General features: G+C 43.5%; 106 protein-coding genes and 5 tRNA genes (1 of these 111 only partly in view). 62 read left to right on the top strand and 49 right to left on the bottom strand.

Annotated features, from left to right (window positions below; genetic code table 11):
- Positions 1-437, top strand: the end of a protein-coding gene (locus tag ACFPIK_RS11550) for an aspartate kinase (RefSeq protein ID WP_377915370.1). It extends 832 nt beyond the left edge of the window; 437 of the gene's 1,269 nt are visible here — the last part of the coding sequence; the start codon falls outside the window, past its left edge; the stop codon is at positions 435-437.
- Between the two features lie 70 nt (positions 438-507).
- Positions 508-1,611 (top strand): Gfo/Idh/MocA family protein, encoded by a 1,104-nt coding sequence (locus ACFPIK_RS11545; protein WP_377915368.1) that lies wholly within the window; start codon positions 508-510, stop codon positions 1,609-1,611.
- Positions 1,612-1,624: 13 nt separating this feature from the next.
- Here ACFPIK_RS11545 and ACFPIK_RS11540 read toward each other — a convergent pair whose 3' ends face one another.
- The 3 genes from ACFPIK_RS11540 to ACFPIK_RS11530 are packed head-to-tail and all read right to left on the bottom strand — an operon-like array spanning position 1,625 to position 3,472.
- Positions 1,625-2,122 carry a GNAT family N-acetyltransferase gene (locus ACFPIK_RS11540; protein WP_377915366.1) on the bottom strand — a complete coding sequence of 166 codons (498 nt, stop codon included), beginning with the start codon at positions 2,120-2,122 and terminating at the stop codon, positions 1,625-1,627.
- Positions 2,122-2,994 carry a fructosamine kinase family protein gene (locus ACFPIK_RS11535; RefSeq protein ID WP_377915364.1) on the bottom strand — a complete coding sequence of 291 codons (873 nt, stop codon included), beginning with the start codon at positions 2,992-2,994 and terminating at the stop codon, positions 2,122-2,124. The genes ACFPIK_RS11540 and ACFPIK_RS11535 overlap by 1 nt, the downstream gene beginning before the upstream one ends.
- Positions 2,987-3,472: a low molecular weight protein-tyrosine-phosphatase gene (locus ACFPIK_RS11530; protein WP_377915362.1), complete on the bottom strand. Its 486-nt coding sequence runs from the start codon at positions 3,470-3,472 to the stop codon at positions 2,987-2,989. Before ACFPIK_RS11530 ends, ACFPIK_RS11535 begins: the two co-directional genes overlap by 8 nt.
- A 177-nt stretch (positions 3,473-3,649) precedes the next feature.
- Here ACFPIK_RS11530 and ACFPIK_RS11525 point away from each other — a divergent pair, with 177 nt between their 5' ends.
- The 5 genes from ACFPIK_RS11525 (at position 3,650) to ACFPIK_RS11505 (ending at position 9,205) form a co-directional block, all read left to right on the top strand.
- Positions 3,650-4,897: a 3-deoxy-D-manno-octulosonic acid transferase gene (locus tag ACFPIK_RS11525; protein ID WP_377915360.1), complete on the top strand. Its 1,248-nt coding sequence runs from the start codon at positions 3,650-3,652 to the stop codon at positions 4,895-4,897.
- On the top strand, positions 4,894-5,817 hold the full coding sequence (gene rsgA, locus ACFPIK_RS11520; RefSeq protein ID WP_377915358.1) for a ribosome small subunit-dependent GTPase A: 924 nt from the start codon (positions 4,894-4,896) through the stop codon (positions 5,815-5,817). Before ACFPIK_RS11525 ends, rsgA begins: the two co-directional genes overlap by 4 nt.
- A gap of 53 nt (positions 5,818-5,870) precedes the next feature.
- Positions 5,871-6,362 (top strand): phosphoribosyltransferase family protein, encoded by a 492-nt coding sequence (locus ACFPIK_RS11515; protein WP_377915356.1) that lies wholly within the window; start codon positions 5,871-5,873, stop codon positions 6,360-6,362.
- A 2-nt stretch (positions 6,363-6,364) separates the two neighbouring features.
- Positions 6,365-7,186 carry a 3-methyl-2-oxobutanoate hydroxymethyltransferase gene (gene panB / locus ACFPIK_RS11510; protein ID WP_377915354.1) on the top strand — a complete coding sequence of 274 codons (822 nt, stop codon included), beginning with the start codon at positions 6,365-6,367 and terminating at the stop codon, positions 7,184-7,186.
- Between the two features lie 123 nt (positions 7,187-7,309).
- Positions 7,310-9,205, top strand: a complete 1,896-nt coding sequence (locus ACFPIK_RS11505) for an outer membrane protein assembly factor BamB family protein (protein WP_377915352.1) — start codon at positions 7,310-7,312, stop codon at positions 9,203-9,205.
- A 54-nt stretch (positions 9,206-9,259) separates the two neighbouring features.
- Here the strand turns inward: ACFPIK_RS11505 and ACFPIK_RS11500 are convergent, their stop codons facing one another.
- The 6 genes from ACFPIK_RS11500 to ACFPIK_RS11475 all read right to left on the bottom strand — a co-directional run bounded on the left by ACFPIK_RS11500 (position 9,260) and on the right by ACFPIK_RS11475 (position 15,522).
- On the bottom strand, positions 9,260-10,474 hold the full coding sequence (locus ACFPIK_RS11500; RefSeq protein WP_377915350.1) for a glycoside hydrolase family 57 protein: 1,215 nt from the start codon (positions 10,472-10,474) through the stop codon (positions 9,260-9,262).
- Entirely contained in the window at positions 10,471-11,760 is a 1,290-nt protein-coding gene (locus tag ACFPIK_RS11495) for a glycosyltransferase family 4 protein (protein ID WP_377915348.1), read from the bottom strand. Before ACFPIK_RS11495 ends, ACFPIK_RS11500 begins: the two co-directional genes overlap by 4 nt.
- Positions 11,761-11,769: 9 nt before the next feature.
- Positions 11,770-13,686 (bottom strand): amylo-alpha-1,6-glucosidase, encoded by a 1,917-nt coding sequence (locus ACFPIK_RS11490; RefSeq protein ID WP_377915346.1) that lies wholly within the window; start codon positions 13,684-13,686, stop codon positions 11,770-11,772.
- 107 nt (positions 13,687-13,793) lie between these two features.
- Positions 13,794-13,934 (bottom strand): hypothetical protein, encoded by a 141-nt coding sequence (locus tag ACFPIK_RS11485; protein ID WP_377915344.1) that lies wholly within the window; start codon positions 13,932-13,934, stop codon positions 13,794-13,796.
- Positions 13,935-14,025: 91 nt separating this feature from the next.
- A tRNA-His gene (locus tag ACFPIK_RS11480) sits at positions 14,026-14,101 on the bottom strand.
- Positions 14,102-14,178: 77 nt separating this feature from the next.
- Positions 14,179-15,522 carry a dihydroorotase gene (locus ACFPIK_RS11475; RefSeq protein WP_377915518.1) on the bottom strand — a complete coding sequence of 448 codons (1,344 nt, stop codon included), beginning with the start codon at positions 15,520-15,522 and terminating at the stop codon, positions 14,179-14,181.
- A 47-nt stretch (positions 15,523-15,569) separates the two neighbouring features.
- Between ACFPIK_RS11475 and ACFPIK_RS11470 the strand changes: the two genes are divergently transcribed.
- On the top strand, positions 15,570-16,928 hold the full coding sequence (locus ACFPIK_RS11470; protein WP_377915342.1) for a DEAD/DEAH box helicase: 1,359 nt from the start codon (positions 15,570-15,572) through the stop codon (positions 16,926-16,928).
- 45 nt (positions 16,929-16,973) lie between these two features.
- Here the strand turns inward: ACFPIK_RS11470 and ACFPIK_RS11465 are convergent, their stop codons facing one another.
- Positions 16,974-18,470: a M28 family peptidase gene (locus ACFPIK_RS11465; RefSeq protein WP_377915340.1), complete on the bottom strand. Its 1,497-nt coding sequence runs from the start codon at positions 18,468-18,470 to the stop codon at positions 16,974-16,976.
- 188 nt (positions 18,471-18,658) lie between these two features.
- Here ACFPIK_RS11465 and gcvP point away from each other — a divergent pair, with 188 nt between their 5' ends.
- The gene (gcvP, locus tag ACFPIK_RS11460) at positions 18,659-21,553 is read left to right on the top strand and encodes an aminomethyl-transferring glycine dehydrogenase (protein ID WP_377915338.1); all 2,895 of its coding nucleotides are present in this window, start codon (positions 18,659-18,661) and stop codon (positions 21,551-21,553) included.
- Between the two features lie 75 nt (positions 21,554-21,628).
- Here the strand turns inward: gcvP and lipA are convergent, their stop codons facing one another.
- Together lipA and ACFPIK_RS11450 are read right to left on the bottom strand one after the other, a co-directional pair.
- The gene (gene lipA, locus ACFPIK_RS11455) at positions 21,629-22,507 is read right to left on the bottom strand and encodes a lipoyl synthase (protein ID WP_377915336.1); all 879 of its coding nucleotides are present in this window, start codon (positions 22,505-22,507) and stop codon (positions 21,629-21,631) included.
- Between the two features lie 59 nt (positions 22,508-22,566).
- Positions 22,567-23,295, bottom strand: coding sequence for a hypothetical protein (locus ACFPIK_RS11450; protein WP_377915334.1), 729 nt, complete (start codon positions 23,293-23,295; stop codon positions 22,567-22,569).
- 71 nt (positions 23,296-23,366) lie between these two features.
- Here ACFPIK_RS11450 and ACFPIK_RS11445 point away from each other — a divergent pair, with 71 nt between their 5' ends.
- Together ACFPIK_RS11445 and sdaAA are read left to right on the top strand one after the other, a co-directional pair.
- Positions 23,367-23,771, top strand: coding sequence for an OsmC family protein (locus ACFPIK_RS11445; RefSeq protein WP_377915332.1), 405 nt, complete (start codon positions 23,367-23,369; stop codon positions 23,769-23,771).
- Between the two features lie 56 nt (positions 23,772-23,827).
- Entirely contained in the window at positions 23,828-24,736 is a 909-nt protein-coding gene (gene sdaAA / locus ACFPIK_RS11440; protein WP_377915330.1) for an L-serine ammonia-lyase, iron-sulfur-dependent, subunit alpha, read from the top strand.
- Here the strand turns inward: sdaAA and ACFPIK_RS11435 are convergent.
- The 5 genes from ACFPIK_RS11435 to ACFPIK_RS11415 form a co-directional block, all read right to left on the bottom strand.
- Positions 24,725-25,183 carry a hypothetical protein gene (locus tag ACFPIK_RS11435; RefSeq protein ID WP_377915328.1) on the bottom strand — a complete coding sequence of 153 codons (459 nt, stop codon included), beginning with the start codon at positions 25,181-25,183 and terminating at the stop codon, positions 24,725-24,727. The genes sdaAA and ACFPIK_RS11435 overlap by 12 nt on opposite strands.
- Positions 25,180-26,121 carry a calcium/sodium antiporter gene (locus ACFPIK_RS11430; protein ID WP_377915326.1) on the bottom strand — a complete coding sequence of 314 codons (942 nt, stop codon included), beginning with the start codon at positions 26,119-26,121 and terminating at the stop codon, positions 25,180-25,182. The genes ACFPIK_RS11435 and ACFPIK_RS11430 overlap by 4 nt, the downstream gene beginning before the upstream one ends.
- Before the next feature lie 5 nt (positions 26,122-26,126).
- Positions 26,127-26,768 carry a uracil phosphoribosyltransferase gene (gene upp, locus ACFPIK_RS11425; protein ID WP_377915324.1) on the bottom strand — a complete coding sequence of 214 codons (642 nt, stop codon included), beginning with the start codon at positions 26,766-26,768 and terminating at the stop codon, positions 26,127-26,129.
- Between the two features lie 49 nt (positions 26,769-26,817).
- Positions 26,818-28,107: an OmpA family protein gene (locus ACFPIK_RS11420; protein ID WP_377915322.1), complete on the bottom strand. Its 1,290-nt coding sequence runs from the start codon at positions 28,105-28,107 to the stop codon at positions 26,818-26,820.
- A 113-nt stretch (positions 28,108-28,220) separates the two neighbouring features.
- Positions 28,221-29,501, bottom strand: coding sequence for an OmpA family protein (locus ACFPIK_RS11415; RefSeq protein ID WP_377915320.1), 1,281 nt, complete (start codon positions 29,499-29,501; stop codon positions 28,221-28,223).
- 162 nt (positions 29,502-29,663) lie between these two features.
- Between ACFPIK_RS11415 and ACFPIK_RS11410 the strand changes: the two genes are divergently transcribed.
- The 11 genes from ACFPIK_RS11410 (at position 29,664) to ACFPIK_RS11360 (ending at position 40,864) form a co-directional block, all read left to right on the top strand.
- A complete protein-coding gene (locus tag ACFPIK_RS11410) occupies positions 29,664-30,581 on the top strand; it encodes a M20/M25/M40 family metallo-hydrolase (protein ID WP_377915318.1) in 918 nt (305 codons plus the stop codon).
- Positions 30,582-30,590: 9 nt separating this feature from the next.
- Positions 30,591-31,133 carry a hypoxanthine phosphoribosyltransferase gene (gene hpt, locus ACFPIK_RS11405; RefSeq protein ID WP_377915317.1) on the top strand — a complete coding sequence of 181 codons (543 nt, stop codon included), beginning with the start codon at positions 30,591-30,593 and terminating at the stop codon, positions 31,131-31,133.
- Between the two features lie 15 nt (positions 31,134-31,148).
- Positions 31,149-31,721 carry an adenylate kinase gene (locus tag ACFPIK_RS11400; protein ID WP_377915315.1) on the top strand — a complete coding sequence of 191 codons (573 nt, stop codon included), beginning with the start codon at positions 31,149-31,151 and terminating at the stop codon, positions 31,719-31,721.
- Between the two features lie 76 nt (positions 31,722-31,797).
- Positions 31,798-32,790, top strand: coding sequence for a GTPase ObgE (gene obgE / locus ACFPIK_RS11395; RefSeq protein WP_377915313.1), 993 nt, complete (start codon positions 31,798-31,800; stop codon positions 32,788-32,790).
- Between the two features lie 74 nt (positions 32,791-32,864).
- Positions 32,865-33,419 carry a nucleotide exchange factor GrpE gene (locus ACFPIK_RS11390; protein WP_377915311.1) on the top strand — a complete coding sequence of 185 codons (555 nt, stop codon included), beginning with the start codon at positions 32,865-32,867 and terminating at the stop codon, positions 33,417-33,419.
- 6 nt (positions 33,420-33,425) lie between these two features.
- Positions 33,426-34,529 (top strand): molecular chaperone DnaJ, encoded by a 1,104-nt coding sequence (gene dnaJ / locus ACFPIK_RS11385; RefSeq protein ID WP_377915309.1) that lies wholly within the window; start codon positions 33,426-33,428, stop codon positions 34,527-34,529.
- A gap of 80 nt (positions 34,530-34,609) precedes the next feature.
- Positions 34,610-35,494, top strand: a complete 885-nt coding sequence (locus ACFPIK_RS11380) for a hypothetical protein (RefSeq protein ID WP_377915307.1) — start codon at positions 34,610-34,612, stop codon at positions 35,492-35,494.
- Positions 35,495-35,499: 5 nt separating this feature from the next.
- Positions 35,500-36,396: an ABC transporter ATP-binding protein gene (locus tag ACFPIK_RS11375; RefSeq protein WP_377915305.1), complete on the top strand. Its 897-nt coding sequence runs from the start codon at positions 35,500-35,502 to the stop codon at positions 36,394-36,396.
- Positions 36,389-37,699 (top strand): ABC transporter permease, encoded by a 1,311-nt coding sequence (locus ACFPIK_RS11370; protein ID WP_377915303.1) that lies wholly within the window; start codon positions 36,389-36,391, stop codon positions 37,697-37,699. Before ACFPIK_RS11375 ends, ACFPIK_RS11370 begins: the two co-directional genes overlap by 8 nt.
- 176 nt (positions 37,700-37,875) lie before the next feature.
- On the top strand, positions 37,876-39,111 hold the full coding sequence (locus ACFPIK_RS11365) for a sensor histidine kinase (RefSeq protein ID WP_187175390.1): 1,236 nt from the start codon (positions 37,876-37,878) through the stop codon (positions 39,109-39,111).
- Between the two features lie 172 nt (positions 39,112-39,283).
- Complete coding sequence (locus ACFPIK_RS11360; RefSeq protein WP_377915301.1) at positions 39,284-40,864, top strand: peptide chain release factor 3; 1,581 nt, start codon at positions 39,284-39,286, stop codon at positions 40,862-40,864.
- A gap of 38 nt (positions 40,865-40,902) precedes the next feature.
- Here ACFPIK_RS11360 and ade read toward each other — a convergent pair whose 3' ends face one another.
- Complete coding sequence (gene ade, locus ACFPIK_RS11355; protein ID WP_377915299.1) at positions 40,903-42,525, bottom strand: adenine deaminase; 1,623 nt, start codon at positions 42,523-42,525, stop codon at positions 40,903-40,905.
- Positions 42,526-42,655: 130 nt separating this feature from the next.
- Between ade and cmk the strand changes: the two genes are divergently transcribed.
- From cmk to ACFPIK_RS11310, 9 genes are all read left to right on the top strand, one after another.
- Entirely contained in the window at positions 42,656-43,360 is a 705-nt protein-coding gene (gene cmk / locus ACFPIK_RS11350) for a (d)CMP kinase (protein WP_377915297.1), read from the top strand.
- Positions 43,344-44,240, top strand: a complete 897-nt coding sequence (locus tag ACFPIK_RS11345; protein WP_377915295.1) for a 4-hydroxy-3-methylbut-2-enyl diphosphate reductase — start codon at positions 43,344-43,346, stop codon at positions 44,238-44,240. Before cmk ends, ACFPIK_RS11345 begins: the two co-directional genes overlap by 17 nt.
- 131 nt (positions 44,241-44,371) lie before the next feature.
- Positions 44,372-45,721, top strand: coding sequence for a Na(+)-translocating NADH-quinone reductase subunit A (locus ACFPIK_RS11340; RefSeq protein WP_377915293.1), 1,350 nt, complete (start codon positions 44,372-44,374; stop codon positions 45,719-45,721).
- Between the two features lie 3 nt (positions 45,722-45,724).
- A complete protein-coding gene (locus ACFPIK_RS11335) occupies positions 45,725-46,924 on the top strand; it encodes an NADH:ubiquinone reductase (Na(+)-transporting) subunit B (RefSeq protein ID WP_377915291.1) in 1,200 nt (399 codons plus the stop codon).
- Positions 46,911-47,660 carry an NADH:ubiquinone reductase (Na(+)-transporting) subunit C gene (gene nqrC / locus ACFPIK_RS11330; protein ID WP_377915289.1) on the top strand — a complete coding sequence of 250 codons (750 nt, stop codon included), beginning with the start codon at positions 46,911-46,913 and terminating at the stop codon, positions 47,658-47,660. Before ACFPIK_RS11335 ends, nqrC begins: the two co-directional genes overlap by 14 nt.
- Positions 47,661-47,688: 28 nt before the next feature.
- On the top strand, positions 47,689-48,372 hold the full coding sequence (locus ACFPIK_RS11325) for an NADH:ubiquinone reductase (Na(+)-transporting) subunit D (protein WP_377915287.1): 684 nt from the start codon (positions 47,689-47,691) through the stop codon (positions 48,370-48,372).
- A 14-nt stretch (positions 48,373-48,386) separates the two neighbouring features.
- On the top strand, positions 48,387-48,998 hold the full coding sequence (gene nqrE / locus ACFPIK_RS11320) for an NADH:ubiquinone reductase (Na(+)-transporting) subunit E (protein ID WP_377915285.1): 612 nt from the start codon (positions 48,387-48,389) through the stop codon (positions 48,996-48,998).
- Positions 48,999-49,125: 127 nt separating this feature from the next.
- A complete protein-coding gene (locus tag ACFPIK_RS11315) occupies positions 49,126-49,752 on the top strand; it encodes a 3-keto-disaccharide hydrolase (protein ID WP_377915283.1) in 627 nt (208 codons plus the stop codon).
- 76 nt (positions 49,753-49,828) lie between these two features.
- The gene (locus ACFPIK_RS11310) at positions 49,829-50,386 is read left to right on the top strand and encodes a DUF502 domain-containing protein (protein WP_377915282.1); all 558 of its coding nucleotides are present in this window, start codon (positions 49,829-49,831) and stop codon (positions 50,384-50,386) included.
- A 20-nt stretch (positions 50,387-50,406) separates the two neighbouring features.
- Here the strand turns inward: ACFPIK_RS11310 and ACFPIK_RS11305 are convergent, their stop codons facing one another.
- From ACFPIK_RS11305 to ACFPIK_RS11295, 3 genes are all read right to left on the bottom strand, one after another.
- Positions 50,407-50,847 carry a DUF1569 domain-containing protein gene (locus ACFPIK_RS11305; protein ID WP_377915280.1) on the bottom strand — a complete coding sequence of 147 codons (441 nt, stop codon included), beginning with the start codon at positions 50,845-50,847 and terminating at the stop codon, positions 50,407-50,409.
- A gap of 81 nt (positions 50,848-50,928) precedes the next feature.
- The gene (locus ACFPIK_RS11300) at positions 50,929-53,325 is read right to left on the bottom strand and encodes a ribonucleoside-diphosphate reductase subunit alpha (RefSeq protein ID WP_377915278.1); all 2,397 of its coding nucleotides are present in this window, start codon (positions 53,323-53,325) and stop codon (positions 50,929-50,931) included.
- A 42-nt stretch (positions 53,326-53,367) separates the two neighbouring features.
- A complete protein-coding gene (locus ACFPIK_RS11295; protein WP_377915276.1) occupies positions 53,368-54,348 on the bottom strand; it encodes a ribonucleoside-diphosphate reductase small subunit in 981 nt (326 codons plus the stop codon).
- Positions 54,349-55,102: 754 nt separating this feature from the next.
- On the opposite strand from ACFPIK_RS11295, the gene rplU reads away from it, so the two are divergent.
- From rplU to ACFPIK_RS11280, 3 genes are all read left to right on the top strand, one after another.
- Positions 55,103-55,414: a 50S ribosomal protein L21 gene (gene rplU, locus ACFPIK_RS11290; RefSeq protein ID WP_187175406.1), complete on the top strand. Its 312-nt coding sequence runs from the start codon at positions 55,103-55,105 to the stop codon at positions 55,412-55,414.
- Between the two features lie 35 nt (positions 55,415-55,449).
- Positions 55,450-55,710, top strand: coding sequence for a 50S ribosomal protein L27 (rpmA, locus tag ACFPIK_RS11285; RefSeq protein WP_187175407.1), 261 nt, complete (start codon positions 55,450-55,452; stop codon positions 55,708-55,710).
- Positions 55,711-55,862: 152 nt separating this feature from the next.
- Entirely contained in the window at positions 55,863-58,925 is a 3,063-nt protein-coding gene (locus ACFPIK_RS11280) for a WD40/YVTN/BNR-like repeat-containing protein (RefSeq protein WP_377915273.1), read from the top strand.
- Between the two features lie 84 nt (positions 58,926-59,009).
- On the opposite strand, the gene ACFPIK_RS11275 is transcribed toward ACFPIK_RS11280, so the two are convergent.
- Genes ACFPIK_RS11275 through lipB form a run of 6 tightly spaced genes read right to left on the bottom strand, consistent with a single transcriptional unit; the run spans position 59,010 to position 64,734 of the window.
- Positions 59,010-59,639, bottom strand: a complete 630-nt coding sequence (locus tag ACFPIK_RS11275) for a rhomboid family intramembrane serine protease (RefSeq protein ID WP_377915271.1) — start codon at positions 59,637-59,639, stop codon at positions 59,010-59,012.
- Between the two features lie 3 nt (positions 59,640-59,642).
- Complete coding sequence (locus tag ACFPIK_RS11270; RefSeq protein WP_377915269.1) at positions 59,643-60,629, bottom strand: polyprenyl synthetase family protein; 987 nt, start codon at positions 60,627-60,629, stop codon at positions 59,643-59,645.
- The gene (gene rnr, locus ACFPIK_RS11265; protein WP_377915267.1) at positions 60,592-62,799 is read right to left on the bottom strand and encodes a ribonuclease R; all 2,208 of its coding nucleotides are present in this window, start codon (positions 62,797-62,799) and stop codon (positions 60,592-60,594) included. The genes ACFPIK_RS11270 and rnr overlap by 38 nt, the downstream gene beginning before the upstream one ends.
- A gap of 49 nt (positions 62,800-62,848) precedes the next feature.
- Positions 62,849-63,598, bottom strand: a complete 750-nt coding sequence (locus ACFPIK_RS11260; protein WP_377915266.1) for a 3'-5' exonuclease — start codon at positions 63,596-63,598, stop codon at positions 62,849-62,851.
- A 12-nt stretch (positions 63,599-63,610) separates the two neighbouring features.
- Positions 63,611-64,012: a hypothetical protein gene (locus tag ACFPIK_RS11255; protein WP_377915264.1), complete on the bottom strand. Its 402-nt coding sequence runs from the start codon at positions 64,010-64,012 to the stop codon at positions 63,611-63,613.
- A complete protein-coding gene (lipB, locus tag ACFPIK_RS11250) occupies positions 64,009-64,734 on the bottom strand; it encodes a lipoyl(octanoyl) transferase LipB (protein ID WP_377915262.1) in 726 nt (241 codons plus the stop codon). Before lipB ends, ACFPIK_RS11255 begins: the two co-directional genes overlap by 4 nt.
- Positions 64,735-64,816: 82 nt before the next feature.
- Between lipB and ACFPIK_RS11245 the strand changes: the two genes are divergently transcribed.
- Both ACFPIK_RS11245 and ACFPIK_RS11240 read left to right on the top strand, forming a co-directional pair.
- Complete coding sequence (locus ACFPIK_RS11245; RefSeq protein WP_377915260.1) at positions 64,817-65,173, top strand: YraN family protein; 357 nt, start codon at positions 64,817-64,819, stop codon at positions 65,171-65,173.
- A gap of 172 nt (positions 65,174-65,345) precedes the next feature.
- On the top strand, positions 65,346-65,873 hold the full coding sequence (locus tag ACFPIK_RS11240; RefSeq protein ID WP_377915259.1) for a YSC84-related protein: 528 nt from the start codon (positions 65,346-65,348) through the stop codon (positions 65,871-65,873).
- On the opposite strand, the gene ACFPIK_RS11235 is transcribed toward ACFPIK_RS11240, so the two are convergent.
- Positions 65,874-66,722, bottom strand: a complete 849-nt coding sequence (locus tag ACFPIK_RS11235; protein WP_377915257.1) for a toxin-antitoxin system YwqK family antitoxin — start codon at positions 66,720-66,722, stop codon at positions 65,874-65,876.
- A gap of 235 nt (positions 66,723-66,957) precedes the next feature.
- Here ACFPIK_RS11235 and ACFPIK_RS11230 point away from each other — a divergent pair, with 235 nt between their 5' ends.
- Together ACFPIK_RS11230 and ACFPIK_RS11225 are read left to right on the top strand one after the other, a co-directional pair.
- Positions 66,958-68,160 carry a pyridoxal phosphate-dependent aminotransferase gene (locus tag ACFPIK_RS11230; protein ID WP_377915255.1) on the top strand — a complete coding sequence of 401 codons (1,203 nt, stop codon included), beginning with the start codon at positions 66,958-66,960 and terminating at the stop codon, positions 68,158-68,160.
- A gap of 94 nt (positions 68,161-68,254) precedes the next feature.
- Entirely contained in the window at positions 68,255-68,965 is a 711-nt protein-coding gene (locus tag ACFPIK_RS11225; RefSeq protein WP_377915253.1) for a glycosyltransferase family 2 protein, read from the top strand.
- Here the strand turns inward: ACFPIK_RS11225 and ACFPIK_RS11220 are convergent, their stop codons facing one another.
- Together ACFPIK_RS11220 and ACFPIK_RS11215 are read right to left on the bottom strand one after the other, a co-directional pair.
- Positions 68,966-69,745, bottom strand: a complete 780-nt coding sequence (locus tag ACFPIK_RS11220; RefSeq protein ID WP_377915252.1) for a glycosyltransferase family 2 protein — start codon at positions 69,743-69,745, stop codon at positions 68,966-68,968. It lies immediately after the preceding gene.
- Positions 69,742-70,428, bottom strand: coding sequence for an FkbM family methyltransferase (locus ACFPIK_RS11215; RefSeq protein ID WP_377915251.1), 687 nt, complete (start codon positions 70,426-70,428; stop codon positions 69,742-69,744). The genes ACFPIK_RS11220 and ACFPIK_RS11215 overlap by 4 nt, the downstream gene beginning before the upstream one ends.
- Before the next feature lie 578 nt (positions 70,429-71,006).
- Here ACFPIK_RS11215 and ACFPIK_RS11210 point away from each other — a divergent pair.
- Together ACFPIK_RS11210 and amaB are read left to right on the top strand one after the other, a co-directional pair.
- Positions 71,007-71,999: a DUF4421 family protein gene (locus tag ACFPIK_RS11210; RefSeq protein WP_377915250.1), complete on the top strand. Its 993-nt coding sequence runs from the start codon at positions 71,007-71,009 to the stop codon at positions 71,997-71,999.
- Positions 72,000-72,059: 60 nt separating this feature from the next.
- Positions 72,060-73,604: an L-piperidine-6-carboxylate dehydrogenase gene (amaB, locus tag ACFPIK_RS11205; RefSeq protein ID WP_377915248.1), complete on the top strand. Its 1,545-nt coding sequence runs from the start codon at positions 72,060-72,062 to the stop codon at positions 73,602-73,604.
- Positions 73,605-73,631: 27 nt separating this feature from the next.
- On the opposite strand, the gene ACFPIK_RS11200 is transcribed toward amaB, so the two are convergent.
- On the bottom strand, positions 73,632-74,594 hold the full coding sequence (locus ACFPIK_RS11200; RefSeq protein ID WP_377915246.1) for a polyphosphate kinase 2 family protein: 963 nt from the start codon (positions 74,592-74,594) through the stop codon (positions 73,632-73,634).
- Positions 74,595-74,759: 165 nt separating this feature from the next.
- Between ACFPIK_RS11200 and ACFPIK_RS11195 the strand changes: the two genes are divergently transcribed.
- A complete protein-coding gene (locus ACFPIK_RS11195) occupies positions 74,760-75,851 on the top strand; it encodes a 6-phosphofructokinase (protein ID WP_377915244.1) in 1,092 nt (363 codons plus the stop codon).
- A gap of 47 nt (positions 75,852-75,898) precedes the next feature.
- Entirely contained in the window at positions 75,899-77,215 is a 1,317-nt protein-coding gene (locus ACFPIK_RS11190) for an acetylxylan esterase (protein WP_377915242.1), read from the top strand.
- A 20-nt stretch (positions 77,216-77,235) separates the two neighbouring features.
- Here ACFPIK_RS11190 and ACFPIK_RS11185 read toward each other — a convergent pair whose 3' ends face one another.
- Together ACFPIK_RS11185 and ACFPIK_RS11180 are read right to left on the bottom strand one after the other, a co-directional pair.
- Positions 77,236-77,643 (bottom strand): hypothetical protein, encoded by a 408-nt coding sequence (locus tag ACFPIK_RS11185; RefSeq protein ID WP_377915240.1) that lies wholly within the window; start codon positions 77,641-77,643, stop codon positions 77,236-77,238.
- Positions 77,644-77,760: 117 nt separating this feature from the next.
- Positions 77,761-78,186 carry a hypothetical protein gene (locus tag ACFPIK_RS11180; RefSeq protein WP_377915238.1) on the bottom strand — a complete coding sequence of 142 codons (426 nt, stop codon included), beginning with the start codon at positions 78,184-78,186 and terminating at the stop codon, positions 77,761-77,763.
- Positions 78,187-78,450: 264 nt separating this feature from the next.
- On the opposite strand from ACFPIK_RS11180, the gene ACFPIK_RS11175 reads away from it, so the two are divergent.
- Both ACFPIK_RS11175 and ACFPIK_RS11170 read left to right on the top strand, forming a co-directional pair.
- Positions 78,451-78,846 carry a transcriptional regulator gene (locus ACFPIK_RS11175; RefSeq protein WP_377915236.1) on the top strand — a complete coding sequence of 132 codons (396 nt, stop codon included), beginning with the start codon at positions 78,451-78,453 and terminating at the stop codon, positions 78,844-78,846.
- On the top strand, positions 78,843-79,676 hold the full coding sequence (locus ACFPIK_RS11170; protein ID WP_377915234.1) for an MBL fold metallo-hydrolase: 834 nt from the start codon (positions 78,843-78,845) through the stop codon (positions 79,674-79,676). Before ACFPIK_RS11175 ends, ACFPIK_RS11170 begins: the two co-directional genes overlap by 4 nt.
- Before the next feature lie 73 nt (positions 79,677-79,749).
- On the opposite strand, the gene ACFPIK_RS11165 is transcribed toward ACFPIK_RS11170, so the two are convergent.
- Positions 79,750-81,402, bottom strand: a complete 1,653-nt coding sequence (locus tag ACFPIK_RS11165) for a S41 family peptidase (RefSeq protein WP_377915516.1) — start codon at positions 81,400-81,402, stop codon at positions 79,750-79,752.
- 159 nt (positions 81,403-81,561) lie between these two features.
- Between ACFPIK_RS11165 and ACFPIK_RS11160 the strand changes: the two genes are divergently transcribed.
- The 5 genes from ACFPIK_RS11160 (at position 81,562) to ACFPIK_RS11140 (ending at position 86,487) form a co-directional block, all read left to right on the top strand.
- Positions 81,562-82,320 carry a hemerythrin HHE cation-binding protein gene (locus ACFPIK_RS11160; RefSeq protein WP_377915232.1) on the top strand — a complete coding sequence of 253 codons (759 nt, stop codon included), beginning with the start codon at positions 81,562-81,564 and terminating at the stop codon, positions 82,318-82,320.
- Positions 82,320-82,733 carry a Holliday junction resolvase RuvX gene (ruvX, locus tag ACFPIK_RS11155; RefSeq protein ID WP_377915230.1) on the top strand — a complete coding sequence of 138 codons (414 nt, stop codon included), beginning with the start codon at positions 82,320-82,322 and terminating at the stop codon, positions 82,731-82,733. Before ACFPIK_RS11160 ends, ruvX begins: the two co-directional genes overlap by 1 nt.
- On the top strand, positions 82,730-83,284 hold the full coding sequence (def, locus tag ACFPIK_RS11150; RefSeq protein WP_377915228.1) for a peptide deformylase: 555 nt from the start codon (positions 82,730-82,732) through the stop codon (positions 83,282-83,284). Before ruvX ends, def begins: the two co-directional genes overlap by 4 nt.
- Complete coding sequence (locus ACFPIK_RS11145; RefSeq protein WP_377915514.1) at positions 83,284-84,081, top strand: amidohydrolase; 798 nt, start codon at positions 83,284-83,286, stop codon at positions 84,079-84,081. The genes def and ACFPIK_RS11145 overlap by 1 nt, the downstream gene beginning before the upstream one ends.
- Before the next feature lie 177 nt (positions 84,082-84,258).
- Positions 84,259-86,487 (top strand): NADP-dependent isocitrate dehydrogenase, encoded by a 2,229-nt coding sequence (locus ACFPIK_RS11140; protein WP_377915226.1) that lies wholly within the window; start codon positions 84,259-84,261, stop codon positions 86,485-86,487.
- 84 nt (positions 86,488-86,571) lie between these two features.
- Here ACFPIK_RS11140 and ACFPIK_RS11135 read toward each other — a convergent pair whose 3' ends face one another.
- Complete coding sequence (locus ACFPIK_RS11135) at positions 86,572-87,444, bottom strand: S1 family peptidase (RefSeq protein ID WP_377915224.1); 873 nt, start codon at positions 87,442-87,444, stop codon at positions 86,572-86,574.
- A gap of 255 nt (positions 87,445-87,699) precedes the next feature.
- On the opposite strand from ACFPIK_RS11135, the gene gap reads away from it, so the two are divergent.
- Together gap and ACFPIK_RS11125 are read left to right on the top strand one after the other, a co-directional pair.
- Positions 87,700-88,704, top strand: a complete 1,005-nt coding sequence (gap, locus tag ACFPIK_RS11130) for a type I glyceraldehyde-3-phosphate dehydrogenase (RefSeq protein WP_377915222.1) — start codon at positions 87,700-87,702, stop codon at positions 88,702-88,704.
- 97 nt (positions 88,705-88,801) lie between these two features.
- The gene (locus tag ACFPIK_RS11125) at positions 88,802-89,425 is read left to right on the top strand and encodes an LON peptidase substrate-binding domain-containing protein (protein ID WP_377915220.1); all 624 of its coding nucleotides are present in this window, start codon (positions 88,802-88,804) and stop codon (positions 89,423-89,425) included.
- A gap of 12 nt (positions 89,426-89,437) precedes the next feature.
- Here ACFPIK_RS11125 and ACFPIK_RS11120 read toward each other — a convergent pair whose 3' ends face one another.
- The 6 genes from ACFPIK_RS11120 to ACFPIK_RS11095 all read right to left on the bottom strand — a co-directional run bounded on the left by ACFPIK_RS11120 (position 89,438) and on the right by ACFPIK_RS11095 (position 93,204).
- Entirely contained in the window at positions 89,438-92,002 is a 2,565-nt protein-coding gene (locus ACFPIK_RS11120) for a M1 family metallopeptidase (protein WP_377915218.1), read from the bottom strand.
- A gap of 169 nt (positions 92,003-92,171) precedes the next feature.
- The gene (locus tag ACFPIK_RS11115) at positions 92,172-92,423 is read right to left on the bottom strand and encodes a GIY-YIG nuclease family protein (RefSeq protein WP_377915216.1); all 252 of its coding nucleotides are present in this window, start codon (positions 92,421-92,423) and stop codon (positions 92,172-92,174) included.
- Positions 92,424-92,482: 59 nt separating this feature from the next.
- Positions 92,483-92,555, bottom strand: a tRNA-Lys gene (locus ACFPIK_RS11110).
- A 146-nt stretch (positions 92,556-92,701) separates the two neighbouring features.
- A tRNA-Arg gene (locus tag ACFPIK_RS11105) sits at positions 92,702-92,775 on the bottom strand.
- Between the two features lie 26 nt (positions 92,776-92,801).
- Positions 92,802-92,875: transfer RNA gene (locus ACFPIK_RS11100), tRNA-Pro, on the bottom strand.
- 256 nt (positions 92,876-93,131) lie between these two features.
- Positions 93,132-93,204 (bottom strand) — tRNA-Lys (locus ACFPIK_RS11095).
- 228 nt (positions 93,205-93,432) lie between these two features.
- Between ACFPIK_RS11095 and ACFPIK_RS11090 the strand changes: the two genes are divergently transcribed.
- Positions 93,433-94,017: an SH3 domain-containing protein gene (locus ACFPIK_RS11090; RefSeq protein ID WP_377915214.1), complete on the top strand. Its 585-nt coding sequence runs from the start codon at positions 93,433-93,435 to the stop codon at positions 94,015-94,017.
- A gap of 36 nt (positions 94,018-94,053) precedes the next feature.
- On the opposite strand, the gene ACFPIK_RS11085 is transcribed toward ACFPIK_RS11090, so the two are convergent.
- Genes ACFPIK_RS11085 through ACFPIK_RS11070 form a run of 4 tightly spaced genes read right to left on the bottom strand, consistent with a single transcriptional unit; the run spans position 94,054 to position 97,499 of the window.
- The gene (locus ACFPIK_RS11085; RefSeq protein WP_377915213.1) at positions 94,054-94,794 is read right to left on the bottom strand and encodes a 3-keto-disaccharide hydrolase; all 741 of its coding nucleotides are present in this window, start codon (positions 94,792-94,794) and stop codon (positions 94,054-94,056) included.
- A gap of 3 nt (positions 94,795-94,797) precedes the next feature.
- Positions 94,798-95,223 (bottom strand): c-type cytochrome, encoded by a 426-nt coding sequence (locus tag ACFPIK_RS11080; protein WP_377915211.1) that lies wholly within the window; start codon positions 95,221-95,223, stop codon positions 94,798-94,800.
- Positions 95,224-95,243: 20 nt separating this feature from the next.
- Entirely contained in the window at positions 95,244-96,296 is a 1,053-nt protein-coding gene (locus tag ACFPIK_RS11075; RefSeq protein ID WP_377915209.1) for a sugar phosphate isomerase/epimerase family protein, read from the bottom strand.
- A 33-nt stretch (positions 96,297-96,329) separates the two neighbouring features.
- Entirely contained in the window at positions 96,330-97,499 is a 1,170-nt protein-coding gene (locus tag ACFPIK_RS11070) for a Gfo/Idh/MocA family protein (RefSeq protein WP_377915207.1), read from the bottom strand.
- A 246-nt stretch (positions 97,500-97,745) separates the two neighbouring features.
- On the opposite strand from ACFPIK_RS11070, the gene ACFPIK_RS11065 reads away from it, so the two are divergent.
- The 5 genes from ACFPIK_RS11065 to ACFPIK_RS11045 all read left to right on the top strand — a co-directional run bounded on the left by ACFPIK_RS11065 (position 97,746) and on the right by ACFPIK_RS11045 (position 103,090).
- Positions 97,746-98,972, top strand: a complete 1,227-nt coding sequence (locus ACFPIK_RS11065; protein ID WP_377915205.1) for a nucleoside permease — start codon at positions 97,746-97,748, stop codon at positions 98,970-98,972.
- 12 nt (positions 98,973-98,984) lie between these two features.
- Positions 98,985-99,857 carry a hydroxypyruvate isomerase family protein gene (locus ACFPIK_RS11060; RefSeq protein ID WP_377915203.1) on the top strand — a complete coding sequence of 291 codons (873 nt, stop codon included), beginning with the start codon at positions 98,985-98,987 and terminating at the stop codon, positions 99,855-99,857.
- A gap of 25 nt (positions 99,858-99,882) precedes the next feature.
- On the top strand, positions 99,883-101,562 hold the full coding sequence (locus ACFPIK_RS11055; protein WP_377915201.1) for a GMC oxidoreductase: 1,680 nt from the start codon (positions 99,883-99,885) through the stop codon (positions 101,560-101,562).
- 21 nt (positions 101,563-101,583) lie between these two features.
- Positions 101,584-102,138, top strand: a complete 555-nt coding sequence (locus tag ACFPIK_RS11050) for a gluconate 2-dehydrogenase subunit 3 family protein (RefSeq protein WP_377915199.1) — start codon at positions 101,584-101,586, stop codon at positions 102,136-102,138.
- Positions 102,139-102,202: 64 nt separating this feature from the next.
- Positions 102,203-103,090, top strand: a complete 888-nt coding sequence (locus tag ACFPIK_RS11045; RefSeq protein ID WP_377915197.1) for a sugar phosphate isomerase/epimerase family protein — start codon at positions 102,203-102,205, stop codon at positions 103,088-103,090.
- On the opposite strand, the gene ACFPIK_RS11040 is transcribed toward ACFPIK_RS11045, so the two are convergent.
- Both ACFPIK_RS11040 and ACFPIK_RS11035 read right to left on the bottom strand, forming a co-directional pair.
- Entirely contained in the window at positions 103,087-103,725 is a 639-nt protein-coding gene (locus ACFPIK_RS11040; RefSeq protein ID WP_377915195.1) for an MCP four helix bundle domain-containing protein, read from the bottom strand. The two genes, ACFPIK_RS11045 and ACFPIK_RS11040, sit on opposite strands and share 4 nt — an antisense overlap.
- A gap of 116 nt (positions 103,726-103,841) precedes the next feature.
- Complete coding sequence (locus ACFPIK_RS11035) at positions 103,842-104,630, bottom strand: glycoside hydrolase family 16 protein (protein ID WP_377915193.1); 789 nt, start codon at positions 104,628-104,630, stop codon at positions 103,842-103,844.
- 128 nt (positions 104,631-104,758) lie between these two features.
- On the opposite strand from ACFPIK_RS11035, the gene ACFPIK_RS11030 reads away from it, so the two are divergent.
- Positions 104,759-105,922 carry a homogentisate 1,2-dioxygenase gene (locus ACFPIK_RS11030; RefSeq protein ID WP_377915191.1) on the top strand — a complete coding sequence of 388 codons (1,164 nt, stop codon included), beginning with the start codon at positions 104,759-104,761 and terminating at the stop codon, positions 105,920-105,922.
- A 35-nt stretch (positions 105,923-105,957) separates the two neighbouring features.
- Here ACFPIK_RS11030 and ACFPIK_RS11025 read toward each other — a convergent pair whose 3' ends face one another.
- Both ACFPIK_RS11025 and pafA read right to left on the bottom strand, forming a co-directional pair.
- Positions 105,958-106,368, bottom strand: a complete 411-nt coding sequence (locus ACFPIK_RS11025) for a transposase (protein ID WP_377915189.1) — start codon at positions 106,366-106,368, stop codon at positions 105,958-105,960.
- 151 nt (positions 106,369-106,519) lie between these two features.
- On the bottom strand, positions 106,520-108,151 hold the full coding sequence (gene pafA, locus ACFPIK_RS11020) for an alkaline phosphatase PafA (protein ID WP_377915187.1): 1,632 nt from the start codon (positions 108,149-108,151) through the stop codon (positions 106,520-106,522).
- 321 nt (positions 108,152-108,472) lie between these two features.
- Here pafA and ACFPIK_RS11015 point away from each other — a divergent pair, with 321 nt between their 5' ends.
- The 4 genes from ACFPIK_RS11015 (at position 108,473) to ACFPIK_RS11000 (ending at position 114,049) form a co-directional block, all read left to right on the top strand.
- Positions 108,473-110,173: a hypothetical protein gene (locus ACFPIK_RS11015; RefSeq protein ID WP_377915185.1), complete on the top strand. Its 1,701-nt coding sequence runs from the start codon at positions 108,473-108,475 to the stop codon at positions 110,171-110,173.
- 60 nt (positions 110,174-110,233) lie between these two features.
- Positions 110,234-112,066 (top strand): ABC transporter ATP-binding protein, encoded by a 1,833-nt coding sequence (locus tag ACFPIK_RS11010; RefSeq protein ID WP_377915183.1) that lies wholly within the window; start codon positions 110,234-110,236, stop codon positions 112,064-112,066.
- Between the two features lie 12 nt (positions 112,067-112,078).
- Positions 112,079-112,447: a hypothetical protein gene (locus tag ACFPIK_RS11005; RefSeq protein WP_377915181.1), complete on the top strand. Its 369-nt coding sequence runs from the start codon at positions 112,079-112,081 to the stop codon at positions 112,445-112,447.
- 63 nt (positions 112,448-112,510) lie between these two features.
- Complete coding sequence (locus ACFPIK_RS11000) at positions 112,511-114,049, top strand: YifB family Mg chelatase-like AAA ATPase (protein WP_377915179.1); 1,539 nt, start codon at positions 112,511-112,513, stop codon at positions 114,047-114,049.
- Positions 114,050-114,312: the final 263 nt, after the last annotated feature.

Here is a 114,312-nt window from a genome sequence, read left to right as displayed (position 1 = left end):
TTTTTGTCAAGTCTTTTTTGAATCCGGATGCCTCGGGTACCAAAATCCACGAGCATGCCGCTCCACATGAAGTTCCTACGATTGTGCTTAAGAAAGAACAGATTTTGGTGAGTTTCAAAGTCACCGATTTCACATTCATAGAGGAAAAGCATATCCACCGAATCTATGAGCAGCTGCAAGCGCTGAAGCTGCGGGTAAATATGCTGCAGCTTTCGGCGATTTCAGTTTCGATTGTGATCGATGCACAGCTTTTTAAGCTGGAGCAACTGTTGGATCAACTTAAAGGGGAATTTGAAATCCGATACAACGAAGGCTTGGAACTGCTGACCATTCTGAAGCAAAAATCGGAGGAAATTCCCTCTCTTTTGGATGGGTATCAAGTCCTTTTGGAGCAGTCCACCCGAAATACTTTTCAGGCCGTTCGCAGAAAAGTCTAAGCCAAAAAGCTTTGCCTAGCTGAAGTTTTCTAACTTCAAAGAGTTAACCTAACCTTAAACCCACCTATCGATGAACTCAAGACGTGATTTTCTCCAAAAAGCAGGGCTTTCCACCCTGGCGATTAGTTTGCCTTTTGCGGATCCGCTTTCAGCCATGAATTTTGAAAAAGAAGAGAAAGTCCTCCGAGTCGCCATCATGGGATTGGGGAGCTATGGCACCCGGGTAGCCGAAGCGATGAAGGACTCCAAGCGTGCCAAACTCGTCGGAGTCATCAGTGGTACCCCTTCCAAAATCGAAACTTGGAAGCAGAAGTATGGCATCCCTGCCAAAAATTGCTATACCTACGATAATTACCACCAAATCAAGGACAATCCGGATATCGATGCGGTCTATGTGATTACGCCCAATTCATTGCATAAGCCGCATTCCATTGGAGTGGCAAAAGCTGGAAAGCACGTCATCTGCGAAAAACCCATGGCACTCAATGCCGAAGAAGGTCGGGAAATGATAGCTGCCTGCAAAGCTGCAGGAGTGCACCTGATGGTAGGCTATCGGATGCACTTCGAAGCAAAAACAGTAGAAATTGTCAAAAGACAACGAGCCGGTGAGTTTGGAAAAACACTCTTTTTCCAAGGATTGAGTGGGTTTATGATCGGTGATCCTACCCAGTGGCGACTCAATCGGGAGCTTGCAGGAGGTGGTTCTATGATGGATATCGGCGTGTACTCGATCAACGGAGCCCGATACATGCTGGGCGAGGAACCTATCTGGGTAGAGGCTCAAGAGGTTAAGACCGATCCGGTGAAGTTTAAGCAGGGAGTGGACGAGACCATTACGTTTCAAATGGGCTTCCCTTCCGGCGCGGTTGCGTCCTGTCTGTCTACCTATTCGATGAATAATCTGGATAAGTTTTTCCTTAATGGGACGAAAGGTTTTGCTGAGATGCAGCCTTCTACCGGATATGGTCCTATCCAAGCCAAAACCAATAAAGGGCCGATCGAGGCGGAACACATTACTCATCAGACCACCCAAATGGACGAGATGGCAGCCATTATTTTGGATGGCAAAAAGCCATTGATTCCTGTAGATGGTGAGGAAGGATTGAAAGACTTGGTGATTGTAGATGCGATCTACGAGGCGGTGCGGACCGGTGCAAGGATTAGCCTCATCTGACAGAGAATCTTTCCTAAGAAAGCTTCAACTGCATAAACACCAAAGTCAGCCATTTCCCAAACTTGAAAGAAACCTCAGGCATGCGGGCAGTTTCACGAAACCCCAGTCGTTCGTGGAATCGATAGCTCCCTAAATTTTCGGAATCCATGCCGGCGATCATCATGTGGTAGCCTTGTTCTTTTGCGATTTCGATCAACTTTCGCATCATTTCTGAGCCCAAGCCTTTGCCTTGGGCTTTTTCATTCAGGTAGATGGAGTGTTCAAGCGTTTTGCTGTAGCCGGGTTTTGCCCTGAATTTGCCATAAGTGGCATAGGCCAAGACCTCACCTTGTATTTCTCCCACCAGTACCGGAAATCCCTCCCTTATTTTTTCAGAAAAAATACTTTCTACCTCTTCTAATGATTTGGGATGATAGTCGTAATTGTGAGAGGTGTGAAGGATCGAATCATTGATGATTTCTCGGACGGCAGGAGCATCAGCTGGTTGGAAGGGTCGAATCAGAAAGTCCATTATTGAAAGCGATTCAGTGTTTTTTCGATTCCAGGAAGGTAGGCTGTACCAAACAGATTCAGGTGAACGAGCAGCGGATAGAGATTGTATATCCCGATTCGAGCTTCAAATCCGGGTTCCAAGGGAAGGATCGATTCATAGGCCTCGTAAAATTTTGCATCAAATCCTCCAAAAAGACGGGAAAAAGCCAGATCCATTTCCCGATGACCGAAATAAATGGCAGGATCGATCAGACAAGGTCTGCCTCCAGGTCCGCATAGGATGTTTCCGGTCCATAAGTCTCCATGAAGCAAGGAAGGTTTCTCCCTTGGGAAAAGTGATTCCAGTTTGGGATATAGGGCTTGGAATTTTTTCAGAAAATCCAAGGGGATTAATCTGTCGAAATAAGCTTTTCCCAAAAGAGGCTCAAGCCGATACTCTATAAAAAAGTCCAGCCAATCTGGTAAGAGATGATTCTTTTGAGGGAGTGATGCAATAAAATTGTCGTACTCCAATCCAAATTGAGCATGATGGTTTAGATGAAGATGGGCTAGACCCAGTCCGAGGTCTTCCCAATACTCCGGATGGGGCCGACCACTTGGAATGAATTCAGAAACTAAGTAATTGTAATCTTCAATCCGGCCTGCCCCATAGACGATAGGAACTTTTAGGAAGGTGGATTTGGAAAGAGTAGAAAGCCCTTCTGCTTCTTTTTTTAGGATATCTAACTCGTGATCAAAGTTGAGTTTAAGGAAAAATGCACCATCCGAAGTGTCCAATCTAACACCTTGGTTATGATTCCCTGCGGCAATCAGACTGGCTGCATGGAGCTGTGTCAGAGGCCCGAGTGTTTCAAAAAGTATTTGTTCGTAAAGCTGCTGCTGATCAAGCATAGAGTTGATGACTGACCTTGATTTGATCCAAGAATCCTTCAATCGCTTCGTCTAGGATTTCGTAAATCTCATCAAAACCTTCCTCTCCTCCATAGTAGGGGTCAGGCACTGGCAGTCCTTGCCATTCAGGGATAAAATTCCGCATCAGGTAGATTTCCTTATCAGCAAAATTATATCTGACTTTCAGATTATTGAGGTTTCGGAGATTGTTGTCATCCATAGCAATAATGTAGTCGAAATCTCTGAAATCCGTTCGATTGACTTGTCTTCCTCTATGATGAATGGGAAGTCCGTTTTTGATGGCGCATTTGACGGTTCGTTCGTCAGGAAGCTCTCCTATATGGAAATCTGAAGTGCCTGCACTGTCAGATTTAAACTTCTGCTCCAATCCTAAGGTCTTGATCTTGTGATTAAAAATGGCCTCGGCCAGAGGGGATCGACAAATGTTACCTAAACAAACGAATAGAACCTTAATCATACGCTACTACTAAAACGAGGCTACTTAAAATGTTAAACTAGGGCAATGAATCTACCTATTTTTGACTTGAAATAATGGAGGTTAAATTCAATTTTTTGCAAAATTTTTTTCAGGCTCTAAATCAAACCAATAATTAAATAAAAATCAAAAATCTTGAGGATTGGCTACTTTTGAGAAATGAAATTTCTCTACTTCATCTTCTTTGAATTGGTGACCAGGCTTCTGCCCATCCTGGGCTGGGTTTCTCCAAAAGTCAGCCATTTTTTGAAGGGAAGAGTCGGAATTATTGCCCAACTCCAAGAGTACAGGAGTAAAAACCCGGGAGAATTGATCTGGTTTCATGTGGCCTCCCTCGGTGAATACGAGCAAGCAAGACCGGTGATTTCCATGTTAAAGTCCCATCAGCCTGATACCAAGGTTGTCTTGAGTTTTTTTAGCCCCTCCGGCTATGACAATACCGTCAAGCGACCCAATCCTGATCTCGACTACATTACCTACCTGCCCCTTGATCGAAAAAGCTGGATGGAGAAATTTGTCTCTGTTATGAAGCCGGATCAAGTGTTTTTTGTTAAATATGACCTTTGGTACCATCTGATTTCATCGCTCAAGAACAAAGGGATTCCGAGTTACCTGATTGCAGCTTCCTTTCGCCCTAATCAGATTTACTTCTCCTGGTATGGAGGATTTTTCCGCAAAATGCTTTTTGACTTGGATTGGATTTTTACCCAAAACCGGCAAAGTCTTGATCTACTCAGGCAACACAGAATCCAACGCGTCAGCTTGGCAGGAGACACGAGATTTGACCGTGTTGCGGCCACTGCTTCTTCTCCCAAGCCATTGGAGAATATCAGATCCTGGATTGGAGATAGGCCAGTCGTCGTGGTGGGTAGCGCATGGGAAGAGGATATGAGGTTATTGATCCCTTTGATCAATTCTCGAGAAAACTACAAATGGATCATTGCCCCGCATGACCTTGACCCAGAACCCATGGATCGCTGGTCGAAGCAGATTGTACAAGCCTCCAAAAAATACTCAGGCTGGACTTCGGCTGATTCCAACTCTGTTTTGTTTATTGACAATATCGGGATGCTATCCTCTCTATATCAGTTTGCAAGGATTGCCTACGTCGGAGGAGCTTTTGGAAAAGGCTTGCATAATATCCTCGAGCCACTGGGATTTTCAGTTCCTGTGGTATTTGGTAAGGTGAAAAGAGAAAGTAAATTTCCGGAAGCTACTCAGGCTCAACAGGAGGGATGTGGGTTTTCCGTGGAAAATGAGCAACAGCTTTTCCTTGTTTTTTCTGAATTGGAAAAAGAAGAGACCTACCGAAGAGCAGCCAGTTCTGCTAAAAACTGGGTTAATTCCAATCTCGGTTCTGCTGGCCGAATTGTCACCTATATTCATTCAACCAAAAAGAGCTTATGAAAGGAAGAGTGATCAAATCCACCGGCAGCTGGTATGCAGTCAAGACAGAAGACCGAATTATTTCAGCGCGTCTGAAGGGGAAATTTAAACAGGAGGACTTAAAACTCACAAATCCCATCGCAGTAGGGGATTGGGTGGAGATGGAAAAAGAATCGGGCCAGGATACCGCAGTGATCCTGGATATTTTGCCTCGCGACAATTACGTGATCCGCAAGTCCACCCGAAAGCAACACTTTTCACACATCATCGCCAGTAATTTGGATCAGGCGATTTTGGTCATAACAATGAAAAAGCCAAGAACCTCCTTAGGATTCATTGATCGATTTTTGGTCAGTGTAGAGAGTTATGGGATTCCAGCCCTGCTCGTAGTCAATAAAATGGATCAGCTTGAGGGGGAAGATGAAGCAGAATGGCTTCGAGATATACATGAGATTTATGAACCCCTAGGCTATCCCGTTTTGGAGGTTTCGGCGCTTAAGGATCAGGATATCAGAGATAAATTTTTGCCACATATTCGGGGAAAATCAAGTCTAATCTCCGGCCACTCAGGGGTCGGTAAAAGCACCTTGCTCAATGCACTCATTCCTGGAGCAGGCCAGAATACCAAAGAAATATCAGGATACAGCGCCAAAGGAGTTCACACGACGACCTTTGCGGAGCTGTTTTTTTTGCCCGAAGGAGGAGATTTGATTGACACTCCGGGGATCAAAGAGTTTGGGATCTTGGATGTGGAGGAGTTTGAGCTTTCTCATTATTTTCCTGAAATGCGGCAGTATTTGGGTCAATGCAAATACAACAACTGCACGCATGTGAATGAACCCGGCTGTGTGGTGCTTCAAAAGCTGGACGAAGGATATATTCATCCTTACCGATACCAGAGTTACCTCAATATTCTACACGAGGAAGACAGTCACCGATGATCGGTTTGCTTAGCCCGTCATTTTGGTCTAATTTTCCTTTTTCAAAATCAAACATGAGCGAGGTACTTAATCACAAGCAGGTAGGTCAAAAAATCACCCGAATGGCCTTTGAAATTTACGAGCGCAACCTTCACTCTTCGGGTGTGGTATTCGCAGGAATCACAGGTATGGGGACCTCCCTTGCCAGCCTTTTGGCTTCTGAGTTGAGAAAGATATCTCCGTTGCAAGTTGAAGAAGTTGCTGTGATTTTGGATAAAAAGGCAGTGTCCAATTCGGAGGTAAAACTTTCACAGGCTCTCCAAGTCAGTGGGAAGACCATTATACTGGTGGATGATGTACTCAATACAGGCAAGACGCTCGTCTATGCGATGAAGCCATTTTTAGATCAGGAGATCTACAAAATGGAGATTGCAGTATTGGTCAACCGAAGCCATGGTCTGTTTCCTGTCAGACCTGATTACACCGGATACGAATTGGCGACCACGCTCAATGAACACATTCGGGTGGATTTTTCCGAAAACGAATATTCAGTTCATCTCGATTAACCATGTCTGTACACTCCTCCGCTTCTGTGAAGCGAATTACAACCCATACGCTCCAGGAGATGAAACACCGCGGTGAAAAAATCTCCATGCTGACAGCCTATGATTATTCGATGGCAAAAATCGTTGATGCTGCCGGAATGGATATTATCCTCGTTGGTGATTCAGCTTCCAATGTCATGGCAGGACATGAGACCACGCTGCCGATTACACTGGACCAGATGATTTACCATGCCTCAGCAGTAGTGCGAGCTGTGAAGCGATCCTTTATTGTGGTGGATATTCCATTTGGTAGCTACCAGGGTAATAGTTCTGAAGCATTGAGATCAGCAATCCGAATCATGAAAGAATCCGGAGCACATGCCGTCAAGGTGGAGGGAGGCTCCGAGATTAAGGAATCTGTTGTCAGAATTTTGAGCGCAGGGGTACCTGTGATGGGACATTTGGGATTGACTCCACAGTCCATATATAAATTTGGGACCTACACTGTGCGGGCGAAAGAGGAGGCAGAGGCCAATAAATTAGTGGAAGATGCCAAAATGCTGGAGGCATGTGGGTGCTTTGCGATCGTGTTGGAGAAAATCCCAGCCACTTTAGCCAAGAAGGTATCGGAGGCGGTAAATATTCCTGTGATCGGAATTGGAGCAGGTCCTGATGTAGATGGACAAGTGTTGGTCATGCATGATATGCTTGGGATTACCCAGGAGTTCAAACCCAGATTTTTGAGGCAATATGCTGATCTGCAGTCGGTGATGATGACTGCCTTTGAAAGCTATATCAAGGATGTGAAATCCAAAGACTTTCCCAGTCCTTCGGAAAGTTATTGATCTTAAAATCCACTTTATTTCAAAAAGCACCCCGAAAGAGGTGCTTTTTGCATTTAAATACGACAAATGGCGTATTTCCTAGCGATTGTGCTCGAGCTAGTTTTGATCAAAAATCTTTTTATCATGAAAAAAATCAGCACAACCACTCAATCGCTATTTCTTGCGCTCCTCATCCTATTGGGCACAAGAACACTGGCCTACGCTCAAGAGCCCCAATGGAAGCTCACCCTTGAAAAAGGGGTAGAATGGACCAAGTACACTCCCAATAAGATCTTGCTCGTAGGCAGTTCGGATTGGGGACTCCACGGCGTAGATGCCTCTACGGGTAAATTACTCTGGTCTAACGAAGATCTCTACAATTCTGCCAAGGCGCTCAAAGGTCCTGATGGAAAAAAATTGGGCTACACTGCCGACCTGATCCAGGTTTTGGAAGATCCAACTGACCCCAAGATCTCTGATTTTGCTCTGGTGAAATACACGGATAACATCATGGTTAAAAACTTCGTCGTGATCAACATCAGAACAGGTGAGGTGGTGATCAGTCCAAAACTTGCCGGAATGCCCGTGGTCAAAGTTATTGGTCCAGAAATGGCCACATTCAATTATGATGGTTCCGGTTACCTACCTGAATTGAAAGCAATTTTGATTACAGCGAGCTTTGTGGATATGTATCAAGCTGGCAAACCTTATGTACAAATTTCCAAATTTATCAGCCTAGAGACGGGTAAAGTTGCTTGGGAAAGCGACCAATATTCTTCGATCTTTTTACCGGTAGTGACAGACGACAATAACCTGCTTTTCATTGGTGAGAAGACCTCCGCAAAAATAAATGCCAAGACAGGTGCCCCGATTTGGACTTTCGAAGTAGCGGATAAGAAGAACAACTTCGAAGCTTTTGACGCCAATATCCGATTGACTGAGGGGTATTTTTATCAGAAAAAGGGAAATCAAGGCGTAGTTTCAGCAGTGGAATTGGGTTCGGGAAAAGTGCTTTGGGAAAAACCATTAGCCACCAAAGACGCGCCGATCTTAAAAGCTGAAAATTTTGGAGTGATTGTAGCCGATGAGAAAAACTTCACCTTAATGGAGGCTGCAAACGGAAATACTAAATGGACAGCCAAAAAGCTATCAGGCATTGTGGTTGACCTGGGAAAAGATCGCGGGATTGCTGTAGGTGAAAAGGATAAATACTTAACTGTGCTTGATAAGAACTCGGGTGAGGAAAAGTGGTCTCAGAAGATTAAAGGAATTCAAATTGATCAAATGACCGGTGCAGGGATCATGTATCGGGATGAAGAGGGTAGTATCGGCCTGATCGATTTTGAAGGAAACCTAAAATGGGGAAGCAAGGATATGATCAAAGGCCCTGGAGTTTTGAGAGCCAAGCCTTCGTTGGATCAGGAATTTTTCTACGCCGATGAAAAAGTTTATGCGGTCAATTTGGTGACAGGTGAAAAAAAAGTGATTGTCAATAAGGTGGAATTTGGAGAAAAAGAAACTCCTGATTTCTTGGAGTATACAGGATCAAACTTTGTACTCTCTTCCAGCCAAAATATGATGGGATTTGACGAAAGCGGTAGGGTACTTTTCCAACAGCATTGGGCTTCTCCAAAAATTTCCTTGGCAGGTCGGATCGCTCTCCGCACCATGCAGGTTGCGATGGTGGCCATGGCAGCGGCCAATGCTTATGCTGAAGGAGCTACAACCGGACCGATGGGTTACCAAAGTTCGATCAGTAGGCAGTATGGAATTCAACGGGAATTTTTTGAGGACATGTCCGGGGCATTTGGTCAGGCGGCCAATCAGCGCTTCAAGGCCACCATTTCGAGGGGGGTATATAATTTCATCTTAACAGATGTGGGAGAAGGAGTAGGTCTGGTAAAAGTGGACAAAATCAGCGGTAAAGAAGTCGGGAAAATTGTCCTCAATGACAAAGAGCCTGTCTACGATTCAGATCCTGAAAACGGGATGATTTTCTACAAGCCAACTAAGAAAGAGGTGTACGGATATACCTTTTAATGACGTACTAAAACAAAATCCCGGGTCATTGTGATAGGCCCGGGATTTTTTTGGTTAAACAGTTACCTTTTCAGTCTCAGCCAACTTGGCTTTTACTCTGAGGATAAAGTCGCTCAGTACATTCATATAATTGATAAAGGCGTCGTAGGGAGTGTCATAAGGACTGAAATATTCATGGACCGATCCATCGGAAAAGAATTTGGTACACATGTAATAGAAATGATCCGAAGTCTGTAAGTATTCCCAGTCTCGTTTGATCTCTACATCATCGATTTTTTTAACCATTCGCTCCAATTCGAATAAGCGATCAAAAGCTTCATCCTGCATGTCGTTTCCTAACCAAGCGGTAAGGTCTCGCTCTTCATCCGCCCAAGAGATAGGAGTGGATACGTGGATTTTGCTGACAGCCGCAGCTCCTTTGGCCACTTCTGAAGGGGTGGAGAAAGAAAAATTTGAGCCTTTTAGTATGGCTTCGGGAAGGTGCCTCATGAATTCGAAAATCCCGGTTTCGGCCCATTGATGCTCACCGAATGTTTCATAATCCATAAATAAATTGACCACCTGTTCTTCTTTTGGGATAGCATTGAGCCAAGCCACAAACTTGTCTGTTGTCAAAGGGAAATCAGCCCAAGTCTTGTTGCTAAATCGGAAAGCGATATCATCCGAAAGTCTGAAGTTTTTCAACAAGACTTTAAGATCCGGATTGATGGCATTTGAATAGACGTAATTGGGGCTTTTCCATCCAAGTACGTGCTTTGCACCTTCGGTCAGTATAGCATCATAGCCGAGATCTGCGACCATCGCGCCAATTTGATCAGAATAGATCAGCTCTGTATTTCGGAAGACTTTAGGAGTATATCCGTTGAAAAGGTCTTTGATTTTGTCCTGGTGTTTCTTGACTAATTCAGAAAACTCTTCTTTACTCTTCAGTGCCGCCAGAGAGTGAGAATAGGTCTCATTGAGTAGTTCCACATGACCTGTTGCTACCAGCTGTTGAAAGCTTTGAAGTACATCCGGAGCGTAAGCTTCGAACTGGTCCAGGCAGGTACCGGAAATCGAAAATGCAACTTTGAATTTTCCTTCATATTTATGGATGAGTTCCAAAAGAAGGGCATTCATCGGGAGGTAGCATTTTTGGGCTACTTTGCGGACTACATTTCTATTGAGGTAGTCATCCCAATAGTAATGATCCTCACCTATATCAAAAAACCTGTAGGGCTTGATTCGAAATGGCTGATGTACTTGAAAATAAAAACAGACGGTTCTCATGATCGTTGAGCTAAAGTTTTTTCGTAAACGGTTACCAGTTTGGCAGCGACGTGCTCCCATTTTAATTTTTTGAGTTCTTCTCCCCCCAATTCCTTAAACATCTTGGAGATACTCTGATAGTGCAGCAGGGCAAAAATTGCATCGGCCATCGCATCCACATCCCAAAAGTCCACTTTGATGGCATTTTTCAACACTTCTGCTACACCGGATTGCTTAGAGATGATGACAGGAGTATTGTGGCGAACGGCCTCCAAAGGTGCGATACCAAAAGGCTCGGATACAGAAGGCATCACATATACATCACTGATGGCATACATGTGGTCTACATCATCGCCTTTTAGAAATCCTGTAAAATGAAATTTAGTCCCCATTCGGAGTTCTGCCACGCGATCGATCATCCTGTTGAGTAAGTCACCTGATCCTGCCATGACAAACCTTACATTCGGATCGCGATCAATGACCTTTTTGGCAGCTTCGACAAAGTATTCCGGACCTTTTTGAAAAGTGATTCTTCCCAGGAAAGTGACTATTTTCTCAGGTACTTTTTTCTGATAGGCAGACTTAATGATGCTGGCATCCAGTACGGCATTATGTAGCACGGTTACCTTTTCTGCGGGAACTCCATACTTACGAACGCAGATATTTTTGGTCAATTGGCTCACTGCTACGATGTGGTCAGCAGCATGCATGCCCGCACGCTCGATTTCATAGACAGGTCGGTTGACGGATTCTCCAGACCGGTCATATTCGGTAGCATGTACGTGTACGACAAGAGGCTTGCCACTGATCTCTTTGGCTGCAATACCAGCAGGATAAGCCAACCAATCGTGAGCATGAATGATATCAAAGTCACTTCGATCTCGTGCAATCTGTGCCCCTACGAGAGCATAGCGAGATACCTCCTCCATGAGGTTTTTACCATACTTTCCGCTGAATTCAAACTTGTTGGAAAAGATACTCTCATCCACATCCGTTCGGTGGTGCATGGCATAGTCTGTGTATTTTTTGAATTCTTCCTGCCCCAGATAAGGAACCAAAAAGCTGTTTACCTCAAGATAAGTGAGGTTTTTCCATATTTTCTTGAACTTACGCTCTCTGTAATCGATCGTGACGTCACTGGCATTGACAAAATCGGCAAGGGGTTCTTCATCGCCCCAAAGTTTTGGAACGACAAAGATGACTTCCTGATTGTGGTGATTCATCCCCTGAACGAGTCCATAGCACGCTGTACCTAACCCCCCGGAAATATGAGGTGGAAACTCCCATCCAAACATTAATACTCTCATAAAAGTCAGTTAGATTCTTTTGACTAAGTCCATCATTCTTAACAATTCAGCTATGCTCCACGCTTGGGAAACCGAACCTTTGGGTCGGTGAGGTGCATCTCCATCATAAATTTCTGCTACGGTGCCGATTCCGTATTGGGTCATTACTCCATCAAAGCCCTTGATGATTTTCTCCACAAAGTTTTTGGCCGCTTTACCGTGTAGCTTGAGGTAACCTTCGACGAAGTGACCGAGCAACCAAGCCCAAACTGTACCATTGTGATAAGCATGGTCTCGACTGATTTGGTTACCATAGTAATATCCTTTGTATCCCGGGTCATCAGGAGAAAGCGATCTCAAGCCTCTTGGTGTGAGAAGTTTTGATTTGACAATTTCCAGCACTTTGTCACACTTTTCCTCACTTAGAATAGTATGTGGCAAAGAGGTAGCAAAGATCATGTTTGGCCGGATAGACCAATCTTTTTCTTCTCCATCCACCACATCGGCCAGATAGCCATAATCCCAAGACCAAAACTCGCGGTCAAAGGAATCTTTCACTTTCGAAGCTAAGGTGGCATATTCTTCATCTCCGGTGAGTTCATGGTAAAAGCAAAGTGCATTATACCAAAGGGCTTGGATTTCTACCGGACATCCGATTCTTGGAGTCACAGGACCATCTGAAGTGATGGCGTCCATCCAGGTGAGTGCTACTCCCTCTTGGCCACCCCAAATCAGACCCGAGTCCATCATGTGGATATTGAATTCGGTGCCGGTCTTGTAGCCTTCGATGATTCCCCTCAGCTTGCCTAGGTAGCGGTCTTGAACTGTTTTTTTATCTCCTGTGTAAAGAATATACTGCTGAAGTGACCAAAAAAACCACAACGGTGCATCCATTGACGTCATGTTGGTAAAGTCTCCACTTCCGATATTGGGAAAAAGAGGTCCTTTTAGATCTCTTGCCATGGTGTCCATGATCTCCAGAAAGGTCTCAGAATCCCCTGCAGAAAGGGTCAAACCCGGAGAAGCAATAAATGTGTCTCTTCCCCACCAACCAAACCAAGGATAGCCTGCTATCACACGGACGTCCCCGTCTCTCCGTCGGATAAATTGTCCGGCTGAGTTTCTGAGACAGTTTTCAAAGTTATTTCTGGGGATTCTTCTTGCAATTTCTTTTTGAAAGGCATTCTGACGGGTGTCAGGGTCTGCCTCTGTCAGTCCAGCTGAAAATATAACAGATTCTCCTTTTTCGATGTCAAATTCAAAACAACCAGGTACGAACAAGTCTTCCTGATAATCATAGCCCCGCTCGCGTTCCTGAATATATTCGATATTGTAATACCAGTCGGGCTTGGAAAGAAACTCACAGGGCTTTGAAAGCTGCATGTAAAGCGGATCATATTGAGGGTAAAGTCTGAATTTTACCCCGTGGTCCACCTCTTCAAATTCTTTATTGATCTGGTCATTGGCTTTCATCAGATGATGATAGCCACGAAATGCCAAAAATGGCTGTATTCTGATTTTAGTTGGGGAGTGTGCTTCCAGCAAGGTATACCTGATCATCACCCGATCACGGTTGGTGTCTAGGATGAGTTCTTTTTGCAGGACAACGCCGCCTACTCGATAGGTCAATTTTGGAATGGGTTCGGAATCAAAATCCTCCAGGTACTTGTGTCCGCGTGGGGAATAATTTCCGGGGAATTTGGAAATACCCAAGTTAAAGCTGGCACCGCGTTGAATCACCGTCTCATGCACTGTCGAAAGCAATACATGGTTTTGTGAATCGATCTGGGGCTGTGGTACCACCAGCAGGCCATGGTATTTTCGGGTATTACACCCAATAATGGTCGTGCTCGTGTAAGTTCCCGAACGGTTGGTTCGAATGATTTCCCGTTCTAGGGAATAATTCAGGTTGATTAATTGGGATTTATCAAAATGGATATAACTCATAGTTCAAAATTGAAGGAGATTAAAAATAGAGTTTTGATTGGATAAGAAAAATTAAAGGGCAAAAAATAAAGGTTATGTTTCCATAACCTCATGTGACTTACTTTTTATCAGGAATGAACTGCCTCTTTTTGCACTTCTTCAAAGGCCTTGAGAGACTCCTCGAACTTAGATAGGTAATTCTGAATTTGCCTGATGTTGACAGGCTTTACCACCGGGAATTTCGGTGAGGATTTAAACAAAGTAAACATGACAGTGTGGTTTAGTTTGGTCCTTTAGTTCAAATGGTATGCCAAGTTGAATCTGCTAATAACAAGAAAACCCCTCGCAAGGAGGGGTTTTGGGTGAAAGACCGGACTCGAACCGGCGACCTCTGGTGCCACAAACCAGCGCTCTAACCAACTGAGCTACAATCACCATTTAATTTCCATCGAGGGCGTTTCCTCAATTGGTCTGCAAAAGTAAGGACTCAGTCCATTTGGTGCAAGAATCTCATTACTTATTTATGGAAAAAGTTAGCCTTTCTCCTTTTTTGCTTTCGTCAAACTGACCTTCTTGGTACGCTAAGTGTCCAGATATGATCGTGTGCGTTACCTTTGACTGGAATGAATGTCCCTCAAAGGGTGACCAACCACATTTGGCCAAGATATTTTCCTTGGTCACTGTCCAGGGTGAATTGAGATCTACCAATACCAAATCTGCAAAGTAGCCCTCACGGATAAATCCCCGATCCTTTATTCTGAAAAGGCGAGCCACATTGTGAGACATTTTTTGAGCGATGGTTTCCAATGATATTTTTCCTTGATGGTAAAAGTCCAGCATCGCTACCAAGCTATGTTGAATCAGAGGTCCTCCCGATGGAGCTTTGAGGTAAGACTGTGCTTTTTCTTCCAAAGTATGAGGGGCATGATCGGTGGCAATCACATCAATTCGGTCATCCAACATCGCCTGAAAGATTTGATCCCGGTCATTGGCCGTTTTCACAGCGGGATTCCACTTGATCAAATTCCCTTTGGTATCATAATCCTCCTCTGCAAACCACATGTGGTGGATACAGGCTTCTGCTGTGATTTTTTTCTCTTCCAAAGGAATGGTGTTATCAAAGAGTTCTAGTTCCTTGGCAGTGCTGATATGTAAAATGTGGAGACGGGTCCCGTACTTTTTGGCCATCGCTACTGCACGACTGGATGCATCATAACAAGCTTCTTGTGATCGGATTTTAGGATGAAATTTGACAGGAATATCATCTCCATAGGTTTTTTTGTACTCCTCAAGGTTGGTTTTGATAATGTGGTCGTTTTCAGAGTGTATGGCTAAAAGACCTTTGTATTCTTTAAAAATTCCTTCAAGTGACTCGATATTGTCCACCACCATATTGCCGGTGGATGATCCTTGGAACACTTTCAACCCGCAAACATTTTCCAAATCCAGTTTCAGGATTTCATCCAGATTGTCATTGGTGCCTCCCAAAAAGAACGAATAGTTGGCAAGGGACACCTCTTTTGCTCTCGCATATTTTGCTTCCAAAAGCTCAATACTGACTGCCTGAGGCACTGTATTTGGCATTTCCATGTAGGAAGTGGTGCCGCCAGCCACACCAGCTTTGGCTTCGGTGTAGATTTCTCCTTTGTGAGTGAGGCCCGGCTCTCGGAAATGTACCTGATCATCAATTACACCTGGAAAAAGATGTTTTCCTCGTGCATCCAGGTGGATATCAGCTGACTCATGGCTTAGGTCTGGGCCGATTTTGGAAATGCGTCCTTCTCGGACCAACACATCTCCCCGAGTAATCCGGCCTTCATTGACTATATTTGCCCCGGTGATCAGGATACTTTTCATCATGTATTCTTTTTTCTAGTAAAGAGTTCATTTCAAAATTAACAATCATGAGCAATGAAACCGTAGGGTTCGATGCATTTAAGCTAAACAAACAATTGCTCGAAGCAGTAGCAGAATCTGGCTACACAACCCCAACACCCATTCAGCAGAAAGCCATTCCATTGGCTCTCGCGGGACACGATGTATTGGGGATTGCTCAGACAGGGACAGGAAAAACCGCTGCTTACATCCTACCAGTCCTAATGAAGGTGAAATATGCCCAAGGAAAGCATCCCCGTGCTTTGATCCTCGCACCAACTCGTGAACTGGTCATGCAGATCGAAGAAGTAGCTCGAGAGCTGGGCAGATATACAGACCTTCGGATCGTTTCCTTATATGGGGGCCTTGGTCCAAAGACTCAAATCGAACTGATCGATGCAGGAGTGGATATTTTGATTTCTACTCCGGGTAGATTTATGGATATCTACCGAAAAGGAAATATTTATCCCAAAGATCTGAAAACAATGGTTTTGGATGAGGCGGATAAAATGATGGATATGGGATTCATGCCTCAGATTCGCGCCATTTTGGAGGTCATTCCAAACAAAAGGCAGAATCTTCTTTTCTCTGCCACTTTTTCAGGAAGGATAGATCACCTGGCAGCTGAATTCTTGGAGTTTCCGGAGAGAGTAGAAGTAGCGCCTTCCGCAACTACTGCTGAGACTATCGCACAGGTAAAGTACACGGTACCCAATATCAAGACCAAGATCAACCTACTGGCCCACCTTTTACAAAATGAGGAGATTAGCCGTGCGATGATTTTTACTCGAAGTCGAAAAAATGCCGAGTCGGTGTATTCTTTCTTGGAGCGAAAAAACTTTGGAGAAATCCGGGTCATCCATGCCAACAAAGGGCAAAACACCCGAATCAATTCCATGGAGGACTTCAAAGCTGGGGACGTCCGAATCTTGGTGGCAACAGACGTGGCATCACGAGGATTGGATGTGACTTTGGTTTCCCATGTAATCAACTTTGATGTGCCACTGATCTATGAGGATTATGTCCATCGAATCGGGCGAACTGGCCGTGCAGAAAATGAAGGAAAGGCCATCACCTTTATCAATCCGGCAGAAACTTACCATTTTGAAAAAATCGAGGAACTGATCCGAATGAAGGTGGAGGAGCTACCAATACCTGATGAAGTGGATGTGCCTGCTACACCTTTTGAAGAAAAGCAGTCTTACGAGCGAGAATTGGATAAATTAAGGCAGCGTGACAATCCGGATTACAAAGGAGCATTTCATGAGAAAAAAGCCCAACCCAAGAAAAACATCGGCAAGGGTGAAAAGGTAAAAGCGAAAAAGCATAGCAAAAAACCGAACCGAAATCAGCTGAAGACTAAAAATCAGAAGAATAGGGGGAAATGAAAAAAAGGCCTTGAAAATCAAATTTCAAGGCCTTTTCCTTTTTTCTTACCTGTCTGTTCTGGTATTGGATCCATCCACAGGAGTTCGTTGCTCTCTGTTTGCCAAATCCCAAGCAGTATGGAAGATCAGTTGCGCTCTTTTGGTCATCAGCGGAAACTCGATCTTGTCTACCGTGTCGGTCACCTGATGGTAGTCGTCATGCACTCCGTTGAAGAAGAAGATCACGGGAATATTGAACTTCGCAAAGTTGTAATGGTCTGAGCGATAGTAAAATCTGTTTGGATCGTCTTCCGCATCATAGCGGTAGTCCAAGATCAGATTGGTGTAGGTGATGTTATTGTATTCGTTGATTTTCTTCAGGTGAGAAGAAAGCATTTCTGAGCCGATCACATACACATAGTCCTTGTTTTCAGCTTTTTGGTATTCGTAATCAATACGGCCCACCATGTCGATGTTGATGTTGTTTACCGTGTTGGCGATCGGGAACACTGGATTTTCGGCATAATACTCCGATCCCAAAAGTCCCTTTTCCTCACCGGTCACGTTCAGGAACAAGATGCTTCTTCTCGGCTTATTGCCTTCTTTGGCGGCTGTTGCAAATGCTTCAGCAATCTCCATGACGGATACAGTGCCCGATCCATCATCATCAGCTCCATTAAATGCATCTCCTTCGCCGTTTACACCGACGTGGTCATAGTGAGAAGAGATTACCAATACCTCTTCTTTCTTGTCAGTACCTTCCAAGAAGCCCATCACGTTGACTGCTTCTACCGGTGTTTTGGTTTTTACGATTTGGTAAGTCGCTTTCTGAGATGCGATGCTGGTTGGGTTGGTTTTCGCGGCTTCCTTTAAAGTCTCTACAGGAGTACCAAAAAGCTGAGCCATTTTATCTGAGCTGACCATAAAAATCGGTCTCTGCTTGATCTCCTGGTCAAAGCCTATTCGTCCTCTTCCGGCTAGTGACTTGTATCGATTTGCGATTCGGTCAAAGTTGGCTTGTCCTTCCATGGTCACGATCACGATTCCGGCTGCACCTGCATCCATCACTTTAGTCACCAAGTCATTGCTTCGCACGCCGACAGCCCAAAGACCTACAAGCTTACCCTTTACATCCACTTTGGCCAGGTTTTCATCGGTCACCAAACCTAGGAATACCAAATCAGCTTTGGCAGCTTTGGCCATATTTCCGTCACCGGTGAAGACAAAGTCAGTGTTTTCTACCAACTTGGTTTTTCCAATCTGAAGCGTCACTTTGCTGAAATTGGTGCTTACTAAGGGTACATTTTGGAAATAGCTTCCGCTCACAGGACCAGTCAGTCCTAGACCTTTGTAGAAATCTGCCAGGTATTGAGCAGCTATTTTTCCTTCTGGAGAACCTGTGTCCCTGCCTTTCATTTCGTCAGAGGCCAGGTAAGTGAGGTGTTTGGTTAAGTCTTCTACCGTGATGGTATTGGCGTATTTGACTTGGGTGGGATTTTGAGCCATTGCGGGCATCATCATTCCCATCAACAAGGCGCCGCTTAAAAGGAGTCCTTTGTTCATATTTTTCAGTTTAGGGCTCTAAACTAGCCAAATTTTTAACCCTCAAAAAAACCGCCTGTCAATTCTGGTGTTAAGGAGGTAAATAATTGAATGAGCCCAAAGACTTTTCCTTCAGGAAATCTTACCTTTGCGCACGTAAAATCAGGTGGATTCCAAACCCAAATAGATCATACTTCTAAGCGTTCTTTATGCAGATCAATCTTTCTAATGCTGTCAAATTTGAGAGCAGACACAATGGCCCGACAGAGGCGGAAATCGCGGAGATGTTGGAGAAAATCAGCGCCTCTTCCTTGGAGGAATTAATCAATCAAACCGTTCCCACCTCTATTCAATTGGAGCGCCCGCTTAACCTTCCGGCTGCTCAGTTAGAGTCAGAGTTTTTGAAAAATTTCAAAAAGCTTGCCTCCAAAAATAAGGTATTCAAGTCCTACATTGGGATGGGATACTATGACACGATCGTTCCTGGCGTAGTGCTGAGAAATGTACTCGAAAATCCGGGATGGTATACAGCCTACACCCCTTATCAGGCTGAAATTGCACAGGGTCGTTTGGAAGCGTTGATCAATTTCCAGACTGTGGTGATGGAATTGACCGGGATGGAGTTGGCCAATGCATCTTTGCTCGATGAAGGTACCGCAGCTGCTGAAGCAATGACTATGCTCCACGCAGTGAAGCCTAGAGAGAAAAAGAATGCCAACAAGTATTTTGTAGACGAAAAGGTATTTCCTCAGACTAAAGCCTTGCTTGTCACCCGTGCGGAGCCTATTGGAATTGAACTGGTCTTTGGACCGCTTTCTGCCTTGGATTTGACTGATCCTGAGCTTTACGGGGTGATGTTCCAGTATCCGAATGCAGACGGTGAAGTAGCTGACTATTCAGCCATTGTTGCCGCAGCAAAGGATAATAAAGTTTTGACTGCTTTTGCTTCAGATCTATTGGCTTTGACCCTATTGACTCCTCCGGGAGAAATGGGTGCTGACGTAGTGGTAGGATCTGCCCAGCGTTTTGGAGTACCGATGGGCTATGGTGGACCGCACTCGGCGTTTTTTGCAACGAAAGACGAATTTAAGCGTCAAATCCCAGGTAGAATCATTGGTGTGTCTATCGACCGAGCTGGAAACAAAGCCTACCGAATGGCGCTTCAGACCCGAGAGCAACACATCAAGCGTGAAAAGGCAACCTCCAATATTTGTACTGCCCAGGTGCTTTTGGCTGTGATGTCTAGCTTCTATGCGGTCTATCACGGTCCAAAGGGTTTGAAAAATATTGCTCTGAGAACTCACGGCCTTGCCAAACTTACAGCTAATGCTTTGACCCAAATGGGTCTTGAAGTTTCTTCTAAAACTTATTTTGACACAATCAAAGTAAGTGTAGATGGTGGGTTGCAAAAGAAAGTTCAAGCATCTGCACTTGCGGCTGAGATGAACTTCAGATATGAAGAGGGTGCCATTTTTGTCTCTTTTGATGAGGCAAAGACTGTGGAAGATGCAGCAGAAGTGATTACCGTATTTGCGAAAGCAACTGGAAAAACAACTCCTGACGTTCATGCTTTGGCGGATGACCTAAATCTAGAGTTGCCTGAAGCATTGCTGAGAAAGTCAGAATATCTGACGCATCCGGTCTTCAACAATTACCACAGTGAGCACGAAATGCTCCGCTATATCAAGCGTCTCGAGGCAAAAGATCTTTCTTTGGTTCACTCCATGATCTCTTTGGGTTCTTGTACGATGAAGCTTAACGCGACTGCAGAGATGATTCCGGTGACTTGGCCTGAATTTGGTCAATTGCACCCATTTGCACCCATCGACCAGACAGAAGGGTATCAGGAGCTTTTCACTAACCTGAGAACATGGTTGACTGAGATTACAGGTTTTGCCGATACCTCTCTTCAGCCAAACTCTGGTGCTCAGGGTGAGTATGCCGGTCTAATGGTGATCAGAGCTTATCACATGAACCGTGGCGAAGGTCATAGAAATGTAGCTTTGATCCCAACCTCAGCGCACGGTACCAACCCTGCATCTGCAGTAATGGCAGGCATGAAAGTGGTCTTGGTGAAGTGTGATGAAAAAGGAAATATTGATGTAGAAGACTTGAAAGCAAGAGCTGCAGAACATGCGGATGATTTGTCTTGCTTGATGGTAACTTATCCTTCTACGCACGGGGTGTTTGAAGAAGCCATTCAAGAAATCTGTGCTACGATCCATCAATATGGAGGCCAAGTGTATATGGATGGGGCAAATATGAACGCTCAGGTAGGTTTGACCTCCCCGGGAAGAATTGGTGCCGACGTTTGTCACTTGAACTTGCACAAGACTTTCTGTATTCCTCACGGAGGTGGTGGACCTGGTATGGGGCCGATTTGCGTGGCTAGTCATTTGGCACCTTTCCTACCTGGAAACCCTGTAGTGAAAACAGGCGGAGAGCATGCAGTTTCTTCCATTTCATCTGCCCCTTACGGAAGCGCCAGCATTCTTCCGATTTCTTATGCTTACATCTCTATGATGGGTGGGGATGGATTGACAAATGCAACCAAAATGGCGATTTTGAACGCCAACTACATCAAAGAAAGACTTAACGGCCATTATTCTATCCTTTACACCGGATCTCAAGGCCGTGCCGCGCACGAGATGATCTTGGATTGCCGTGCATTCAAAGAAGTAGGAGTAGAGGTAGAAGATATTGCAAAACGATTGATGGACTATGGTTATCACGCGCCAACAGTATCTTTCCCTGTGGCTGGCACTTTGATGATCGAGCCTACCGAATCTGAAACTAAAGCTGAATTGGATAAGTTTTGCGATGCGATGATTTCGATCCGTGCTGAGATCAAGGAAATCGAAGAAGGAAAAGCTGATAAAGTGGAAAATGTTTTGAAAAATGCACCACATACCGCCACCATGGTTTTGACGGGTGACTGGAATCTGCCTTACTCAAGAGAGAAAGCAGTATTCCCTATTGCCTATGTGAAAGAAGGTAAATTCTGGCCAAGTGTAAGAAGAATTGATTCTGCTTTTGGTGACAGAAACTTGGTATGTAGCTGTATTCCTGTTGAAGAATATGCAAAAGAAAACGAGATGGCTTAAGTCATCTCGTACTTGATCAAAAAAGGGCTTCCAGAAATGGAAGCCCTTTTTTAGTTTATAGCTTTTTGGGTTGTATCACACATGGACGTGTCGCTCGGCATGGTAGGATGATCTTACCAAAGGTCCCGATTCCACATATTTCAGCCCTCTTTTCAGTCCTTCTTCTTTGTAGTGAGCGAAAAGATCCGGATGAATAAATTCAGCTACTTCAATGTGCATTTTGGTTGGTTGGAGGTATTGGCCTAAAGTCAGGATGTCACAGCCATGCGCTGCTAAGTCGTCCATTGCTTTATAGACTTCGTCTTTGGACTCTCCAAGGCCAAGCATAATTCCAGTTTTGGTGCGTTTGCCATATGCTTTGGTCAGTTTGATTTGTTCCAAAGATCGCTCATACTTAGCCTGAGGCCTTACCATTCTGTAAAGTCTACCAACGGTTTCCATGTTGTGAGATACCACTTCTTGTCCCCCCTCTATCATTCGATAGAGCGCATCCCAGTTGCTTTTTACATCAGGGATTAGGGTTTCTATGGTGGTGGAAGGTGACATTCCTTTGGTAAGCACTACAGTCTGATACCAAATCTCAGCGCCTCGGTCTTTCAGTTCATCCCGGTTTACCGAGGTGATTACAGCATGTTTGACCCCCATCAATTTGATAGCTTCAGCCACGCGTCTTGGTTCGTCAGTATCGTATTCATTGGGTCGTCCTGTTGCTACTGCGCAAAAGGAGCAAGATCGGGTACAGACATTTCCCAGAATCATAAAAGTAGCTGTTCCAGCACCCCAGCATTCGCCCATATTCGGGCAATTGCCACTTTCGCAGATGGTATGAAGTTTATGCTCGTCTACTAACTTTCTGACTTTTGCATATTCTTTCCCTACGGGAAGTTTGACGCGGAGCCAATCAGGTTTTTTGCGCTTGGTGGCTTCCTCGGATATAACAGGTAATTCGATCATCTTAGAGAGATAGAGATTTGGCACAAAGGTAATCCAGACCTATTCAAAACCCAATTGGCTTATTTTCTAAATCCGTAGAAAAAGGTGAAATAAGCAGACTGGAATAATTGGGCATTTTCTGTGGTTGGAATGAGTGGAATTTCCTTGTTGTAACCTTCCACCATGTAGCCAAGTTCCAATCCGGTCACGCTACTTTTGAATACCCCAAATTCAAAGTGAAGTGCAGCTTTAGCCATAGCCCCAAAGGCCATTTGCGATTGACCTATTCCTTGAAAAAGTCTTCCAGTACCAAGTATATTGAATCTGCTTTGATGTTTTTCAGGATCATATTGTTCAACCACGGTTTCTACACGGTTAAGTGCATATTCAATAAAATAGGGAGCAATCAACCCAAGTGTAGGCCCTGCAGCGGCTAAGGCTGAAACTTGCACTCCTTGATTTGGTGCTTTTTTAAACAGTATAATTTCTCTGCCATAATGAGGGCGAATGGCATAGAGGTAATTTGACTTTCCAAAAATGTAACTGTTACCAAGGACCGTATTATATCGTGCTTCTTTTTGATTTTTCACATTGGAAAGTTCTATTCCCCAAAAAGAAAATTGAGAGTCGTCAATTCGAGTACCTAATTTGAAGGCAATGCCTCCAATCAGGCCTCCATTAGTATTCTTGTTTAAACCAAACAAGTACTCTTTGTCATATTCATAATTCCCAATGTCATCCCGCTGAGAAAATGCAGCATGGCATGTGAAAAATAAAAGAAACAGAAAGGTGAAATTCAGCTTGCTCATTCGAATTGGTCGAAAATATTGCCCTATTTTTGATTACAAAGTATTTAACTGCATTTTAAAAGTAAGAGTTTATGCCCACTATAAAAAGTTCGTATTTAGGCAATTTAAGAACAGAAGCCATGCATATTCAGTCTGGTAATTTGATCATAACTGATGCACCGGTTGATAATAACGGAAAAGGGGAAGCCTTTTCTCCAACAGATTTGGTTTGTGCAGCTCTCGGGTCATGTATGGTGACGATCATGGGGATTATTGCTGACCGGGAAGGAGTTTCTTTGGACGGGCTTTCTTGGGAAATAACTAAAATTATGCAATCCAGTCCTCGCAAGATCCAGGAAGTAGTGGTGAATTTTACGTGGACAAATCCAGCTCAGGACACGGCTTTTCTTCAAAAAATTAAAAACGCAGCCCGAACTTGTCCTGTAGCACTAAGTTTGGATCCGGCTATCACACAGACTGTCAACTTTGATTTTTGAGCCTTCTCATGTGAGGGAAAAGAGTAAAGAGTTAAACTGTATAAACCCAAATAGACATGTGTTACCTTTTTGAAAGCTTCGCTGGATGGAAAAAATACTGTGAAGAGCATAAAAAATCCTTGGTTCAGTCAGTCATTGAGTATGAAGTAGAGCAAAAAAATTCCTCAGAGGAAAGAATTTGGGATGGACTTGGTCATGCATATCAGGTGATGAAGGATGCCGTGAAGGCGGGTTTAGAAGAAGATATGACTTCTAGGTCTGGAATGATAAATAATGGAGCAAAAAAGGTTTACAATAACCCTCTTACAGTCCTTTCTCCAGAATTTCAAAGATTGATTTCGAGGGCTTTAGCAGCAAAAGAGGTGAATTCTTGTATGGGAAGAGTGGTGGCAGCACCTACTGCTGGAGCCTCTGGTATCCTCCCTGGTACCATGGTGACACTTCAAGAAATTCATCACTTGGAGGATTCAGTCATTTTGGAAGGACTTCTGGTAGGAGCTGGAATTGCGTTGATTATTGAAGAAAAGGCAAGTTTGGCTGGTGCGGTAGGAGGATGTCAGGCAGAGACAGGTTCAGCTGCTGCGATGGCTTCCGGTGCAATAGTATATGCACTTGGAGGAAATGTGGATCAAGTGTTTAATGCAGTAGCAATAACTATTCAATGCATGCTGGGATTGGTTTGTGATCCTGTGGCTGGCTTGGTAGAAGTCCCTTGTGTGGTAAGAAATGCAAGTGCAGCTGCCATAGCTTTTAGCTCTGCACAGATTGCACTTTCCAATGTGAGTGCTGTAATACCTGTAGATGAGTGTATCGAGGCCATGGGAGAAATTGGAGCATCAATGGAAAGTCGATATAAGGAAACTGCAATGGGGGGACTAGCCGCAACCCTTACAGGACAAGAGATTTCAAACCGCGTTTTGATTCAGGATATCGAAATTTTACCAGACGAAAAATTACCCGAGTAAGTCCTTTATGAAAGGAAAGGATAGAATCCAGTCTATTGAAAAACTAAAAAACACTGCCCAGACAATGCCACTTATTAACATGTAAGAGAATATTTTTCGCTTCTTCGTCCCAAAGGAAACTAAGATTAATGTGCCTCCGATTGGAGTAAGTAGGATTGGTGTGAGGAAAGCAATTCCCAACTCACCATACTTACTCCATATAGATACGATTTTGCGGTTTTTTTTTGAAAATATTTTGCCAGACTTACCAAATTTTGATTGGTAGATTTTTTTAAGTTTTGTTCCTAGAAAAGTAAATACCGTGACACTGGACATCATTCCTAGAACTGTGACAATAATGATTTCTAATGGGGGATATCCTGCTGCAAAACCTAAAACTGGCCCCGCAATAAATTTGAAAAGGGTTAAAATGTAGATTCCAATAAAGGTGATAAAGGAATCAGTCATATCAGAAAATATAAATAAATGAAATAGGAAAATAGAAGAACCGTCCCTTCAAGCTTTGAAACCCTCATTTTTGTTCTCATTAGCGGAAATAAAAGAATCGAAATCCCTATCATCCATAGGTAATCAGCTTTGATGAACTCTTCTGATACCCCAATTGGCTTGATCAAAGCAGTTATCCCAATGATGGAAAGTATATTCATGATGTTACTGCCTAGAATATTGCCTAAAGCCAAATCCGTTCTTTTTGATAATGCGGCAATAATTGAAGTGATCAGTTCAGGCAAACTGGTTCCAATTGCAATAATCGTTATCCCAATTATTCGTTCCGACACTCCAAATTGCTTTGAAATTAAAACTGCATTATTTACGAGCATCTCAGACCCAAAATAGAGACCAATTATTCCAAAAAGAAAAAGTAGTATGGATATTGGTAAATTGTACTTTTTGATTTCCTCCAGATTTTCTTCGATCAGTTCATTTTCTGGTTGTGGACTTTTCCCCAGATTTCTGAACAGATAAACATTTAGAAGGATAAATCCGCAAATTAAAATCACCCCCTCCCAAAATGTGATAATTTGATCTGTACTAATGAAAAAAAAGAGGAAGGTTACAATTAACATTAAGAGGTAATCAAACCTCAAATGAGTTTTACTTATTGCAATGGGGTAAAATAATCCGCTTAAACCCAATACGAGAGCAATGTTTGCAATATTTGAACCTACTACATTTCCAATGGAAATATCACTGTTGCCTTTAATCGCTGCGTTAATACTTACAAGTAATTCCGGTGCAGATGTTCCAAATGCGACTACCGTGAGTCCAATCAAGCCAGAGCTTAGGCCAAGTTTTAAGGCAATGGAAGATGCTCCGTCCACAAGTAATTTTCCACCGAGCAATACTATAAGCAGGCCAAGGGCCAATAAGAAGTAAGGGAACATGGAGTTTATAATTTTTCTCCAAAGGCTAGATCACCTGCATCTCCTAGGCCGGGTAGTATGTATGATTGAGAATTTAGTCTTTCATCAAGGGCTCCTAACCAGATCTTATGTGGTGTTTTTAAAGTATTTGTTATGTATTCAACACCCTCTGGCGCACCAAACGCAGAAGCGATATGGATGAATTTGGGTAGGCCGTGATTTAAAAGAGTATTGATAGACTTGATAATTGATTTACCTGTAGCTAACATGGGATCCGCAATAATTATTTCCTTGCCTGTGAGGTCAGGACTGGCATGATAACCAAGATTAATTGAAATTTCGTCTCCTTTTTCTTCTCTGTAAGCCCCAATAAACCCACTTTCAGCCTTATCAAAAAAGTTTAAAAAGCCTTGGTAAAAGGGTAATGAAGCCCGAAGTACTGAAATAATTACGGGTTGTTGTTTAGGTACTTCCACCTTGGTAATTGCTAATGGAGTTTCAAGTTCGATGATATCGTATTCCATTGATTTTGAAATCTCATAAGCGAGGATTTCTCCAAGGCGCTCAAGGTTTTTTCTAAACCTCATTCGATCCTTTTGGATTTGGATACTTCGCAATTCAGCAATAAACTGATTAGCAATGCTTGGCTGTTTCGAAAGGATGTACATATCTCAAAATTAAAAGAAAAACCCGGCAAAGCCGGGTTTTCAAAATTCATTATTTGATTTCAAAGCTTGCCCTTCGTGCTAGTTGCCGAGCATCTTGAGATGATTTATCTACAGATGTATCTTCCCCATAACCTTTGAAAGTAAGCCTAGACGCATCAATACCTGATTCAATCAATAAGTTGTAGACAGCCTTAGCCCTTTTTTCTGAAAGTTTGATATTATAGTCTTCTGGGCCTAATTCATCTGCATAGCCTTTGATTTCCACCTTTGATCCCGGATTTCTTTTTAGAAAATTGGAAATGTAGTTAGCAGCACTAATAGAATAAGGAAGTGGGGTATGGCTGTCAAATGAATAAAACACATTCACATATCCATCATTAATTGCTTTTTTAAGATAATCCACCTCCGAAATCTCTTGTACTACTGGACAACCTGCTGTAGAAGTTGGACCTGGCACAAAAGGACATTTATCCAAATGGTCAGGAGTGCCGTCTTGGTCAGAATCTTGTGTAACACCTTGTGAATTTACTCTAGATCCAGCAGGTGTATTAGGCTCTTTATCCAAATAATCAGCTACCCCGTCACCGTCGGAATCTTTGAGCATTTCTTTAACTCCAGTTACAGCTTCTTCCAACTCCAGCTTGGTTGCATATTTATCGGATGCAATGTACCAGTCAGCGTGCTGCTGGGCTTTTCCCAGGTAGAAATTCAAGCCTATAGTACCAGTCCACCAGGTTCCGGTAGCATGTATAAATGGAATTTCGGGGTCAAAAGGTCGGCCATTTTGATTAAATTCATTTCCGTCAAATGTTAATCGTTGACGACCATTTACCGTAGTAGAAATACTTCCACTTAGACTAATCTTGTCACTTAAAAGATACAAGGCTCTTAACTTTCCTGTAAAACTATACACATAGTCAGGGTCAAAATCATTTATCAATCTGGATTCTTGCTTCAAACTTCCAAATCCAAAACCAGTTTCAGAAAGAATGGTGAATTTTTTGGCAAATGATTCAAAATTCATAACCCTACCCCAGTTGATTACGCCATTTACTGTAAAGTTTTGGTAGTTGGTTGAAAACTCTTTCGTTCCTTTAGCTTCATTAAATTGACCAATCCCAAGACCTACACTCAGTCCATATTTCTCATTAAACATTTTTCTGACACCAAAATCAGCATGACCAATATTCAATGTTGGTGAAAAATAACCAGGGGTAAGAGGCCCCATTGGTTTATTGAATCCTCCTGCGACTTCAACAGACCATTTGTTGAATTCATTCTGGGCAAGTATTGGGGTTATTACTGCAAAGAATAGAATAAGTGATAAGTACTTTTTCATGGTAGTCGAAAGTATTTGAGTTAAATGATATCCCAAAGGTAAAGAATCAATTTGGTGTAGCACAAAAAAGCCCATCCTATTTGGATGGGCTTCGATAAACTTTGAAGAGAAGATTATTTCACTTCGAAACTTGCCCTTCTTGCCATTTGTCTAGCATCAGCTGAAGATTTATCAACTGAAGTGTCTTCGCCATACCCTTTGAAGGTAAGTCTTGAAGAATCAATTCCAGATGCAACCAATAAGTCGTAAACAGCTTTTGCTCTTCTTTCAGATAATTTAATGTTATAATCTTCAGGGCCTAATTCGTCCGCATAACCTTTAATTTCAACTTTTACTCCAGGATTTCTTTTCAAGAAATTTGAAACGTAGTTGGCGGCACTTACAGAGTATCCGAGTGGTTTGTCACTATCAAAAGCATAATACACGTTCACGTAACCATCGTTGATTGCTTTCTTTAAATAATCCACTTCTTGCCTTTCAACTTCTGCTGGAGGACAACCATTTGAAGATGCAGGTCCAGGTTGGAATGGACATTTATCAGTATGGTCTGGGGTGCCATCACCATCTGAGTCAAGTGTTGTACCAGAAGAACTTACTCTTGCTCCTGCTGGGGTATTTGGTTCTTTGTCAAGGTAATCAGGAACACCGTCACCGTCAGAATCCTTAAGCATGTCCTTTATACCATTAATTTGGCTTGCCAATTCTTCTTTGGTAGCGTATTTATCTGCAGCAATATACCAATCAGCATGCTGAGCTTGTTTTCCTAGGTAAATGTTCAACCCCAATGTACCTGTCCACCAAGTACCGTTAGCACCATAGAATCCATTTGAAATGTCAGGTCTTATCGCTGTTGCGCCGTCGAAAGTAACGGTTTGTCTTCCGTTTAAGATGGTAGAAATATCACCAACCAATGCAACTTTTTCACTTAGTTTAATCTGTGGTGTGATGCCGAAGATTAAAGTATAAACCTTATCATCGAAATCATTGAATCTGTTTTCTTCAGGATTTACAAGGCCTATTCCTGCTCCACCGTGCATCAACAAATTGAATTTTCTTGAGAAGGACTCAAAATTCATAATTCTGCCAATGTTGGCGACACCTTGAAGGTTTAATCTATTGTACTTGGTGTCGAAACTTGGGCTATTACCTTCTACTTCTTTGAAGGATCCGAAACCATAATCCAGTTTCGCTCCAAACTTTTCATTAAACATGTATCTGACTCCGAAGTCAACGTGTCCAATGTTTAGTGTTGGAGAAAGGTAACCTCCAGTCAATGGAGCCATCGGTTTGTTGAATCCAGCGGTGGCTTCGATTGACCATTTGTTGAATTCCTGGGCATTGGAAACTAGTGCCAATGTGCCAGCCATAAGGGTTGAGAGTATAAATTTTTTCATGACAAAAAATTTTTGTTCAGGATTTAAGTGATTGATAGATGTAATTACAAATTTATAAACTTTTAATTTACTGCAAATCTAGGCCTTTTATTTAATTGGCAACTCAATATCTTAAATTATACCGAGATATCGAAATTCTAGGATTCATATCGAACATATATAATGCCAAATACTGATCTGCTCTTCGAAATTCTTCACATCCAATCAACTTCAGGAGATGAAAGTGATATGACGGATTACCTTCTCAGGTACATTCAGAAACGGATGCAAACCTGGAAGGTTTTACCAAAAGTATATTCTGGAGATAATTTTCATGATTGTATCCTTTTGAAATTTGGTAATCCAAGAACTGCAGTTTTTGCGCATATTGATACAATTGGTTTTATGGTTAGGTATGAAAATCAATTAGTGGAGATAGGAGGTCCCGAGATTATTGAAGGTGCTAAGCTGTTTGGGTTTGATAGGTTTGGAGAAATTTACTGCACATTAAAAGGTGATGAGAATGGTTTATTTCACGATTTCCCAAGAAAAATTGAAAGAGGTACTCGATTATCTTTTGCTCAAGATATTAGGATTGATAAAGATTTCATCCAAGCCGCCTATTTGGATAACAGGCTAGGGGTTTATAATGCGGTAAAGCTTTGTGAAGAAATTGAGGATGGGTGGGTGATTTTTTCAACTTATGAAGAACATGGAGGCGGAAGTATGCCTTTTCTGATTGATTTCATTCAAAAAACTTCACCAATTAAACAAGCGTTAATTTCCGATATAACTTGGATTACGGAAGGTGTGGTACACCATGAGGGTGTGGTAATTTCTATAAGAGACAAGTTTGTTCCACGGAAAAAATTTTTAGATAAAATAATCAATCTAGCTGAGCTAAGTGGAATTCCTTTTCAATTAGAGGTAGAAGCGTTTGGTGGAAGTGATGGGAGGGAAATTCAGCATTCCCCGTATGCAATTGATTGGTGCTTTATCGGAGCCGCGGAAGATCATGTTCATACTCCTCACGAAAAGGTTTCCTTGAAAGATCTTGAATCGATGGTTTCGATGTATAAATACCTTTTGGAACGTTTGTAGGTTGTACTTATGAAAAAAATCAAATTGAAAGAGAAGGATTTTGAAATCTATCTTTCTGATAGTCAGATTAACTCAAGGATTACTGAAATTGGGTTGAAAATCAAAGAGGATTTCGATGGAGAAGAAGTAATCCTATTGGGGATTCTTAACGGTTCATTTGTCTTTATGGCAGACTTAGTAAGGAAAATCAACTTGTCTGTTCATTGTGAATTTTTAAGGATTTCGTCCTACCAAGGCACATCAACTACCGAAAAGGTAAAAACTGTGATGGGGCTCACTACTGACATTTTCAATAAAAATGTGATTGTGGTAGAGGATATTGTGGATACTGGAATTAGTATGAATTTCCTTCTTTCTGAGCTCTCAAAGAAAAATCCTAAACGCCTAGCCATTGCAACTTTACTATTCAAAAAAGATGCATTCAGGTTTAATTATCCTTTGGATTATGTGGGTTTTGAAATTCCCAATAAATTTGTCGTCGGCTACGGCCTAGACTATGATGGTTTAGGAAGAAATTTTCCTGACATCTATCAACTCAGTACTACTAAATAATTGACGCTACAGATAATGCTTAATATCGTTCTTTTCGGCCCTCCAGGCGCAGGTAAGGGTACTCAAAGTGAAAATATCATTGCAAAATATGGTTTGACTCATCTATCTACAGGAGATCTTTTTAGAAAGCACCTTGGTGAAGGGACCTCATTGGGAAAACTAGCTAAGGGTTATATGGATCAAGGGCATCTTGTCCCAGACGAGGTCGTAATCAAAATGGTGGAGGATAAAATCAGCTCTACAAAAGAGACAAAAGGATTTATTTTCGATGGATTCCCTCGTACCACAGCTCAGGCTAATGCGTTGGATGAAATGCTTTCAGGATTAGAAATGAAAATTTCAGGAATGATCGCACTAGACGTGCCTCAGGATATTTTGAAAGAAAGGATCAAAGAAAGGGGGAAGACCTCTGGAAGGGCAGACGACCAGGATGAAGAAAAAATCAATACCCGGATCAAAGTTTACCTTGCAGAGACACTCCCTGTAGCAGAATATTATGAAAAGCAAGGTAAATTTCAGAATATCAATGGTGTAGGCAAGATTGATGAGATTTTTGGGCAGATCTCCAAAGTAATTGATAGCTATTGATTCCCATTGATTTCGTAATTTTGATATTCCAAGACTTGGCTAGGCTCTCGGGCTTAGCCTTTTTGTTTCTTTGACCATGGCTGATTCAAACTTTATCGATTATGTGAAATTTTGCTCCCGATCTGGGGCAGGAGGCGCAGGTTCGGTGCATTTCCGAAGGGAAAAACATGTGCCTAAAGGTGGTCCCGACGGAGGTGACGGGGGGCGAGGCGGTCATATTATTCTCCGAGGAAATTCGCAGCTCTGGACACTGCTTCATCTTAAGTATAAGAAGCACGTGATTGCTGATTCTGGTAAAGGAGGTGAAGGTGGTAAGAGGACAGGGGCAGATGGGAGAGATGCCATATTGGAAGTTCCTCTAGGCACTGTGGCTAAAGACGCAGAAACCGGTGAGAAGAGATTTGAAATTACCCAAGATGGGCAAGAAGTAGTACTCACCAGAGGTGGTAGAGGAGGTCTGGGAAATGATCATTTTAAAACTGCCACCAATCAGGCACCGCACTTTGCTCAACCAGGCGAGCCAGGAATTGAGGAATGGATTATTCTCGAGCTAAAACTTTTGGCTGATGTAGGGTTGGTTGGATTTCCCAATGCAGGTAAATCAACTTTACTTTCCTCAATTTCTGCCGCAAGACCTGAAATAGGGGATTATCCTTTTACCACGTTGGTGCCTAATCTAGGTGTGGTCAGCTACAGAGATGATAAGTCTTTTGTGATGGCAGATATACCAGGAATTATTGAAGGAGCGGCGGAAGGGAAAGGGTTGGGGATTAGATTTTTGAGACATATCGAAAGAAATTCAATCCTTCTATTCTTAATTCCTGCTGATGCCCCGGATTTGAAGGACCAATACCGTATACTTTTGGGTGAGCTCGGAAAATATAACCCTGAGCTGCTTGATAAAAAAAGAATCCTTGCTATTTCCAAATCTGATATGTTGGACGAAGACCTTATCAATGAAATGGAACAAGAAATTCCAAAAGATATTCCTTACGTGTTCATTTCTTCGGTAAGTCAATACAACCTTGAAAAACTTAAGGATTTGATTTGGCAGGCAATCCATTCTTAAAATGTCACTTTGTCAGCATTAAAGCCTTGGCAAAGTCATTGCTAAATGCCATCTATTCAACCAGTAAAAGAACTATGGAAAATAAAGACCAACTAGATCAGGAAATAAACCATGCTACCGAAGAGAAGGCCTCCCCAGAAGCTCATTTGAATGAACAAACTACTCCTTTGGAAGAAAGTCAGGAAGCCAAGCTGGAAGCTGAAATTGCCGAACTGAAAGAGAAGTACCTCAGGCTGTATTCTGATTTTGAGAACTTCAGAAAGCGCACGGCAAAAGAGCGGATTGAACTGATCAAAACTGCTTCTGAAGAAGTATTGAAGGATCTGATTCCTGTAGTAGATGATTTTGAAAGATCAATTAAAGCTTCTGACAATGAGTCGGATTCAGCCAAAATAAAGGAAGGAAATCAACTCATCTATCATAAATTGGTCAGAGTTCTTGATTCAAAAGGATTGAAAGCGATGGAAGATTTAGTAGGTAAGCCCTTCAATCCTGATACCCAGGAAGCGATTACCCAGATTCCTGCACCAAACGAAGAGATGAAAGGTGCAGTGATTGACGTAGTAGAAAAGGGTTACTCCCTTGGAGATAAAGTAGTAAGATTCGCTAAGGTGGTCACCGGAGCTTAAAATAACATGGCAAAAAGAGATTATTACGAAGTACTCGGCGTATCCAAATCAGCAAGTGCAGACGAAATAAAAAAAGCGTACCGCAAACTTGCCATTCAATATCACCCGGATAAAAATCCGGATAATCCTGAAGCTGAGGACAAATTTAAAGAAGCGGCAGAGGCCTATGAGGTCCTTAGTAATCCTGAAAAAAAGGCCAGGTATGACCAATATGGTCATCAAGGACTAGGAGGTAATGGTGGCTTCGGTGGAGGAGGGATGAATATGGAAGATATCTTCTCACAGTTTGGAGATATTTTTGGAGGCGGCGGATTTGGATCTTTCTTTGGTGGCGGTGGCGGCCGAAGAACTAAGAAAGGAACTAACCTGAGAGTAAAGCTGAAGCTAAACCTGCAGGAAATCGCCAATGGTGTCGAAAAGAAAATCAAGGTAAAAAGACACGTAGTTGCCCCAGGAGTTACTTTCAAAAATTGTTCAGCCTGCCAAGGTTCTGGTCAAGTCAAAAAGGTAGTAAATACCATGCTGGGTCAGATGGTTTCTGCCAGCACTTGTACAGTTTGTGGTGGTGCTGGACAGATTGTTGATAAAAAGCCTGCAGATGCCGATTCTCGAGGACTCGTTATTAAGGAGGAAGTAATATCCATCAACATCCCTGGTGGTGTGGGTGAGGGAATGCAACTCAGCATGTCGGGTAAAGGAAATGAAATCCCAGGTGGAATTCCGGGAGATCTCCTTATAGTAATAGAAGAAGCTGAAGAGGGGGTTTTCCAAAGAGAAGGAAATAATGTCATTTATGATTTACACATATCTTTCATTCAAGCTGCCTTGGGAGATTCTGTTGAAGTCCCAACGATCGACGGAAAGGTGAAGATCAAGATTGATCCTGGAACTCAAAGCGGGAAAATGCTAAGACTTAAAGGCAAAGGAATCAAAGACATCAATGGATACAGCAGAGGAGACCAATTGATCATGGTGAATGTCTGGACTCCTACCCAACTGTCTAGAGAGGAACGTGCCATCTTGGAAGGGTTGAAAAATTCGGAAAATTTTAAACCTGATCCAGGAAAGCAGGATAAATCCTTTTTCGATAAGATGAAGGAGTTCTTCTAATTTATCACAAGCCAGATTTGATTCTGGCTTTTTTTTTATTTTTAAAAAACCTTTTGAGGTTCGACCCGTAACTCTACCGTATGCTGAAAAAATTGTGTCTGAGTCTATTTTTATCCATTGGGTTGGGTTACCCTTCCGAGGCGCAATTTGTAAAAGAGTATAAAATTGATGGCAGAACCGATGTTGACCTTGTCCAACTCGAATTTACCTCCTATAAAAGTACGACACAGCTAAAGCGGATTAAATCACAAGACTTACTTTATATTCATGGACATCTGGCAAAATCCAATATCCTGCCTGATTTCAAATATTCCTTTCAAAAGAATTCAGTAAAGGCTTCGCTCATCCATAAAAATATAGAGTCCGATAATCTTGGTAAGACAATTACCTCCAAGCTCTTTTTTTCAGAGTCGGACTTTGAGCACTCTTGGGACTTAGGATTGGTATCCAACTACCTGTATGACCTAGATTTCAACTTAGGAATGGGGAAAGCAGACTTTGACTTATCCCAACTGCCCATTTCGAATTTTAAGGTTAAAAGTGCAAGCGCAGATGTGACCATAAGGTATGGATCGGAGTCCCCCAACCAAGTCCAAATGGATACTCTTCTGGTAACTTTAAATATGGGTTCTGTTGAGCTCCAAAATGCCAATTTTACTAACTCAAAAAAGATTATTCTCGAAGTCAATTATGGAAATATTGACCTCAATTTTAGTGAAGGAATGCCGGCTGGCTGTCAAGTCATTGCAGCAGTAGGAGGAGGTACTATTTTTTTGAAACTTCCTCCTGAGACCAATCCTGTTAAAATCAAGATGAAGACTACCCCGATGTGTCGTACTTCTCTACCTAAGTACCTTAAAGCTTTAGATAGAGAAACATTTGTTACCAAAGGATATAATTCTTCTGATCCCCGACTTTTGGAACTGGTCTTGGATGTAGGAGTAGGTTCAGTTACCGTAGAATAAGAGCTATGCTCAGCATATCAAATCTCAATAAATCATACGAACATCACCGTGCCCTCACCGAAGTAAGTTTATTGGTGCCAGAAGGTGTAATTTTTGGACTGTTAGGTCCCAATGGTGCAGGAAAGACAACTCTAATCCGAATCATCAACCAAATAATTGAGCAAGACAGCGGAACAGTAGAGATTGATGGCAAAATCCTTTCACCGAATGATATCCGAAAAATTGGCTATTTACCCGAGGAACGAGGACTCTATAAAAAGATGACCGTGTGGGATCAATTAATCTATTTCTCCAGACTTAAAGGATTGCAGTCCATAGAGTCTAAGCAAAAAGTGAAAAACTGGCTTGAAAAGCTTGAAATTGGCAGCTGGAGAGACAAAAAAATCGAAGATTTATCCAAAGGAATGGCTCAGAAGGTTCAGTTTATTTCAACTGTAATCCATGAACCCAAACTACTGATTTTGGATGAACCTTTTTCCGGTTTTGACCCGGTCAATGCTGAGATTATTAAAAATGAAATCCTTGAATTGAAGGCCAAGGGAACAACCGTGATTCTCAGCACTCACCGAATGGAATCGGTCGAGTTACTCTGCGATCACGTGGCCATGATTCATAAGTCAAGAAAAATACTTGATGGAACCATCCGAGAAGTTAAGAATAGTTTTAGACCCCAAGAATTTTCAGTTTCTCTGACCAACCTTTCACGGGATTTGCCGCAGGAATGGAAAATATTAAATGAAAACTACGGTGTCTTTAATTTCTCCATACCTCTGCAAGGCCGATCACCCAATCAGCTGCTCAAAGAATTGATGGAGTATGGAGACGTCGTGGAATTTTTGGAAAGAGTGCCTACTATGGAAGAGATTTTTATTCACCAAGTAAAAGCCGCAAGCTATGAATAAGATTTTCTTGGTCATCCAAAGGGAATATTTGGCAAGGGTAAAAAAGAAGTCCTTTTTGATTGCCACCCTTCTGACCCCACTTATTTTCCCGGCAATCATGGGAATTTTTGTTTGGATAGCACTTTCGGAAAAAGAAAATCAATCACTTAGAATCATCGAAGTAATCGATGAGACGGATTTATTTTTCATGGAAAGTTCCGAGCAATACGCTTTTACCTCCTCAGTAAAGGATCCGGAAGAAGCCAAAAAAATGGTTCAGGAGGGCGAGCGTTATGGATTTTTATACATCCCCAAGATGGAAATATCCAATCCAAGAGGGATTCAATTTTTTGGGATAGAGAACCCGAGCATGAGTTTGATGAGCTACCTTGAATCTTCACTCAAACGGAAAATAGAAGATCAACGGCTTTACGAAAAAGGGATTGACCCATCTGTATTAAAGGAAATCCGTACCCAAGTAGCAATCCAATCGGTCACTTTGGGAGAATCGGGTGAGGAAAAAATAAATGATGCTACGGTCAATTATGCAATTGGATTTTTAGCCGGTATTCTGATTTACATTTTCATTTTTGTCTACGGAAATCAGATTATGCAAGGCGTAATTGAAGAGAAATCCAGTCGGATTGTAGAAATTTTGGTCTCTTCCTTGAAGCCCTTTCAGTTGATGATGGGCAAAATCGTGGGAATAGGCGCGGTGGGATTGACGCAGTTTCTGATTTGGGTGGTTTTGATCGGAACGCTGACTACTCTGGTGACGGGAGTCTTAGGCATGCAGATGCCTCAGCAGCAGGCGATGGAACTTGCCAGTCCGGAGATGGCACAAGCCACACCTGACAGCAGTGAACTCGCAGGTATTCTGATGGTCATCCAGGGGATTGATTTTGTGGCAATCGTGGTCAGTTTTATCATTTATTTTCTGGGAGGTTACCTATTGTATGGAGCCTTGTTTGCGGCTGTGGGTTCTGCAGTCGATGCGCCTTCGGATGCGCAGCAGTTTATGTTTCCCATTACTATTCCGCTGATTGTGGCCTACATGGGCTTGTTTGTTTTTGTGCTTCAAGAACCTAATTCCACTACTTCTTTTTGGCTTTCTGTCATTCCATTGACATCTCCCATTGCGATGATGGGACGTATCAGTTATGGAGTTCCATTTTGGGAATTGACCTTGTCCATAGGTTTATTGATTCTTGGATTTCTGTTTACCACTTGGTTGGCAGGTAAAATTTACAGAATCGGAATTTTGATGCATGGCACCAAACCGACCTATAAAATCCTGTGGAAATGGATCAGATCCAGCCAATGATTGGATAGAACATTTTGGATTTAAAAAGTAGATTTTTCGGCGACATTTTTTTTCCAAAGCTATTTGGTCTAATTTTCTTAGGTCTGAATAAATGTATCGCTCTTCAAAACATCTATTCGGTATACTAAATCTTATTAGTCTGGAGTTACTTACTCAGTAAGCACACCCCTTCGCGGATGAAAAATAGGTTTCAGGATCTGACCTCGATCGACTTTTATCAAAACAAAAAACAGGTCAAATGGCTGGTTTTTTTGGTGTCCATTCTGATTGGTTCGGGGTCGATTTGGTACACCAATCTATTGGTGGATGAACTAAGAGAGAGGGAAAGGCGACAGATTCATCTTTTGTCCTCAGCCCTGGAGTACGCTGCTACCACCTCTGAAAATCTCACGTTTATCAATCAGGAAATTATCCAGCAAAATTATTCCATCCCCATCATCATGGTGGATGCATCCGGAGAGCCGATTGAATTTCGAAATATCAAGTTTAAAAAGAATGCCAATCAGGCGGATTCTGCTAAAACTCTGGATCGGGAACTGCTCGAGATGCAGGAGGAATACGAACCCATCTACCTTCAGGAAGCCGATATTCGGGTTTTTTATCGCAATTCTGAGCTACTCACCAATCTTCGCTATTATCCCTACATCCAGCTTGCTGTGATTTTACTTTTTGGAGCTTTGGCCTATGCACTTTTCAATCAAAGTAAAATTGCCGAGCAAAACCGCGTTTGGGCTGGGTTGACCAAAGAGACAGCCCATCAACTCGGGACGCCAATCGCTTCCCTGATGGCCTGGATTGATTACTTGAGAAATTCTCCCGTGTGGGAAGAAAACAAGGAAATCATCCAGGAGATGGACAAAGATGTGGTCAAGCTCCGCATGGTGACCGAACGATTTAGCAGTATCGGGAGTAAACCAGTCATTCAGCCTGAAAATCTGTACCAAGTCATCGAAGAAACCATCACCTACTTGCGACCGAGAATTTCAACCAAGGTGGATATGTTTATCAATTCAGATTCCAAGGATTTGGATGCCATGATGAACAAGCCGCTCTTTGAATGGGTGGTCGAAAATATCTGCAAAAATGCAGTCGATGCCATGAAGGGGAAAGGCACGATTACCATCGACATCCTTCAGGACAGCGACAAATATGTGATCGTAGATATCACCGATACTGGGAAAGGAATCGAGAAAAAGAACTTTCGAAAAGTATTCAACCCCGGTTTTTCCACCCGTCAGCGGGGTTGGGGCTTGGGCTTGACATTAGCCAAACGCATCGTAGAAGGCTACCACGGGGGGAAGATTTTTGTCAAAAACTCTGAAGTTGGCAAAGGCACCACCTTCCGGATTATGCTATTGGGCAATCTGGAGGATGCTTCGCAGTTTATTACCGAGGGGATTTTGGAATATTAGCGAATTTACGAAGGCAGAATTACGATTTACGACGGGAAACTGGACTTCAACCTTTTACCCACAAGTTTGAGCCTTTGAAAATCAGGGTTGAGGTTCGGTTTGATATCGTAAATCGTAATTCAAAAATCGTAAATCCATTTTCCTTACCTTTGCCCCCTGAATTTTACTACCCATGAGTTTGACCGAGGAAATCAAAAAACGGAGAACGTTTGCCATTATTGCCCACCCGGATGCGGGAAAGACCACGTTGACTGAAAAGTTGCTCCTTTTTGGTGGTGCGATCCAGACCGCGGGTGCCGTCAAGTCCAACAAAATCGATACCGCCACCAAATCCGACTGGATGGAAATCGAAAAGCAACGGGGTATTTCCGTGGCAACTTCGGTCATGGGTTTTGAATACAAGGATGTCAAAATCAACCTACTCGATACCCCGGGTCACCAGGACTTTGCTGAAGATACCTACCGTACCTTGACTGCTGTGGATTCCGTTATCATGGTCATCGACTGCGTGAAAGGGGTCGAGATCCAGACCGAAAAGCTCATGGAGGTCTGCCGCATGCGCAATACTCCTGTGATTTGCTTTATCAACAAACTTGATCGGGAAGGTCGTGATCCATACGATTTGCTTGACGAAGTAGAGGAAAAATTGAATATCAAAGTTCGTCCGCTTTCCTGGCCAATCGGGATGGGAAAAGGCTTCAAAGGGGTTTATAACCTTTATGAGAAGAAACTAAACTTGTTTACTCCCTCCCAGCGCAAACTCAGCGACGACCGTCAGGTATTCGAAAATTTGGATGACCCGCAGTTGGATGCCTTGATCGGTCCGGGAAATGCAGCTCAGCTCCGGGAAGATGTGGATCTGATCGAGGGAGTGTACCCTGATTTTGATGTGAATGAGTATCTAGAAGGGAAAATCGCCCCTGTCTTTTTCGGTTCAGCAGTAAATAACTTCGGGGTCAATGAAATGCTCGACACCTTCATCAAAATCGCCCCCACTCCAAAGAGTCGGGATACCGATATGCGTGAAGTCAAGCCTGAGGAATCCAAATTTTCCGGCTTTGTCTTTAAGATTCATGCCAATATGGATCCGAATCACCGAAACCGCATCGCCTTCTTACGAATCTGCTCAGGCAAATTTGAGCGAAACAAGCCTTACAATCATGTCCGTGGACCGAAGCCGCTACGCTTTTCTAACGTGACCCAGTTTATGGCTCAAGACAAGGAAATCATCGATGAAGCATTTCCGGGTGATATCGTTGGCCTTTACGATACCGGAAATCTAAAAATTGGAGATACCCTGACTGAGGGCGAAAACATGGTCTTCACGGGAATTCCGAGCTTTTCTCCGGAGATCTTCCGAGAAGTGGTCAACAAGGACGCGATGAAGACCAAACAATTGGAAAAAGGCCTGAAGCAATTGATGGAGGAGGGTGTGGCACAGCTGTTCACCTTCGAAATGGGACAGCGGAAAGTAGTCGGTACAGTGGGTCAACTTCAGTTTGAAGTGATCCAATTCCGATTGAAAAACGAATACAACGCCACCGTGGAGTTTCATCCGATGAACCTGTACAAGGCCTGCTGGATCAGCTGTACCGACAAAAAGCAACTGGATGAATTTGTCCGGTCCAAGAATCGCTACATTGCCCGGGACAAGGACGATAAGCTGGTCTTTATGGCGGAGTCCAAGTCTTGGCTACAAATGGTTCAGGACAATTACCCTGAGATCGAGTTTCACTTTACTTCGGAGTTTTAACAGAAAACCCTCCAGATTTAATCTTTTGGAGGGTTTTTTCAAAAAAACACCTCCGCAAACTCAAATCTCTTCCCATCAAACAAACCTTTATCACTCAATTTCAAATCCGGAATCACCAGCAAGGCCATAAAGCTCAGGGTCATGAAGGGGGAATTCAGGCTAGAACCCATTTCCTTGGCCATCCGGTCGATTCGGGTATAGGCTTCTGCCACCTGATAGCCGTCTTCCGGTGACATGATCCCTCCTACAGGTAGCGCGAGCACTTCCTCTTTTTTTTCCGAAACTGCCGAAATCCCGCCTTTTGCTTTGATCAGGAGATTCACCGCTCTGCAGATAGAGACGTCATCGATTCCCACGGCAATGATATTATGAGAATCATGTCCGACTGAAGAAGCAATGGCTCCGGTTTTTAATCCAAAGTTTTTGATAAAAGCTACCGCAGGAGGAGCGTCCTGATAGCGGTTGACCACGGTGATTTTCAGAATGTCTTTTTCTGAATTGGATTCCGCAAAGCCATCCCGGATCAAAATTTCCCCCTCGATCTCAGGCGTAATCAGTTGCCCGTCGAGAGCTTCGATTACCCTTACTTTTGTGCCGGAGGCGTAGAGTTGAAAATCTTCCGGTTTTTTCAGCGAGGTATTGAAATTATTGATCACCTTATTGTTGACTCGGGGAATCAGCGTCTTTCCGTTTTCGGCTACTTTTTGTCCTTTGATATAGGTGGTAAGGACCTCAAACTGTTCCAGATCTTTTACCAAAATAAAATCAGCAGGATCCCCTTCCCGGACTTGACCTACCGGTAAGGAATAGTGAGCAATGGGATTGAGGCAGGCTGCTCTCAGCACGTCAAACACGTCTTTTCCCTTGGCAATTGCTCGGGCGGCGAGTTCATTGATATGACTGATGGCCAGATTGTCGGGATGCTTGTCGTCGGAGCAAAACATGATCATCTCCGGATACTCATCAATCAAATCAATGAGGGCTTCAAAGTTTTTGGCGGCCGAACCTTCCCGAATGGAGATTTTCATCCCGAGCTTGATTTTGCCCAAGGCTTCGGCATAGGTAAAGCATTCGTGATCCGTGCTTGGCCCTGCGGATACATATTTTTCTGCCAGTTCCTCCATCAGGCCGGGCGCGTGTCCATCGATCGGTTTGGTATATTTCTGAGCAATCCGGATTTTTTCCATGACTATAGGATCCCGATTGACAGTTCCCGGCCAGTTCATCATTTCGGCCAAGTAAAGAATCTCGGGTCGAGCCATCAGATTTTCTATATCTGCTGCATTGATTTCTCCTCCAGCGGTTTCAAAAGGAGTGGCCGGTACGCAGGAAGGCGCGCCGAAAAAAAAGTGGAAGGGCACCTGTTTGCCGTTTTCGATCATGTATTCTACGCCTTGCATGCCGCAGACATTGGCGATCTCGTGGGGGTCTGAGATCGTGGCGACCGTTCCTTGCACCACCGCAAGGCGGGCAAATTCCGAAGGAACCAGCATGGAAGACTCCACGTGAACGTGGGCATCGATAAATCCCGGCATTAAAAAAGGGAGCTCTTTATCGGGTTGGATTTCTTGGATTTGAGCGATTCTTCCTTCCACCACAGTCACTTTGGCGGGGTAAATCTTTTTGCTAGGGATGTCTACTAAGTTGGCTAGTATATTCATGGGTGGATTGATAAAAATCAGTGAATTTCAAGACTATTTACTCCCAGTGGAGGGAGGCTTTCGGGATGGTTTAAGATTAAAACTACTATATTTGCCGAAAATTAAGAGGTAAACCAAGACAGGTTTTTTGATGGGTAAAATTGTCATTGCGATAGACGGGTACTCGGGATGTGGTAAAAGTTCAACGGCAAAAGCAGTGGCCAAGGATTTAGGTTTTACCTACATTGACTCGGGAGCGATGTACAGGGCAGCGACCCTTCATTTTTTGAATAATTTTCTTTCCCCTTCTAATCCCCACGAGGTGGAAAAAGCACTGAATTCCATGGAGATTTCGTTTCAAATTAATCCGGATACCCAAAAACAAGAAACCTATCTCAACGGACTAAATGTAGAGGATGAAATCCGAACCATGCGCGTATCGGAACGTGTAAGTGAAGTGGCTACAATTAAAGAAATCCGAAAAGAATTGGTTGCTCAGCAGCAACGATTGGGCAGGAAAAAGGGAGTAGTTATGGATGGGAGAGATATAGGTTCGGTAGTTTTTCCACAGGCTGAGTTGAAGATTTTTATGACAGCTGATCTTGAGACCAGAGCTTATAGGAGGCAGCAAGAACTGCTAGAAAAGGGTGAAATGATTGATTTGGAAGAAATCAAGACGAACCTGGCAGAGCGAGACAGGGTTGATTCCTCACGATCGGAAAGTCCACTTGCCAAAATGCCCGACGCAGTAGAAATAGATACGAGTAATCTGACTTTCACAGAGCAAGTCGCACAGATTGTAGCTCTAGCCAAGGAAGTCATCGAAAAAGAAAAGGATTATGCAGGTAACCATTGATAAAAATTCGGGCTACTGTTTCGGAGTCGAGTTTGCCATCAAAATGGCCGAGGATGAAATGGAACACAGCGATCTGCTGTATTGCCTTGGGGATATTGTCCATAACGATATGGAGGTGAAGCGTCTAAGAGAAAAGGGGCTTGTCGTAATAGACCGAGACCAGCTCCATGAGCTTACCAATTGCAAAGTGCTGATTAGAGCACATGGTGAACCGCCGGAAACTTATAAAACTGCGATCGAAAACAACATTGAGCTAATAGATGCATCCTGTCCAGTGGTATTGAAACTCCAGCACCGCGTCAAAAATGCATTTGACAAAATGGAAAAAGAAAACGGGCAGATAGTCATTTATGGCAAAAAGGGCCATGCTGAGGTAATTGGGCTTACAGGTCAGACCTTGGAAAAAGCCATCGTAGTCATGGAAGATTCGGATTTGGATAAAATAGATTACAACAAGCCGGTGACTCTTTTTAGCCAAACTACCAAAAGTACAAAAGGCTTCTACGAGTTGTCTCAAAAAATCGAGGATCGGATCAAGCAAGCCAAAGGGGACTTTACCGAATTGGACTTTAATGCGAACGACTCGATTTGCAGGCAAGTATCCAACAGAGAGCCTCAATTGCAGCGTTTTGCTCAGGAAAATGATGTAGTCTTGTTTGTGTCTGGCAAGAAAAGCTCAAATGGAAAAGCACTCTATCAAGTCTGTCTAAATGAAAATTCCAGAAGTTATTTCATTGAAAACGAAACAGAGGTGGATCCTGAGTGGTTTCATGCCACAGACAAGGTGGGAATCTGTGGAGCTACATCTACGCCGATGTGGCTGATGGAGCAGGTAAAAGCACATGTGGAAATTATGGAGGAAAAGTTCCTTCAAGCCTAATTCCCAATTGATTTTCACCGCCTGTCCGATTAATCAAAAGTTCGAACAATAAATGTGACCAAAGCTCCATATCAAAAGGTTTTTCTTTAGATTTGGGGCGTTTTTCAAAAGCTCATAGTTCAAAAACAGATATGTCTAAAATAGTGAAGCTTAAGAAAGGTTTCGACCTGAAGCTTGTTGGAAAAGCTCCTTTGGAGGTAGCCAACTTTGCACCGGCGGCGACCTTCGCCATTAAGCCAACGGACTTCCTTGGGATGCAGCGTCCTAAAGTCCTTGTGAACGAAGGAGATACGGTGAAAGCCGGTACTCCCATCCTGATTGACAAAGCATTGGATCAGGTTATTTATGCAGCGCCGGTATCCGGGGAAATCATAGAAATCAAGCGAGGTGAGAAAAGAAAGCTCCTTGAAATCAAGATTCTTGCTGATCAAACGGTCACCCACGAAAATTTTGGAAAAATTGACCTAAACCTAGATCGAGATGCACTTGCTGCTAAGCTTGCATCTACAGGTGTATGGCCAAATATCATCCAAAGACCATTTGGTATTGTAGCGAATCCTTCAGATTCTCCAAAAGCTATTTTCGTTTCTGCTTTTGATACGCACCCTTTAGCTCCCGACTTTGGGTTTGCTTTAAAGGGTGAGGAGAAGTACTTCCAAGTTGGTATTGATGCATTGGCAAAACTGACCAAGGGAAAAGTTCATCTTAATGTAGATGGATCAAAGGCAGTACCTGCTGTCTTCTCCGGTGTGAAAAATGCACAAATCAATCAGTTTTCTGGTCCACATCCTGCCGGTAATGTGGGAACTCAGATTCATCATTTAGATCCTATCAACAAAGGTGATATTGCTTGGACAGTAAGTCCTTTTGGAGTAGTGCAAATCGGTAAGGCAGTTTTGGAAGGTGTCTATGACTCCTCTAAAATGATTGCTTTGACGGGTTCAGAACTTACAAAAACGGGTTATGTAAAAACTTATGTTGGGGCAAATGTTTCCTCCTTTGTCAAAGGAAATCTAAACTCTGGACACGTTCGTGTGATTTCAGGTAATGTTCTGACAGGAGAAAAAATTAACCCGGATGGGTTTTTGGGATTCTATCAAAATCAAATCACCGTTATTCCTGAAGGTGATTACGAAGAGTTTTTAGGCTGGTTGAAGCCAAGTACATCAAAGTTAAGTTTCCATAAGGCAATTGGTATGCTTTCTTTCCTCAATAAAGGAGAGTTCAAAGTAGATACCAACACGCATGGTGAAGAACGTCCTTTTGTAGTAACAGGTGTATTTGAAAAAGTGATGCCTATGGACATTCTTCCTACCTATCTGTTCAAAGCCATCGTAGCAGAAGATTTTGATGAGATGGAAGAACTTGGACTTTACGAATTGGTGGAAGAAGACGTCGCCCTTTGCGAATTTGTTGATCCTTCAAAGAATGAATTGCAGGAGTTGGTAAGACACGGGATAGAACTATTAATGTACAGTTAAGATATGAAGTTATTACAAAATCTCTTCGATGGTATCAAGCCAAACTTTGAAAAGGGTGGCAAGTGGGAAAAGTTTCATACACTGTATGAAGGCCATAGAACGATCGCTTTTGCTCCTGATTTGATTACCAAATCGAAAGGTGCACAAATCAAAGATGCAACAGATTTGAAGCGGGTGATGATCACTGTAGTTATTGCAATGATTCCTGCTTTGTTGTTTGGTATACTAAACATTGGTCATCAGCACTTCATTGCATCTGGCGAAGAAGCGACTTTGATTGACAAAGCTGTTTTTGGTGCGCTTTCTGTTCTTCCAATCCTGATTGTATCCTATGCAGTGGGTCTTGCTACAGAATTTACCTTTTGCGTGATTCGAAATCACCCTGTTTCTGAAGGCTATCTGGTATCAGGAATGTTGATTGCGTTGGTTATGCCTCCATACATTCCATTGTGGCAGGTGGCATTGGCAACAATTTTCGCCGTTGTCATAGGTAAAGAAGTATTTGGGGGTACGGGGATGAATATCCTCAACGTGGCCATGACTGCCCGTGCATTCCTTTATTTCGCTTATCCTGCTCAGATTTCAGGAGATCAAGTTTGGACTTACCTCGGTGAAAAAACTGCTGTCGATGGATTCTCCGGTGCAACTGCGCTTGGCGTTGCTTACAATGCAAGTGTTGAAGGTACACCTGTAGTGGACGCCTTAGCTTCGCACAATTCTTCTTTAGGAGCAGATTTCAGTTTCTTTAATATGTTCATGGGTTGGATTCCGGGTTCTATCGGAGAAACATCCACCCTTATGGCACTTGTAGGTGCTGTGATATTAGTAGCTACAGGTGTGGCTAGTTGGAAAATTATTGTAGGTGGTTTCGGTGGGGCTTATGCAATGGGCCTTGTGATGAATGCTCTTGCAGTAAATGAGTACATGGCTATGCCCGCTCAGTACCATTTGGTAATGGGAGGTCTAGCATTTGGAGTTGTCTTCATGGCAACTGATCCTGTGTCTGCTGCCCAGACTGAGACAGGTAAATGGATATATGGTATTTTGATTGGTGTGCTTACTGTGATCATTAGAGTAACCAATCCCGCCTATCCAGAAGGCATCATGCTTGCCGTTCTTTTTATGAACGTGATGGCTCCACTTATTGATTATTATGTAGTAAAAGCTAACAAAACAAGGAGGTTACAACGTGCAACAGTCTAATACCTATATTATCGTCTTCTCGGTCGTTTTGACGATAATTCTTGGATTACTTCTTTCTGGAACTTCACAAGTGTTGGGTCCTTTGCAGCAAGAAGCCATAGCTTTAGATAAGAAAAAGCAAATTTTGGGTGCTGTAATCAGTGCAAGTGAAATTGAAGCAATGACACCTCAGCAGGTTAATGATTTCTATGCAAATAGAATTTCAGCTACTGTTGTTGATTTAAGTGGCAAGGAAATTTCTGGAATCGAGGCTGAAAAAGTTGAGATTGCCAAAGATTACAAAAGACCGGCTGATCAAAGACAATATCCTGTGTTTATGTTCCATGCTGAAGGTAACCCAGAGGCTGTGGAATCTTATATTTTTCCTCTTTATGGAGCTGGACTTTGGGATGCTATTTGGGGCTACATCGCTTTGGAAACAGACATGAACACCATTGGTGGAATTACCTTGGCACATGCTAGCGAAACTCCGGGACTAGGTGCAAGAATTACAGAAGGAGAGGTACAATCTCGTTATGTAGGCAAAAAAATCTTTGATGAATCAGGTGCATTGGTCGCTGTACAGATGCAAAAGGGTGAGGGAAAAGATTATTCTGCTGATGCTCATAAAGTGGATGGGATGTCTGGTGCTACTATTACTGGTAATGGTGTAAACAATATGCTGAAGGCTTATTTAGGTCATTACGAAGCCTACATCAAATCCAAATCTTCCAATCAAGCCGTAGCCGGTTTATAATTTATTTTCAACTCAAAGCATAAGAAATATGAGTACTGAAACCTTAGAAAAAGCGATTGAAAATAAGCCGGCAGAACCGCTGTTTTCCAAACGCAGGAAAAAGCTGGTTACTGACCCTCTTATCGATGATAATCCAATTACAATCCAGGTATTGGGTATTTGTTCGGCACTGGCTGTGACTACCCAAATGAAGCCTACTTTGGTTATGGCTATCTCGGTAATTTTCGTTGTTGCGATGTCTAATTTTGTGATATCCCTCATGAGAAATACTATTCCAAGCCGTGTTCGAATCATCGTTCAATTGGCTGTCGTAGCTACATTGGTAACTTTGGTCTCCGAAGTATTGAAGGCCTTCGCATACGATATGTATAAAGAGCTTTCCGTTTTCATTGGCTTGATTATTACAAACTGTATTGTAATGGGTCGTTTGGAAGCTTTTGCTCTTGGAAACAAACCTTACGATTCTGTACTTGACGGCCTAGGTTCTGCTCTTGGATATTCCTGGATTATCTTGACCGTTGCGTTTTTCCGTGAATTGTGGGGTTCTGGTTCTGTATTTGGTATTCCGGTGTTTGATTACGTTTCCAGTCTTTTTGGTCCTGATTTTAAATTAGCTACCAATGGTCTTATGGTAACTCCCGTAGGCGCCTTTATTATCTTAGGTCTAATTGTTTGGGTACAGCGTACCAAAACAGGATATGTAGAACATTAATAACTACCCGAAAAATGGAATTAATCAGTCTTGGTATTCGGTCGATTTTTATCGACAATATGATTTTCGCCTACTTTCTTGGAATGTGTTCTTTTCTTGCCGTTTCAAAGAAAGTGAGTACAGCACTTGGATTAGGTGCCGCAGTAGTATTCGTACTTGCTGTAACCACACCCGTCAATTGGTTATTGAATGAATACGTTCTTAAGGAAGGTGCTCTGACATGGGCTAGTGCAGAACTCGCCTCTATAGATCTCTCTTTCCTTAGATTTATCATGTTCATTGCCATCATTGCGGCAATGGTTCAGCTGGTGGAAATGGTTGTAGAAAAGTTCGCTCCTGCCTTGTATGGTCAGTTGGGCATTTTCTTGCCTTTGATTGCAGTAAACTGTGCAATTTTGGGTGGATCACTCTTCATGGCACAGCGGGATTACACCTTAGCAGAATCTGCAGTATATGGATTTGGTTCGGGTGTAGGTTTTATGTTAGCGATTGTAGCATTAGCTGCAATTCGTGAGCGATTGAAATACTCCCACGTTCCAAGTGGTTTAAAAGGATTGGGCATTACTATGTTACTAACCGGTTTGATGGGTATCGCCTTCATGTCCTTTATGGGTATTGATTTGTAATATGTGTTTTAACAAATAATTAGGATGGCCTTGGAGATTAATCTTCAAGGCCTTTTTCTTTTTGTGGTAATTGTACTATTCCTATTCTTATTTATCTTACTTTTTAATAACCCAAAACCTCAAACGCATGAAGAATCTCTTTGTAATTCTCTTATTTAGTTCGCTTTCATTTTCATCCTATGCCCAAAAAGGAAAGTGGGTAGAGCTTTTCAATGGCAAAGATTTAGAAGGTTGGAAAGTTTCTGAAAATCCTTCCTCTTTCTCAGTGGTAGATAAAACAATTAAAGTAGATGGACCAAGAGCACATGCTTTTTATGATGGACCTGTAGGTAATCATGATTTCAAAAATTTTGAACTTAAGGTGGAGGTGAAAACCATGCCCAAGGCTAATTCTGGAATTTTTATTCATACAGCTTATCAAGAGACTGGATGGCCAAACAAAGGCTATGAGGTTCAGGTAAATCAAACTCACGGTGACTGGAGAAAATCTGGTAGTCTTTATTCCTTTAATGATGTTCGCGATGTTTATGTGAATGACGGAGAATGGTATACTTACCATATCATTGTCAATGGCGATCAGGCTACTGTCAAAATCAATGATAAGGTGGTAATGGAATATGATGAATCAGAGGATTCAAAACGACCTGCTAATGCAGGTGATAAAAAATTTGACAAAGGCACTATAGCTCTTCAAGCCCATGATCCAGAAAGTGTAATATTCTACAGAAGTGTAAAAATTAAAATTTTGGATTGATCAGAGTAGGCTCCTAACCTAAATGCCTATTCCTTTGAATAGGCATTTTTTAATTTCTTACAAGTTGTAAAATTATATGCGTTACACTTACCATCGGATTTTATCTTATTTCCTTCGTGGGCTTCTTGTCCTTGTGCCTCTGGCTGTCACAGGATATGTCATTTATGCCATATTTATTTTTTTGGATGGGTTAATTCCAGTCCCATTTCCAGGAATTGGGATTTTGATGGTTTTGGGTCTGATTACTTTTGTAGGTTATTTGGCTAGCTTGTTCTTTACCAAGCCATTTTTTGAATGGTTTGAGCGAGGAGTCTTTAAAATTCCTTTTGTAAATCTCCTATATACGAGTATCAAGGATTTGATGGGAGCTTTTGTTGGAGAAAAGAAGAAATTCAGTTCTCCTGTACTCGTTCAAATCAGTGATTCCATGTTTCGATTGGGTTTTATTACGCAAGAAAGTATGGCAATCATCGGTGAACCTGATCTTGTTGCTGTCTATTTCCCTCATAGTTATAATGTCTCAGGAAATGTGTTTTTGGTTAAAAAGGAAAAGATAAAGCCACTTACAGGAGTGAAAAGTTCAGAAGTTATGAAGTTTATGGTTTCTGGTGGAGTCTCACCCTTGGATCATTAATTCGAAATTTTATTGTTTTGTTAAATTCCAAACTGACCAAAGTGGTGTTCAAAATGTTTGGAGTGGAATTTTTCCCATTCATCATAGGTCAACTTTCCGAATCTAGGATGAGTCGTAGTCAGGCTTTTATCTTCATTAAAAGTCCGGTGATATTCAGAAATACTCTTTAAAAGTTGTTCTATTGCTGTATCCAAATTTGGATACTTTAGATCCATCAGCTGATCTGGAAGCCCGGGTGCTTTTATCCCTTTGGGAAAAAGCATATCGGAATTGATTAAAGCGTTTTTTTGAGCAAGTTGCTTCTCATCAGGCTCAAAGTCAGGAATGGTTACTCTTCCATAAGAAAGTTTTATTGTAAGAATCAGATGTTCGATCATGTGTTGAGCAGTCATGATTCCAAATTCTGGCTGGGTATTGGAAAGTAGTTTTCCGAGTCTGTTTTTAATGATTTCTGTTTGCATAAAAGAAAGGTTTTTAGATAAAAAAAGCGCTTGATACTATCAAACGCCTTTTCTCCATTTTACGAACTCTAGAAAATTAAATTAACTGCCGCACATTTCGCATCCTTCAGGATTGTCAAGGGAACATGCGATTGCATCTTGTTTTTGGTTTTTTGCACTATCCAATTCTGCTGCTTTTTCAACTTTTGGCTCAAGAGCAGACTTGTCAAGTGTAAATTTGATGGCTGCAGTAGCTGCCTGAGATCTCAAGTAATACATGCCTGTCTTCAATCCTTTTTTCCAAGCATAAAAATGCATGGAGGTAAGCTTTCCAAAGTTTGGATCCTGCATGAATATGTTCATGCTTTGAGACTGGCAGATGTAAGCACCTCTGTCAGCCGCCATATCAATGATTACTTTTTGTGAGATTTCCCAAACGGTTTTGTAAAGATCCTTGATGTTTTGAGGAATACCAGGCACATTTTGTACGGAACCATTGGTAGAGATCAACCGATTTCTCATGGTGTCATTCCACATGCCTAAGTCAATCAGGTCTTTCATCAAGTGCTTATTTACCATGATGAATTCACCTGAAAGCGTTCTTCTGGTGTAGAGGTTTGAGGTGTATGGCTCAAAGCACTCATTGTTACCTAGAATTTGTGAGGTAGAAGCTGTCGGCATAGGAGCCACCAAAAGGGAGTTTCTCATGCCATACTTTTTGATTTTCTCTTTCAACTGATCCCAATTCCATCTGCCTGACTTTGGAGTAACCCCCCACATATCAAATTGGAGAATTCCTTTGGATGCTGGGCTGCCCTCATAGGTTTCATACGTTCCTTGAGTTTTGGCCAATTCCATGGAAGTCTCAGCAGCGGCATAGTAGATGGTCTCAAAGATATCCTCATTCAAACCTCTTGCTTCTGGAGAATCAAACGGCATTCTCAGCATAATGAAAGCATCAGCCAAACCTTGAACGCCCAATCCAATAGGTCTGTGTCTGAAATTTGACCTTCGTGCCTCTTCCACTGGATAGTAATTGATGTCGATCACCTTGTTGAGGTTTTTGGTAGCGACCTTCGTGATTTCATAAAGCTTATTATGATCGAAGAATAGTTTTCCATCAGGGCCTTCAGTTACATATTTTGGTAGAGCAATAGAAGCCAAGTTACATACTGCTACTTCATCTGGAGCTGTGTATTCAATGATCTCAGTACATAGATTGGACGACTTGATGGTGCCCAAATTCTTTTGGTTGGATTTACCGTTAGCGGCATCTTTGTACAGCATGTATGGAGTTCCTGTTTCGATTTGAGATTCTAAGACCTCAAACCAAAGCTCCTGTGCTTTGATTGTTTCTCTGGCTCTGCCTTCGCGCTCGTATTTTTCATACAATCTTTCGAATTCTTCTCCATGGCAATCGGAAAGACCTGGAGCCTCGTTAGGACAAAAAAGTGACCATTCTTCGTTTTTCTCTACCCGCTTCATAAACAAGTCAGGAATCCAAAGCGCATAGAATAAGTCTCTGGCACGCATTTCTTCTTTACCGTGATTTCGCTTCAATTCGAGGAAATCTTTAATATCTGCATGCCAAGGCTCAAGGTAAATCGCGAAGCTTCCTTTTCTCTTTCCACCGCCTTGATCCACGTATCGAGCTGTCATATCAAAGTTTCTGAGCATCGGTACTATACCGTTAGAAACCCCATTGGTTCCTTTGATGTAACTGCCTTTGGCTCTTACATGATGAATAGAAAGACCAATTCCGCCTGCCGACTGAGAAATTTTTGCGCACTGCTTTAAGGTATCATAGATTCCATCTATGCTATCATCTTTCATCGTGAGAAGGAAGCAAGAAGAAAGCTGCGGTTTTGGCGTTCCGGCATTGAAGAGGGTAGGAGTGGCATGTGTAAACCACTTTTCTGAAAGCAGATTATATGTCTCGATCGCAGAATCGATATCTTCTTTATGGATGCCTACGGCTACTCGCATCAGCATGTGCTGAGGTCTTTCCACCACTTTGCCGTCCAAACGAATTAAGTAACTTTTTTCGAGAGTCTTGTATCCAAAATAGTCATAGCCAAAGTCTCTCTTGTAATCGATCGCCTCATCGAGTTTAGCTGCATATTTTTTGATAATTCCGTATACCTCGGTATCAATCAATTGAGCATTTTCGCCTGTCTTTGGGTTGACATAGGTATAGAGTCTTTTCATGGTATTGGAAAAAGACTGACTGGTAGTTTTGTGCAGGTTTGAAATCGCAATTCTTGCAGCTAAAATTGCGTAATCGGGATGCCTTACCGTCAAGGAAGCGCAGACCTCTGCAGCCAGATTATCCAACTCTGAAGTCGTCACGCCGTCATATAGGCCGTCGATGACCTTTTTGGCTACTTCAATGGGCTGGATGAATTTTGGGTCTAGCTCATAGCAAAGGTTTTCTATCCTTGCAGTGATCTTGTCGAATCGTACTGATTCTCTTCTTCCGTCTCTTTTAATTACTAACATATACAGGCGATTTTAGGATGATTGGTGGTAGAAAAGTGGATATTAAAAGTCCTCCTCAATGGAGAATCGTGCAGCGCTTTCAGCAGGTTCGGTAGATTTCATCACTCCGGCTTTTTGATAATCACCCACTCGCTTCTCAAAGAAGTTGGTTTTACCCTGAAGTGAGATCATGTCCATAAAATCAAATGGATTGGTGCTGTTCCATACTTTCTCACAGCCTAATTCCATCAATAGACGGTCAGCCACAAATTCGATGTATTGGCACATCAAATCGGAGTTCATACCAATCAATCTCACTGGAAGTGCATCTGTGACGAACTCTTTTTCGATGGCAACAGCGTCCATGATGATTTCCCGTACAGTCTCTTTCGGGAGTTGATTGATGACATGCTTGGTATAAAGGTGGCATGCAAAGTCACAATGAAGACCTTCGTCTCGCGAGATCAATTCATTGGAGAAGGTGAGTCCTGGCATCAAGCCTCTTTTCTTCAACCAGAAAATAGAACAAAAGGAACCAGAGAAGAAGATACCTTCCACTGCTGCAAAAGCGATCAATCTTTCCTGAAAGTTTCCGTTGTCAATCCAGCGAAGTGCCCACTCAGCCTTCTTTTTTACGCAATCGATATGCTCAATAGCATTTAGTAATCGATCTCTTTCTACAGCATCTTTAATGTAGGTGTCAATAAGAAGGGAATAGGTTTCTGAATGGATATTTTCCATGGCAATTTGAAACCCGTAGAAAAATTTGGCTTCCGTATATTGCACTTCTGCTACAAAGTGCTCCGCCAAATTTTCATTAACTATACCGTCGGAGGCTGCAAAAAACGCCAATACATGAGATATAAAATGTCTCTCCCCATCATTGAGATTTTTCCAGTCTGTTAAGTCCTGACTCAAATCGATCTCCTCTGCTGTCCAAAAACTCGCCTCAGCTTTTTTATAGTATTGCCATATATCGGCATGCTGAATCGGGAATAGGACAAATCTGTTTTTGTTCTCCTGCAAAATAGGCTCTTGCTGCATCGTTCTCTTAGTATTTGGTTAACTCAAGTGGAATGGTTTTGGGCCGTTATACTTGTCTTCTGAAGGGCTGGTGAAAGCAAAAGCTGCCTTTTCAGAACAGCTTTCAACAAATATGTAAAGCAAAATCATAAAAAAAAACTTTCACCAGACCTAATTTAGGCCAAAATTGACCTAAGGTCGAAAAAATGATAAAATATTTAAAATCAATTATATAAGATATCATAATGTAACCTATACATCAATTAAAATAGCCATTTTAGCCCTTTTTAATAATTTTCAACAATTTGAAAAAAGTTTTCCACATCAATCTCAGGCATAAAAATTGACCAAGAGTCATAATCCGTTGATAATTTGTTAATTTTTTTAACAGCTGAATCCCAATAGATTGGCTCAATTTTTCCACTGAAGTAAATTCTACAGTTGTCAATCTTAGGATAAAAACGTAAGGAATTTTATGCACAGAATTTGGCTGTATTTATAGCGTAGCTATTTCAAAAGATCAGCCACGCGAAGGAAGTCTGACTTATCAATTTTTATGAAAAGTGATTATTTGGGAATTCCAGTTTAGCAACCCGTTCAAGGAGTTAAAACCTATGGTCTTTGAACAAAATCTTATTTTTCGCTCTACAATTTTAGCCCAATCCCTTTAAATTGAACAGGATATCTAGGATCAAGTGGTTGAAATTTGGGGAAAGTTTTTTTGTTCAATTTTCCTTCTCTATATTTACACTCCGATTTCGATAAATCAATTCTCATGTACGCAATTGTTAACATCGCAGGAAAGCAGTTCAAAGTAACAAAAGATCAGTACGTCTATGCCCCTAAATTGGCAGGCGAAGCTGGCGCTTCCGTCGAATTTGATCAGGTCCTCTTGGCAGAAGCCAATGGCACTGTATCTGTAGGTGCTCCCGTTATTGCTGGAGCCAAGGTGTCCGGGAAAATCCTGGATCATGTAAAAGGTGACAAAGTGATTGTCTTCAAAAAGAAGCGTAGAAAAGGCTACAAAAAGAAGAATGGTCACAGACAAGACTTCACCAAAGTATTGATCGAAAATATTTCACTCTAAGATTTTCCCTGAGGAAATCATAAACGAATAAAACCATGGCACACAAAAAAGGTGTAGGTAGTTCCAAAAACGGTCGTGAGTCACATTCCAAAAGATTGGGTGTGAAAAAATTTGGCGGTGAAGCGGTAATCGCTGGTAACATCATTGTAAGACAAAGAGGTACTAAGCATCATGCAGGCCTAAATGTTGGTGTTGGTAAGGATCATACCTTGTTCGCATTGACTGATGGTGTAGTTGCTTTCAAGACCAAAGCTGACGGTAGATCTTACGTTCACATCGTTCCATCTCAGGCTTAAGTACTACTCACTTAAAGTATCAAAACCTCTTCTTTGGAAGGGGTTTTTTTTTGCCTTTACCTTACTTTTCTTCGCCCTTTATCAATATTTGAATTAAATATTTGATTCAATCAGCTAATTTTTAATTTGAAACCCAATCAACAAGACCTTACATGAATACAAATTTAAAAACAGCCTGGTCTGGCCTACTGCTTATTTTACTGCTGCTTGGCAATTCGTTGTCTGCCCAGCAGATTCCTGATCCCAAAGTCTATGATGCTGTTCAGTGGCGACTGATCGGTCCTTTTCGAGGAGGTCGGGCAGATGCTGTATCAGGCGTCAAAGGTAGTGATAAGACCTACTATTTCGCTTCCACAGGTGGAGGTATCTGGAAAACAACCAATGCGGGACAAACCTGGAAATCTGTCTCCGACGGCTTCTTTGGGGGCTCAATGGGGGCGGTAGCTGTATCAGTGAGCGATACTTCAATAGTCTATGCAGGTGGTGGTGAAAAAACCGTTCGAGGCAATGTTTCTTTCGGTTACGGAATTTGGAAAAGCGCAGATGCAGGAAAGACCTGGTCCCGAGCGGGTCTTGACAAAAGTCGCTTCGTCTCTCGTCTTCGCATTCATCCATCCAATCCCAATGTGGTCTATGCTGCAGTCCTAGGCGATATTTTTAAGCCTGATGCTACCCGTGGCGTTTACAAGACTACCGACGGCGGGGCTACTTGGCAAAAAGTTCTGTTCGTAAATGACGTTTCCGGTGCGGTAGATCTGATTTTGGATCCGAATAATCCCGATGTGATCTATGCGACCACTTGGGAATTGAAACGCACTCCTTATAGCTTGGAAAGCGGTGGTCCCGGTTCCAAGATGTTTAAATCCATTGATGGGGGTAAAACTTGGGATGAACTTTCGGCTAAAGCTACTTTCCCCAAAGGAGTGCTCGGTATCATGGGAGTTACCGTTTCTCCGAAAAACTCCAACCGACTTTACGCCATTATTGAGAATGACAACGGTGGTGTATTTACCTCCAAAGATGCAGGCCAAACCTGGGAACGGGTAAATGAAGACCGAAACCTGCGTCAGCGTGCGTGGTACTATTCCCGAATCTATGCAGATACCCAAGACGAGGAGACCCTTTATGTGCTCAACGTGGATTACCATAAGTCCACAGATGGTGGAAAGACCTTCAAAAACTTCGAAGCTCCTCACGGAGATCACCATGATCTCTGGATTGATCCTGCCAACAATCAGCGAATGATTATTGCCGATGATGGCGGAGCGCAAGTTTCCGAAGACGGTGGGGCGACTTGGTCCACTTATATGAATCAGCCAACCTCTCAGTTTTATCGAGTGACTACGGACAATAGCTTCCCTTATCGAATCTATGGTGCGCAGCAAGACAACTCTACCGTTAGAATCCGTCACCGAAATGATGGTGGAGCGATTACTGAAGCCGATTGGGAGCCTACAGCAGGTGGTGAATCGGGCTGGATTGCTCCTGATCCTTTGGATAATGACATCGTGTATGGCGGTTCGTATGGTGGCCTCTTGACCCGGGAAAATCACCGCAACGGAACTTCCCGAACCGTCAATGTATGGCCTGACAATCCGATGGGCCATGGGGCTGAGGGCATGAAGTACCGGTTCCAGTGGAACTTCCCTATTTTCTTTTCCCCACATAACCCAAAGCTGCTTTACACTACCAGTAATCAGTTTCATCGCTCGACCAATGAAGGCCAAAGCTGGGAGGTTTTTTCTCCTGACCTGACCCGAAATGATAAGAGCAAACTAGGTCCTTCCGGTGGGCCGATCACCAAAGACAATACTTCAGTGGAATATTATGCGACCATCTTTACTGCAGCGGAGTCTCCTGTAAAGCAAGGAATCATCTGGGCGGGTTCGGATGACGGATTGGTGCATGTGACTTTGGATAATGGAAAAACCTGGCAAAATGTGACTCCGAAAGACATGCCGGAGTGGCTGCAAATCAATTCGATCGAGGCCAGTCCATTCGAAGCTGGGGAGGCATATTTTGCGGCAACCGGTTATAAGAGCGGTAACTATGCCCCTTACCTATACAAAACGAAGGATTATGGAAAAACCTGGACCAAGATCGTTTCAGGTATCGAAGCCGAGCATTTTACCCGAGTGGTAAGAGCTGATCCTGTGAAAAAAGGAATGCTCTATACCGGTACCGAGACGGGTATGTATTATTCCAAAGACGATGGGGCTAGCTGGCATTCACTTCAGTTGAATCTGCCGATCGTACCAATCACTGATCTGACCATCAAGGAAAATAACCTCATCGCAGCCACTCAAGGCCGTTCGTTCTGGATCATTGATGATCTGACTGTACTCCATCAGGCTGAGCCAGGAATTGCAAACAAGGCCTTCCATCTCTACAAGCCACAGGATTCATACCGAATCGATGGCGTCAAGCGAAACAGCCTGACCAATGGTTCCAACCGTCCGGGTGGCGTTCTAGTCTATTATTTCCTGAAGGAAAAGCCGAAACAGGAATTGAAAATCGAATTCTTCAATGAGAAAAATGAACGCATCCGCTGGTTTTCCACCAAAGGCGTGAATGGGGATACGCTGAAAGTTAAAGAAGGTGCGGGTGAATTCAACTGGAACCTGAGAGCAGAAAATGCCGAAGGTTTCGATGGACTCATCATGTGGGCAGCCAACCTACGTGGACCTAAGGTAGTTCCGGGAACCTACAAAGTGAAAATGACGGTGGATGGCCAAGCGCAAGAACAAAGCTTCAAGGTATTGGCAGATCCTCGCTATGAATCCACTCAGGCAGAATTGGAAGAACAATACAATTTCCTTTTGGCTGTGCGGGATAAAATCACCGAAACCCATCAGACCATAAAGTTGATTCGGGCGTATCGATCCGAGTTGGATTCACTTTCTACCAAACCTGACAATCTGGAAGCCATCAAAGCTGAAATGCAGGAAATTGAGGAGACGCTCTATCAGACCAAAAATCGAAGTGGTCAGGATCCGCTAAACTATCCAATCAGACTCAATAATAAGCTGGCTCACTTGAGCAGTGTGGTCGGTAATGGAGATTACAAGCCAACCGATCAGTCAGAAGCGGTGAGAAAAGAGCTGACCGAGCAAATAGATGTGCAGCTCGCTCGATTCCGAAAACTGGAGCGGGAGCAGATTTCAAGACTCCTCAATATTGAGGAAATGAAAACCAAGTTGGAAATCAAGAAGTAATGCAAAAGGCCTTCAGAAAACTCTGGAGGCCTTTTTTTGATAATCAGACCTGGCAGGTTTTCGAAACCTGCCAGGTCTTTGTTTTTAAAACAACCTAAACCCCTTAATCTGCTCCAAAAACATCCCCGCACTTGAGGGTGAGAGAATTAGAATAAATGCAATCCCAAATATTGCGCCGTACAAATGGGCGTCGTGATTGATCCCGTCACTGTCCTGCTTTCCTTTGACATAGGAATAGATCAAAAACAAGACTCCGAGGATAAACCCGGGAAGACAGATGATCCCAAACAGGCAAATGTCCGATAAAGGCATGATCACAATACTGGCAAATACCGTCGCTGATGTCCCCCCTGATGCACCCAAAGCTCGGTAATAGCTGGATTTTTGGTACTTGAGATACGTGGGAATGTCAGAGATGATGATCCCTAAGAGGTAAAAGGCCACAAAAAGATATCCGCCTAAGCCTTGACCAAACTGATAGCGCAGGAACATTTCCACCACTCCCCCAAAGAAGTAAAAGGTAAACATGTTGAACAGCAGGTGGATGTAGTCCTTGTGGATAAATCCCGAGAGGACGAATCGATCCCATTGGTTGCGGTGCTTGATCCGGTAGGGGATAAACATCCACCGATCGAGTAGATCGGGACGGTTGAACCCGAGGATGCTGGTAATCACCGTGATCCCAATGATCGCGGTGGTCAAAGTCAATTCCATGGCTTATTTCTCCCGGTGAATCAGGTCTTGGGTGATGGCGTACAGGGCCTGATAGTATTCCTCGTTTTGGAAGTGCAGGCCTTCAAATTGGCTGAAGCCTGCCTCAAAGTAGGATTGCATCTTGGCTTCGGTCAGACTGCGGATGCCGAGTTTTTCGTAAATCGCTTTTACCGCATTTACCTTTTCGACTTTGTCAAATTCCTTCAGCGAAAGCCAATGATTCAGTGATGCCAAATCTTCTCCTTGGGCGAGTTCCAAGGCTTTGATCAAGAGGAAGGTCTTCTTATTTGAAATGATGTCTCCGCCTACTTGCTTGCCAAACTTGGCCTGATCGGCATAGATGTCGAGCAGGTCGTCTTTCAACTGAAAACCGACTCCGATATTCACCCCAAACTCATAGAGCTTTTGTGCATCTTCTTTTTCAGCTCCCGCCAAAATGGCTCCTAGCTGTAGTGCAAAACCCAAGAGAACAGCGGTCTTTAGTCGGATCATATTGATATAATCCGCCTCATGCACAGTTTCGTAGGCTTCAAAGTTCATGTCAAACTGTTGTCCTTCGCAGACTTCCGCTGCCGTCTTATTGAACAGTCGAATCACTTTCGGAAGTAGTTTCGGATCTGTACCCAAGAGCAAATCATAGGCTCTCACGAGCATCACATCTCCGGAAAGAATGGCGATGTTGGCATTCCACTTTTCATGAACTGTAGCCTTTCCTCTTCGCAGGGGAGCATTGTCCATGATGTCGTCATGCATCAGTGTAAAATTGTGAAATACCTCCACGGCAGCGGCCTGAGACAGGATTTCCTCCGGATTTTTTCCATAAATCCCATACGCCAAAAGCGAAAGCAGCGGACGAATCCGCTTGCCTCCCAAGCTCATGATGTAGGTGATCGGTTCGTAAAGTTCGGTGGGTGATTCTCCGAAAGAGTGGGTAGTGATGTGTTGTTCCAGCTTAGTTAAAAGCGCGTGGGCGAGACTTTTTTCTGTCATTTTCTGCAAATTCCAAATCGATGGTTCGACGGTCGATATCGGTGTTAACTACTCTGACCAGTACTTTGTCACCCAAAGTGATCATTTTTTTACTTCTCGTCCCAATCAGGCGCATGTTTCTTTCGTCAAATTCATAGTAATCGTCGTCCATATCCTGCACCCGAATCATGCCTTCGCACTTGGTTTCAGTGATCTCGACGAAGACTCCCCACTCGGTCACGCCACTGACGATGCCCTCGTAATCCTTCTGCTCGGCAAGGGACATGTACTCGACCTGCTTGTATTTGATGGAGGCGCGCTCAGCATCCGCGGCTCGCTTTTCACGCTCGGAAGAATGAACACATTTTTGCTCCCAGGATTCTGCTTCAGGAGATTTGCCTCCCTCTAGGTAATGCTCCAGGAGTCGATGCACCATCATATCTGGGTATCGGCGGATAGGAGAGGTGAAGTGGGTATAGTGGGGGAAAGCCAAACCAAAATGCCCTTTCGGTTCCGTGGTGTATTTGGCTTTGGCCATGCTTCGGATGGCGAGTTGCTCGAGGACATTTTGCTCGGGTTTGCCCTGAATCTCATCCATGAGTTTATTGAGTGCGGCAGAGATTTTCTGCACGTTGGTCACGTCCATTTGATGGCCAAATCGCTTTGCAAAGCCGGAGAAAGTCTCCAAGCGATCCAAATCCGGGCTGTCGTGGGTTCGATAGACAAAGGTGTCGGCTCCCTGATTTTTCCGGTAAATAAACTCGGCTACATACTTATTAGCCAAAAGCATAAACTCCTCGATGAGCTTATGGATGTCTTTGCGCTCTTTGACAAAAAGTCCAAGTGGTGTTCCTTTTTCATCCAGCTTAAACTTCACCTCGACGGTCTCAAAGTTGACTGCGCCTTTGTCAAATCGCTGCTTTCGGATTTTTTTAGCCAACTCATTGAGCAAGGTCAACTCTTGGAAATAATCTCCCGATTGGGTATCGATGCATTCCTGAGCTTCCTCATAGGCATAGCGTCGGTTGGAGTGAATGATAGTCCGGCCGATCCAGTGATTAATCACTTTGGCATTTCGGTCCATTTCAAACACGCATGCAAAAGTCAACTTGTCCTCGTTGGGACGAAGGGAGCAGAGTCCGTTGCTGAGTCGCTCGGGTAGCATGGGGATAGTGCGGTCCACGAGGTAAACGGAAGTGGCCCGGTTAAATGCTTCCTTCTCCAAAGCCGTTTTAGGCTTCACATAATGCGTCACATCGGCGATATGCACGCCGATTTCCAGATTGCCATTTTCAAGTTCCCGATAGGAAATCGCATCGTCAAAGTCCTTGGCATCGACAGGGTCAATGGTGAAAGTAAGGACATCTCTAAAGTCCTTTCGGGCTTTGATTTCCTTGGCAGAGATCTTTTCGGGAATGGCATTCGCTTCTTCGTCGGCCTCTTTGGGATATTCGAAAGGCAATCCAAATTCGGCCATGATGGAGTGGATTTCCACTTCGTGCAAACCGGCCTTGCCGAGGACACGAATGACTTTTCCCGTAGGATTTTTGTCATCTTCTCTCCATTCGGTCAGCTTGACAATGACTTTTTCATTGTGCTCGGCACCCATCAAGTCACCGCGGTGAACAAAGATGTCCTTGTGCATTTTTTTGAAATCGGGGACTACAAATGCAAATCGTGGGGAGATTTCCACCCGACCTACAAATTCGTCACGGTCACGTTCCAAAATTTCCAGCACGCGGCCTTCGGTGCGTCCGGTTTTTCCTTTTACCGGAAAAACCATCACCCGGACTTTGTCCCCATTGAGGGCCTGCTTGAGATCGGCTTCTTTGATCAAAATATCACCTTCTGCCGCTTTCGGATCGTCAGGTATGATAAAGGCAAAGCGTGGATTGACAAAATCCACCGTACCGGTGATGAAGTCTGGATCCTTGGTGGAGGAAAAGTAATTTCTTGCATTTCGGGAGACCTTTCCGGCATCTACCAGTTGGTAAAGCACCGGTTCAACTCCGCCTTTGTTGAGTGCATCCCGGATATCAAGCTGCTTGATGATTTGCTTGGCGTTGTATTCTTGGCCAAAATTGGCATCTAAAAATTGGAGGATTCGTCGGGCCAGTGAAGCGGAATCATTTCCGCTGGAATAGCCCCCTTTATTTTTTTTGGAATGTTTTCTGTCTGATTTTCTTCCCATGAGGGGTGTATTTTTTCTTAAGGTAAAAAGAATTGGATGCTCAACGGCATCAATCCTTGTGATCTTTTTTTGAATCTTCTGCGGGCACAATCTCGATTTCCAGTTCGTCGAGTTGAGGATGCATGGCCATGTAGATTCGTGCGGTCACTTCCACATCTCGTTGGCAGTATTTTTTGATTTTTTCGAGGTCTTTTTCTTTGTAAAAAGTAGCATTGACCTCGCTGCCGTCGATGGATTCCTTGGAGGTAGGAATCCCGAAAACACCCGCCAAGAGCTCTAATCGCGTGTAATATTTGTAATCACCAAAACGCCAAAGCTCCATGGTATCCAAATGCCTCACTTCCCAAGGCTTTTTCCCAGCGATGTGAAGCGGTTCGGGAAGGGCGATCCCATTGATCAGCATGCGTCGGCAGAGGTAGGGAAAGTCAAATTCCTTGCCGTTGTGCGCGCAGAGGATCCATTTTTTCTTCTCTAACAAGGCTTTAAACTCCAGTAAAAGTTCCCTTTCTTCCTCATGCGCAAAAACCTTGGAACGGAAATAGAGCTTTTTCTCTTTCTTTTTGGTCTGAAAAAAGCCCGCACCCACACAGATGACCTGCCCAAATTCGGCATGGATTCCCGCTCGGTCAAAATAGAGGGAACCTGGCTCCGGATTGGGGTTTTCGGTTCGGATCAATTTTTCTTTCTTGAGCCATTCGGGCTGAAGCCGTGGATCGAGGTCCTCAAAGTGTTCGGTTTGCGAAGCAGTCTCAATGTCCAAAAAAAGAATGTCGCTCAGGTGGTCTAAAAAATCTGCCATAGTGAGAAAAGGTTAACTGTGAAGGATGCCCTCCAATCCCAATTCCGGGATCATCCGGAGGTTGACAGGGTCAAAACTGCCCGGAGTAAAGATAAACTTTTTGTCAAAAATCTGATCCAGGATGTAATAGCTGACCCAGAATTCATTCGTTAAGGCAAAGACCGCCGGATTGATGGGTTCCACTTTGGCAACGGACTCAGAACCAAGTTCCTCGATCATGTGCCGAAGGGTGGAAGTTTGTCTTTTTTCCCCGTCCAAAATTCCGTAGCCTTTGGAGGTAACCATCACAGTGCTCAGTTCGATGAGGTTGAGATTGATGAGGTAGACGGCCCATTCGGTACCGGTTGGTTTTTCTTCTTTGGCGATGGCTAGTTTTACTCCTGTGACGGGTGAGAAGTCGATGTCTTTCTTCATTTTACTTCAATCAAATTCATTTTAAAAAGGTCAACTAAGTGTTTTTTGACCTTGTTTTTTGCTTCAGTTTCATCTACTGACTTTCCCAGTTCCAGATGAAGGGAGGTCACAGCTTTGTCATCAATGCCGCAGGGAATGATGTGTCCAAAGTAGGAGAGGTCTGCATTGAGATTAAACGCAAAGCCATGCATAGTCACCCATCGGCTGGATTTTACCCCCATGGCGCAGATTTTACGTGGATTTTTTTGCTCAACATGGTCTAACCATACTCCTGTCAATCCCTCAATCCGTCCAGCTGAGATTCCATAATCTGCCAAAGTCAAAATGATGGCTTCCTCCAATAACCGGAGGTACTTGTGGATGTCGGTGAAGAAATTATCCAAGTCTAAAATCGGATACCCGACCAATTGTCCCGGTCCGTGGTAGGTGATATCACCGCCCCGGTTGATCTTGTAATACGACGCATGGTGCTGCACCAGTCCAGAATCATCCAAAAGCAGATTTTCCGGTTTTCCGCTTTTTCCTAGAGTATAAACATGGGGATGCTCCACAAACAGCAGGTAGTTGGGCGTAATCACTTGCTCCTCGGGAGGGAGATTTCGGTTCTTGATTTTTTGGGCAACGATCTCGGCGAAAATTTTCTCCTGATAATCCCAAGCCTCCTGATAGTCCATGCGGCCTAAGTCTCGGAATTCTACCGTTTTGTTGATATTTTCGTTCATGGGGCTTCCTTCTGGAATTCTTTTTCAACAGCCCTTTTTGCTGTATCGTTCTTCGATTTTTCAAAATTAACCAATAAATCCCATGGCAGAACACAATGACACCGGAAGACTGGCCGAGCAGCTTGCTGCTGATTGGCTGGTGAGTAAAGGTTACGAATTGTTGGATACTAACTATCGGTATGGACATGCCGAGATTGATTTGATCATGAAGTACAAAGGGCTTCTGATTTTCATTGAAGTCAAATTCCGTTCAGGCACGGGGTTTGGCTTCGCAGAGGAGTTTGTTGATTCGACCAAGAAAAAACTGCTTGTCAAGGCTGCCGATCATTATATCCATGAAAAAGACTGGCACAAAGACATCCGTTTTGACATCGTAGGCGTTTACAAAGACCGAAGCGGAAACTTCAATTTTCGACAGTTTGAGGATGCGTTTTATTGAAGGCTTTCGACTTTTTGTCAAGTTATTTGCAGTAAAAGACCGAAGACTGATGAGGGAAAATCGAAGTATGCCAGTATTCAAGATTAAATTGATTTCGAACTTTAAATAAAGTTCTGTTAGTATAGAGTATGTTCCATAATTATTCAATCACCCAATAAAACTCATTTACCCTATGAAAAATTTATTTCTCCTTCTCGTCTTTACTTTATTTTCGGTTGTGGCATTTCCTCAGGATGATGAAAAAGACGAAAAAATCATGGCTGACTCAGAAGATGCCAAGGCTGCATTTATCAAAGATGACTCTGGCATGGCTGACTTCTTTGCGGATTCCTTTGGTTACATTATCCTTCCCAACGTCGGCAAAGGGGCCTGGGGAGTAGGAGCCGCGGCTGGAAATGGAGTTGTTTTTGAAAATGGAAAGCACATCGGCTTTGCCCGGATGACTCAACTTACTATTGGATTCCAGGCCGGAGGGCAGGCGTATTCTGAGGTGGTCTTTTTCGAGACCAAGGAAGCTTTTGAGCGTTTTAAAGAAGGAAAAGTAGAAATGTCAGCTCAAGTATCTGCGGTAGCAGCTGCTTCAGGTGCTTCGGCCAATGCCAAGTATAACGAGGGCGTGTTGGTCTTCACACGAACCAAAAAAGGGTTGATGTATGAAGCGTCGGTAGGAGGGCAGCAGTTTAAGTTTCGAGCCAAGTAATCAATCCCGTCGGTAGACTAGATTGCCTTCTTTGTCCCATTCCGCCCGGATATATGGGCGGAAATTTTTGGTGTAGGGTGCTTCTTGGTATTGGATCTCCCGCTTGCGGATGGCCTTGGTGTTTTTGGTGTCCCAATACTCTGTCCAAAGGCCTACCTTTTCTCCGTATTTGTATTCGCCAGTGACGGCGACTTGTTGATTCTCGTAGAAATGGAAATAATTGCCCTCTTCTAGTCCATATTGAATCGGGATAATTTTTTCTACAGACTTCGAGGTTTCATTGAAATAGGTGATTTTGGATTCCCTTGGCCAGCCTTCGCTGAAATGGGCTTTGTCCTGTAGCACACTTCGATCATCAAAAACCATCCAGGTCTTGTGCTTCATTCCGTAATAAAACATGCCGCTTTCCACGACCGTTTCGTTAACCATTCGCTCGTAAGGGCCGTGAAGGAGGTATCCTTGCCCGGGAGTGAATCCTTCTGTTCGTATTGCTTTTTCTTTGGTGTCAAACCAATACACATCCCGGATATAGGGGTTGGGCTGTCGGTCCGCATCCGTGTAGTTGAAAAATTCCAGGTACTCCTGCCCACGGATGGTTCGACGGGTGTAGCCTTTCATGGTTTTGACGCCGAACCAGATGTTTTTCCTTGCATTTTTCTTCTTCTCTTTTTTTTCCTCCTTTTCTTTATCCTCATCAAAAAGTAAAAGTGGGGCTACTGTAGGAAGAAGCGCTGAACTAACAACTCCTGAAGAATCCGCATCCGCTTTTTTCTCTGCAGCATTCTTTTGGGCAAAAGTGACTTTGCTCACCATCAGGAAAAGGAAGAGAAAAACAGAAAGGTGCTTCATAATCGATGAAGAAACGGCAGGATCAGCCAACTATTTTGTTCAAAAATAACATTCTGTTTGATTTTAACTTGAATTTTCTCATCCCCAACTTCCATTAGAAAAATGTGTAACACCTATCAGGTTTTTCTCCATTGGTTTACTTAATCCCCTATTTCATGATCTATTCCATAGGATTGTTTAGAATTTATAATCTTCTGGCTATTTTTGAGGAATTTGTAAAAAAATCAATCAAAAAATGAATTCTATTCTATCAGATCGCATCCTGAATATGGAAGAGTCGGCGACTCTCGCTATGGCAAAAAAAGCGAGAGAGCTCAAGGCTCAGGGTATTGACATCATCAGTCTCAGCTTGGGGGAGCCGGATTTCAAGACTCCTAAACACATCCAGCAGGCTGCCAAAGATGCGATCGATGAAGGAAAATATTTTGCTTATCCACCAGTGGCAGGGTATCAGGATCTCAGAGAGGCGATCGCTAAAAAGCTCAGAGAAGAAAACAATATTTCTGAAGCTAAAGCCGAACACATCGTGGTGTCTGTGGGGGCCAAGCATTCGATCGCCAATACCTTCATGTGTATCATCAATGAAGGTGATGAGGTGGTAATCTTTTCTCCATATTGGGTGAGCTATGCAGAAATTATCAAGCTTTGTGGAGGTGTACCTGTCTTGATCGAGGGTACGTTGGAAAACAACTTCAAAGCGACAGCAGCACAGTTGGAGGCAGCGATTACGCCAAAAACCAAAGCGGTGATCTATTCTTCTCCTTGTAACCCAACGGGTTCAGTTTTCTCTCAGCAAGAGTTGGAAGCTATCGCGGCAGTAGTGATGAAGCATCCAAACATGGTAGTGATTGCGGATGAGATCTATGAGTTGATCAACTTCACAGGAAAAAACTTCAGCATCGCTTCCCTTCCGGGTATGTTTGAAAGAACGGTGACGGTCAATGGTTTCTCCAAAGGCTATGCCATGACAGGCTGGAGAGTGGGTTACATCTGTGCTCCTTTGGAAATCTCCAAAGCCGTAGAAAAAATGCAGGGACAGTTTACTTCAGGTAATACCGGTATAGCCCAGCGTGCAGCATTGGCAGGTATCGCCGGAGATCAGACCCCTTCTCAGGAGATGGCTGAGCAATATTTGAAGCGTAGAGATTTGGTGTTGGGACTGTTGAGAGATATTCCGGGCATCAAAACTCACGTGCCCGAAGGAGCCTTTTATTTCTTCCCGGATGTGACTGCTTTCTTTGGAAAGTCTGCCCATGGACACAGCGTGGCCAATGCAGATGATCTTTGTCTCTATCTGTTGGCAGTCGCTAACGTATCCTTGGTGACCGGTTCTGCTTTTGGAGCACCTAACTGCGTCCGTATTTCTTACGCAGCATCCGAAGCTGAATTGATTGAAGCAATGAAGCGAATCAAAAAGGCGCTGGGCGATCTAGCCTAATTCGATTGAAAATCTATTCAAATTGCCCCGGCGAAAGTTGGGGCATTTTTTTTTGCCTTGACATAAAGCCCTAATTTTGACCAAATCTTTTCTCATGGCCGAAGTACTCGTCATCACTCCCGTAAAAAACTCCATCGAAACGACCCTTGACACGGCCAAAGCAATCGCTTCTTCTACGGTCAAGGTTCATCATGTCATTTTCAATGACTTCAGTTCGATTGAGACCAAAACGAAATTGGAGGAGAAAAAGGCAGAAATCGGCTACGAATTGATCCATATTGAGGATCTTACCGATCATCCCTCTCCCAATTACAAGTTGGTGCTTCAGCTTTCGCAGAAGCGAGCTCTGAAGGAAAACCTTCCGCTTTTGGTGATCGAATCTGATGTGGTAGTGAAGCCGGATACCATCGAAAAGCTGCTTCAGGCGCTTAATGCTCAATCTAAATTAGGCTTGATCGGCTCCGTGACGGTAGATGAAAGTGGCGTAGTCAATTTCCCTTACCTCAAGTTTAAAGGAGTGAAAGAACCGGTGATCGATACGCAGCGGAGTTTGAGCTTTTGCTGTACGTTGTTCTCTCTTGAGTTTTTGAAAAGCTATGACTTCACAGGCTTGGATGAGGCCAAAGATTGGTATGATACCTTCATTTCAAAGAAAGCAATCGAGCTTGGATTCAAAAACACGGTACTCATGAATACACCTGTTTGGCACCGACCACATGCAAGTCGGCCTTGGAAGCAGCTCAAATACACCAATCCGTTGAAATATTACTTTCTGAAATTCTGGAAGGGGCTGGATAAAATTTAATTAGAGTTTCCCAATTAGCTTCAGCAGCGTATTATATGGCTTGGACCAGGTCCGCTGAAACCGAAGCGGCCCATTTAACTCTCTTTCAAAAAAATCCAGATGTTTGGCATTGAGGTAAGCAATTCGTTCCCGCTTCTTCTGGTTTGTTCCTGTCTTTTTTCGCTTGCTAGTAGGAGTGAGTCGGTATAAAAAACCGACAAAAGGAAGTTGAATCACCTCGCCGCCGTTTTTGAGCATTTTGATCCAAAATTCCCAGTCTTCCCGGCCCATTTTCATGTCTTCCGAGAAGCCCCCGACGGCTTCTGCATCTGATTTTCTGAACAGCGCTGCCACAAAGATCATGTTGTCTTTAGCCAGTTGATGCCGGCTGAAAGGCTTTAGTTTCCAAGGTTTTTGGCTTTGCTCGTTGAATTTGACAGCTTGGCAATAAACTACTTTTACCTCAGGATTGGATTCCAGTGTTTCAATTGCATCTTGGATGTAATTTTCCGCGATGAGATCATCTCCGTCGAGGGGCAAGATATATTTTCCTTTTGCGTGAGCAATCCCATTATTTCTGGCTTTGGCTACGCCTCCGTTGGGTTGGGCGATGACTTGAATTTCGGGGTGGTTGACCTCTAGTTTTTTTGCTATTTCCATTGAGTTGTCGGTAGAGCCGTCATTGACCAAGACGATCTCCAAGGGCCGATAGCTAGAGGCTAGGGCAGATTTCACCGTCTCCTCGAGGTATTTCCCCTGATTGTAGCAAGGGATAATGATAGAGATCAATGGGCGGATCATGCTTGGAAATAGGAAGCAAACTTCCCAAGAGGGGATTTAAGTGCCAACGTATTTGGGCCAAACTTTCTGGTCTTATACCCTTGGGTCTCCAAAAGGGAAAGACAGGATTGGTAGTCGGCAGCATCTAGCCCTACATTTTCAAAAACAATGGCTTGAGGCTGAGTTTGGGCAATGTCAAAAATTCGAATCACCTCCAAGTCATATCCCTCTGCATCGATTTGTAGGAGGTCAATTTTTTTGATCTGGTACGTTGCCATCAAGGTAGCGGGCGAGATGACCTGCACCTGTTCTTCCTCAATCCACTTGCTTTTGTCTGTTGGAATGTCAATTCCAAACCGTTTACAATTGAATGTGACAATGCCATCTTCAAAAGCCTTTTCAATTTTTTCCTTGGAGAATGAAGCTAAACCGGTAGCCCATCTCATGGTCGAAAAGCCGATTTTGTATAGGGGGAGAGAGCCGTCTTGTTTTCCAATAGCTGCGCAAACTGAATGGATTCCTTTGTTTTTGGCGTAGATTTTTTTCAAATACTGATGATAGACATCAGGTTGTGGCTCCAGAAGCACCCCATTCCATTCGTCTCTTTTGATAAACTTGTGGATCGGATCATGAGTAATCCCATCATTGGCCCCTATTTGGATGACCGTGAAATCTCCTTTTTTTGAAAGAGAATACTCACTCAAAAATTCACTTAGAGATCCCTGTTTTGGTTTATAAAAATGGCGATAAAAGCCAATAAATAAGGGATGGTTAGAAGCACTTAAATTGAACCTTAAAGCCTTCCATTTTTCTTGTAATTTTCTTTTTGTCTTAAAAGAGGGAGAATTGGAGGAAGACATAGGAGTGGATTTGCTGGCTTAAGTCAAGAAATGAATTTAATCAATCTTCAAAATTAAGCTTTTTAGCACCAAAGGGGTGTTAATTTTTTTCCTTTAAAGTATTTATATCTAATTGGTAAATCACTCCGGTTTTTTGCCGATTGAATTAAAAATTTCCCTTTTTGTATCAAAAAATACGTTTTGAGGTTCATTCTATAAGACAATTATTTTTTCTTTTTTAAAGAAAAGTGCAAACAAAAATTTGATTAATTAAACTTGAATCGTATTTTCGAAACGGTGATTAACAACTTTTCTCAAGTTTGCTTTTTCTAAAAATGCGATTCCATGGAATCCATTTTTCGAACTCCTTCCTTTGAAAGGGCTTTGGCTAACCCCAAAGCCCTTTTTTATTTACATTTGGTCACCGTTCAATAAACTTTGGTATGCACCACTATTTGCTGTTTGCGTGGATCTTATTTTTTGCCCTATCCAAAGAGAGCCAAGCCCAGTCCAAATTGGATTCTGCCTTTATCGATTACGATGAAGAGGTGATGGTGACTCGATTTTACTTTTCCAAAAAATTCACCGATTTCAAAATTCCACAAATGGAGGTCAGGTATCGACCAAACTCAGGTTTAAATACCGGGATTGGATTCACTTACCAGCGTTTTACTTTGAATGTGGCCGTTCCCCTATCTTTTCTGAACCCCAATCGGGAAAGGGATTTTCCCGGATTTCTGGACCTTCAAGGACACTTTTACCCTGTGAATTGGATGGTGGATTTCTTTGGGCAGTTTTATAGTGGGTATAAAATCCCGGATTGGCAGGGGAGCGGCAGGTCATATCTTAGACCGGATATTGGGTTGTTGAAAGTAGGGGCTCATGTCAATTACATCTTTTTTGGAGACCGGATTTCCATCAATGCGGCCATGCATCAATCAGAGATTCAAAAGAAATCGGCAATTTCTCCATTGGTTGGGTTTGAGGTTTATCGGGCAAGGGTATCCGGAGATTCTTTGATTATTCCGCAAGAGTTGACTCCTGATTTTAATTATTCACGGGCTGATTTTTTGCATCTGGGACCTAATGTTGGTGTCTTAGGAACCCTTGTTTTTGGCAAAGGATTTTTCGCTACCGGGGCACTTTCAGGAAATATAGGTGCGGGTCATTCCTGGCTAGAAGGAGGAAATGGAATAAGAGAGAGCGATTGGAGCATTCTCTTGGGGTACCATTTTAGAGGCTACATCGGGTACAATGGTTCGAAGTTTGGATTTAATCTCAACTACGTTTACAAAAATCTCAATCTGAATCCTGTCAGAGAGCTAGAGCAGTCTGCTGACACAGGCAATTATCGACTCAACCTTGTTTATAAAATTCGCCCAGGAAAAAAGTTTGCCAAGACCTTTGACAGATTCAATCCGACTAGAATTCTTTGAAATTGGTCGGGAGGCGAAAGAAGAATTTTTAGCTTTGAATTCTAATCAATTCCCTTTTCTATGAACGATCCATTTGGTATTCATCAAAGTCTCAAAAATCTTGGCATCAATCCGACTAACCTTGGTTCTTCGACCGGGTTGACATGGTTGGATTCAGGTGAAAGCTATTTTTCTTCAGATTCTCCTGTGGATGGTCAAGTCATCGCAAAAGTTCAAGAGGCATCCGAAGACACCTATGAAGCGATAATTGCTCAGGCATCGGTAGCTTTTGAGAAATGGAGACTAGTGCCTGCTCCGCATCGGGGCGAGATCGTGAGAGAAATCGGCAATGCACTCCGTGAAGTCAAAGCCGATCTAGGCAAACTCGTCTCCTACGAGATGGGTAAATCCTATCAGGAAGGATTAGGCGAAGTGCAAGAGATGATCGATATCTGTGATTTTGCTGTGGGGCTCTCTAGGCAACTTTATGGATTGACCATGCATTCGGAGAGGCCTGGACACCGGATGTACGAGCAATGGCATCCGTTGGGGATTGTAGGGATCATATCTGCATTCAATTTTCCTGTCGCTGTATGGTCTTGGAATGCAGCGTTAGCTTGGGTCTGCGGAGATGTCTGTCTCTGGAAACCTTCGGAAAAGGCACCGCTTTCTGGAATCGCTTGCCAGCATATTGTTGCCAAGATTTTTGAGAAGCATGGATTCCCTGAGGGTATTTCCAATTTGATCATAGGTGATTATAAAATCGGTGAGCTGATATCTCATGACTCGAGAGTTCCTTTGGTATCTGCGACCGGATCTACTCGGATGGGTAAATTGGTGGGAAAAGCTGTAGGTGAACGATTGGGGAGATCCTTGCTTGAATTGGGAGGAAACAATGCGATCATCATCACCGAAAATGCCGACTTGGATATGGCAATCCGCGGAGCGCTTTTCGGAGCAGTGGGTACAGCCGGGCAGCGATGCACTACGACCCGCCGCCTCATCATTCATTCCAATGTATATGAGGAGGTAAAGAGTAGGCTGGCTACTGCCTATTCCAAACTGATTATTGGTAACCCTTTGGACGAAAAAAATCATGTAGGCCCGCTCATTGATCAGGATGCGGTAAAAAATTACCTCTCTGCAATTGAAAGAGTGAAGGCAGAAGGAGGAAAACCTGTAGTTGAGGGTGAAGTCCTCTCAGGTGATGGGTTTGAGTCGGGATGCTATGTGAAGCCTGCCATCTATGAAGCCGAAAATCACTTCGAAATCGTGCAGCATGAGACATTTGCACCGATTCTTTATTTGATCAAATACCACACCTTGGCAGAAGCCATTTCCATACAGAATGGTGTGCCTCAAGGCCTTTCTTCAGCGATCATGACCACCAACATGCGTGAAGCTGAGGCTTTCTTGTCAGTAGCCGGTTCGGATTGCGGTATTGCCAATGTCAATATTGGAACTTCAGGCGCTGAAATTGGGGGAGCATTTGGAGGAGAAAAGGAAACCGGTGGTGGGAGAGAATCAGGTTCTGATGCTTGGAAAGCCTACATGCGCCGACAGACCAATACAATCAATTATTCAACTGCATTGCCTTTGGCTCAAGGGATCAAGTTTGATATCTAGACGTCCTACTGCCCTGTGATAATTACTTCACAGGGCTTTTTTTTGACTTTTTGGGCTTTCATCTGAAAGGAATTTCTTTAATTCCTCCAGTCGATTCTTTTCTTCCTCAGAAATTTTAGGGTAACTCAATTCCAGGTCTTCCAATGCTTTGATCATGGCCGAGGCCACTGCTAAGCGGGCATAGATTTTATTGTCCGCGGGGATGACGTACCAAGGCGCTTCCTTGGTGGCCGTTTTGCGGATCATTTCCTCATACACCTGCATGTATTCATTCCAGTATCCTCTCTCTTTAATATCATCATAGCTAAGTTTCCAGTTTTTGGAGGGTTCGTTGATGCGTTCCAGAAATCTGGCTTTTTGCTCCTCTTCTGATAGGTTGAGAAAAATTTTGATCACTTTGGTACCGTTTCTACTGAGGTGTTTTTCAAAATTTCGGATGTCTTCCATGCGTTCATCCCAAATTTTTTTGGTAATCAATTTGGAAGGAAGTCGTTGTTTCTGAAGCAGATGGTTGTGAACTCTGACTACCAGGACCTCTTCGTAGTAGGATCTGTTGAAAATTCCGATGCGGCCTCTTTCAGGTAGTTTTTTGATACATCTCCAAAGGAAATCATGATCCAATTCTTCATTGCTTGGGGCTTTGAAGGATGAGACTTGGCAACCTTGAGGGTTGATACCTGACATCACATGCTTGATGGCACCATCTTTTCCAGCGGCATCCATTGCCTGAAAAATTACCAGAAGAGACCAATTATCCTGGGCATAAAGTACCTCCTGCAAATGAGAAAGCATTTCAATTCCTTTTTCAAGGGCCTCTTTCATGATTGGTTTATCACTTGGGCCAAATGGAATTGTAGGATGGGTAGAATAATCTGAAAGTTTAAAATTTTCACCCTTTTCAATTTTGTAGGGTTTGGAGATTTTACCTCCGTGCTTGATGAAATCTAGCTTTTTCAGATTGGGGGTTTTTGGGTTATTTTTTTTCTTCATTTTCTAATGAATATTCCATCAAGTTCATTCATTCCAAAGGGGCCCTGCTGAATGATGAAGCGATGGGTTGTAGAAGGTAAAAAATTAAGCGTTAAAGTCAATTCATACCCTAGTCCAAATGAATTAAATAGTAGCTTTAAGTACATAAACAGGTGATCAAGAATTATGAAAAAAATATTGGTAGCTACTGGTGGGGGCGATTGTCCAGGCCTCAATGCGGTAATTAGAGGGATTGTGAAAAGAGCTTCACAGGAACAAGATTGGGAGGTTTGGGGGAGTTTTGAGGCTTTGAACGGCTTGATGGAAGAGCCTACCAGGTTAATCCGATTGGATGATAAAACGGTGGCAGGGATTCATGTATTGGGAGGTACCATTTTGGGAACAACTAATAAAGGTAACCCCATGAGCTATCCGGAGAAGCAGCCTGATGGAACTGTCAAAAAAATCAACCGGATACCTTGGCTTGTAGATCGGTTAAAATCTTTTGGTTTTGATGCGGTAATCAATATCGGCGGGGATGGCTCTCAAGCCATATCCCAAGCCATGTTTGAAGCAGGTATGCCCGTGATTGGTGTGCCCAAGACGATTGACAACGACCTCTCTTCAACAGACTTCACCTTTGGTTTTCAGACCGCAGTGCAGACAGCTTCGGATTCTTTTGACCGACTGGTGACCACGGCAAGTAGTCATCATCGGGTGATGATCATGGAAGTAATGGGCCGTGATGCAGGTTGGATTTCCCTCTATACAGCGATATCGGGTGGAGCTGAGATCTGCCTCATTCCTGAGATTCCATATGACCTCTCTGTAATTGTTGAAAAGATAAAAAGTAGGTATAACAAAGGTCGGGGGTTTGTAAACATTGTCATTGCTGAAGGTGCCAAAGCAAAGGATGGAACTATCACTGCTTCTCAAGGCGAAGAGGGTAGACATGCGGTCCGACTTGGTGGGGTTTGTTATACCTTGAGTCAGCAGTTGAAGGATGCAGGCTTGGAGGCGGATATCCGTGAGACAGTCCTTGGACATACCCAACGCGGAGGTACTCCGATTGCTTTTGACCGGGTGATTGCTTCTGTTTTTGGCGTAAAAGCAATGGAATTGGTCCTTGAAGGCAAATTCGGCCATTTGGTGGTGTTGAAAAACAATGATTATGCTGCCGTTCCTATCAAAGAGGCAATTAGCTCCTATAATTTTGTGGATCCCAAGGGGACTTTGGTCCAGGCTGCAAAAGGCCTTGGAATATCCTTTGGAGATTGATTGGAAGTAATTCCAAAATCGTAACTTTTGGAATTACTACTTTCTTTATGACCCAGCTAACCTCCTCCGTGGCAAGGCGATTTTCCTTCGTCTATGTCTTTATCTTCTGTATTTCCCAAGGGCTTCTTGCTCAAATACCAAAGCAGTTCCTTGAAATTTCTGTTTCTCCTGAGAAAAAAGACTGGCTTTATCAGGTAGGGGATAACGTAAATTTTCACGTCTCTGTGACCCAATCAGGCAGACCGGTAACCGTGGAGAATGTTAGATTTTTTGTCAAAGAGGAAAAAATGCAGCCCTTGCAAGAGGGCTCTTTACAATTAAAAGAAGGGAAAGCAACTATTTCCGCTCCTGGAATGAAGACTCCCGGATTTTTACGATGTGAGGTGTTTGCTACGATTGATGGTAAAGAATACAGGGGATTGGGTACAGCTGCTTTTGAACCAGAAAAAATCCAGCCGACGGTAAAAATGCCAGATGACTTCCAGAAATTCTGGGAGTCCGCCAAGGCGGATTTGGCTAAAATTCCAATGGAACCGAAGTTGATCCATCAGCCCGATAGAAGTACCGATGCAGTGGATGTGTACCATGTAAATTTCAGGAATGTGGGCAATAGTAGGGTATATGGAGTACTAACTGTACCGAAAGGAGGCGAGAAATTTCCGGCTATTTTGCAAGTGCCCGGTGCCGGGATCAGACCATATATGGGAGATATGGCAAAGGCTGCGCGGGGTGCAATTGTCCTCCAGATCGGGATTCATGGAATTCCGGTTGATTTATCACCTGATGTCTACGCCAACCTAAATGCAGGAGCACTCGGCGGTTATTGGAATTTTAATATCCAGGACAAGGATATCTATTACTACAAACGCGTTTATTTGGGTTGCATAAGATCCTTGGATTTCTTGGTGTCTTTGCCTCAGTATGATGGGAAAAATCTCGCAGTACAGGGAGGAAGCCAAGGGGGAGCTTTGTCCATCGTCACTGCCGCATTGGATGAACGAGTCAAATATTTATCTGCTTTTTATCCGGCGTTGAGTGATATGACAGGTTACCTACACGGAAGAGCAGGAGGGTGGCCGCACATGTTCACTGGGAAAGGCCTGGATTATTACAATTTCCCAAAGGCTATCGAAACATTAGGTTACTATGATGTGGTCAATTTTGCGCGAATCCTAAAAACTCCCGGATTTTATTCTTGGGGATTCAATGACGATACTTGTCCGCCTACTTCTTATTATTCTGCTTACAATCAAATAAAAGCACCTAAAGAGGTTTTTGTAGTCCCTGAGACAGGGCATTGGACTTATCCTGAGCAGGGAGCGAAGTCAGATAATTGGCTTTTTGAAAAATTGAAAGGCAACTAAAATTTCCGCAAGGCTGAGGCTTACCTTATGGGAAGCCTCAGGCTTATTGCCGGATAAGTTCCTGTTTTATTAGGCAGGGGAGTCTGGAGTGCCTGAGATTGAAGACTGAGTTTGGCTGCCGTCCGACCATTGTACCCTGAAGATAAGAAAAGCGGAATGCTAGCTAAAATGGATAGATTGCCTGTCCAAGTCAGGAAATTAACTACCCTCTGGTTATTGGTCCCATTCATGTAATCATACCGATTGGGAATAGCTATAGCCGTAATAAGTAAGGCGGTGCCTCCTCCTAAAAAGGCCATGCCTCCCTTATATTGGCTTTCACTTTTCTTCACAAGGTCTTCAAGTAAAGCTTGGTTTGGCTTGGCTCCCTGACCAAACCCATAAATGCTTATTCCAAAGAATAGAATAATAAAGAATAACTTTTTCATCTGTTTCTAATTTGATTTTTAATGGTCAGATAGCCTGTCCCGATCTTTCATCGGGAGAATGCCTAGGATAATCATTACCCGGGGTGAGAAGCATGTTCTCATGGGCATTTCATGGGTTTAGGGTTGGAGATTGAGTGGGATAGAAAAATTCAAGGATGGGTAATTTTGAGAAACTATGCCGTTAGGTTGAGCCGAGGCAATGCTGGCTATTCCTAAACTCAGTTTACCTGCTTTTTTTCCTTTGGATGCAGAACTTACTAAAACAGGGATGCTCACCAATGTGGAAACTGTGCCTGCCAGCATGAGTGTTACGCCGGAACCTAACACAAAACCCGAACCCTCATTCCATCCAGCGCCAAACATAGCTGTTCCCAAAAGGCCAGCTCCAATTCCTGATCCTAGCATGATCAGGCCGGTCTTTTTCTGTTTTTCACTTTGTTTCAGGTATTCTTCCGCGAGTTGCCTTTGTGTGTCTGATTGAGCAAACAGGGAAGTGGAGCCAAGTACCAAGGCTAGAAGTAGGACAATTATTCTTGCGTTCATAGTCTTCAGTTAATGGATATAAGATAGGTCAAATAATTCTAAAAACAGTAAGCAGATCGGGACAGTGTTGGTAAGGTAAAGTAGTCTTCCCATATGGTTTTGTGATTACTGTGAGAAACAGAAATCGAATGTATCTTTATAAATTAAGAATTCATAAAATGAGGATTTATGATTTAATTGGTTTGACTACTGAAACATGGATGCAGTTAATATTAATTTTTCATTAAAATCTGTATCTTAAAATACTTTTAAAAAAACTCAATTATGCCTGCACAACCCTTAGAGTTGATTTTGGCCAGACAGTTTGGAGACAGTATCAGTCTTCCTGTTTTTCTGGTTGATCCTGAAGGTAACCTGCTCTTTTACAATGAACCCGCTGAAGTGATTTTTGGATTAAAATTCAATGAAACAGGGGGCATGCGATTAGAAGAATGGGCTACGGTATTCAAACCCTGTGACCGTAATGGAGATCCTCTTCCTCCAGAGTCTTTGCCTTTAGTCAAAACGCTTTCCAACCAACTACCTGCAAACGGGGAGTTTTTTGTAGATAGCCTCACGGGTGATAGGAATTTTATCTCAGTGAGTACCTTTCCCATCATCAGCAGGACGAAGCGCTTCTTGGGTGCAATGGCCGTTTTTTTAAAATCCCAAGAGCAATGAAAATCAAGGTTTGGGGTTGTCGTGGATCTCTTCCCTCTCCAGATCCCGACAATTATCGATATGGTGGAAATACCTCATGTATTCAGGTAACCCATGGCGAAACCTGCATTATTTTGGATGCAGGTTCAGGCATCATGAGGTTGGGTAGATTTTTAAATCCTGCTATCAAAGAAGTACATATCCTGCTTTCTCATTTGCACATTGACCATACGATGGGCTTGGGGTTTTTTCAGCCTCTTTACAATCCACAGGTAAAGGTTCATTTGTGGGGGCCTTCTTCAGGGCAGGAACCCTTGCTTTTCCGATTGAGAAGATATTTTTCTCCGCCATTATTTCCTGTCAAGCTCAGTGAATTGCCGCGTCACCCGGAAGTACATGAGTTGGGAGATGAGGAATTTAGGATCGGAGATATCCAGGTAAAATCTGAATTTATTTGTCATCCCGGTCCCACTTTGGGATACAGATTGACAGCGGATAATAAATCCATGGCCTATCTGCCAGACCATGAAGTAATGTTGGGATCTTCGGATTTTCCCAAACAACCAGAATGGACAAGTGGATTTGATTTGGCCAATAAAGTGGATTTGCTTTTTCATGATGGTGCTTACACCTCCAAAGAGTATGTAGGAAAAATGGGCTGGGGTCACTCTTCTATCCGTGATGCTATCCTATTTGCTAAAATGTGCCAAGTGAAAAAGCTATCTGTATTCCATCATGAGCCTACCCGTACAGATGAACAGGTTTACAGGCTTTTACAAGAGGTGCTTCAGCAAGGTGATTTAAATTTTGAATTGGAAATGTGCGCAGAAGGCAATACCTATGAATTGTGAGCTCTAACCCCATTTTCTCTAAATCAAAAGAGCCGATCAGATCTTGATCGGCTCTTTTGATTGATTTTGAGAATTATTCTCCGCCTGAAGGTTTTAAAGAAGTAGAGGCTAAAATTTTATCCGCTTCGTCAAATAGATTCAAGGCTTGCTGATAAACCTCATTGATATCGTTGATGACTTTGTAGAAGGCGTTGTCATCGTAGATTTGACGGCCTAAGTGTGCCTTTACCAGAATTCTGAGGTATTCTTTTGATTTGTTGAAATCTTTAGAATCAAATTCCACCTTATTCTTTTTGCCATATTCTACCAATTCCATCAGCATGGCATCGCTTACCTTGAAGCTGGTGTAATAGCTGTCCAATGACATGGAGGAGAAGTTGGCTTTATTTTTATTGACATAATCCAGGATAAATTCTCTCGAAGAGTCGGTGTTGAACAATTTGGTGACATAGACACTGTTCATGGTAGTGTCCAGAGGCACGAAATAATCCGGCATGATCCCTCCGCCTCCATAGACTACTCTGCCTTTTTTAGTTTCATATTTGAGGCTGTCATTGAATTTGATGCTGTCGGCGGAGAAAAACTCACCATGCTCGTAGCGGTTCATCCAATCTCGCTCATAAGCCTCGTAGTTGCTGTCGTAAGGCTTTTGGATGGATCGACCTGAAGGCGTAAAGTATCTTGCAATAGTCAATCTCAACTCGGCTCCGTCGGAGAGGTCAATCGGCATTTGTACCAGTCCTTTTCCAAACGATCTTCTACCCACAATCAGTCCACGGTCATTGTCCTGAACTGCTCCTGCTAAAATTTCTGAAGCTGAAGCGGAGCCTTCATTGATCAAAATGATCACAGAGCCTTCTTCAAACATCCCCGGCTTGAAAGCAAATGCTTTTTGGCTGTACTGACTCACTTTGCCTTCTTGGGATACGATCAAATCCCGATCTCCTAGTAGCTCATCAGCCATATTGATGGCAGCCCCCATGTAACCTCCTGGGTTGCCTTGCAGGTCGATGATGAGTTTCTTCATCCCTTTGGTCTGAAGATCACTTACCGCTTTCTTGAATTCTTCATAAGTAGTGGCAGCAAATCGGGTCACCTTAATATAGCCTACTTCTTTGTTGACCATGTAGGAGGCATTGATGCTGTATTGCGGGATTTTGTCTCGTGTGATCTCGTAGGTGATCAAATCGGATGAATTCTTTCGCTTGATGTCCACCAATACTTTAGAGCCGCGAGGGCCTCTCAAGTAGTCAAATACATCACGGTTGGTGATGCCAATGCCGGCCACATTTTTCCCGTCTACTCTGATGATTTGGTCACCCGATTGAATGCCCAAAGCCTCAGAAGGACCTCCGGTAAGTGGTGCTACTACATAGATCGTGTCTCTGATGATTCCAAATTCTACCCCGATCCCGTCAAACTCGCCCTCAAGTTGTGACTGCGCCAAAGAAGCGTCCTTGGCGGGGATATAGCTAGAGTGTGGATCCAGCTTTTCGAGCATTTTATTGATGCCATATTCTACCAGCTCATTGGTATTGACACTGTCCACATAGTCTCTGTTGATATAGGTCATGATTTCCTGCAGCTTATACAGTGCTGCACGAAGGTCATTTTGGTTTCCTTTTGGCTCAGCAAAAGTCGCCCCGATCCAGATGCCGGCAGAGATGGAAAGTGCCAATAAAATGGGTAGACGGATTTGCGCCTTAGTGTTTTTGGTTTCGCTCACGGTTACTTTCTTTTTCTTCTCGAATAAACTCAAACTACAGTAAAAAGATTGATCCTTAAAATTGATTTTAGATAAAATTAACGATTCATTATACGGGCTTGTCAGATAAAGGTCAGATTTATTCCCCGCTTTTCATTCAAAAAAAATTATTTTTGTCCAATGCAATTCAATCGGGATTTTGAAAAGGCTTCGGTAGGTGATTTAGTTTCTGAAAACTATGTTTTCGCTGCCGTTCTGCATTATTTCGGAATCAGCTTTTACCAATATCCGACTGACTCACTGGAGAAAGTTTGCCTCAAACATAAAGTCAATCCACGTCAGCTAATCGCCCAACTCGAAAGCTGGGCGAAAGAAAAAGATCCTTCTTTAGAGGATTTGTACCTCAATCCTATTGAGCTTTTAGTCGCCTACCTCAAAAAGAAGCATTACTACTTCGTCCGACAGGAACTTCCTTTTTTATCCAACCTCATTTCAGGGATTAAACCAGATGTCGGTTACGAACAGTTGATGGCAGACTTGAGGATCATGTTCCCCCTATTTGTCGAGGACTTTATACACCATATCCATGAGGAAGAAAGCCGACTATTTAAGCGGATAGAGTTGCTCCAAGATATAGAGGAAGGGGAGTTTAGTACACGTGATGCCTTGACCATTTTGGAAAAAGACCCTGTCCACCATTTGGCGGATCAACACGAAATCCACGATGACGAGATGGAAGGGATCAGAAGGTTGACCAAGGACTATTTTTTGGCAGAAGATGCTCCGCTCACGATGAAAGTGCTCTACCATGAGCTTCAAAACTTTGAGAAAGAACTTTCCATTCATGCCAAAATCGAAGACGAACTACTCTTTCCCAAAGCTGTGGAGCTAGAAAAAGAGGCCCTAAGAAGGATACGCAAACAAATTCAGACCAACTGATGGCTAGGGTACTTGCGATCGATTTGGGAACCAAACGAACTGGGCTCGCTGTTACCGATCCGCTGAAGATTACAGCGAATCCATTGGAGACCATCGAGACGGATAAATTGCTTACCTATCTCCAAGCATACTGCGCCAAAGAAGAAGTGGAAGCCTTAGTGCTTGGTCATCCCACGCGACTCAATGGCCAAGACAATGAGATGACGCCCAAAGTCCTGAAGTTGAAAGAGGACTTGGAAAAAACATTTCCCAATAAAAAAATCGTCTTGATCGACGAGCGATTCACATCCAAGATGGCCATGCAAACCATGATTGCCATGGGCAGCAAGAAAAAAGACAGAAAAGAAAAGGCTGGGAATCTGGATAAGGTTTCCGCTGCCATTATTCTACAATCCTATTTAGAAAGACAATGATTTACCCGATAGTCGCTTACGGCAATCCAATTTTGAAGAAAGAGGCAGAAGACATTGCCGAAGGCTCTGATATTTCTCAATTGATCAAAGACATGTACGCTACGATGGACCATGCCAATGGCGTGGGTCTTGCGGCACCGCAGATCAATCAGGGAATTCGCCTTTTTGTCATCGACAGCTCGCTTATGCTCGATGAAGACGATGAGGAAAAGGGAATCCGAAGAGCATTTATCAATCCGATAATTTTGGATGAATACGGGGATAATTTCGGCTTTGAAGAAGGCTGTCTCAGCATTCCTGATGTACGTGCGGAAATCATCCGTCCTGAAAAATTGACCATTGAGTACTATGATGAAAACTGGAATTTGAAAGAAGAAGAGTTTTCAGGAATGACTGCGCGCGTCATCCAACATGAGTACGATCACCTGGAGGGAATCTTGTTTGTAGATTACCTAAAGGGTCTCAAGAAACGCCTCATCCAATCCAAACTCATCGACATCAGCAAAGGAAAAGTACCTGCTGATTATCGGATGATCTACCCGCTGAAATGATGAATAAAAGCCCGGAACTCCGCATCGCACTGGTTCAGACGGACCTGCATTGGCAAGATAAAACAGCCAATCTCGCTATGTTGGAAGAGAAAATCTGGGGTATCCAAGGTCAATGTGACTTGATCATTTTGCCGGAAATGTTTCCTACAGGATTCAGCATGGAAGCTCAAAAGCTCGCTGAACCGATGAATCTTCACATTCACAAATGGATGAAACAGCTTGCCGCTCAAACAGGCGCTGTGGTTACGGGAAGTGCGATTTTGACAGAGGGAGGAAAATTCTTTAATCGACTCCTTTGGGTAAATCCGGACGGATACACCGAGCACTACGATAAGCGCCATCTGTTCCGCATGGCCAACGAGCACGAGACCTATGCTATGGGCAAAAAGCTTCCCATATTTACGTTGAAAGGATGGAATCTTTGCCCTCAGATCTGTTACGATCTTCGGTTTCCTGTGTGGTCCCGAAATGGCTGGGAAGACGGTATCGCTGGCTACGATGTTCTTTTTTATGTGGCCTCTTGGCCTGCAGCAAGGATTTCAGTTTGGGATGCACTTTTGCCAGCCCGTGCCATTGAAAATCTGGCTTACTCTATCGGAGTCAATCGAGTTGGAATAGATGGAAACGACATTGCTTACAATGGGCATTCTGCAGCTTTTGATTTCAAAGGAGAGAAGATCACGAATTTGGGAGAAACTGAGTCGATCGTAATACTCACCCTTACAGCTGAAAACCTGGAAATCTACCGATCGAAATTCCCCGCTTGGAGAGATGCGGATTCCTTTCAAATCCTCTAAAAACCGCCTTTCACTATCGGTTTCGATTCCGTAAACGGAGTTTGAAACCGTGCTAATTTTCGTATTTTAGGGCCGAAAATTTCGACCCTGTTTTACTTTTCCTCTGCTGGCAAACCTATTCTGGCCACCTTTTCAAAAGCAAAACAGAACCATTCACCTAAGCATCCTATTCACATCATGAGTAAATCTCCCAAAATTCTCTACACGCTGACTGATGAGGCACCTGCATTGGCGACCTATTCCCTTTTGCCAATCGTCCAAGCTTTTACCAACTCTGCCGGCATCCAAGTAGAAACCCGTGACATTTCACTTTCCGGACGAATCATTGCAAATTTCCCTGAGTTTTTGAAACCTGAGCAGCAAATCAATGATGACCTAGCTGAGTTGGGACTAATCGCCACGACACCAGAAGCCAACATCGTGAAGCTTCCAAATATTTCTGCTTCTGTTCCTCAGTTGAAGGCTGGGATCAAGGAACTTCAGGCGCAAGGTTATACCCTTCCTGATTATCCGGAGGAGCCAAAAACAGAAGAAGAAAAATCCATTAAAGCGAAATACGACAAAATCAAAGGTTCTGCGGTGAACCCAGTGCTTCGTGAGGGTAACTCTGACAGAAGAGCCCCATTGGCGGTGAAGAACTATGCCAAGCAGCACCCGCACTCGATGGGTAAATGGTCGGCTGATTCTAAATCCCACGTGGACAGCATGACTGGTGGCGACTTCTATGGAAGTGAAAAATCCATGACCATGCCTGCTGCAACCACGGTTTCAATCGAACTTGTTGGAAAAGACGGCAAAAAAGAAGTACTCAAGTCAGGTTTGAAATTGCAAGAAGGTGAAGTAATTGATGCTTCTACTTTGAGCATTTCTCAGCTGAAGGCGTTCTTGAAAAAAGCGAAAGAGGATGCCAAAGCCCAGGGAGTACTTTTCTCCCTACATATGAAAGCCACCATGATGAAGGTCTCTGACCCGATCATCTTTGGTCATGCGGTAAAAGTGTTTTTCGAACCGGTGTTTGCAAAGCATGCCGCTACGTTTGAATCAATCGGAGTAGATGTAAATAACGGTTTTGGTGACCTTTTGGCCAATTTGGAAAAGCTTCCTGCGGACAAGAAGGCTGAAATTCTGGCTGATATCGATGCCTGCTATGCCGATAGCCCTGACTTGGCTATGGTGAACTCTGACAAAGGAATCACCAACCTACACGTGCCAAGTGATGTAATCATCGATGCTTCCATGCCTGCGATGATCCGTACTTCAGGTCAAATGTGGAACAAAGCCGGGAAGTCGCAAGATACCAAAGCAGTGATTCCAGACAGGAGCTATGCGGGTGTATACCAAGCGGTAATTGATTTCTGTAAGAAAAATGGCGCCTTCAATCCAGCTACTATGGGCTCTGTGCCAAACGTAGGTTTGATGGCTCAAAAGGCAGAGGAATACGGTTCGCATGACAAGACTTTCGAGATTCCTTTTGTAGGCACAGTCAACGTGGTAGATGCGGATGGAACAGTGCTGATTTCCCATGAAGTGGAAGCAGGTGATATCTGGAGAATGTGTCAGACCAAAGATGCACCGATCCAGGATTGGGTGAAATTGGCGGTGACACGTGCCCGTCTGTCCAATACTCCTGCTGTCTTCTGGTTGGACAAAAACAGAGCGCACGATGCCGAACTGATCAAAAAAGTCGAGAAATATTTACCTAATCACGATACTACTGGTCTTGAAATCCACGTGATGTCTCCCGTGGAGGCCACGCTTCTTTCTTGCGAAAGAATCAAGGAAGGAAAAGATACCATCTCTGTAACCGGAAACGTGCTGCGCGATTACCTCACGGATTTGTTCCCGATTCTTGAAGTAGGTACTTCAGCAAAGATGCTTTCCATCGTACCCTTGATGAACGGTGGTGGATTGTTCGAAACTGGCGCAGGTGGTTCAGCGCCTAAGCATGTGGAGCAATTCACAGAAGAAGGCCACTTGCGTTGGGATTCTTTGGGTGAGTTTTTGGCCTTGGCTGTTTCCTTGGAGCATTTGGGTCAGACCTTTGACAATCCTACGGCAATTCTCTTGGGAGAAACCTTGGATAAAGCTACCGGAAGATGGCTGGAGGAAGACAAATCTCCGGCTAGAGTAGTCGGCAAATTGGATAACCGTGGAGGACATTTCTATTTGGCTATGTATTGGGCGCAGGAAATGGCTAAGCAAACCAAGGATGCTGCTTTGGCGGCCAAGTTTGCTCCGATTGCCAAAGCGATGGCAGAAAACGAAGCTAAAATTGTGGCCGAATACAACGGTTCTCAAGGTAAACCAGTAGATATCGGAGGTTACTACAGACCGGATGAGGCAAAAACATCTATCGCGATGAGACCAAGTCCAACCTTTAATGAGATACTAGCTCAATTGGTATAAAAAGCAAAAGCCGGGTTTAAATCCTGGCTTTTTTATTCCAACTTTTCCAAAGATTCAAACTTTGGAAAAGTTTAGCGTAAAGCTTTAGGCGAGTTGAAATTTTACTCCTTGTTGGGTCATAAACTCTTTTATCACCGACACATGTACACACTCCCCAAGATGGATAAATGCATAGTCATTCACTTTTTTCAGTTTCCCATGAGCGACGATTTCCTTTTCCTCAATATCAAATCCTAAATGCAAATGTTTGGTACGGCTTTGCATCCCAATGATCGTTCCTTCACCATCAAACATGGGCCCTCCACTTTGGCCTCGTAGCCCTGGAGTACTCATTTCAATTCCGTGGATTTTTCCATTTTTATCTCCCAAAAACCGAGTGACCATCCCTTCCAAAGGAAATCGTGGAGACCTTGCCTGTCCACCTTGAATCCATTCCAATTGGTTTTTCTCTTGGTTGAGCTGGAAGTTGCTAAACTCAGGAAAAGGAAAACCCAATCGGCAGAGCATTTGACCGGGCTGAACTGCCTGATCATCTTTTAAAAACTTGGGAAAGTTGGTGACTCCAAGTTTTTCAAATCCTTCGATTTTGACCAAGGCAAGGTCGTATTCGGGATGGTGGACAAATCGGATATTTTGGATTTTATCTACGCAATCCACAAAAGTGATTCGCATCTCAGCAGTCTTGCTTTCATCCAAGCCCAGCTTTTTTGCCACTGTTTTGGATAGTTGAGCAGACAGATTCTGACTTTCCGAGAGGTACTGGTGAAAAACCTTATTAATCGAATCCGCCTGGGCAATCCATTGAGCCACATGCTTGCAGGTGAGTGCCCAACCTTCTTCATTGACAAAAAATAGGGTAGCAGCTCCCCGTTCTGCTTTTTGACTTCCAAAGTTTCTGGAAATGGAGTGAATCGCGCGGGTGAATCCGGCTACTTCTTGAATGGCTTTGACAAACATGGGAAAAAGGAAAGTGAATTTTGAAAATAGGCAAAAGGGGGAATTTTAAACTGCCTTTTCTCTAAAAGAAAAATTTTCAAATCCGAAATCGTTTGAATTTCAAATCCATGGGCATTGCAACTTACAAGGCCCACGGATGTTTGGGCAGACCATTTATTTGTAATAACTTAGCCTGCCTTACGGGAAATTTTGGCCAAAAGAGGCCTTCAAAAACGCATTAGGAAATCAAACCTATACTCAAAATAATAACAACTTATGAGCAAGATTAAAGTAGGAATCAACGGATTCGGAAGAATTGGTCGCTTGGCTTTCCGAGTGGCTGTAGAAAGAGAAGACATCCAAGTAGTAGCGATCAACGACTTGATCGATGTAGACTACATGGCCTATATGCTTAAATATGACTCCACCCACGGACAATTCAAAGGTTCCGTAGAAGTGAAAGATGGCCACTTAGTTGTAAACGGAAATGCGATCCGTGTGACAGCTGAGAAAAGCCCTGCAAACCTTAAGTGGGGTGAAGTAGGTGCTGACTATGTGATCGAGTCTACCGGTATCTTCTTGAGCAAAGACACAGCACAAGGTCACTTGGATGCAGGTGCAAAGAAAGTAATCATGTCTGCACCTTCTAAAGACGACACGCCGATGTTCGTAATGGGTGTAAATGAGCACACCTATACTTCTGACATGAACTTCGTATCCAACGCTTCTTGTACTACCAACTGCTTGGCTCCAATTGCCAAAGTATTGAATGACAACTGGGGTATCGAAGAAGGCTTGATGACAACAGTGCACGCAACTACTGCTACTCAGAAAACTGTAGACGGACCTTCCGCCAAAGACTGGAGAGGCGGACGTGGTGCAGGACAAAACATCATTCCTTCTTCTACCGGTGCTGCAAAGGCGGTAGGAAAAGTAATCCCTGAATTGAATGGCAAATTGACCGGTATGGCGTTCCGAGTACCTACTCCAGACGTATCTGTGGTTGACTTGACCGTAAGATTAAAGAAGCCAGCAAAATATGCTGAGATCTGCGCCAAAATGAAGGAAGCTGCTGAGACTACCATGAAAGGTGTGCTTGGATATACCGAAGATGCAGTAGTTTCCAATGACTTCATCGGTGATGCTAGAACTTCCATCTTTGACGCAGAGGCAGGAATTCAGCTTTCTGATACTTTCGTGAAAGTAGTTTCTTGGTATGACAACGAGTGGGGCTACTCAAACAAAGTAGTTGACTTGTTGACTTACATTGCTAAAAAATAAGAAAGAGGCCCCGGAGAGATTCGGGGCTTTCTTTTTGCGGTTTTAAAAAAGAAAATAACTAAATGGGAGTTTCTCCTGTTTACCTCACAAAAAGCGCATGATCTATCTCCCGTTTTTTCCTTTGAAACTAGTAGCCTTCCCGGGAGAAGAGCTAAATCTGCATATTTTTGAACCTCGCTATCGACAGCTCCTTGCCGATGCTGAGCAGGATGGAGCAACTTTTGGAATTTGTACCTACATCAATCAACTCACCGGTTATGGCACAGAGGTAAGATTGGAAAAAATCTACAAGCGCTACGAGGACGGAAGATTAGACATCAAAACCCGATGTCTTTCTGCTTTTCAAATCCAGACCTTTGACAATCCCATGCCGGGAAAATTGTATGCTGGAGGAGAGATAGAATACCTAAAAAACGACCTCCGAATCAGTGCAGCACTCCACCATGAGTTTCTTTTTTACCTCAAAGAAGTACTTTACCTACTGGATTTCAAGGCTGAATATGATCCCAAACTGGTCAATTCCTTCACTTTCGCCCATAAAGTTGGTCTCAAACTCGAGGAAGAACTTGAGCTCTTAAAGATCGAATCAGAGGAAGCCCGAAGCCAGTTTTTGGTTCAACATTTCAAGCGGATGATTCCCGTCATGAAAGCCATCGAACAGGCCAAGGAGAAAATCAAGCAGAACGGTCACTTCAAGCATTTGGATCCATTGAATTTTTGATCTTTACTCGGTTTAATCCCCTCCTGACAGCCGCTGTGCTCTTTCCAATAGATCTGTTGCCTGTAGGACTTTATTCTTCAAAGCAGGATTCAAGTTGGGGTTTTCTTTCAGAAACTGATTCACCAAATCCCAAGCTTCCTTGGAAGTGTATTGGCCGATGGTATTGACTAGCCAGCCTTTTGGGAAGAAGATATCACCGGTTCTCTGGATTTCAGGGACCAAATCCAAGGCTACACCTAAATGTTTGCGTATTTCCTCTTGTCTCAACGGATGATGCAGATAGCCACATGCACTGAGCACCCAAGCTTCTTTTTCACGATTGGTTTCATTTTTAAAAGAAAGGAAAAGGGCCTCACGGGTGGCTAAGTCTCTCGAAAGGGCTGGCCTTAGAAAATCAAATCTGGCCAATCGGTCGGCATTCGTGATTCGGGATCTTTCCTCATCCAAAATATTCTCGGCCTCTTCATGTCCAAAAAGCGCCAAATTCATCGCCAATGAAGTGTAATTATCGGGACTCAGGAGCAATTTTGAGATGGATTCTTTTTTGGACCAAATCCCATGAAGTCGTTCCAAGCCGCGATCGTTGTAAGCCAATCCGCTGTATAGATTGAAAAGTGTCCTTTTCAAATTTGGAGTTCGGTCGGTTTGCAGGAGATTCCATAAGTCCGATTCCAATTCAGGAAGCAGATCCGATCGGTCTTTTTCCCTAAGAAATTTCCAGAAAATCTGCCCCAACTGATTGGAGATTAGCTGGGCAATGATCTCATTTTGCTCGGCTTGGATGCCTTTGCGAAGCACAGCAAAAGCCTCTCTTGGAGGCACATTTCCAATCAGCAGGTTTTCAAACTGATTGAGGTAGGCATGGGCTCGCATGACCTCATTTTCTAGGTTTGGGATTTGGGAAAGTGATTCCTTTTGAAAGGGGAAGACCCCATAGCCCAGACCATTGCTATTGTAAAGGATGTAAAGAGGTTTTTTCTTTCCTCTTGCCCGGATGAGTTCTAGGTGTTTTTCAAAAATGGTCACAGGAATAGTTTCCATTCTATCTTCATAGATCAAGGTGATGTTAAAAATCTGTGGCCAGACTTTTTCACTTCCATCTTCCGCTTTTTGGGAAACAATCAGAGAAGTAATGGTTCCATTGGTGTCTACTTCCAACTCCGCAGAAAAAATTGGTCTGCTAGATTGGTGGACCCAGACTTCACTCCATTCAGCTAAATCGAGCTCAGATTCTTTATCTAAGATGGTGATCAGATCATTCCAGTCGGCATTGCTGTTAGCAAAAGAGGAGATATAGGTTTGGATTCCTTTTTTGAAAGCCTCTTCACCCATAGTCTGCTCCAATTGGCGCATCATGATCGGGGCCTTGTCATAGATGATGCTTCCATAAAGGGAGCCTGCATTTTTGAGATTATCTAGGTTTTGTCGGATGGGATGCGTGCCCTTGGAACGATCTTCTGCATAAGCTGAGGGATAATGAGAAGTCAGGAAAAGCAGGTCATGATTGATGTTGGGAAAGGCTGGATTGGCGATTTTACCGCCCATAAAGCCGGCAAAGACTTCCTTCATCCACACGTCATTGAACCATTTCATCGTCACCAAATCACCAAACCACATGTGTGCCGTCTCGTGTCCTATCAGCTTGGCACGGCTCAGCAACTCGCTGTCTGTGGCGTTTGGATCCAGAAAGAGCGCTCCTTCCCGATATTGGATGGCGCCCACGTGCTCCATTCCTCCGTATTGAAAGATAGGAATCGTAGCAAAATCCAATTTTTGAAAAGGAAATTTGTAGGCAGTGTAGTTTTCCAGGAAGTCAAGTGATTGCTGGTGCAGGTTGAAAATTGCGGGGATGCTGGCTTTTTTCTTTTCTTCATTTGTCTCCCGATAAATCATCGTCATGGGAAAGCCTTCCGAATTACCGACCTTCTCAAATTTGCCTGCGACAAAGGAAAAGAGGTAAGTGCTCATCAGATCCGATTTTTCAAATTCGTGTTTGATGAAATTTCCAAAGTCTACTTTTTGGTTTAATCTCCCTCCTGCCAACACTTCCCATTCCTTTGGTGCGGTGATGCTCAAGGTGTAGTGGGCCTTAAGATCGGGCTGGTCAAAGCACGGAAAAAGCGTTCTGGCACGGTCGGGCACCAAGAGCGTATATAAAAAATCATCGTTTCGATTCAGCGATAAATCACCCGCAACAAACTCTATTTCTATCCTGTTTTCCCCGTTTTTCAAATAGGAGGCGGGAATAATCAAATGTTCATTTTCATGGGTTATGGATATGACCGCTCCATTTGTTACCACCTTTTTGATTTTTTCGGAGGTATCATTGAAATCCAAAATCAGCGGATGATCCAATCTCTGAATTGATAACTCCAATATTAATCGAGCTTGAATGGGGTCGACTTTCTTTTCCGGTAGTTGAAAATCTAGGGAATAATGGATTGCAGCTAGTTGGCTAATTCTCAGTTCGGCAAGCTCCTTTGAAATCCCTGGATCATATAGGCGCCCCGTATAGAGGTTTTGACCATTAACTGAAAATTGGATTACAATGAGAAGGAGAGTGAAAATCTGTTTCATCCCGAAACATTGTGAAAAGCAATAGGAATCACAAGTGGATTTCCAGAATAAAAGAGTCCAAATAGGCTAAAAACAAAAAAGCAGACCATTTCTAGTCTGCTTTAGTGATCCCGCTGGGATTCGAACCCAGGACCCTCCCGATTAAAATCGGGATGCTCTACCGGCTGGGCTACAAACTTCCTTTTCGGATGAGTCCTTCTATGTACGGTCTGGACTTCATCTTTTTGATTTTCAATTCATGCCGCTTGGCCAAAATTAAATCCTGAAACTCTTCCTTGTAAACTAACTCCCAAGGAACTCCTGTGGAGGTAAATTTGGAGTGGCCAAGATTATGTTCGTAAAGTCGGCGATCCAAGTCCTTACAGGCACCTACATAATACTTGTCGATTTTTCGCGAATACAAAATATAGACCCAAGCCATAGGTAAAAAATTGAATTGCCTAAAAATAAGAAAAGCAGACCATTTCTAGTCTGCTTTAGTGATCCCGCTGGGATTCGAACCCAGGACCCATACATTAAAAGTGTATTGCTCTACCAGCTGAGCTACGGAATCTGATTTTTTTAATTGTGCAAAGCTCTTTTGCTTTTCCTGCGAAACTCGAAACCAGCACCCTCCCGATAAAATCGGGATGCTCTACCAGCTGAGCTACGGAATCGGAAAAAACAAAATAAAAGCGGAACGTGATTCCGCTTCTAAAGTGATCCGCTTAGGATTCGAACCTAAGACCTACTGCTTAGAAGGCAGTTGCTCTATCCAGCTGAGCTAGCGGACCTGGTGACTACTGCTAGTCAAATTAAGTCGGGGTGGCAGGATTCGAACCTACGACCTCCACATCCCAAATGTGGCGCGATACCGGGCTACGCTACACCCCGAAACTTTTTTCTTTTATTTTTTTCAAACAGCCATTTGCTATTTGAGGGATTCGAACCTGAGACCTTCCCGATTCCTATCGGGACGCGATACCGGGCTACGCTACACCCCGAAACTTTTTTCTTTTATTTTTTTCAAACAGCCATTTGCTATTTGAGGGATTCGAACCTGAGACCTTCCCGATTCCTATCGCGACGAGATACCGGGCTACGCTACACCCCGAAACTTTAAATTTTAACTCCTTTCAAGTTAAACTCGTGATCCCGCTGGGATTCGAACCCAGGACCCATACATTAAAAGTGTATTGCTCTACCAGCTGAGCTACGGAATCTTAAATCTTCCAAATTGGCTCTCTGAGCTTGCTTTTTGCCAGATCATTGCCGTAATTGGACTGCAAATTTATGACTCTGAATTCTAAATGCAAGGCATCAAATCAATCTTTCTTGTAAAACTTTCTATATTTTTTATTCTGCTTTTACAAGGTGTTCATTGTCAAGCTAATGTGCCTCAACTTTTGGTAGCGGATTCCTTGTTTAATCAAAGGAGCTATAAAGAAGCCATGGAAATTTATAAGGTCAACTACCAATTGGGGGTGTATTCGCCTTCCATGCTGTTAAAGATGGCCTTTATTTCTGAGGGTATTGGAGACAGTGAAAATGCTACTCTATATCTGAGTAAGTATTATGATCTCAGTCCCAATCAGCAGACTATCACCAAGATCAAAACGCTCACGGGTCAGAAAGAATTGATAGGATATGAAGTGAGTGATGGAATGAGGTTTGTTCTCTTTTTGGTGGAATACAGGGAGATCATTGTAGGTGCTCTAACCCTTTTTTTGGTGATGTCTTTAATCTTCCTTTGGTCTAAAGGAAATAAACTTACCGAAGCCCGATTTTATTGGCCTTCTGTTTTATTGATCACCGTGATCTTTTTGACCAATAATTTCCTGAAAGGACCTACCACTGCCTTGGTCACTTCCAGCCCTTCTCTGATTCGGACAAAACCTACAGCAGGAGGCGAGCCAATTGACTTGGTGGAACCTGGCCACAGGGTGAAAATCCGATCCTCAAAAGATATTTGGTACGAAATAGAATGGAAAGAAAACGTGGCTTACATCAAAAAAGAAGACGTCACTAGGTTATAAAAAAAAAGAGGCTCAATTTTTTGAGCCTCTTTTCAGTTATAGTTTTTTGATCACCAGATTTCGGTAGTGAACCACGTCGCCATGATCTTGAAGGGATATTTTACCTTTCTTATACTTTCCAAATCCAGGCATATCCTTGAATTTACTTTTCGCGATCAAGGCTTCCCACTCGGGAGTAAATAGCTGGGTTGAAACAATATTTACTCCATTTAGAAAGAAGTCGAGCTTACCTTGATTGATCACGATTTCAGCTTGATTCCATTCTCCGGCAGGTTTCACAGTTTCTTCACTGCTTACTATGAGATCATACAAATCACCGGCTCTATGGCTGATAATTTTTGCGTCCGGGTGGCCAGCATTGTCCAATACCTGCATCTCAGGGCCTGTCTGCCAAGGATATTGATATTCTGGAGATTCATGGACTAAGAAGATCACACCACTATTGCCATTCGGAGCGATTTTCCACTCGTACTTAAAGTGGAAATTTTCAAATTCCTCATTTGTAACAATGTCTCCACCATCTCCGGTCTGCCATCCTGCCTTGTTGGCAGCATCCAGATACAATTCTCCGTTTTCGATTTTCCAAGCCTTTCCTACCTCACCACCGCCATATTTGGACCAGCCATTGAAGGTTTGGCCATCAAAGAGTGGAATCCATTCTTCTGCAGGGGCTACAACCGCTAACGAGTCTGAATTGGCGGCTTCTTCTGTTTTTGGCCCGGAGCAGGCTGCAAGGAGACCTGCAGCTGCCCAAAGTGCAAATTGATTTTTTATCATTTTTTATTTCTTCAGTAACAATACGTAGAGAACCATGTCTTTTGCATCTTCCTCGCTCAATCCAGGATGAGCAGGCATTGGAACTTCGCCCCATACTCCTACACCGCCAGCGATTACTTTTTGTGCGAGCATGGTGATGTTTTCTTCGGTTGATTCATACTTGGCAGCGACGTCTGCATAGGATGGACCTACGATTTTACGCTCCACCATGTGGCAGGAAGTACAGTCAGATCCTTTTACTTTCTCTAATCCTTTGATGTAGATCGGATCATCTTTGTACTTGTCCTCAAGGCTGACTTCCTGTGCAGGAGCGGCGGCAGTGGCAGTTTCAGTTGTTGCAGTTTCCGCTGTTTTTTCTCCGCCTCCACAGGCAAATGTCAATCCAGCCACAGCAAGAAGGGCTAGGTTTAATGGTTTTGTAATTTTCATTGTTTATTTGTTTTGGGTACTTAAATGCCTAATACTTTTCTGTTAAATGCCTCATCCGCACCTGTTCCTGCGAAATCATCAAAGGCTTTTTCTGTTACTCTGATAATATGAGAAGCGATGAATGGAGCTCCTTCTGCAGCACCTTGCTCAGGATGCTTGATGGCGCATTCCCACTCCAGTACTGCCCAACCGCTGTAATTATACTGCGAAAGTTTGCTGAATATTCCTGCAAAGTCAACCTGTCCATCTCCCAAAGATCTGAATCGTCCCGCTCTTTCTACCCAGCCTTGGAAACCACCATAGACACCTTGTTTACCGGTAGGATTAAATTCGGCATCCTTCACATGGAACATCTTGATGCGCTCATGGTAGAAATCAATGAACTGAAGGTAGTCCAAACACTGGAGCACAAAATGGCTTGGATCATATAGAATATTGGCACGTTTGTGACCGCCTACTTTATCCAAAAACATTTCGAAGGTGATCCCATCGTGTAAGTCTTCTCCCGGGTGAAGTTCATAACAAACGTCCACACCCACCTCGTCAAAAGCATCCAAGATTGGCTTCCATCTTTTGCCCAATTCGGTAAATCCTGTCTCTACCAATCCTGCAGGACGCTGTGGCCAAGGGTAGACCGTATGCCACATCAAAGCTCCCGAGAAGGTCGCGTGCGCATTCAATCCCAAATTAGCAGAAGCTTTTGCAGCATATTTTAATTGCTGAGTAGCCCATTCAGACTTGCCTTTGAGGTCGCCTTTCAGATTTGCCGGTGCAAATCCGTCAAACAATTCATTGTAAGCAGGATGCACGGCTACCAATTGACCCTGAAGGTGGGTGGAAAGTTCGGAAATCTCCATTCCTGCCTCTACTACGATTCCTTTGATCTCGTCTGCATAGGTTTTGCTTTCCGCTGCTTTTTGTAGGTCAATCATTCGTCCATCCCAAGAAGGGATCTGAACTGCTTTATAGCCTAAGTCAGCCATGTACTGACTGATGTTTTTCAGGTTGTTGAAAGGAGCTTTATCATCGGCAAACTGTGCCAAGAAAACCGCAGGTCCTTTGATCGTTTTCATGTTGGTTTCGGGTTTAACGAGTTTGAGTAAAAGTTATTTTTCTACAATAAATGGGGTCCACTTTAAGTCAGATTTGGTGCTTCTGAGTACATGATCTATAAATGCCATTCCTCGGATTCCGTCTTCTATTCCAGGATAATCTTCCCATTCCCATTTAGGTTTTTCTCCTGCACGATCTGCATAGATGCAGCGTGCGAAATTTCGATACAAGTTAGCAAAAGCCTCAATGTATCCCTCAGGATGCCCTGCCGGAGTACGGGTATTTTCTTGGGCAAGTGAGCCTAAATAACCCGTGCCGGCCCTTAATACATGTGCCGGCCCTGTTGGTTCTCGGTGGATCAGCGTGTTATTCAGTTCCTGTTCCCACTCTAGTCCCCCTGTTTCTCCATACACGCGCAGCTTCAAATTGTTTTCGCACCCGGTATCTGTTTGCGAAGCCATCAATACGCCTGATGCGCCGTTTTCAAATCGAAGCAAAACTACCCCATCGTCATCGATAGGTCTTCCGTCGATTTTGATATACAGGTCTGCGCAAACATGAGATACTTTAAGTCCGGTTACATATTCTACCATATTAAAAGCGTGAGTGCCGATATCGCCCATGCAGCCGGCCAGTCCATTTCGGTTTGGATCCGTTCTCCACTCTGCTTGCTTATTGTTTTCCGTTTCTAGCAGTTTGAAAAGCCAGCCTTGTGGGTATTCAACATAGACTTTCCTCACCTTTCCGATTTTTCCATCCATGATCATCTGCTTGGCTTGCTTGATCATCGGATAGCCTGTGTAAGTATGGGTGAGGAGAAATCTCCGGTCTGAATTTTTGACGATATGGTAAAGCTCTTTGGCTTCCTGATAGTTTAGGGTAAGGGGCTTGTCCAAAGCCACATGGAAACCATGCTTCAGGGCCTTGACTGTAGGATCAAAATGGACATTGTTTGGAGTGACGATAGCCACGACGTCCATTCGCTCGCCTTCAGGAAGAGCAGCTTCTTTTTGGTACATCTCGTCGTAAGATCCATAGACTCGTGAAGGATCAAGCATCAATTCTTCGCCTTTTTGTTTGGATTTAGCAGGATTGGAGCTAAATGCTCCACATACCAATTCAAACATTCCGTCCATTAATGCTCCATTCAAATGAATGGCACCGATAAATGAACCCGGACCACCTCCTACGAGGCCAAGCTTCAATTTTTTAGCAGTTGACATAGGTCAATATTAGTTTATCAGGTTATTTGAGTAGATGATTAGATTTCTTGCTGAAATTTCGGGTATTCATCCGGTTCGGAGACTGCTTTATGACCAATTGCATCATTGGGTTATGAATGGCTTTGCCAAAACTTTTAGGCCCCTTTCTTCGGATTCTCAAAAGAGATGCTTAAAATACAGCAAAAAGGCTAAATTCTAAATTTCTGCCACAATTTAGGTCACAGTTCTTCACCCAAAATACGTCCCATGCCCTTCATCGTCCGGTTTCGTCTTTCACTCATGATGTTTTTGGAGTTTTTTGTGTGGGGCTCGTGGTATGTCACCATGGGTACCTTTTTAGGATCCAATCTTAAAGCGCAGGATCAGGACATTTCGCTGGCTTTCTCCACCCAATCCTTTGGAGCGATTTTGGCTCCATTTATCGTCGGATTAATTGCGGACCGCTACTTCCAAGCTCAGAAAATATTAGGATTTATCCACTTGTTGGGAGCAGTCTTGATGTATTTGCTTTACTCAAGTGAAAATTTTGCCGGATTTTTCCCGCTCTTGTTGATTTACATGATCCTGTTTATGCCCACCTTGGCGTTGGTCAATTCGATCTCTTTCAATCAGATGAAAAATCCTGAGAAAGAGTTTTCAGTCATTAGGGTGTGGGGGACTATCGGCTGGGTGACGGCAGGATTTATAATCTCAGCCTTGGCTTGGGACAGTCAGACAGGATTGGCAGAAGGGCTGTTGAAAAATACCTGGATCATGGCATCTATCGTTTCCTTGGGATTGGGGATTTATAGTTTTACACTTCCCAGTACACCTCCAAGGGCAAAAACTGCAGGAGAATTCAAATTTTCTGAAGTGTTGGGATTAGATGCATTAGCCCTGCTCAAGCATAAAAACTATGCGATCTTTTTCCTTTCCTCGATCTTAATTTGTATTCCACTGGCTTTTTACTACCAAAATGCCAGTCCTTTTTTGACAGAAATCGGGGTGGAAAACTCCACGGGAAAGATGGCTTTTGGGCAAGTTTCCGAGGTGTTGTTTATGCTGGCCTTGCCTATTTTCTTTTCTAGGTTTGGATTGAAAAATACCCTCATCGTAGCCATGCTGGCATGGGCAATTAGATATGTGTTGTTCGCCTTTGGCGATGCGGACTCGGGCGTTTGGATGCTGTTGGTAGGCATTGCGCTGCACGGAGTTTGTTATGACTTCTTTTTTGTCAGTGGACAGATTTACACAGATGCGCATGCCGGTGAGAAATTCAAATCCTCTGCTCAAGGCTTGATTACTTTGGCGACCTATGGAGTGGGCATGCTGATCGGCTTCTGGGCTGCGGGTCAAATCTCCAATTATTACCAAGATGCGACCGGTGTTCACTTTTGGAAGTCGATTTGGATGATTCCTTCTGGGATTTCCATCTTGGTTTTGCTATTTTTCATCTCCCTTTTCAAAAAGGAAAAAATCAACACTCAACCCTAACCCAACCTAACCATGACATTCGATTCAGGAAGACGTTCTTCCTTCAAAAAAATGATCCTCAGCGGAGCAGCTGTAGGATCTCTTACCTCCTTTGAAATGAAGGAAGAACCTACTTTTCAACTGAAAGGCAACATCAATCATGGTGTTTGTGCTTGGTCTATGAGGCCGCTTTCACTTGAAGAGCTTTGTGCCAACATCAAAAAAGTCGGCGTTGGGGCTATTGACCTGATCGGGCCAAAAAACTGGGAAACACTTAAAAAATATGATATCCATTGCTCCATGTGCAACGGTGCAGAGTTGGGTATCCCGGATGGATTCAATGATCCCAAGTTTCACGATCAATTGGAAAAAAACTACACGGAGGTAATTCCATTGGTTGCCAAAGCTGGATATCAAAATCTCATTGCATTTTCCGGAAACCGAAGAGGAATGGATGATGAAACGGGTTTGAAAAACTGTGAAATCGGGATCAAGAAAATTTTAAGCTTGGCAGAGAAGCATAATGTCATCATCACCATGGAGCTTCTTAATAGCCGTGTGGATCACAAAGATTACATGTGTGACAAATCAGCTTGGGGTGTGGAGCTTTGCAAGCGGATTTCAAGTGAGAATTTCAAACTCCTCTTTGACATCTATCACATGCAGATCGACGAGGGAGATATTATCAGAAGTATCCGAAACAACCACCAATATTTTGGGCATTACCATACCGCAGGGAATCCTGGAAGAAATGACCTGGATGATAAGCAGGAAATCTACTATCCGCCGATCATGCAGGCGATCGTGGATTCCGGATTCAAGGGGTATGTTTCTCATGAATTTATTCCGAAAGGAGAAGATAAAATCGCTGCACTGGGTCATGCCGTGCAAGTATGTGATGTGTAACTAATTAAACCAAATACCATAACCTATGGCAAATGAAGCGTTTGACGCAATCGTAGTTGGGTCAGGGATTAGCGGCGGATGGGCTGCTAAAGAGCTGACGGAGAAGGGGCTGAAAGTATTGCTCCTGGAGAGAGGCCCAATGGTCGAGCACGTAAAAGATTACAAAACGGCTACTCTTTCCCCTTGGGAAGTGCCTCACAGAGGCCGTCGTACCCAAGAGCATTTGAATAATCACCCCAACCTGAAGAGGGATTATGTGCTCAATGAGCTCAACCTCGACTGGTGGGCGCACGAAAGTGATTCTCCCTATGTGGAGGAAAAGCCATTCACGTGGTTTAGAGGATATCAAGTAGGAGGAAGATCGCTACTTTGGGGCAGGCAGTCCTACCGCTGGGCAAATATTGACTTTGAAGCCAACTTGAAAGACGGCATTGCAGTCGATTGGCCTATCAGATACAATGACCTCGCTCCTTGGTATAGCTATGTGGAAAAATTCATCGGTGTATCCGGCTCAAAAGATGGCTTGGAAATCCTTCCTGATGGAGAATTCCAGCCACCTATGCCGATGAACTGTGTGGAAGAAGCCGGAGCAGCCAAAATCAGAGAGCATTACAAAGGTGCCAGAACCTGGACCATTGGTCGGCCGGCCAACATCACTCAGCCGCTACCTGGTCGTCCAGGCTGTCAGTACAGAAACAAGTGTTCCTTGGGCTGTCCTTTTGGAGGCTATTTCAGTACCCAGGCCTCTACGCTCCCTGCAGCTCAGGCCACAGGTAATCTGACTTTGAGACCATGGTCTATCGTACGCCGTCTGATTTATGACAAAGACACACAGAAAGCAACGGGAGTAGAAGTTCTCGATGCGGAAACTAATCAGACCGTGGAGTATGATGCAAAAATCATCTTCCTCTGTGCATCTGCTTTCAACTCTACCGCCATCCTGATGAGAACAGCCACCGACATCTGGCCGGGAGGATTGGGTTCAAGCTCAGGTGAACTGGGTCACAACGTAATGGATCACCATTTCCGATTGGGAGCCAGTGGAACTTATGAGGGATTTGAAGACAAGTATTATTTCGGAAGAAGACCAACCGGTCTCTACATTCCAAGATTCAGAAATCTAAACGGAGAAAAGCGTGACTACATCCGTGGATTTGGCTATCAGGGTGGCGCTAGCCGAAGTGGATGGAGCAGAGATGTGGCCGAGCTGGGATTTGGTGCACCGATGAAAGATGCCTTGACTGAACCAGGACCATGGTCCATGGGAATCACTGCTTTCGGTGAAATCTTGCCATACCATGAAAACACCATCAAACTTTCTGACTCTGTGAAAGACAAGTGGGGTATGGAAGCCTTAGTCATGAATGCCGAAATCAAGCAAAACGAACTCAACATGCGTAAGGACATGATGGCTGACGCTGCAGAAATGCTTGAGGTAGCAGGATTTAAGGATGTGAAGACTTATGACAATGGTTACACCTTTGGTCAGGGTATTCACGAAATGGGTACCGCACGAATGGGTAGAGATCCTAAGACGTCTGTACTCAATGGCAACAACCAAGTATGGGATGCCAAAAATGTATTCGTCACCGATGGTGCTTGTATGACTTCAGCAGCAGCACAAAATCCATCCTTGACCTACATGGCGTTGACAGCAAGAGCGGCAGCTTTCGCAGTGGAAGAATTGAAAAAGAGAAACCTCTAATCTGACCAAGACATGACAGTAATGAACAGACGAGATGCGCTCAAGAGCGTAGTCCTAATGATGGGAGGTACGATGATCGGTGCCACCGCTATTTTGACCGGTTGTGCGCCGGAGTCCCAGATCAAAGACTTGAATTTCACGCCGGATGATCTGGCTTTCCTAGATGAGATCGGGGAGACCATCATCCCGACTACCGATACTCCTGGTGCCAAGGCTACCAAGATTGGTGAATTCATGCAGATGATGATCAAGGATTGCTACGACGCGGATCAGCAAAAATCTTTCATCGATGGGGTAAACTCCTTGAGAAAAGACTTCAAAGCGGAGAAAGGTGCTGATTTCATGGAAGCAAGTCCGGAGGATCGATTAGCTTTCCTCAATGCGATGCAGGAGAAATTCAAGGCTAGTGGAGAAGAAAAGCAGCCTATCGTGATCAATATGCTTCGTGATCTGACCGTTTTGGGTTATTTCACCTCAGAAATCGGAGCTACTCAAGCACTTCGATATGTAGAAACTCCCGGTAAGTTTGAGCCTTGTATCGATTACAAGAAAGGTGATCGAGCCTATACCGGTTAATGATTAAGATAATTTTAACCTTTGCCTGTCCTTTCGGGGGCAGGCATTTTCTTTCCCGCTATCTATGAAAAACCAACGAAGAAAATTCATTCAATCCAGTTTGCTATTGGGTGTAGGAGCAGCTGTGATGCCCCTGCAATTTTGCGCAGCACCAAAAAAAGATGAAGCCATTGAGTCTACGGCATCCAAACTTGCCGCGTTTGGGATACAATTGTATTCCGTGAAAGAAGATATGGCAATTGACCCAGTCGCTACCATCCGTTCCTTGGCAGGATTTGGATATAAGCAGTTGGAAGGTTTTGATGGTGGAAAGGGAATCCTTTGGGGTATGCAGCCGGCCGAATTCAAAGCATTGATGACCGAATTGGGTATAGAAATGGTGGCCAGTCACTGCAATGTCTTCGAAAATCTGGAAGCTCAGGCACAGCAAGCAGCCGAAGTGGGGATCAAGTACCTGATTTGCCCGTGGATTGGCCCACAAAAATCACTGGATGAGTACCGTGCGATGGCAAAAGAATTCAATCAAATTGGGCAAAAGCTCCAATCTTTCGGATTGAAGTTTGCCTACCACAATCATGATTACACCTTTGTCGATCTCGAGGGTCAGCTTCCACAGGATGTACTGATGAATGAGACAGATCCGGCATTGGTGGATTTTGAATTGGATATTTACTGGGCGCATGTGGCCAATGTGAAGCCCAGCGACTATTTAGCCAAGTATCCGGGAAGATTCCGGCTTTGCCACGTCAAGGATGCTGAAGCCGGTACCGGAGATCCGCATCAGCGAGGGGTGTTGTTGGGTCAGGGAGAGATCCCTTATGCGGAGCTAATCAAGCAGTCCAAAGATCTCGGAATGGAATATTTTATCGTAGAGCAAGAGCGCTTTCCTACTGGTACACCCATGGAGGCGGCTGAGGCAAATGCCAACTACTTAGCAGGGTTGGAATATTAAAACATATCCTTTTGATCTGCAGACTTGCGGAAGAGCAAAAGGAACATGACAATAACCAAAATGATCAGCAGGGCCACTTCAAATTGTGCCCAAATCTGAGAGCGATTGATGAGAACCTTGGCTTTGCTGATCAACTTTTCACCCTCTTCAAGCTGGATTTTACTTAAATTATCCAAGTCTTGCTGTGCACGGCTAATCTTCTGATCGTAGATTTTAACTTGTTCTTTGTTTACACCGGAGGAGTCCGTGTAGAGGAGGTTGTAACTTTTGATATTGAGATCGGTCTCAATGATTTTTTTGAAATCGGTCAAATAAGTTGCCTCTTGTTCGGTCAGATTGGTAGCTTCAAATTCACCTACGAGACTTAGAATCTCTTTCTCATGTTGGGAAATTTCATTGACCACCTTGGAATAGTCATAATCCAAATCACAGTGATCCACCAATTTTTGAATTTTAAATAGCTTCTCTGAAATTTTGAAAATATATCCTTCTACTACCAAGCGGTCATTATATACTTCGGTAAAGGTGCTGCTGATACTTCTGAAAGATTGTCTTTCTATCAGGTTCTTTCCATATAGCATCAGTAAAAGAATACCGATGATGATAAATGCCTGTACTTTTTTTCTCTTTAGCACGTCAGTTTCAAATTTCAGTGAGTGAATCTAACCAATTGGGTTTTTCTAAGTAAAGGACAATCCCACTAAATCCCAAAAAACCCAACGAAAATAGCCTTGAATTACCCTTATGGGCTTCATTCGGGCATTTTATCATAGACCCTCACATAGTCTACTTCCATACGTTGGGGCCAGATTTTTTCATCCACTCCCTTTTGACCACCCCAATTTCCTCCTACAGCAATATTCAGAATCAAATGGAATGGATGTCCAAACGGCCATTCTCTGTAGTCACCGCCGGTGTTTTTGAATGTGAAATACCGCTCACCATCGATGAAAAAGTCAATTTGCTCAGCTTTCCAATCGATCGCATAGGTGTGAAAATCAGTATCAAAGCTGTCAACTTTTCTCTGAGCACCTTTTTGGGTTCCTTTAGTATGATTAAATGCTTCAGTATGTACTGTGCCATGAATCACTCCCGGGTCATAGCCTACATGTTCCATGATGTCGATTTCCCCGCTTTTTGGCCAACCACCAAAGTTATTTTGCTCAGGAAGCATCCAAATGGCAGGCCAAGTCCCCACACCTTGAGGGAGTTTGGCTTTTACCTCGATGTAACCATACTGCCAAGAAGCCTTTTCCTTGGTAACAATGCGTGCAGAAGAATAGCCTTTTGAAAAAGACTCCTCTTTATGTGCTTCTATGATGAGTCTTCCATTTTCAACCCTAGCATTTTTCAAGGCCGCTTTGGTATAGTATTGCAATTCATTGTTGCCCCAGCCATGATCCCCCACATCATAGCTCCAGTTTTTGGGATTGGGCAGACCATCTTGATCAAACTCATCCGCCCAAAGCAATTTGGCTTGTTGGGCTGCCATTGGATTTGCAATAGTGAGTAGTAAGAAAATTAAAAACAGGTTTTTCATAGGTTATGGGGTTAGAGGAAAATATAAAACTTTCCCTGATTGGTAGCGGTTGATTTGATCAGTCGGCTATGGTTGATTTTTCAACCAGCTATAAATGTTAATTTAGCGGTAAATATAAACCCAAAAATATGGCCTATTACGTAAGGATGGGGCAAATCCCACCAAAAAGACATACCCAGTTTCGTCAACCTGACGGAAGTCTCTACAAAGAAGAGCTGGTCAGCTCCAAAGGTTTTTCAGGGATTTATTCCAATCTCTACCACATCTATAATCCCAATGAGGTCAAGTCGATTGGTGCTCCTGTTCCCTTCTCATGGGAGCCTGCAAAAGCGCATGGCTTAAATCAAACCCATCTCAAAACCTCAGGCATCGAAACGACCGGAGAAGATTACCTTTCTGCGCGAAGAATGCTCATGATGAACAATGATGTGATGATGGGGATTTGCTCTCCCAAGCAGCGAAAAATGGATTACTTTTTCAAAAATGCCGATGGAGACGAACTGATCTATATTCACGATGGGGAAGGAGTCCTATATTCCCAATTTGGAAAATTGGAGGTCAGAAAGGGGGATTATGTGGTCATCCCACGCACGACGATTTACAGATTTGAATTTGCGGAAGAAGGTCCGCTCAGATTATTGATTATCGAGTCTCATGGACCTATTGAGACGGTGAAGCGGTATCGAAATGAAGTGGGGCAACTGTTGGAGCATTCTCCTTACTGCGAACGAGACATCCGCCCTCCTCATGAGATCCACATTGAGCGAGAAAAAGGAGATTACCTCGTGCAGATCAAAAAACAGGGTTTTCTCCACCAATACACCTATGGTCACAGCCCATTGGATATTGTAGGATGGGATGGCTATTTGTACCCTTATGCACTTTCTATCCACGATTTTGAACCGATCACGGGGCGCATCCACCAGCCACCACCAGTCCACCAGACCTTCCAAGCGTGGGGATTTGTGATTTGCTCGTTTGTACCCAGGCTTTTTGATTACCATCCTTTGGCTATTCCTGCACCCTATAATCATAGCAATATTGATTCTGACGAGGTGCTCTATTATGCCGAAGGTGAGTTTATGAGTCGAAAGGGAATTGACCGGGGATCCTTTACGATTCATATGGGAGGGCTTCCGCATGGACCCCATCCGGGGACGGTGGAGAAGTCCATCGGCGCCAAAGAGACGCACGAATACGCCGTCATGCTCGATACCCATCGACCGCTTTTCATCACGACGGATGCCTTGGAGTTTGTCGATAAAAATTACCCCATGAGCTGGACTGAATAGATAAAAAAGGCCTGAATTTCGAATTCAGGCCTTTTTTACATTCCAAGGAATTTCAGCTCCTCAAAAAGTGAAATTTCTTTATGCTTGTATTCTTGTCGTTCAAGCAGACTTTTTTCAGCAGAAAGCCGATTGAGACTCACCGAATGCGCATGATAATCTTTGTCCCACTCAATGCATGGTTCAAAGCCATTTTGCGTAAGTCTGTCGCAGATAAGCTCCTGTAAATGATCCACCAAATTGTCAACGGAAGTTTTCCCGGGTAGCTTGACTAACAAATGAATGTGATCCTGAAGGATGCTGTAGTGAAGTTGTTGATCGGAATGTTCCAACAGAACCAAATCCATCGCTTCCTTGATCGATGGATTCATTTCATAGCTAATCACCCGTTGATGGTCTTTGGTCCATAAAACGAGGTGAGTCCAGATATTTGAGTGTGAGTGGTTCATTTTTGGAAATGAAAGTGTAAAAATTAGAAATAAAAATTTGAAACCCGATAAAAGTCTATGTTAAATTTTTGGGCAAATAAAAGCCCCCGGAATTCGCAATCATGCCTAGCTTGGCATTTTGAATTTCGGGGGCAATTAAAGGGGTTCCTAATTAAGGCTGAATGACTTCTTTGATCGGAGATCCAGTGGTACCGTTAGGCATACGGATTTGAAGCAAAACTGAAAGGGTGGGAGCAATGTCAGTTACTGTGGCATAGGAAACGCTTTTTCCCGGTTTGATACCCCATCCATAGAATGCGATCGGCACATGGGTGTCATAGTTGAACCCAGAACCATGTGTAGTACCTCTTGCCCCACCTACTAACCAAGCAGGCTCAAGAATGAGTAAAACGTCACCGGAAGCTTTGTGATTATAGCCCATTTGAAGCAAATGAGCTCTGTTTTTGGTGAATTCTTGCCTTTTTAGATCACTTGCCGTATAGGCTTCTTTCACTCCTTTGAATCTCAAAACATACTCCGCCAAATCCCGCTGAATTTGCTCTGCGTTCATTTTTTTGGATTTGATGAGTTCATGGTTTAAGAAAATCTGCTCATTTGAAAAGTTTTTGATCCAATCCCCCTCTCCATACATCGCATTTGCAAATCCTTTCAGTTGACCCAATACCATTCCTGAGTTGAAGTTTCCAGCAGGAATTTTTTCGCTGATCATGTAATTGGGGACATCAGCCACGGCATGGTCAGCTGAGATGAACACCAGGTATTCGCCTTTTCCAATTTTTTTATCCAAGTAGGAAAAGAAGTCAGCCAGGTCACGGTCGAGTCTCAAGTAATTGTCCTCTACCTCGATCGAGGATGGCCCAAATCGATGACCAATGTAATCTGGGCTGGAAAAGCTAACCGCCAGAAAATCGGTCACCTCGCGCTGTCCTAATTTTTCTCCTTCGATAGCGGCAAAGGCAAAGTCCAAGGTCAGACTATTGCCAAAGGGTGTAGAGGCTACCAGTCCATATCCACCGTTATTTGCCTTCAATGAGTCTAAGATATAAGGGAAAGTGGGGGTATCCTTTCCTATAAATGGTCCTTCAAAGTCATTGTTGTCCGGGAGGCTGTTTACATACGTTTCAATTGGAAAAAGTGTGTTCCAAGTTTGCTTGAGGTAATAGTCAGGTCGTTTTTTGGCGTTGAAATCTGCCACCCATTTTGGAAGGGTCGAGTAGTAAAATGTAGAAGTCATCCAGTCTCCATTCACATCGTCGTACCAATACGCATCTCCAGTGTGGCCTCCGGGTAGGCTGGCCCCACGATCTTTGATGGCGATGGCTACAGTCTTGGACCGCTTGCCGGTAGATAGTCTCAGCTCATCGGTGATGGTAGTGCTGAGCATGTTGCGTGGACTGATTTTCCCGTTTTCAGGAGTTCCGCCCACATTCGTTACAGTAGAGTCTTCCGCACAATAAATCATTTTCCCCAATGACCGCACATACCAATTGTTGGCGATGATCCCATGTGTGGCAGGAGTGGTGCCGGTGTAAACCGAGGCGTGCCCTGGTCCGGTGTAGGTCGGGATGTAATTGTAGTGGCCATTGGTCATCATGAATCCCTGTTCGGAAAAGCGCTTCAGGCCATTTTCTACATATCGATCTGCAAAACGGTAGAAGTACTCTTGTCTCATCTGATCGACAATAATGCCTACAACCAGCTTGGGTTTTTGGGGCTGTTCCTGGGCTTGTGCGCCGGTGATGAGCATCAAAGCCATCAGGACCAAAGTCATGGTATTTTTCATGGAATTAGTTTTTTTCATCAGCGAGAGGGAGAAATCAGACGAGTTTTGAAGAATAACCTTCTTTTTATTCGTCAGAGCTCTATCTTTTCTCCAAGAAGATGAGATCTATAAATCTGATCAAAGATAAGGATAAAGCTTGTTTTGCCTGTTAAGTTGGTGTGATCAAGTCAACAAGAACTCAACCAAGATCAATCAAAGCAGGGATCATTTTCCCTCAGGAGGTATTGAGGTAGCAAATTCAGGTTGGTTCCAATAGGTCAATTGGTGATTTGATTTCTATTTTAGCCCATTGGATTGCCATTTCTTTTCTAGATTTAGCTTATGCAAAAGACTTCTTTCAATCGAATTTTCTCCGGTTTCTTTTCTTTGATTTTGCTTTTCTCTGCTCAATTTGCTTTTTCCCAAGGAGCATACATCCCTTATGATCGGGATTATTACCATAAACTAGAGCGTTATGAAATCCTGCAAGGAAAGACCAATCCTTTTTTCAATACAGGATTCAGACCATTTCGAAGGGACATTGTAGCTCAATACCTGGACAGTCTGGCCGAAAACCCTGTAGTAATTCAATCCAAAGCGGATCAATTCAACCTAGACTTTCTGACTCAGGACTCCTGGGAGTTTTCAACTAGAGAAATACCTGCCTCAAAAAAACCAATTTTGAAATCCTTATACCGTCGACCCGGTGATTTCGCTCATTACGAGGGCGAGGACTTTGGAATTCATTTGTCACCAGTCATCTACCTCAGTGGAGGCACCGAAAAAGGCAATGAACGCAACCCTGCCAGACTCGCGAGAGGGCTTGCGATTCGGGGTTCGGTAGACAAAAAAGTTGGATTTTATACTTACCTGACTACCTCAGAGGTCTTTTTTCCTTCTTGGGTAAAAGAATTTGCGGAGTATAACGGGGCGGTTCCCGGAGAGGGATTTTGGAAGGAATATCAATCAGACGGATATAATTATTTCTCTGCCCTTGGTCATGTCTCTTTTCAGATCACCAAGCACATCGAAATTCAGGTAGGGCATGACCGCAATTTTGCCGGAGAAGGCTATAGGTCTTTTCAGATTTCCGATTTCTCCAATCCCTACATGTTTGCCAAGTTCAATACCAAGGTGTGGAAGTTTCAGCTGACCAATCTCTGGACTCAGCTCACTGCCGATGTGTTTTACAATCGTGGGAGACCTACGGATGGCCGATATCCTCAGAAATTTTTCTCTTACAACAGGCTCGGTATGAATGTCGGGAAAAGCATGAATCTCGGCTTTTTCTCTTCTGTGATGACGGACAAAGTCAATTTCAATTATTTCAATCCGATCATATTCCTTCGCTGGGTGGAGCAGCAGCAAGGCACACCTGACAAGGTCATGTTGGGTTTTGATGGTAAGTGGATCTTTCGACCGGGAATGGAGCTTTATGGCCAGTTTGCCTTGGATGAGTTCGTGTTCAACGAGTTTTTTGGGATCGACGGCAAAGGCTCCAAACGAAATAAATATGGAATCCAAGCCGGATACAAGTATATCAATGCCTTGGGGGTAAAAAATCTTGACCTCCAACTCGAATGGAATCAAGCCAGACCTTACACTTTTCAGGAAAAATTCGATTACCAGTCCTACAGCCATTGGCGTACACCGCTGACCCATCCTAGAGGAGCGAACTTCAGAGAAGTTGTGGGGATAATTCGGTATCAGCCACTTCCGAGGTTGGATATGAACTTGACGGGGATGTATCAGTTTTTTGGAACAGACGAAAATCCTGTGGTTAATTGGGGTGGTGATGTCCTGAAAAACAGGCTTCAAAATAGTCCAACAGGCCTTTTCGGGAATGTGATTGGCCAAGGCGTAGAAAATCGGGTAGTGCAGACCAATCTCACTGCTAGTTATATGGTTAGGCATAACTTTTTCATCGATGCGTCTCACTACCTCAGAAGGAGGACTGCGCAAAATTTGGATGCTCCAGAAGTAAGCAATTTCATGCAACTGGCCTTTCGATGGAACTTCATCAGACCGGACTTCAATTACTGATCAAAACCCACTCCGTTAAATTTGCGTAACTTGCGAGCTGATTCACCTTTGCTCTTTTAAATGAACACCTACCTTCGGATACTTTCCTATGCCAGACCTTTTGGAAGGTTTTTTCCGATCTACATCATTTATGCCTTTTTGGCGATCGTATTTGGTCTGCTCAATTTCACCCTGCTTAAGCCTCTTTTTGATGTCATCTTTGAGCAGTTAGATCCAGCTTCTCTGGAAAAATTCAGAGAAATGCCCGCTTTCAGCTTTTCCGTCGAGTATTTCACTTCGATGTTTAATCATCGGTTTTTGCTGGTCAGTGAGGAGTATGGAAAATTCGGAACGCTCCTCTTTGTCTGTGTCATCATTGTGGGTTCGGTATTTTTGTCCAACCTGTTTACCTACCTCTCCGGAGTAGTCTTGGCACAAGTCAGGGCGATGGTGATCAAGGGAATGCGGATGGATATTTTTCAAAAAGTGAGTCATTTGCACATCGGCTATTTTTCCAATGAGCGAAAAGGCGACCTGATTTCTAAAATGACCAATGATGTACAGGAGGTGGAAAACACCATTGTTCATTCCTTACGGGTGGTATTTAGAGAGCCGGCTACCATTTTCCTGTATTTCGCGGTCTTATTCTTCATGTCGGTTAAGCTTACGCTTTTCACCATGCTGATCATACCTGTCTCGGGGGCAATCATCGGTGGGATTACCAAAAGGCTGAAGAAAAGTGCCGTAGAAAGTCAGGAGTCTCTGGGGCGTATAGTCAATATTCTGGATGAGACCCTCGGAGGAATGCGGGTCATCAAAGCCTTCAATGCTGAGCGATTTGTCCGTCGTAAGTTTGATCACGAAACAGATCAATACTCCGATGTCAATGTGAGCATGGCCCGGAAAAATGAACTGGCCGCACCGATTTCTCAATTTATGGGAGTGTCGGTAGTAGCAGGAATTTTAGTCTATGGGGGTAGCTTGGTACTCAGTGGAGAGTCTGATCTGAGTGCTTCTGACTTCATTACTTACATCATTATTTTCACCCAAGTCCTCAATCCTGCCAAGGAAATCTCCCGGGCAGTGTCTAGTATTCAGCGCGGTATTGCCTCAGCAGAGCGAATTTTTGAGGTGATTGACACACCCAACTTGATTAAAGATCCGGAAAATCCTAAGTCGCTGACTGCCTTCAGCGATCGGATTGAGTTTAAAAATGTCAGCTTTTCTTATGGGGATACCCAGGTGCTGAAGAACATTGATTTTTCTTTGGAAAAGGGAAAAACCATCGCCTTGGTAGGGCCATCGGGTGGTGGGAAATCTACCTTGGCGGATTTGGTACCACGGTTTTATGACCCAAGTGAGGGTCAGATTTTATTGGATGGAACAGACCTGAGAGACTTTTCGACTGCTGAACTGAGAAGTCTCATGGGTATCGTGACTCAAGAGTCGATCCTTTTCAACGATACGGTGTTTAATAACATTGCGTTTGGGTTGGAAGGCGTCACTGAGGATCAGGTCATCGAAGCGGCAAAGATTGCCAATGCCCATAATTTTATCTCTCAGCTCGAAAATGGTTACCAAACCAATATCGGTGAGCGAGGCTCCAAACTTTCCGGAGGGCAGCGTCAGCGATTGAGTATTGCCAGAGCAGTACTGAAAAACCCTCCCATTCTGATCTTGGACGAGGCCACTTCTGCCTTGGATTCGGAGTCAGAGTTGCTCGTGCAGGAAGCCCTGACGAAGTTGATGAGTCATCGGACTACTTTGGTGATCGCACATCGACTGAGTACCATTCAGCATGCAGATGAGATTTTGGTAATTGAACGGGGTCAGATTGTCCAGCGAGGTACACACTCGGATTTGATGACTATGGGAGGGCTGTACCAAAAGCTTTCCACTATCCAGTCTGTTTGACCCAATGATTTTATGAGAACTATCGCCTTTTATTTGCAGCTTATCCTCTTGGCATTTTTTCTTGTCTTTTTGGTGCTGTTTGTCTTCTTTGACAGTTTGGGGGCACTCGTGGGAATGGAGCAGATATCCCCTGAGATCATGGGGAGGATTTTTCTTTTAGGATTAATTCTTTTCCTGTTTTCCTGGGGGGCGACTACTTTCGGGCTAAGGATTTTGAGAGGTAAGTTCAAAAAAATGGAATCTGAGATGAATGAAGTAAAGGCTAAACTCTATGATCTAGAACATCCTAAAGTCCGTACAATTTCCCAATCAGTTCCTCAGAAAAATCAGGAAGAGCAATCCGGAATGATCCGTCCCCGTCAAAATTTCACGGATCAATAAAGATTTAATTTTCGCAAACCAGTATATTCAGGAGACCAAACCGTCTCCTTTTTTTATTCACTTATGGTTGCAAAAACTTTTGGAAGTGCAGTCTCAGGCGTAGACGCCAATCTGATCACGATCGAAGTAAATGTAGGACAAGGAACCAGCTTCTTTATGGTTGGTCTGCCAGACTCTGCCGTCAAAGAATCCCAACAGCGGGTAGAATCTGCCCTGAAGTATTTTGGATACAGGATGCCCAGGCAAAAAGTAGTGATCAACCTAGCCCCTGCCGATATCCGAAAGGAAGGCTCTGCCTATGATTTGCCGATCGCTATGGGGATTCTTCAAGCTTCCGAGCAAGTGCTATTTCCTGAGCTCGACCGTTACGTCATTATGGGTGAGCTCGCCCTTGATGGGAATCTCCGCCCGATCAAAGGTGTCCTTCCGATTGCAATTGAAGCAAGAAAGCGTGGATTCAAAGGGTTTATTCTTCCTCTTGAAAATGCCAAAGAAGCCTCTATTGTCAATAACTTGGATATCATCGGTGTGGAGACCTTGGATCAGGCCGTGGATTTTCTGCAGGGAAATCTGATCATCGAACCTTTGGTGACTGATACTAGGGAGATCTTCTATCTATCGCTAGATGATACCCAATTTGACTTTGCGGATGTGCAAGGGCAGGAAAATATCAAGCGAGCCATGGAAATCGCAGCTGCCGGAGGGCACAATGTGATCATGATCGGTCCTCCCGGTGCGGGCAAGACTATGCTTGCCAAGCGACTGCCCTCCATTTTGCCACCACTTTCCTTGCAAGAGGCATTGGAGACTACCAAAATTCATTCAGTGGCAGGAAAACTTGGGAAAAATGCCTCCCTTCTTGCGCAAAGGCCTTTTCGAAGTCCACACCATACCATCTCGGATGTAGCTCTGGTCGGTGGCGGTGGCAATCCACAGCCGGGAGAAATTTCCCTTGCCCACAACGGAGTTCTGTTTTTGGATGAATTGCCGGAGTTTAAGCGGACCGTTCTTGAAGTCATGCGACAGCCTTTGGAAGAGCGAAAGGTCACCATCTCTAGAGCAAAAGTTTCGGTGGACTATCCATCCAATTTCATGCTGATCGCAAGTATGAACCCATGCCCTTGTGGCTATTACAACCATCCAGAAAAGGAATGTGTCTGTGGTCCCGGCATTGTGCAGCGCTACCTCAATAAGGTAAGTGGACCACTCTTAGATCGGATCGATCTGCATGTGGAGGTGACTCCCGTCAAATTTGATGAGATGACTTCTACCCGAAAAAGTGAGTCCAGTAAGGCTATTCGAGAGCGTGTGATCAAAGGTCGGGAACTTCAACGACTCAGATTTGAAAACAACCCGGAGGTCTTTTGCAATGCGATGATGCCATCCCACATGGTAAAGGAAGTCTGCCAAATTAACGAAGCGGGGAAAGCACTCCTCAAAACTGCTATGGAGCGCCTCGGTCTTTCGGCTCGGGCTTATGATCGAATTCTAAAAGTCGCCCGTACGATTGCAGATATCGCCGGAAGTGAGGCTATTAAGGTCGAACATCTCGCTGAAGCCATACAATACCGAAGCCTGGACAGAGAAGGCTGGGCGGGGTGAGGCTAGTAAAGAATGGGTGAAAGAGAAAAGAGGGAATTGAATTCTTGGAGAAACAGGCTTGCAATCATACTAATCAAATTTTATCCCTAACGGGAATGGTAGAATTGAGAGAACTACCATAAATGGTTACTTTACTAGAGACTGTTCAAATAACTGTGTCAAAATTTAAACCATTAAATTTTGACTATGAAAGAAGACAAAGAAGAGTTTGATTTCAAGGCTTTCGCCAAGCAGGCCGGAGATGCGCTTCGGTCAGGTAAGCC

Origin of the sequence: Algoriphagus aquatilis, assembly GCF_042657405.1 — a bacterium.
GTDB classification, from domain to species: domain Bacteria; phylum Bacteroidota; class Bacteroidia; order Cytophagales; family Cyclobacteriaceae; genus Algoriphagus; species Algoriphagus aquatilis.
The sequence above is the reverse complement of the archived record's forward strand: the minus strand, read 5'-3'. Positions and strand labels throughout refer to the sequence as shown.

Bases quoted from the DNA above. Each gene is read 5' to 3' on its own strand.
- ACFPIK_RS11175 (WP_377915236.1), top strand. From the start codon at position 78,451: ATGCCTGCACAACCCTTAGAGTTGATTTTGGCCAGACAGTTTGGAGAC.
- gcvP (WP_377915338.1), top strand. From the start codon at position 18,659: ATGCAGATCAATCTTTCTAATGCTGTCAAATTTGAGAGCAGACACAAT.
- ACFPIK_RS11410 (WP_377915318.1), top strand. From the start codon at position 29,664: ATGCCAAATACTGATCTGCTCTTCGAAATTCTTCACATCCAATCAACT.
- ACFPIK_RS11340 (WP_377915293.1), top strand. From the start codon at position 44,372: ATGTCTAAAATAGTGAAGCTTAAGAAAGGTTTCGACCTGAAGCTTGTT.
- rplU (WP_187175406.1), top strand. From the start codon at position 55,103: ATGTACGCAATTGTTAACATCGCAGGAAAGCAGTTCAAAGTAACAAAA.
- ACFPIK_RS11400 (WP_377915315.1), top strand. From the start codon at position 31,149: ATGCTTAATATCGTTCTTTTCGGCCCTCCAGGCGCAGGTAAGGGTACT.
- ACFPIK_RS11530 (WP_377915362.1), bottom strand. From the start codon at position 3,472: ATGATTAAGGTTCTATTCGTTTGTTTAGGTAACATTTGTCGATCCCCT.
- def (WP_377915228.1), top strand. From the start codon at position 82,730: ATGATTTACCCGATAGTCGCTTACGGCAATCCAATTTTGAAGAAAGAG.
- ACFPIK_RS11415 (WP_377915320.1), bottom strand. From the start codon at position 29,501: ATGAAAAAATTTATACTCTCAACCCTTATGGCTGGCACATTGGCACTA.
- lipB (WP_377915262.1), bottom strand. From the start codon at position 64,734: ATGAACGAAAATATCAACAAAACGGTAGAATTCCGAGACTTAGGCCGC.
- ACFPIK_RS11325 (WP_377915287.1), top strand. From the start codon at position 47,689: ATGAGTACTGAAACCTTAGAAAAAGCGATTGAAAATAAGCCGGCAGAA.
- ACFPIK_RS11025 (WP_377915189.1), bottom strand. From the start codon at position 106,368: ATGAACCACTCACACTCAAATATCTGGACTCACCTCGTTTTATGGACC.
- ACFPIK_RS11335 (WP_377915291.1), top strand. From the start codon at position 45,725: ATGAAGTTATTACAAAATCTCTTCGATGGTATCAAGCCAAACTTTGAA.
- ACFPIK_RS11495 (WP_377915348.1), bottom strand. From the start codon at position 11,760: ATGAGAGTATTAATGTTTGGATGGGAGTTTCCACCTCATATTTCCGGG.
- sdaAA (WP_377915330.1), top strand. From the start codon at position 23,828: ATGTGTTACCTTTTTGAAAGCTTCGCTGGATGGAAAAAATACTGTGAA.
- ACFPIK_RS11170 (WP_377915234.1), top strand. From the start codon at position 78,843: ATGAAAATCAAGGTTTGGGGTTGTCGTGGATCTCTTCCCTCTCCAGAT.
- ACFPIK_RS11045 (WP_377915197.1), top strand. From the start codon at position 102,203: ATGAAAAACCAACGAAGAAAATTCATTCAATCCAGTTTGCTATTGGGT.
- amaB (WP_377915248.1), top strand. From the start codon at position 72,060: ATGAACGATCCATTTGGTATTCATCAAAGTCTCAAAAATCTTGGCATC.
- ACFPIK_RS11445 (WP_377915332.1), top strand. From the start codon at position 23,367: ATGCCCACTATAAAAAGTTCGTATTTAGGCAATTTAAGAACAGAAGCC.
- ACFPIK_RS11470 (WP_377915342.1), top strand. From the start codon at position 15,570: ATGAGCAATGAAACCGTAGGGTTCGATGCATTTAAGCTAAACAAACAA.
- panB (WP_377915354.1), top strand. From the start codon at position 6,365: ATGTCTGTACACTCCTCCGCTTCTGTGAAGCGAATTACAACCCATACG.
- ACFPIK_RS11545 (WP_377915368.1), top strand. From the start codon at position 508: ATGAACTCAAGACGTGATTTTCTCCAAAAAGCAGGGCTTTCCACCCTG.
- ACFPIK_RS11235 (WP_377915257.1), bottom strand. From the start codon at position 66,722: ATGAAGCACCTTTCTGTTTTTCTCTTCCTTTTCCTGATGGTGAGCAAA.
- ACFPIK_RS11370 (WP_377915303.1), top strand. From the start codon at position 36,389: ATGAATAAGATTTTCTTGGTCATCCAAAGGGAATATTTGGCAAGGGTA.
- ACFPIK_RS11115 (WP_377915216.1), bottom strand. From the start codon at position 92,423: ATGGCTTGGGTCTATATTTTGTATTCGCGAAAAATCGACAAGTATTAT.
- ACFPIK_RS11390 (WP_377915311.1), top strand. From the start codon at position 32,865: ATGGAAAATAAAGACCAACTAGATCAGGAAATAAACCATGCTACCGAA.
- ACFPIK_RS11080 (WP_377915211.1), bottom strand. From the start codon at position 95,223: ATGAAAATTACAAAACCATTAAACCTAGCCCTTCTTGCTGTGGCTGGA.
- ACFPIK_RS11220 (WP_377915252.1), bottom strand. From the start codon at position 69,745: ATGATCCGCCCATTGATCTCTATCATTATCCCTTGCTACAATCAGGGG.
- ACFPIK_RS11490 (WP_377915346.1), bottom strand. From the start codon at position 13,686: ATGAGTTATATCCATTTTGATAAATCCCAATTAATCAACCTGAATTAT.
- ACFPIK_RS11245 (WP_377915260.1), top strand. From the start codon at position 64,817: ATGGCAGAACACAATGACACCGGAAGACTGGCCGAGCAGCTTGCTGCT.
- ACFPIK_RS11160 (WP_377915232.1), top strand. From the start codon at position 81,562: ATGCAATTCAATCGGGATTTTGAAAAGGCTTCGGTAGGTGATTTAGTT.
- ACFPIK_RS11030 (WP_377915191.1), top strand. From the start codon at position 104,759: ATGGCCTATTACGTAAGGATGGGGCAAATCCCACCAAAAAGACATACC.
- ACFPIK_RS11140 (WP_377915226.1), top strand. From the start codon at position 84,259: ATGAGTAAATCTCCCAAAATTCTCTACACGCTGACTGATGAGGCACCT.
- ACFPIK_RS11120 (WP_377915218.1), bottom strand. From the start codon at position 92,002: ATGAAACAGATTTTCACTCTCCTTCTCATTGTAATCCAATTTTCAGTT.
- ACFPIK_RS11180 (WP_377915238.1), bottom strand. From the start codon at position 78,186: ATGAACGCAAGAATAATTGTCCTACTTCTAGCCTTGGTACTTGGCTCC.
- ACFPIK_RS11185 (WP_377915240.1), bottom strand. From the start codon at position 77,643: ATGAAAAAGTTATTCTTTATTATTCTATTCTTTGGAATAAGCATTTAT.
- rpmA (WP_187175407.1), top strand. From the start codon at position 55,450: ATGGCACACAAAAAAGGTGTAGGTAGTTCCAAAAACGGTCGTGAGTCA.
- ACFPIK_RS11505 (WP_377915352.1), top strand. From the start codon at position 7,310: ATGAAAAAAATCAGCACAACCACTCAATCGCTATTTCTTGCGCTCCTC.
- ACFPIK_RS11145 (WP_377915514.1), top strand. From the start codon at position 83,284: ATGAATAAAAGCCCGGAACTCCGCATCGCACTGGTTCAGACGGACCTG.
- ACFPIK_RS11435 (WP_377915328.1), bottom strand. From the start codon at position 25,183: ATGACTGATTCCTTTATCACCTTTATTGGAATCTACATTTTAACCCTT.
- ACFPIK_RS11035 (WP_377915193.1), bottom strand. From the start codon at position 104,630: ATGAAAAACCTGTTTTTAATTTTCTTACTACTCACTATTGCAAATCCA.
- ACFPIK_RS11485 (WP_377915344.1), bottom strand. From the start codon at position 13,934: ATGTTTACTTTGTTTAAATCCTCACCGAAATTCCCGGTGGTAAAGCCT.
- ruvX (WP_377915230.1), top strand. From the start codon at position 82,320: ATGGCTAGGGTACTTGCGATCGATTTGGGAACCAAACGAACTGGGCTC.
- ACFPIK_RS11300 (WP_377915278.1), bottom strand. From the start codon at position 53,325: ATGTTAGTAATTAAAAGAGACGGAAGAAGAGAATCAGTACGATTCGAC.
- ACFPIK_RS11135 (WP_377915224.1), bottom strand. From the start codon at position 87,444: ATGTTTGTCAAAGCCATTCAAGAAGTAGCCGGATTCACCCGCGCGATT.
- ACFPIK_RS11280 (WP_377915273.1), top strand. From the start codon at position 55,863: ATGAATACAAATTTAAAAACAGCCTGGTCTGGCCTACTGCTTATTTTA.
- ACFPIK_RS11240 (WP_377915259.1), top strand. From the start codon at position 65,346: ATGAAAAATTTATTTCTCCTTCTCGTCTTTACTTTATTTTCGGTTGTG.
- ACFPIK_RS11420 (WP_377915322.1), bottom strand. From the start codon at position 28,107: ATGAAAAAGTACTTATCACTTATTCTATTCTTTGCAGTAATAACCCCA.
- ACFPIK_RS11535 (WP_377915364.1), bottom strand. From the start codon at position 2,994: ATGCTTGATCAGCAGCAGCTTTACGAACAAATACTTTTTGAAACACTC.
- hpt (WP_377915317.1), top strand. From the start codon at position 30,591: ATGAAAAAAATCAAATTGAAAGAGAAGGATTTTGAAATCTATCTTTCT.
- ACFPIK_RS11085 (WP_377915213.1), bottom strand. From the start codon at position 94,794: ATGATAAAAAATCAATTTGCACTTTGGGCAGCTGCAGGTCTCCTTGCA.
- ACFPIK_RS11315 (WP_377915283.1), top strand. From the start codon at position 49,126: ATGAAGAATCTCTTTGTAATTCTCTTATTTAGTTCGCTTTCATTTTCA.
- ACFPIK_RS11260 (WP_377915266.1), bottom strand. From the start codon at position 63,598: ATGGCAGATTTTTTAGACCACCTGAGCGACATTCTTTTTTTGGACATT.
- ACFPIK_RS11360 (WP_377915301.1), top strand. From the start codon at position 39,284: ATGAGTTTGACCGAGGAAATCAAAAAACGGAGAACGTTTGCCATTATT.
- ACFPIK_RS11270 (WP_377915269.1), bottom strand. From the start codon at position 60,629: ATGACAGAAAAAAGTCTCGCCCACGCGCTTTTAACTAAGCTGGAACAA.
- ACFPIK_RS11010 (WP_377915183.1), top strand. From the start codon at position 110,234: ATGAACACCTACCTTCGGATACTTTCCTATGCCAGACCTTTTGGAAGG.
- cmk (WP_377915297.1), top strand. From the start codon at position 42,656: ATGGGTAAAATTGTCATTGCGATAGACGGGTACTCGGGATGTGGTAAA.
- obgE (WP_377915313.1), top strand. From the start codon at position 31,798: ATGGCTGATTCAAACTTTATCGATTATGTGAAATTTTGCTCCCGATCT.
- rnr (WP_377915267.1), bottom strand. From the start codon at position 62,799: ATGGGAAGAAAATCAGACAGAAAACATTCCAAAAAAAATAAAGGGGGC.
- ACFPIK_RS11060 (WP_377915203.1), top strand. From the start codon at position 98,985: ATGACATTCGATTCAGGAAGACGTTCTTCCTTCAAAAAAATGATCCTC.
- ACFPIK_RS11070 (WP_377915207.1), bottom strand. From the start codon at position 97,499: ATGTCAACTGCTAAAAAATTGAAGCTTGGCCTCGTAGGAGGTGGTCCG.
- ACFPIK_RS11225 (WP_377915253.1), top strand. From the start codon at position 68,255: ATGGCCGAAGTACTCGTCATCACTCCCGTAAAAAACTCCATCGAAACG.
- ACFPIK_RS11430 (WP_377915326.1), bottom strand. From the start codon at position 26,121: ATGTTCCCTTACTTCTTATTGGCCCTTGGCCTGCTTATAGTATTGCTC.
- upp (WP_377915324.1), bottom strand. From the start codon at position 26,768: ATGTACATCCTTTCGAAACAGCCAAGCATTGCTAATCAGTTTATTGCT.
- ACFPIK_RS11210 (WP_377915250.1), top strand. From the start codon at position 71,007: ATGCACCACTATTTGCTGTTTGCGTGGATCTTATTTTTTGCCCTATCC.
- rsgA (WP_377915358.1), top strand. From the start codon at position 4,894: ATGAAAGGAAGAGTGATCAAATCCACCGGCAGCTGGTATGCAGTCAAG.
- ACFPIK_RS11525 (WP_377915360.1), top strand. From the start codon at position 3,650: ATGAAATTTCTCTACTTCATCTTCTTTGAATTGGTGACCAGGCTTCTG.
- ACFPIK_RS11090 (WP_377915214.1), top strand. From the start codon at position 93,433: ATGGAAATTTATAAGGTCAACTACCAATTGGGGGTGTATTCGCCTTCC.
- gap (WP_377915222.1), top strand. From the start codon at position 87,700: ATGAGCAAGATTAAAGTAGGAATCAACGGATTCGGAAGAATTGGTCGC.
- ACFPIK_RS11345 (WP_377915295.1), top strand. From the start codon at position 43,344: ATGCAGGTAACCATTGATAAAAATTCGGGCTACTGTTTCGGAGTCGAG.
- ACFPIK_RS11015 (WP_377915185.1), top strand. From the start codon at position 108,473: ATGCAAAAGACTTCTTTCAATCGAATTTTCTCCGGTTTCTTTTCTTTG.
- lipA (WP_377915336.1), bottom strand. From the start codon at position 22,507: ATGATCGAATTACCTGTTATATCCGAGGAAGCCACCAAGCGCAAAAAA.
- nqrE (WP_377915285.1), top strand. From the start codon at position 48,387: ATGGAATTAATCAGTCTTGGTATTCGGTCGATTTTTATCGACAATATG.
- ACFPIK_RS11475 (WP_377915518.1), bottom strand. From the start codon at position 15,522: ATGAAAAGTATCCTGATCACCGGGGCAAATATAGTCAATGAAGGCCGG.
- ACFPIK_RS11000 (WP_377915179.1), top strand. From the start codon at position 112,511: ATGGTTGCAAAAACTTTTGGAAGTGCAGTCTCAGGCGTAGACGCCAAT.
- ACFPIK_RS11500 (WP_377915350.1), bottom strand. From the start codon at position 10,474: ATGAGAACCGTCTGTTTTTATTTTCAAGTACATCAGCCATTTCGAATC.
- ACFPIK_RS11125 (WP_377915220.1), top strand. From the start codon at position 88,802: ATGATCTATCTCCCGTTTTTTCCTTTGAAACTAGTAGCCTTCCCGGGA.
- ACFPIK_RS11295 (WP_377915276.1), bottom strand. From the start codon at position 54,348: ATGCAGCAAGAGCCTATTTTGCAGGAGAACAAAAACAGATTTGTCCTA.
- ACFPIK_RS11365 (WP_187175390.1), top strand. From the start codon at position 37,876: ATGAAAAATAGGTTTCAGGATCTGACCTCGATCGACTTTTATCAAAAC.
- ACFPIK_RS11005 (WP_377915181.1), top strand. From the start codon at position 112,079: ATGAGAACTATCGCCTTTTATTTGCAGCTTATCCTCTTGGCATTTTTT.
- ACFPIK_RS11305 (WP_377915280.1), bottom strand. From the start codon at position 50,847: ATGCAAACAGAAATCATTAAAAACAGACTCGGAAAACTACTTTCCAAT.
- pafA (WP_377915187.1), bottom strand. From the start codon at position 108,151: ATGAAAAATACCATGACTTTGGTCCTGATGGCTTTGATGCTCATCACC.
- ACFPIK_RS11255 (WP_377915264.1), bottom strand. From the start codon at position 64,012: ATGAAGAAAGACATCGACTTCTCACCCGTCACAGGAGTAAAACTAGCC.
- ACFPIK_RS11450 (WP_377915334.1), bottom strand. From the start codon at position 23,295: ATGAGCAAGCTGAATTTCACCTTTCTGTTTCTTTTATTTTTCACATGC.
- ACFPIK_RS11055 (WP_377915201.1), top strand. From the start codon at position 99,883: ATGGCAAATGAAGCGTTTGACGCAATCGTAGTTGGGTCAGGGATTAGC.
- ACFPIK_RS11310 (WP_377915282.1), top strand. From the start codon at position 49,829: ATGCGTTACACTTACCATCGGATTTTATCTTATTTCCTTCGTGGGCTT.
- ACFPIK_RS11275 (WP_377915271.1), bottom strand. From the start codon at position 59,639: ATGGAATTGACTTTGACCACCGCGATCATTGGGATCACGGTGATTACC.
- ACFPIK_RS11375 (WP_377915305.1), top strand. From the start codon at position 35,500: ATGCTCAGCATATCAAATCTCAATAAATCATACGAACATCACCGTGCC.
- ACFPIK_RS11230 (WP_377915255.1), top strand. From the start codon at position 66,958: ATGAATTCTATTCTATCAGATCGCATCCTGAATATGGAAGAGTCGGCG.
- ACFPIK_RS11050 (WP_377915199.1), top strand. From the start codon at position 101,584: ATGAACAGACGAGATGCGCTCAAGAGCGTAGTCCTAATGATGGGAGGT.
- ACFPIK_RS11190 (WP_377915242.1), top strand. From the start codon at position 75,899: ATGACCCAGCTAACCTCCTCCGTGGCAAGGCGATTTTCCTTCGTCTAT.
- ACFPIK_RS11200 (WP_377915246.1), bottom strand. From the start codon at position 74,594: ATGAAGAAAAAAAATAACCCAAAAACCCCCAATCTGAAAAAGCTAGAT.
- ACFPIK_RS11065 (WP_377915205.1), top strand. From the start codon at position 97,746: ATGCCCTTCATCGTCCGGTTTCGTCTTTCACTCATGATGTTTTTGGAG.
- ACFPIK_RS11075 (WP_377915209.1), bottom strand. From the start codon at position 96,296: ATGAAAACGATCAAAGGACCTGCGGTTTTCTTGGCACAGTTTGCCGAT.
- ACFPIK_RS11540 (WP_377915366.1), bottom strand. From the start codon at position 2,122: ATGGACTTTCTGATTCGACCCTTCCAACCAGCTGATGCTCCTGCCGTC.
- dnaJ (WP_377915309.1), top strand. From the start codon at position 33,426: ATGGCAAAAAGAGATTATTACGAAGTACTCGGCGTATCCAAATCAGCA.
- ACFPIK_RS11380 (WP_377915307.1), top strand. From the start codon at position 34,610: ATGCTGAAAAAATTGTGTCTGAGTCTATTTTTATCCATTGGGTTGGGT.
- ACFPIK_RS11515 (WP_377915356.1), top strand. From the start codon at position 5,871: ATGAGCGAGGTACTTAATCACAAGCAGGTAGGTCAAAAAATCACCCGA.
- ACFPIK_RS11465 (WP_377915340.1), bottom strand. From the start codon at position 18,470: ATGAACAAAGGACTCCTTTTAAGCGGCGCCTTGTTGATGGGAATGATG.
- ACFPIK_RS11195 (WP_377915244.1), top strand. From the start codon at position 74,760: ATGAAAAAAATATTGGTAGCTACTGGTGGGGGCGATTGTCCAGGCCTC.
- ade (WP_377915299.1), bottom strand. From the start codon at position 42,525: ATGAATATACTAGCCAACTTAGTAGACATCCCTAGCAAAAAGATTTAC.